The organism is Neobacillus vireti, from assembly GCF_036962465.1.
In the GTDB taxonomy this organism is placed as follows: domain Bacteria; phylum Bacillota; class Bacilli; order Bacillales; family Cytobacillaceae; genus Neobacillus; species Neobacillus vireti_B.
In genome coordinates this window covers 18,582-123,610 of sequence record NZ_JBALNF010000025.1, presented here as the reverse complement: position 1 = coordinate 123,610, position 105,029 = coordinate 18,582, and the positions used below count along the sequence as shown (strand labels likewise).

At 39.2% G+C, this 105,029-nt stretch carries 104 protein-coding genes and 2 riboswitches; of the genes, 29 read left to right on the top strand and 75 right to left on the bottom strand.

The genetic code is table 11. The features are described 5' to 3' along the window. Positions 1–123 precede the first annotated feature (123 nt). The 10 genes from V7077_RS11065 to V7077_RS11020 all read right to left on the bottom strand — a co-directional run bounded on the left by V7077_RS11065 (position 124) and on the right by V7077_RS11020 (position 9,274). On the bottom strand, positions 124–1,023 hold the full coding sequence (locus V7077_RS11065; protein ID WP_335501343.1) for a VOC family protein: 900 nt from the start codon (positions 1,021–1,023) through the stop codon (positions 124–126). Positions 1,024–1,039: 16 nt separating this feature from the next. After that, positions 1,040–2,029 carry a VOC family protein gene (locus V7077_RS11060; protein ID WP_335501339.1) on the bottom strand — a complete coding sequence of 330 codons (990 nt, stop codon included), beginning with the start codon at positions 2,027–2,029 and terminating at the stop codon, positions 1,040–1,042. Between the two features lie 71 nt (positions 2,030–2,100). After that, positions 2,101–2,637, bottom strand: coding sequence for an aromatic-ring-hydroxylating dioxygenase subunit beta (locus tag V7077_RS11055; protein WP_335501337.1), 537 nt, complete (start codon positions 2,635–2,637; stop codon positions 2,101–2,103). Positions 2,638–2,674: 37 nt separating this feature from the next. Beyond that, positions 2,675–4,012, bottom strand: coding sequence for an aromatic ring-hydroxylating oxygenase subunit alpha (locus V7077_RS11050; protein WP_335501334.1), 1,338 nt, complete (start codon positions 4,010–4,012; stop codon positions 2,675–2,677). 381 nt (positions 4,013–4,393) lie between these two features. Continuing rightward, positions 4,394–5,299, bottom strand: a complete 906-nt coding sequence (locus V7077_RS11045) for a LysR family transcriptional regulator (RefSeq protein WP_335501332.1) — start codon at positions 5,297–5,299, stop codon at positions 4,394–4,396. Between the two features lie 32 nt (positions 5,300–5,331). Further along, positions 5,332–6,093, bottom strand: coding sequence for a cyclase family protein (locus V7077_RS11040; protein WP_335501330.1), 762 nt, complete (start codon positions 6,091–6,093; stop codon positions 5,332–5,334). A 126-nt stretch (positions 6,094–6,219) separates the two neighbouring features. Next, entirely contained in the window at positions 6,220–7,095 is an 876-nt protein-coding gene (locus V7077_RS11035) for a 3-keto-5-aminohexanoate cleavage protein (protein ID WP_335501327.1), read from the bottom strand. 132 nt (positions 7,096–7,227) lie between these two features. Then, entirely contained in the window at positions 7,228–7,896 is a 669-nt protein-coding gene (locus V7077_RS11030; RefSeq protein WP_335501326.1) for a 3-oxoacid CoA-transferase subunit B, read from the bottom strand. After that, a complete protein-coding gene (locus V7077_RS11025; protein ID WP_335501324.1) occupies positions 7,893–8,606 on the bottom strand; it encodes a CoA transferase subunit A in 714 nt (237 codons plus the stop codon). Before V7077_RS11025 ends, V7077_RS11030 begins: the two co-directional genes overlap by 4 nt. 257 nt (positions 8,607–8,863) lie before the next feature. Beyond that, the gene (locus tag V7077_RS11020; RefSeq protein ID WP_335501322.1) at positions 8,864–9,274 is read right to left on the bottom strand and encodes an acyl-CoA thioesterase; all 411 of its coding nucleotides are present in this window, start codon (positions 9,272–9,274) and stop codon (positions 8,864–8,866) included. A gap of 198 nt (positions 9,275–9,472) precedes the next feature. Between V7077_RS11020 and V7077_RS11015 the strand changes: the two genes are divergently transcribed. After that, positions 9,473–10,378: a LysR family transcriptional regulator gene (locus V7077_RS11015; protein WP_335501320.1), complete on the top strand. Its 906-nt coding sequence runs from the start codon at positions 9,473–9,475 to the stop codon at positions 10,376–10,378. Here V7077_RS11015 and V7077_RS11010 read toward each other — a convergent pair whose 3' ends face one another. The 9 genes from V7077_RS11010 to V7077_RS10970 form a co-directional block, all read right to left on the bottom strand. Beyond that, positions 10,379–10,561 (bottom strand): aspartyl-phosphate phosphatase Spo0E family protein, encoded by a 183-nt coding sequence (locus tag V7077_RS11010; RefSeq protein WP_335501317.1) that lies wholly within the window; start codon positions 10,559–10,561, stop codon positions 10,379–10,381. Between the two features lie 70 nt (positions 10,562–10,631). After that, entirely contained in the window at positions 10,632–11,306 is a 675-nt protein-coding gene (locus V7077_RS11005; RefSeq protein WP_335501315.1) for an MBL fold metallo-hydrolase, read from the bottom strand. A gap of 72 nt (positions 11,307–11,378) precedes the next feature. Then, complete coding sequence (locus V7077_RS11000; RefSeq protein WP_335501312.1) at positions 11,379–12,218, bottom strand: FAD synthetase family protein; 840 nt, start codon at positions 12,216–12,218, stop codon at positions 11,379–11,381. A gap of 19 nt (positions 12,219–12,237) precedes the next feature. Beyond that, positions 12,238–12,720 (bottom strand): flavin reductase family protein, encoded by a 483-nt coding sequence (locus V7077_RS10995; protein ID WP_335501310.1) that lies wholly within the window; start codon positions 12,718–12,720, stop codon positions 12,238–12,240. A gap of 52 nt (positions 12,721–12,772) precedes the next feature. Continuing rightward, entirely contained in the window at positions 12,773–13,648 is an 876-nt protein-coding gene (locus tag V7077_RS10990; RefSeq protein WP_335501308.1) for a sulfite exporter TauE/SafE family protein, read from the bottom strand. Between the two features lie 121 nt (positions 13,649–13,769). Next, positions 13,770–14,441: an RraA family protein gene (locus V7077_RS10985; RefSeq protein WP_335501306.1), complete on the bottom strand. Its 672-nt coding sequence runs from the start codon at positions 14,439–14,441 to the stop codon at positions 13,770–13,772. Positions 14,442–14,450: 9 nt separating this feature from the next. Continuing rightward, a complete protein-coding gene (locus tag V7077_RS10980; protein WP_335501303.1) occupies positions 14,451–15,581 on the bottom strand; it encodes a cupin domain-containing protein in 1,131 nt (376 codons plus the stop codon). A 20-nt stretch (positions 15,582–15,601) separates the two neighbouring features. Then, positions 15,602–16,540: a fumarylacetoacetate hydrolase family protein gene (locus tag V7077_RS10975; protein ID WP_335501301.1), complete on the bottom strand. Its 939-nt coding sequence runs from the start codon at positions 16,538–16,540 to the stop codon at positions 15,602–15,604. Positions 16,541–16,565: 25 nt separating this feature from the next. After that, a complete protein-coding gene (locus V7077_RS10970; RefSeq protein ID WP_335501299.1) occupies positions 16,566–17,762 on the bottom strand; it encodes an acyl-CoA dehydrogenase family protein in 1,197 nt (398 codons plus the stop codon). 274 nt (positions 17,763–18,036) lie between these two features. Here V7077_RS10970 and V7077_RS10965 point away from each other — a divergent pair, with 274 nt between their 5' ends. After that, the gene (locus V7077_RS10965; RefSeq protein ID WP_335501297.1) at positions 18,037–18,966 is read left to right on the top strand and encodes a LysR family transcriptional regulator; all 930 of its coding nucleotides are present in this window, start codon (positions 18,037–18,039) and stop codon (positions 18,964–18,966) included. Positions 18,967–19,039: 73 nt separating this feature from the next. Here V7077_RS10965 and V7077_RS10960 read toward each other — a convergent pair whose 3' ends face one another. Beyond that, on the bottom strand, positions 19,040–19,477 hold the full coding sequence (locus V7077_RS10960) for an SRPBCC domain-containing protein (protein ID WP_335501295.1): 438 nt from the start codon (positions 19,475–19,477) through the stop codon (positions 19,040–19,042). A gap of 245 nt (positions 19,478–19,722) precedes the next feature. Here V7077_RS10960 and V7077_RS10955 point away from each other — a divergent pair, with 245 nt between their 5' ends. After that, complete coding sequence (locus V7077_RS10955; RefSeq protein ID WP_335501293.1) at positions 19,723–20,691, top strand: NAD(P)-dependent alcohol dehydrogenase; 969 nt, start codon at positions 19,723–19,725, stop codon at positions 20,689–20,691. Positions 20,692–20,954: 263 nt separating this feature from the next. Here V7077_RS10955 and V7077_RS10950 read toward each other — a convergent pair whose 3' ends face one another. Next, positions 20,955–21,278, bottom strand: coding sequence for a winged helix-turn-helix transcriptional regulator (locus V7077_RS10950; RefSeq protein ID WP_335501291.1), 324 nt, complete (start codon positions 21,276–21,278; stop codon positions 20,955–20,957). A gap of 245 nt (positions 21,279–21,523) precedes the next feature. On the opposite strand from V7077_RS10950, the gene V7077_RS10945 reads away from it, so the two are divergent. The 5 genes from V7077_RS10945 (at position 21,524) to V7077_RS10925 (ending at position 26,683) form a co-directional block, all read left to right on the top strand. Then, entirely contained in the window at positions 21,524–22,633 is a 1,110-nt protein-coding gene (locus tag V7077_RS10945) for an FAD-dependent monooxygenase (RefSeq protein WP_335501288.1), read from the top strand. 34 nt (positions 22,634–22,667) lie between these two features. Then, positions 22,668–23,399: a GTP cyclohydrolase II gene (locus V7077_RS10940; RefSeq protein ID WP_335501286.1), complete on the top strand. Its 732-nt coding sequence runs from the start codon at positions 22,668–22,670 to the stop codon at positions 23,397–23,399. A 68-nt stretch (positions 23,400–23,467) separates the two neighbouring features. Beyond that, on the top strand, positions 23,468–24,553 hold the full coding sequence (ribD, locus tag V7077_RS10935; protein ID WP_335501284.1) for a bifunctional diaminohydroxyphosphoribosylaminopyrimidine deaminase/5-amino-6-(5-phosphoribosylamino)uracil reductase RibD: 1,086 nt from the start codon (positions 23,468–23,470) through the stop codon (positions 24,551–24,553). 277 nt (positions 24,554–24,830) lie between these two features. Next, positions 24,831–25,403, top strand: a complete 573-nt coding sequence (locus V7077_RS10930) for a 5' nucleotidase, NT5C type (RefSeq protein ID WP_335501282.1) — start codon at positions 24,831–24,833, stop codon at positions 25,401–25,403. 77 nt (positions 25,404–25,480) lie between these two features. Then, positions 25,481–26,683 (top strand): CynX/NimT family MFS transporter, encoded by a 1,203-nt coding sequence (locus tag V7077_RS10925; RefSeq protein ID WP_335501280.1) that lies wholly within the window; start codon positions 25,481–25,483, stop codon positions 26,681–26,683. A gap of 69 nt (positions 26,684–26,752) precedes the next feature. On the opposite strand, the gene V7077_RS10920 is transcribed toward V7077_RS10925, so the two are convergent. From V7077_RS10920 to spxA, 4 genes are all read right to left on the bottom strand, one after another. Beyond that, entirely contained in the window at positions 26,753–27,064 is a 312-nt protein-coding gene (locus V7077_RS10920) for an IDEAL domain-containing protein (RefSeq protein WP_335501277.1), read from the bottom strand. Positions 27,065–27,168: 104 nt separating this feature from the next. After that, positions 27,169–27,585: an RrF2 family transcriptional regulator gene (locus V7077_RS10915; protein WP_335501275.1), complete on the bottom strand. Its 417-nt coding sequence runs from the start codon at positions 27,583–27,585 to the stop codon at positions 27,169–27,171. A 142-nt stretch (positions 27,586–27,727) separates the two neighbouring features. Further along, positions 27,728–27,862 carry a BA3454 family stress response protein gene (locus V7077_RS10910; RefSeq protein ID WP_335501272.1) on the bottom strand — a complete coding sequence of 45 codons (135 nt, stop codon included), beginning with the start codon at positions 27,860–27,862 and terminating at the stop codon, positions 27,728–27,730. A gap of 29 nt (positions 27,863–27,891) precedes the next feature. After that, the gene (gene spxA, locus V7077_RS10905) at positions 27,892–28,287 is read right to left on the bottom strand and encodes a transcriptional regulator SpxA (RefSeq protein ID WP_335501269.1); all 396 of its coding nucleotides are present in this window, start codon (positions 28,285–28,287) and stop codon (positions 27,892–27,894) included. Positions 28,288–28,846: 559 nt separating this feature from the next. Here spxA and V7077_RS10900 point away from each other — a divergent pair. The 3 genes from V7077_RS10900 to V7077_RS10890 all read left to right on the top strand — a co-directional run bounded on the left by V7077_RS10900 (position 28,847) and on the right by V7077_RS10890 (position 30,886). Beyond that, the gene (locus tag V7077_RS10900; protein WP_335501267.1) at positions 28,847–29,401 is read left to right on the top strand and encodes a hypothetical protein; all 555 of its coding nucleotides are present in this window, start codon (positions 28,847–28,849) and stop codon (positions 29,399–29,401) included. Between the two features lie 178 nt (positions 29,402–29,579). Next, a complete protein-coding gene (locus tag V7077_RS10895; protein ID WP_335501266.1) occupies positions 29,580–30,158 on the top strand; it encodes a metalloregulator ArsR/SmtB family transcription factor in 579 nt (192 codons plus the stop codon). A 329-nt stretch (positions 30,159–30,487) separates the two neighbouring features. Further along, on the top strand, positions 30,488–30,886 hold the full coding sequence (locus V7077_RS10890; protein WP_335501264.1) for a (deoxy)nucleoside triphosphate pyrophosphohydrolase: 399 nt from the start codon (positions 30,488–30,490) through the stop codon (positions 30,884–30,886). A gap of 78 nt (positions 30,887–30,964) precedes the next feature. Here the strand turns inward: V7077_RS10890 and V7077_RS10885 are convergent, their stop codons facing one another. The 4 genes from V7077_RS10885 to V7077_RS10870 are packed head-to-tail and all read right to left on the bottom strand — an operon-like array spanning position 30,965 to position 34,726. Next, complete coding sequence (locus V7077_RS10885) at positions 30,965–31,510, bottom strand: RNA polymerase sigma factor (RefSeq protein ID WP_335501262.1); 546 nt, start codon at positions 31,508–31,510, stop codon at positions 30,965–30,967. A 1-nt stretch (position 31,511) separates the two neighbouring features. After that, complete coding sequence (locus V7077_RS10880) at positions 31,512–33,467, bottom strand: DUF6449 domain-containing protein (RefSeq protein ID WP_335501259.1); 1,956 nt, start codon at positions 33,465–33,467, stop codon at positions 31,512–31,514. Then, positions 33,442–34,344: an ABC transporter ATP-binding protein gene (locus tag V7077_RS10875; RefSeq protein ID WP_335501257.1), complete on the bottom strand. Its 903-nt coding sequence runs from the start codon at positions 34,342–34,344 to the stop codon at positions 33,442–33,444. The genes V7077_RS10880 and V7077_RS10875 overlap by 26 nt, the downstream gene beginning before the upstream one ends. After that, complete coding sequence (locus V7077_RS10870; protein ID WP_335501255.1) at positions 34,337–34,726, bottom strand: GntR family transcriptional regulator; 390 nt, start codon at positions 34,724–34,726, stop codon at positions 34,337–34,339. The genes V7077_RS10875 and V7077_RS10870 overlap by 8 nt, the downstream gene beginning before the upstream one ends. A gap of 515 nt (positions 34,727–35,241) precedes the next feature. Here V7077_RS10870 and V7077_RS10865 point away from each other — a divergent pair. Then, positions 35,242–36,408, top strand: a complete 1,167-nt coding sequence (locus tag V7077_RS10865) for a hypothetical protein (RefSeq protein WP_335501253.1) — start codon at positions 35,242–35,244, stop codon at positions 36,406–36,408. Positions 36,409–36,607: 199 nt separating this feature from the next. Here V7077_RS10865 and V7077_RS10860 read toward each other — a convergent pair whose 3' ends face one another. Next, complete coding sequence (locus V7077_RS10860) at positions 36,608–39,511, bottom strand: DEAD/DEAH box helicase (RefSeq protein ID WP_335501251.1); 2,904 nt, start codon at positions 39,509–39,511, stop codon at positions 36,608–36,610. A gap of 594 nt (positions 39,512–40,105) precedes the next feature. Here V7077_RS10860 and V7077_RS10855 point away from each other — a divergent pair. Continuing rightward, entirely contained in the window at positions 40,106–40,504 is a 399-nt protein-coding gene (locus V7077_RS10855) for a fibronectin type III-like domain-contianing protein (RefSeq protein WP_335501249.1), read from the top strand. 361 nt (positions 40,505–40,865) lie between these two features. Here V7077_RS10855 and V7077_RS10850 read toward each other — a convergent pair whose 3' ends face one another. The 12 genes from V7077_RS10850 to V7077_RS10795 form a co-directional block, all read right to left on the bottom strand. After that, positions 40,866–41,852: a fumarylacetoacetate hydrolase family protein gene (locus V7077_RS10850; RefSeq protein ID WP_335501247.1), complete on the bottom strand. Its 987-nt coding sequence runs from the start codon at positions 41,850–41,852 to the stop codon at positions 40,866–40,868. 83 nt (positions 41,853–41,935) lie between these two features. Beyond that, positions 41,936–43,237, bottom strand: a complete 1,302-nt coding sequence (locus V7077_RS10845) for an MFS transporter (protein ID WP_335501245.1) — start codon at positions 43,235–43,237, stop codon at positions 41,936–41,938. Between the two features lie 82 nt (positions 43,238–43,319). Continuing rightward, positions 43,320–44,111, bottom strand: a complete 792-nt coding sequence (locus tag V7077_RS10840; RefSeq protein WP_335501243.1) for a 2-keto-4-pentenoate hydratase — start codon at positions 44,109–44,111, stop codon at positions 43,320–43,322. A gap of 101 nt (positions 44,112–44,212) precedes the next feature. Beyond that, the gene (locus V7077_RS10835) at positions 44,213–45,103 is read right to left on the bottom strand and encodes an alpha/beta fold hydrolase (RefSeq protein WP_335501241.1); all 891 of its coding nucleotides are present in this window, start codon (positions 45,101–45,103) and stop codon (positions 44,213–44,215) included. Between the two features lie 75 nt (positions 45,104–45,178). Beyond that, complete coding sequence (locus V7077_RS10830; protein WP_335501239.1) at positions 45,179–46,162, bottom strand: hypothetical protein; 984 nt, start codon at positions 46,160–46,162, stop codon at positions 45,179–45,181. A gap of 30 nt (positions 46,163–46,192) precedes the next feature. Further along, positions 46,193–47,008, bottom strand: a complete 816-nt coding sequence (locus V7077_RS10825) for an FAD synthetase family protein (protein WP_335501238.1) — start codon at positions 47,006–47,008, stop codon at positions 46,193–46,195. Positions 47,009–47,029: 21 nt separating this feature from the next. Then, entirely contained in the window at positions 47,030–47,509 is a 480-nt protein-coding gene (locus tag V7077_RS10820; protein ID WP_335501236.1) for a flavin reductase family protein, read from the bottom strand. Positions 47,510–47,558: 49 nt separating this feature from the next. Then, the gene (locus tag V7077_RS10815; RefSeq protein ID WP_335501234.1) at positions 47,559–48,743 is read right to left on the bottom strand and encodes an acyl-CoA dehydrogenase family protein; all 1,185 of its coding nucleotides are present in this window, start codon (positions 48,741–48,743) and stop codon (positions 47,559–47,561) included. A 297-nt stretch (positions 48,744–49,040) separates the two neighbouring features. Then, positions 49,041–50,912, bottom strand: a complete 1,872-nt coding sequence (locus V7077_RS10810; protein ID WP_335501232.1) for a V4R domain-containing protein — start codon at positions 50,910–50,912, stop codon at positions 49,041–49,043. A gap of 299 nt (positions 50,913–51,211) precedes the next feature. Then, positions 51,212–51,796, bottom strand: a complete 585-nt coding sequence (locus tag V7077_RS10805; RefSeq protein WP_335501230.1) for a DUF3231 family protein — start codon at positions 51,794–51,796, stop codon at positions 51,212–51,214. Between the two features lie 15 nt (positions 51,797–51,811). Then, on the bottom strand, positions 51,812–53,515 hold the full coding sequence (locus tag V7077_RS10800) for a GMC family oxidoreductase N-terminal domain-containing protein (protein ID WP_335501228.1): 1,704 nt from the start codon (positions 53,513–53,515) through the stop codon (positions 51,812–51,814). After that, positions 53,515–54,168 carry a hypothetical protein gene (locus V7077_RS10795; protein WP_335501226.1) on the bottom strand — a complete coding sequence of 218 codons (654 nt, stop codon included), beginning with the start codon at positions 54,166–54,168 and terminating at the stop codon, positions 53,515–53,517. Before V7077_RS10795 ends, V7077_RS10800 begins: the two co-directional genes overlap by 1 nt. Positions 54,169–54,540: 372 nt before the next feature. On the opposite strand from V7077_RS10795, the gene ahpC reads away from it, so the two are divergent. The 3 genes from ahpC (at position 54,541) to V7077_RS10780 (ending at position 58,255) form a co-directional block, all read left to right on the top strand. Next, positions 54,541–55,104, top strand: coding sequence for an alkyl hydroperoxide reductase subunit C (gene ahpC / locus V7077_RS10790; RefSeq protein WP_098527060.1), 564 nt, complete (start codon positions 54,541–54,543; stop codon positions 55,102–55,104). A 225-nt stretch (positions 55,105–55,329) separates the two neighbouring features. Next, the gene (gene ahpF / locus V7077_RS10785) at positions 55,330–56,859 is read left to right on the top strand and encodes an alkyl hydroperoxide reductase subunit F (protein WP_335501222.1); all 1,530 of its coding nucleotides are present in this window, start codon (positions 55,330–55,332) and stop codon (positions 56,857–56,859) included. Positions 56,860–57,031: 172 nt separating this feature from the next. Next, positions 57,032–58,255, top strand: coding sequence for a glycerophosphodiester phosphodiesterase family protein (locus V7077_RS10780; protein ID WP_335501220.1), 1,224 nt, complete (start codon positions 57,032–57,034; stop codon positions 58,253–58,255). Positions 58,256–58,357: 102 nt separating this feature from the next. Here the strand turns inward: V7077_RS10780 and V7077_RS10775 are convergent, their stop codons facing one another. The 5 genes from V7077_RS10775 to fabF all read right to left on the bottom strand — a co-directional run bounded on the left by V7077_RS10775 (position 58,358) and on the right by fabF (position 64,325). Next, positions 58,358–59,230 (bottom strand): amidase, encoded by an 873-nt coding sequence (locus V7077_RS10775; RefSeq protein ID WP_335501218.1) that lies wholly within the window; start codon positions 59,228–59,230, stop codon positions 58,358–58,360. A 42-nt stretch (positions 59,231–59,272) separates the two neighbouring features. Continuing rightward, a riboswitch (cyclic di-GMP riboswitch) is annotated at positions 59,273–59,361 on the bottom strand. A 101-nt stretch (positions 59,362–59,462) separates the two neighbouring features. Continuing rightward, positions 59,463–59,906 carry a YaiI/YqxD family protein gene (locus tag V7077_RS10770; RefSeq protein WP_335501216.1) on the bottom strand — a complete coding sequence of 148 codons (444 nt, stop codon included), beginning with the start codon at positions 59,904–59,906 and terminating at the stop codon, positions 59,463–59,465. A gap of 264 nt (positions 59,907–60,170) precedes the next feature. After that, the gene (locus V7077_RS10765) at positions 60,171–61,370 is read right to left on the bottom strand and encodes a phosphoglycerate dehydrogenase (protein ID WP_335501214.1); all 1,200 of its coding nucleotides are present in this window, start codon (positions 61,368–61,370) and stop codon (positions 60,171–60,173) included. A 146-nt stretch (positions 61,371–61,516) separates the two neighbouring features. Then, positions 61,517–61,595: riboswitch (ZMP/ZTP riboswitch) on the bottom strand. A 119-nt stretch (positions 61,596–61,714) separates the two neighbouring features. Further along, positions 61,715–62,884: a tryptophan synthase subunit beta gene (gene trpB / locus V7077_RS10760; protein ID WP_335501212.1), complete on the bottom strand. Its 1,170-nt coding sequence runs from the start codon at positions 62,882–62,884 to the stop codon at positions 61,715–61,717. A gap of 202 nt (positions 62,885–63,086) precedes the next feature. Next, on the bottom strand, positions 63,087–64,325 hold the full coding sequence (gene fabF, locus V7077_RS10755) for a beta-ketoacyl-ACP synthase II (protein WP_335501210.1): 1,239 nt from the start codon (positions 64,323–64,325) through the stop codon (positions 63,087–63,089). 260 nt (positions 64,326–64,585) lie between these two features. On the opposite strand from fabF, the gene V7077_RS10750 reads away from it, so the two are divergent. Next, positions 64,586–65,008, top strand: coding sequence for an HIT family protein (locus tag V7077_RS10750; RefSeq protein ID WP_335501208.1), 423 nt, complete (start codon positions 64,586–64,588; stop codon positions 65,006–65,008). A 125-nt stretch (positions 65,009–65,133) separates the two neighbouring features. Here V7077_RS10750 and hpaB read toward each other — a convergent pair whose 3' ends face one another. The 6 genes from hpaB to V7077_RS10720 all read right to left on the bottom strand — a co-directional run bounded on the left by hpaB (position 65,134) and on the right by V7077_RS10720 (position 74,369). Further along, entirely contained in the window at positions 65,134–66,585 is a 1,452-nt protein-coding gene (hpaB, locus tag V7077_RS10745) for a 4-hydroxyphenylacetate 3-monooxygenase, oxygenase component (RefSeq protein WP_335501206.1), read from the bottom strand. Between the two features lie 238 nt (positions 66,586–66,823). After that, positions 66,824–68,278, bottom strand: a complete 1,455-nt coding sequence (locus V7077_RS10740; protein WP_420489636.1) for a glycoside hydrolase family 1 protein — start codon at positions 68,276–68,278, stop codon at positions 66,824–66,826. A 98-nt stretch (positions 68,279–68,376) separates the two neighbouring features. Then, positions 68,377–69,138, bottom strand: a complete 762-nt coding sequence (locus V7077_RS10735) for a MurR/RpiR family transcriptional regulator (RefSeq protein ID WP_335501204.1) — start codon at positions 69,136–69,138, stop codon at positions 68,377–68,379. Between the two features lie 106 nt (positions 69,139–69,244). Then, on the bottom strand, positions 69,245–71,164 hold the full coding sequence (locus tag V7077_RS10730) for a beta-glucoside-specific PTS transporter subunit IIABC (protein WP_335501202.1): 1,920 nt from the start codon (positions 71,162–71,164) through the stop codon (positions 69,245–69,247). Between the two features lie 367 nt (positions 71,165–71,531). Further along, positions 71,532–73,529, bottom strand: coding sequence for a galactosyltransferase-related protein (locus V7077_RS10725; protein ID WP_335501200.1), 1,998 nt, complete (start codon positions 73,527–73,529; stop codon positions 71,532–71,534). 27 nt (positions 73,530–73,556) lie between these two features. Then, the gene (locus tag V7077_RS10720) at positions 73,557–74,369 is read right to left on the bottom strand and encodes a UTP--glucose-1-phosphate uridylyltransferase (protein WP_335501198.1); all 813 of its coding nucleotides are present in this window, start codon (positions 74,367–74,369) and stop codon (positions 73,557–73,559) included. A gap of 313 nt (positions 74,370–74,682) precedes the next feature. Here V7077_RS10720 and V7077_RS10715 point away from each other — a divergent pair, with 313 nt between their 5' ends. Together V7077_RS10715 and V7077_RS10710 are read left to right on the top strand one after the other, a co-directional pair. Then, on the top strand, positions 74,683–75,117 hold the full coding sequence (locus V7077_RS10715; RefSeq protein WP_335501196.1) for an ATP-binding protein: 435 nt from the start codon (positions 74,683–74,685) through the stop codon (positions 75,115–75,117). Positions 75,118–75,159: 42 nt separating this feature from the next. Further along, the gene (locus V7077_RS10710) at positions 75,160–76,053 is read left to right on the top strand and encodes an ROK family protein (RefSeq protein WP_335501194.1); all 894 of its coding nucleotides are present in this window, start codon (positions 75,160–75,162) and stop codon (positions 76,051–76,053) included. 98 nt (positions 76,054–76,151) lie between these two features. Here the strand turns inward: V7077_RS10710 and V7077_RS10705 are convergent, their stop codons facing one another. The 4 genes from V7077_RS10705 to V7077_RS10690 form a co-directional block, all read right to left on the bottom strand. Further along, the gene (locus V7077_RS10705) at positions 76,152–77,120 is read right to left on the bottom strand and encodes a carbohydrate kinase family protein (RefSeq protein ID WP_335501192.1); all 969 of its coding nucleotides are present in this window, start codon (positions 77,118–77,120) and stop codon (positions 76,152–76,154) included. Between the two features lie 21 nt (positions 77,121–77,141). Beyond that, a complete protein-coding gene (locus V7077_RS10700; protein ID WP_335501190.1) occupies positions 77,142–78,611 on the bottom strand; it encodes a glycoside hydrolase family 32 protein in 1,470 nt (489 codons plus the stop codon). A 65-nt stretch (positions 78,612–78,676) separates the two neighbouring features. After that, positions 78,677–80,125, bottom strand: a complete 1,449-nt coding sequence (locus V7077_RS10695) for a sucrose-specific PTS transporter subunit IIBC (protein ID WP_335501188.1) — start codon at positions 80,123–80,125, stop codon at positions 78,677–78,679. 188 nt (positions 80,126–80,313) lie between these two features. Then, positions 80,314–81,309, bottom strand: a complete 996-nt coding sequence (locus V7077_RS10690; RefSeq protein ID WP_335501186.1) for a LacI family DNA-binding transcriptional regulator — start codon at positions 81,307–81,309, stop codon at positions 80,314–80,316. A 277-nt stretch (positions 81,310–81,586) separates the two neighbouring features. On the opposite strand from V7077_RS10690, the gene V7077_RS10685 reads away from it, so the two are divergent. Beyond that, the gene (locus V7077_RS10685) at positions 81,587–82,051 is read left to right on the top strand and encodes a PTS sugar transporter subunit IIA (protein WP_335501184.1); all 465 of its coding nucleotides are present in this window, start codon (positions 81,587–81,589) and stop codon (positions 82,049–82,051) included. A gap of 81 nt (positions 82,052–82,132) precedes the next feature. On the opposite strand, the gene V7077_RS10680 is transcribed toward V7077_RS10685, so the two are convergent. Continuing rightward, the gene (locus tag V7077_RS10680; RefSeq protein WP_335501182.1) at positions 82,133–82,672 is read right to left on the bottom strand and encodes a hypothetical protein; all 540 of its coding nucleotides are present in this window, start codon (positions 82,670–82,672) and stop codon (positions 82,133–82,135) included. A gap of 197 nt (positions 82,673–82,869) precedes the next feature. Between V7077_RS10680 and V7077_RS10675 the strand changes: the two genes are divergently transcribed. Then, the gene (locus V7077_RS10675; protein WP_335501687.1) at positions 82,870–83,241 is read left to right on the top strand and encodes a DUF1284 domain-containing protein; all 372 of its coding nucleotides are present in this window, start codon (positions 82,870–82,872) and stop codon (positions 83,239–83,241) included. A 223-nt stretch (positions 83,242–83,464) separates the two neighbouring features. Then, positions 83,465–83,680, top strand: a complete 216-nt coding sequence (locus tag V7077_RS10670) for a heavy-metal-associated domain-containing protein (protein ID WP_420489635.1) — start codon at positions 83,465–83,467, stop codon at positions 83,678–83,680. Positions 83,681–83,759: 79 nt separating this feature from the next. On the opposite strand, the gene V7077_RS10665 is transcribed toward V7077_RS10670, so the two are convergent. After that, complete coding sequence (locus V7077_RS10665; RefSeq protein WP_335501179.1) at positions 83,760–83,933, bottom strand: hypothetical protein; 174 nt, start codon at positions 83,931–83,933, stop codon at positions 83,760–83,762. 801 nt (positions 83,934–84,734) lie between these two features. Here V7077_RS10665 and V7077_RS10660 point away from each other — a divergent pair. Continuing rightward, positions 84,735–85,439 carry a DUF421 domain-containing protein gene (locus V7077_RS10660; RefSeq protein WP_335501177.1) on the top strand — a complete coding sequence of 235 codons (705 nt, stop codon included), beginning with the start codon at positions 84,735–84,737 and terminating at the stop codon, positions 85,437–85,439. A gap of 67 nt (positions 85,440–85,506) precedes the next feature. Here V7077_RS10660 and V7077_RS10655 read toward each other — a convergent pair whose 3' ends face one another. Next, the gene (locus tag V7077_RS10655; protein ID WP_335501175.1) at positions 85,507–86,073 is read right to left on the bottom strand and encodes an MOSC domain-containing protein; all 567 of its coding nucleotides are present in this window, start codon (positions 86,071–86,073) and stop codon (positions 85,507–85,509) included. Between the two features lie 138 nt (positions 86,074–86,211). Between V7077_RS10655 and V7077_RS10650 the strand changes: the two genes are divergently transcribed. Beyond that, complete coding sequence (locus V7077_RS10650; protein ID WP_335501173.1) at positions 86,212–87,135, top strand: PD-(D/E)XK nuclease family protein; 924 nt, start codon at positions 86,212–86,214, stop codon at positions 87,133–87,135. 65 nt (positions 87,136–87,200) lie between these two features. Here V7077_RS10650 and V7077_RS10645 read toward each other — a convergent pair whose 3' ends face one another. The 4 genes from V7077_RS10645 to V7077_RS10630 form a co-directional block, all read right to left on the bottom strand. Beyond that, entirely contained in the window at positions 87,201–87,626 is a 426-nt protein-coding gene (locus V7077_RS10645; RefSeq protein ID WP_335501171.1) for an ASCH domain-containing protein, read from the bottom strand. Positions 87,627–87,828: 202 nt separating this feature from the next. After that, positions 87,829–88,269 carry a universal stress protein gene (locus V7077_RS10640; protein ID WP_335501169.1) on the bottom strand — a complete coding sequence of 147 codons (441 nt, stop codon included), beginning with the start codon at positions 88,267–88,269 and terminating at the stop codon, positions 87,829–87,831. 87 nt (positions 88,270–88,356) lie between these two features. Beyond that, on the bottom strand, positions 88,357–89,802 hold the full coding sequence (locus tag V7077_RS10635; RefSeq protein WP_335501167.1) for a DHA2 family efflux MFS transporter permease subunit: 1,446 nt from the start codon (positions 89,800–89,802) through the stop codon (positions 88,357–88,359). After that, entirely contained in the window at positions 89,803–90,366 is a 564-nt protein-coding gene (locus V7077_RS10630) for a TetR/AcrR family transcriptional regulator (protein WP_335501165.1), read from the bottom strand. Positions 90,367–90,566: 200 nt separating this feature from the next. Between V7077_RS10630 and V7077_RS10625 the strand changes: the two genes are divergently transcribed. After that, positions 90,567–91,931, top strand: coding sequence for a S8 family peptidase (locus tag V7077_RS10625; protein ID WP_335501163.1), 1,365 nt, complete (start codon positions 90,567–90,569; stop codon positions 91,929–91,931). Between the two features lie 89 nt (positions 91,932–92,020). Here the strand turns inward: V7077_RS10625 and V7077_RS10620 are convergent, their stop codons facing one another. Beyond that, complete coding sequence (locus tag V7077_RS10620; protein WP_335501161.1) at positions 92,021–92,695, bottom strand: DUF421 domain-containing protein; 675 nt, start codon at positions 92,693–92,695, stop codon at positions 92,021–92,023. A gap of 316 nt (positions 92,696–93,011) precedes the next feature. Here V7077_RS10620 and V7077_RS10615 point away from each other — a divergent pair, with 316 nt between their 5' ends. Next, entirely contained in the window at positions 93,012–93,200 is a 189-nt protein-coding gene (locus V7077_RS10615; RefSeq protein ID WP_335501159.1) for a hypothetical protein, read from the top strand. A 137-nt stretch (positions 93,201–93,337) separates the two neighbouring features. Here V7077_RS10615 and V7077_RS10610 read toward each other — a convergent pair whose 3' ends face one another. Continuing rightward, complete coding sequence (locus V7077_RS10610; protein ID WP_335501157.1) at positions 93,338–93,589, bottom strand: DUF1292 domain-containing protein; 252 nt, start codon at positions 93,587–93,589, stop codon at positions 93,338–93,340. A gap of 106 nt (positions 93,590–93,695) precedes the next feature. Then, the gene (locus tag V7077_RS10605; protein ID WP_335501155.1) at positions 93,696–95,246 is read right to left on the bottom strand and encodes a bifunctional GNAT family N-acetyltransferase/carbon-nitrogen hydrolase family protein; all 1,551 of its coding nucleotides are present in this window, start codon (positions 95,244–95,246) and stop codon (positions 93,696–93,698) included. A 185-nt stretch (positions 95,247–95,431) separates the two neighbouring features. On the opposite strand from V7077_RS10605, the gene V7077_RS10600 reads away from it, so the two are divergent. Both V7077_RS10600 and V7077_RS10595 read left to right on the top strand, forming a co-directional pair. Continuing rightward, complete coding sequence (locus tag V7077_RS10600; protein ID WP_335501154.1) at positions 95,432–95,584, top strand: hypothetical protein; 153 nt, start codon at positions 95,432–95,434, stop codon at positions 95,582–95,584. A 39-nt stretch (positions 95,585–95,623) separates the two neighbouring features. Further along, positions 95,624–96,157 (top strand): GNAT family N-acetyltransferase, encoded by a 534-nt coding sequence (locus V7077_RS10595; RefSeq protein ID WP_335501152.1) that lies wholly within the window; start codon positions 95,624–95,626, stop codon positions 96,155–96,157. 36 nt (positions 96,158–96,193) lie between these two features. Here the strand turns inward: V7077_RS10595 and V7077_RS10590 are convergent, their stop codons facing one another. Then, positions 96,194–96,328 (bottom strand): hypothetical protein, encoded by a 135-nt coding sequence (locus V7077_RS10590; protein ID WP_335501150.1) that lies wholly within the window; start codon positions 96,326–96,328, stop codon positions 96,194–96,196. 212 nt (positions 96,329–96,540) lie between these two features. After that, the gene (locus V7077_RS10585; RefSeq protein ID WP_335501148.1) at positions 96,541–96,924 is read right to left on the bottom strand and encodes a hypothetical protein; all 384 of its coding nucleotides are present in this window, start codon (positions 96,922–96,924) and stop codon (positions 96,541–96,543) included. Positions 96,925–97,088: 164 nt separating this feature from the next. On the opposite strand from V7077_RS10585, the gene V7077_RS10580 reads away from it, so the two are divergent. Further along, entirely contained in the window at positions 97,089–97,841 is a 753-nt protein-coding gene (locus V7077_RS10580) for an SAM-dependent methyltransferase (protein ID WP_335501146.1), read from the top strand. 369 nt (positions 97,842–98,210) lie between these two features. Here the strand turns inward: V7077_RS10580 and V7077_RS10575 are convergent, their stop codons facing one another. The 6 genes from V7077_RS10575 to V7077_RS10550 form a co-directional block, all read right to left on the bottom strand. Beyond that, entirely contained in the window at positions 98,211–99,032 is an 822-nt protein-coding gene (locus tag V7077_RS10575; RefSeq protein ID WP_335501144.1) for an MBL fold metallo-hydrolase, read from the bottom strand. A gap of 15 nt (positions 99,033–99,047) precedes the next feature. Next, positions 99,048–100,013 (bottom strand): quinone oxidoreductase family protein, encoded by a 966-nt coding sequence (locus tag V7077_RS10570; RefSeq protein WP_335501142.1) that lies wholly within the window; start codon positions 100,011–100,013, stop codon positions 99,048–99,050. Positions 100,014–100,208: 195 nt separating this feature from the next. Further along, positions 100,209–100,775, bottom strand: a complete 567-nt coding sequence (locus V7077_RS10565) for a YesL family protein (RefSeq protein WP_335501140.1) — start codon at positions 100,773–100,775, stop codon at positions 100,209–100,211. Positions 100,776–100,791: 16 nt separating this feature from the next. Next, positions 100,792–102,270, bottom strand: a complete 1,479-nt coding sequence (locus tag V7077_RS10560) for a glycoside hydrolase family 32 protein (RefSeq protein WP_335501139.1) — start codon at positions 102,268–102,270, stop codon at positions 100,792–100,794. A gap of 2 nt (positions 102,271–102,272) precedes the next feature. Next, positions 102,273–103,253 carry a carbohydrate kinase family protein gene (locus tag V7077_RS10555; protein WP_335501137.1) on the bottom strand — a complete coding sequence of 327 codons (981 nt, stop codon included), beginning with the start codon at positions 103,251–103,253 and terminating at the stop codon, positions 102,273–102,275. A gap of 82 nt (positions 103,254–103,335) precedes the next feature. Continuing rightward, positions 103,336–104,943, bottom strand: coding sequence for an ABC transporter substrate-binding protein (locus V7077_RS10550; protein ID WP_335501135.1), 1,608 nt, complete (start codon positions 104,941–104,943; stop codon positions 103,336–103,338). Between the last annotated feature and the right edge of the window lie 86 nt (positions 104,944–105,029).

Below are 105,029 nucleotides of genomic sequence, written 5' to 3'. Positions count from 1 at the left end.
GCCGCCTGGAGCGGAAATCAACATTCAAAATTAACACAGCCATAAAATTAAAAATTCTTAAGTAAACATGTTTAGGGTCGTTTTTTAAAAACTAATCCTCCCTAAGGAAGGAAAGAAAACGAATCAAGATCCATTTTTAAATGAAGCGGGCATCTGCACGCCCCAAGAACTCATTGATTTGGTAATATCATTCCAAAATACTGTTTCTGCATGGTCATCTACTACCCGTGGCATTTCAGCACTCAGTTCATAACGATTTCCACAAGCCCAGAAATAAGCGTACAAATTAGCCCCGAGCGCATGACGGCCTATACCAAATTCGAGTTTTAAATCATGCATAGCGAGCATATCTAATGCTCTTTTCATGTGGTCAATATTTTCAAAATAGAATGCAATATGATCTAATGATTCTGTCGGACCTCCAACCCCAGACATGAAGGCTAATTCGTGGTGGTAATCCTTTACGCGGGACCATACAGCACCATAAATGCCCGGTGCAGGCATGAATATATCCGACATTTTAAAATCTAAAGCGGTTTCTAAAAACTCTGCCACTTTATTGGAGTTAGCTACCTTTAAACCTAGATGATCGAGGTCATGTGCACCTGCTCCTAGTAATGTTCTGTTTGGACTGGAAGCTGGATTAAAATAGGCTGGCCGGTCCGCTACGGTAACCAATTCCATCCGAATCGGAACGTTTGTGGCAGGCAAATCAAAACATATTGCTTTTTTCTCACCTGGTTCAGCATCGCTGCGTTCTTCCACTTTTAATCCGTAGTTTTCTACTCTTTTTTTATACATTTTTAAATCGTCTTCATTGTTTACTTGAAAGGCAAAATGGGGTATTCCTGTTCCACCTGGTGTTAAAGCTAAATCATAGTTATTATCAAAGCCGCAGCCCAAGTAGACGGTTTCACCTATTCTATCAATCTCTCTAAGGCCAAACACATTGATATTATATTCAACTGCCTGACCAATATCGGGAACCCTGAGCTCCGCATGCGCTAATTTTTCAATTGGCATTTCTATCCCTCCATCCTTATTTGAACATTTCTAGAAGTTCAATGATCACAGAATATTCAGAAGTTGTATCCATATATGCGTATTTACCTGAGCCATCATAGAAAAGTCCTTCTTGAATAGTTGGGAATCCAAGGCTATTTAAGAAATCCCGCTTCTCATCAACACTGTCCACAAAGAATGCAATATGATGCAGCCCTTCACCGTTTTTCTCTAAATGCTCCAACCATGTACTTGGAGAATCGCTGTCTGGCTGAACTAATTCAACTTGGATTCGCGGCGTTTGAATAAAAGTAAAGTGGCTTCTTCCTGTTGTAGGCTGGCCATTGTACGTCGACACCTTATTGACACCCTCAAAACCTGAATGGAAGACGGTCGAAGGTTCCACGCCAAGCATGTTACACCAAGCCTTTTGGGCCTCTTTCACATCACGAACAACAAAAGCGATTTGCGCAATCTTGTTTGTTCCTAACAGAAGCTTGCCTGCATATTGGCTGTCACCTGTCAGCGGGGACAAAGGGCCGTCCGGCTTTGGTCCTTCATGCTCTAACAATTCAATTAGCGTTTTATACTTCTCGCGCGTTGCAAGGAACGCATAGCGGCCTTTATCAGGGTAAAATTCGCCAGTTTGAGCAACCGTATATTTTTCCGTCATTGTTTCTAATGTTTCTGAGATTTTATCTACGTCAACTGCAATGTGGTTATAGCCTTCTCCGTCTTTTTCTAAGCACTCGCGCATCAGATTCTGAACGGAATCTGGTTCAACCAATTCAATTTGAACTCCTGGTGTGTCAAAAAAAGCTAATTTGTTTCTTGCCGGCGTCGGCTCTCCATAATATTTCACCTGTGAAAATTCCTCCGGTGCAGTGACAAAAGGTTGCGGGACTACCGTACCAAGCAGTTTGGCCCAGGATACGGACGCTTTCTCAATATTTTTAACGACAAAACAGACTTGATTGATATCATTTGTTCCTAGTAAAGGCTTTCTTACTAAAGGCTGTTGACTCATTGTTAACACTCCTCATTTATTAAAACGGTTACATAAACGTTTCATTAAAATAGAATTTGAACTTGTAAGTATTATAGGAAAATCTGCAGATTTTTCATTCCAATGATAGTTGAATCGGCATATATTTCACGCTTCACCAATTTCAGGCCACTATCAGTTTTTTCTAATATGTCGCATCTTTCCATTGAAAGCAATTGAGAGTCAGTAGCGTCAAGCCGGCTACGTGTAACTAATTGATAACTTCTCACGTCCAGTCTGTTGTCTTCCAGCTCCGACACGCGCACATTCGTCACAAATCTGCGAGCCCTTGATGCAGGATCTTCTGCCCAAGCATATTCTGTTTCCATCCTTCTAATTCTCAAGCCAATAGACTTATAGTTTTCATAGAAATGAAACATGTCTTTAGAGAACTGCGTTTGGAAAACATTTTCATGAGTCGTTCTAACTGGCATGGTATAAAGTAAATCTTCACTCAACATAGACTTCCATTCTTGGAATTGATTATTATCCAAAAAAGCAGCCTCAGTTACCAAAAAACCATAGGCTTCTAAATATAGAGGATCAGTAAACCCTAGCGGCCTGCTTTTCAAATCGATTTTGTCATTCATATCGAACCCTCCCATGAATTCATCACTCGGTATCTCGTTATTCTTCTGACATTAATTTCGCCCATTGGCCAAAGAAATTGCGGGAATTTTCTTCCGTATAGGTTGTATGTGTGATTTTTCCTGGTCCAGGCCAATCTTTTGGATCATGGTCGGCATCTAATCCCATAATATATTGGAGCTTTAACTTTTGACGGGCAGTCACTCCCTGTGTGACTCTGGCAATACCTGTCCAAATTTCAGCATCATCTGCTTCAAACATTCCACTAGCCCCAAAATTACGAATATAATTATCTCTGCTTTGAACTTTAAACCATTGTGGCGCTTCTTTTTCAACAAGGAACCAGCTTATCAGTTCAAGTTCTTGTGGACCTCTTGGAATCCATACACGCATGGTCATAAATGGAATAGGTGCTTCGTTTTCTTCTAATCCAGGAAGCTGCATGACATTTAAGATTGAAAGATTTGGAAAGATATTTCCTGGTACAAAGTTCGATCTTCTTAACGTTTCTAACTGTTGGTCTGTCAGCTTCTTTTTGACTTCTGTCACAACTTCTTCCGGTAAACCTAAATACTCAGGCAGCGGGATGTTTGGCGGAGCTCCCACAATTCCAATACCATGACCATTTTCCATGGCAACTTGAACCCCATGGCTGGCAAACATAGGATTTGGAGGCAGTTGTCCTAATTCAACTCCAGAGTAATGTGTCATCAAAGTGTGGTAAGAATCCGATGCAAAATTGTCTGCTGCAGATTTCCAATTGGCGTTTATAACCCAGCGCATCGGAGGTCCAACCACTTCCATTCCCTGCGGTGTCCTATCAAAATAGCAATCTAAGTAAAACTTTGCATCCCCAAGCCATTCATCTAAAGAAGGAGCATCCTCGTTAAATGTTGCAAAAACAAGACCTGCGTAGGTTTCTACCCGGGCGTTTACCAATTTAAAATTATTTCTTTCAAATGCACCTTTATAAGCTTCTTTGGCGGCCGGTGCTCCTAATACGGTCCCGTCTGTTTTATATGTCCAGCCATGATAGATACAGCGGAAATTCTTACCGTTTCCGGAATCTGTGCGACAAAGATGCATTCCTTTGTGCATACAGACATTTAATAAAACATTAATTTTATCCACTTCTTCTCGAACAACAATTACACGGTCACTACCGATATAGCGAGTTACAAAATCGCCTTTATTTGGGATTTCAGTCTCATGGGCAACAAAATTCCATACCTTAGCGAATATCTTTTCAAGCTCTAGCTGATGAATTTCTGCGTCTGAAAATATTCTTGGTGAGATAATTCCTTTGTCAGCGTTAACTAGATCGTTAATCTTTGTACCGTCACTAAGCTTTACATCTTGAAGAGTCTTATTTTCCAATAGAAACAACTCCCTCTGTTTTTTTATTTCTACTATGAGATGAAGGCATTTTTCGTTGAATGCTGAAACTGCGGCATCTCTTTCTGATTCGCTAGTCAAAGAGGACTAATTTGTTAACGCTTTCAGTATCATCTTTAAATTAAAATTTTCAGTAAAAAGGTAGATGATCACAACTCTGAATACGCTAACACTAAGTACTCTCACTACCATACCGACCAGTTTGTTTTAATATATCAAACAAACTAAGCACTTTCAAGAATTTTCTGTAAACTATATTTAGATAATTTTTTCTACTCCTCTTTAAAAACTTATAGGCATGCTTACATAGTTACATTTTACTAGGTGTTAAGAATAATTTGAAATATCCTAAAATTATCTCGGTTATAAACAACATTTATTACCAATTATGATGGAGTCTAGTTCATCTAGAAACAAAGGGATCGATGGATTTGTATTTGCTAGTTTCCAAGCAACAATGATATCTACCGTGTGATCCCATTCTTCAATTTCTAAATATCGAAGAGTATGATTTGCGTATACTTGCAGATGCCTCGGCAGAACTGCAATTCCTAATCCTGCCTCAACAAACATTAATACCGTTTCAATTCGTTCTGCTTGGATAGCGATATTTGGTAAAAAACCATGATTCGCTAACAGGGTAAATAAATGGTCGTAACCTTGTGGAGATTCTTTTCTTTCAAGCATCACAAATGGCTCTTCGACAAGATCGTAAATGGAAATATGATCTTTGCTTGCAAGAGGATGGTCCTGATTCATAAATACACAATAAGGCTGCGAAAACAATGTTTTGTGCTGCCATTCGGCAATATCTTGGGGTCTAAATGACATGGTAAAGGCAATATCAACTTCAGCGTTTCTTAATTTTTCAGCTATTTGTCCAGTCTGATAGTGATTGAGCCCTATTTGTATATGAGTATATTTTCTTCGGAATTCCTTAACCAAGACAGGTAAGAAATTCTTAACGGGTGCGTTTAAAAAACCAATGCTTAATTGCCCAACTTCCCCCATTGCTGCTTTTCTTGCTCTTTTAACAGCCTCATCAGATCTGTTTAACATTTCAATCGCATCATTCAAAAAAACCCTTCCAGCAGGTGTCAATTGCACCGAATGCTTATCTCTTAGAAAGAGCTTGAGACCAATTGCTTTTTCTAAACTAGCTATTTGCTGGCTTACTGCCGGCTGTGCAACAAAAAGCTGCTTAGCTGCCTCAGTAAAATTCAAATGTTCTGCAACGGAGACGAAATAACGCAATTGACGTATTTCCATAAATCCTCCTCGCATTAATTTTATACGATTATTTAATCAATCATTGCTACTGCACGTACAGAACCGGCGGTACCGCCCTTGACTTTAATCGGAAATGCGCAAAATTTAAATCCATGTTTTACCGGCACCTTGTCAAGGTTACCTAATTTCTCAATATGGTAATACTCTTTTTTACGGCCAATAAAATGGGCAGGGAACAAGGCACTTTTATTTCCAGCCTTTACGTCCGCTACCATTGCTCCAAACGGTCGGTCAAAGGTATAGGCATCAATTCCCATAAGCTTAACTCCCTGATCAATCAGCCATTCTGTTGCCTCTCCAGTCATTCCAGGCTGATCGCTGAGATACTTTTCATCATAGATGTGCTTATCATAGCCGGTCATGATTAGTACAATGTCCTTTGGCTTAATTGTATACTCCATATCGGAAAGAGCTTTCTGTACATCTTCCAAAGTGATACCGCTTCTTGGTTCCTTATGCCGCATATCCAGAATGACACCGTCACCATAGAAATCCTCAAGAGGAAGTTCATCGATGGTACGAGAGGGCTGTCCTGCAGTTGTTGGTCCAAAGTGGATCGGTGCGTCGCAGTGGGTGCCAACATGGGTAAAAACTTCAGCGCTGACACTCTCGACGGCTAACGCCTGACCGTCTTGAAAATCAGTAGGTTTTATATCAAGTTTCTTTGCCAGCTTTACCGCTTCTTCTGTACTGTTTGAAAATTTAACCTTTGGCGGCCACGGTTCGGCAAAAGGGTTGCTTTCCCAGTAAACGCTCAAATCGTAAAATTTCATCCTGATTATCCTCCAAGTCTTAGGCTATGTTCAGCTTATTCATTAGAAAGTTTCAGGAGTAACTTATCAAGGATGTTTGGCAACTCTTTATTTTGGTTTGTCAAAGTTACTCCTTTATTGTTCAGCTTAAATACTCTTTGTGGCTTCTACTTTTTTAATTCCTAACATTTCTCTTGCTTCATCAGGAGTTGCAATTTCGTAGCCTAAATCAGTGGCAATGCCAACGATTCTTTCTACAAGCTGTGCATTACTCGTTGCAAGCTCCCCTTTTCTGTAGTAAATGTTATCTTCAAATCCAACACGAACATTTCCGCCAAGAAGTAAAGAGGCGATTGTTGCTTGATGCTGCTGTGCTGCAATACCCATTGCTCCAAAGAATACATTGGAAGGTAATTTACGGACCATGTGGGTTAAGTTTTCCATGCTAAACTGAATAGACCCCTGATTGATCTTTTGCATACCGAAAACAAAGTTAAAGGAAGCTGGACTATCGATGATTCCCATTGGCATAAAAATGTTTAACACGTCTTCAAGCTGTGCATGATTAAAGATTTCTAACTCAGGTTTAATATTCTTTTCTTTCATCTTTTTTGCAGCATTGATCAGCCAATCGCGGTCCCATAAAGTAGGTTTTATAAATTTCCCAGTATATGCCTGCATTAATCCGCAATCAAGTGAGGCCATTTCTGGTTCTGCATCTAATACCTGCAGGCCATCATCGATATGACTATCCGGTACCATTGCTGGAGCCGTACTAAATTGTGTAATAATATTACTTTTTGCTGTGACTTCAGCTTTAATTTCTTTGAACACATTCACATCATTTGTGGGGACACCGTGAAGATCCCTTGCATGGATATGAGCAATCGCTGCGCCTGCATTTAAACAGCGGTAAACTTCTTCTGCGATTTCCTTTGGCTGCTCTGGAAGCGCAGAATTGGCTTCCTTCCCGTGAAAGTTGCTAGTAGGTGCTACCGTTACAATAATTTTTCTCTTTGCCATTTTAAATCCTCCTAATATCGAATGATTATATTAAACATGTCATACATCCGTATTCAAAACGAAGCTATGTCCTGTTTTGACCATCACCTCCCAAATTGCTAAGGCTGTTAACGTATGAGTAAGTTTTTCATTTTAAAAGCTTTTCATCTTTAACGCTTCAAATACATGAGGATTTACTATATAGTGAGCTTCAGTTTTTTCATAGACTTCCTGAAGGGTTACCCCTTCCTGAACCCCTACCAGTTCCATGCCTTTTGAAGTAAAATCGAATATTGCCAAATCCGTAATCAATCGGTGTACGACTCCTTTTCCTGTTAAAGGTAGTGTACAGGAGCGCTTCACCTTAGACTCACCATGCTTATTGACGTGCTCCATAATGACAACAATTCGTTTTGCACCGGAGACCAAATCCATGGCGCCACCCATTCCCTTTACCATCTTTCCAGGAATCATCCAGTTTGCCAGATCACCGGTTTCAGAAACTTCCATCCCACCTAGAATGGCTAAATCAATATGACCACCACGAATCATCGAAAAGGATTCCGCGCTGTCAAAAAACGAAGCCCCTGGTACAGCGGTTACGGTTTCTTTACCTGCGTTGATTAAATCAGCATCTTCTTCTCCTGCAAATGGATATGGCCCAATTCCGAGCAGGCCATTTTCGGATTGCAGCATGACGCTATAATCTTCTGGTATGTAATTCGCAATCAACGTGGGCATCCCAATGCCAAGGTTTACATTCATTCCGTTTTCAATTTCCTTAACGGCTCTTTTCACAATAGCTAAACGGCTGTCGCTCACTGAACTTCTCCTCCTAACGTACTTTGAACCATTAGACGCTCGATCCGCTTTTCAAACACATTTCCTTTTACAATTCGTTGGACATAAATGCCGGGAGTATGAATTTCATCGGGGTCGAGTTCGCCCATCCCGACTAACTCTTCTACTTCAACAATGGTTGTCTTACCGGCAGTTGCTGCCAATGGATTGAAGTTACGTGAGGTTTTACGGAAAACTAGATTACCGTACGGATCGGCTTTCCACGCTTTAACTAAGGCGTAATCCCCAACAATCCCTCTTTCCATTAGGTATGTACGGCCATCGAACTCTTTTAATTCTTTCCCTTCTCCAATCGGCGTTCCAACTCCTGTTGCTGTATAGAAGGCCGGGATACCCGCACCGCCAGCACGAATTCTTTCAGCCAGGGTTCCTTGAGGAACGAGTTCTACTTCAATTTCCCCACTGAGAAATTGGGCTTCAAATGTTTTGTTTTCACCTACATAGGAAGCTACCATCTTACGAATCTGCTTGTTTTCAAGTAGTAAACCCAGCCCCCAGCCATCCACACCACAGTTGTTACTAACAACTGTTAAATCTTTACTTCCTTGATCTCGAAGGGCCAAAATTAAATTTTCTGGAATCCCGCAAAGACCAAATCCACCAACGACCAACGTTGAACCGTCCTGAATATCACGAATGGCATCTTGAAGAGAGTCAAATACCTTGTCCATTATCTTCTTCCTCCTATTTCTAACAAACTGGATATCTATTGAATACCATGATCTCAACCATTGTTCTGAGTATTAATCTAAACAGTTAACGCTTTCAATTATCTGATTTATACAAATTTTATAATTTATTTTTTAATAAGTAAAGTTAACATTACTTACATATATATTAAGAAAAACTTACATAATATTAGCCCAATCATAAAAAACGAGGCTGCCCTTTGGTATGGGCAACCTCTTCTATTCGTCCGTCTTAATAACTAAACTGATACTGGCTCAAGATGATTTACCAATTCTGATTTAATAGACTCCGGAATCGGAACCGATTTTCCAGTAGAACGGTCAATAAACACGTTTGTAAGACTTCCCTTTGCTACCAGTTTATTTTCTTTATAAAAACCAAATGATAGAGTGTAAGAAGAATTGCCGATTTTTGAAATCGAAACTTGAGCTTCTAACTCGTCATCATATTCAATATTTCCTAGATAACTGCATTCCACATGGACACGCGGCATATCTAAACCTAGTTGAAAAATCTTTTTATAGGAATAACCGATACGTCTAAAAAAATCATGATCCATGATCTCAAAATAACGGAAGATCGCACTGTAATGAATACGCCCAGACGCATCCGTATCAACAAATTGAATGCGGATTTTTTTTGTTATCATTGTTTCCTATTCCCCTCCCTTCTTTAACTATTTAAATAAATTGTATGATAATTTTCAATAAAGATAAAGTTAACAATATTTACAATTGCGTAATTAAAACTTACAATAAAAGAAATTGAGCATGGGGACGGTTCTCCCGCTTCCAAGGAAGCAGGAGAACCGTCCCCATGCTCCTTCAAAAAAGGTGGGTGAATGAAAATGAATATTGATCAACTTCAGTATATTATTGAGGTTTCTGAGCAAGGAACGATTGCTAAGGCAGCGGAGAGGCTTCATGTTTCTCATTCTGCTATTAGTCAGGCCATTGCCGGCTTGGAGTCTGAACTGGGGCTAACGATTTTCAATCGCTCGCGTTCAGGAAGCAAAATTACGACGGAAGGCAAAGCAGTTATTAAATTATCGCTTGAAATTATGAATAAACTAAAGGAATTGAGGAGTATTGGACAGGAAGCTACAAAGCTAAAAGGGGATTTAAAAATAGCAGCTTCGACCATTTACTTTTCCACCTTTCTCCCTGAACTTCTTTATTCTTTCAGAAGAGAATTTCCTAATGTGCGGCTCGAAATAAATGAAAACGATACACATAATATCATTGAGGCAATAAAGAATAATCTTTTTGATATTGGATTGGTATTAGGTACGGACGAAACATTGAAGATAGAAGACCCTCGAATAACCCTTGAAGTATTAATGCAGTCAAGTGTCATGGTTTGTGTTAGCAAATACTCACCACTTGCTTATAACAAAACAGTAGGTCCTGAGGAATTAATACGTCAGCCATTAGTGGTACGAAATGAAAAATTCGCGGAGAGATTTTGGAATAAATTATTTTTAGATTACGGGGAAGGAAACGTCGTTTTTTACTCGAATAATCATGATGTTATAAAAAATCTAATTGCCAATAACATAGCGGCAGGTATCTATTCTGAGTTTTGGATCAGAAATGACCCGTTAGTATTAAGCGGAGACATCGTCCCGATTCCGTATATTGACACAGACACAGACTATAGTAAAACTTACTTACTTAGTGTCCTGCCAAAAACCAGCCATTTGCCACTGATTATGAAAGAATTTATGCAAGAACTAAAAAATAAAATAAAGTAATCATCCAGTAAGTCTAATAGAAATAATCATTTTTTGTAGTGATACCTTTAATTTATCTAATTCTTGGCTAGCTTCAATCACTTCTGAATCATTTAACGCACCTTTGTTATCTTCTAATGCATTTAATTTTTCACGATAGATCTTTATCTGTTCATGCAGCTCAATGGATTTAGACAGTAACATAGTTTCAACTCCCTCCATTTTACTAAAAAACCGGTATAAGGGATGAGTTAAATCATCCCCAATTCATTTTTTATAAGACCACTTTTCTTTCTGCTAGGTCCGAAAGACGTTCTTTGACCTGATTATTACAAACCCCGCCATGGAAACAAATGGCTTGATCAATCTCATAATCAAGGAACCTAGTAATGGATTGAAGGGCTTGCTCCATATCAAGGGTGAACTTTTTAGTAGGATAGTATAATTGACCTTGGTCTGCAGTCAGTGCATCCCCAGTAATCAAAGTTTTCGTAGCACGATGGTATAAGCTTATGTGATCAGGAGTATGTCCTGGTGTAAAAATAACAGAAATTCCGCCACAAAGTGGTAATTCCTGCCCATCCGCGATGGTATGATCTATCTGGATGACTGGAACCGTTATCCCAGTTTTGATTAACTTTTTTTCCCCTTGTATATATGGCTTAGTAAGCTCATGGGCATACACTTCAATTTTATGATTAAAGCCACTAATTACCTCATATAAGCTGCCAATATGGTCATAATCTTGGTGAGTAATGATTATTTTGGTTAGTCTGCCGATTGGCATCTTTGCCAAGTTATCGCGGATTGCCTCCAATTGTCCAGGGTATCCCGTATCAATCAGAATGACATCCTTATCATCCCAAATAATGGTCGGGCGAAAAACCATTGGGATATTGTTTACCACCGAGTGTAATTCTATAAACCCAATACCTTCATCTATTTTCATACGATTTCTCCTTTCTCGCTGATAATTAGTCAAAAGCATTGCTTTTGGTTTGGAAGATTTAATACTTAAAAACTATGAAATCAGTATTTTCTTTTTACATGTTTGAACATTAGCTTCCACGATACGACTCTGCCAAACAATGGATAATGTCCCTTTCCATTCAGGAGGAATCTCTGTTGCACATTTTAATGTCAGACCATCATGTTGTTGAAGTACCTTTACTTCTGTTTTCAGGAAGGTTTCTTTCTTTTCCAGCGTAACAGCATAACATCCGGGGGCAGGCAGTGTATAGTACGGCTGCGGAGTTAATTCTATTCCATCCCAATCACATTTCACTTTGTAGAAGGAACCCATGAAATGTGGAAGTTCCTCGACATTGCCGGTTAACAATCTTTCGCGAATACAGGAGCTGCTAATTTTTTCATCCCGGTACGCAACCTTTTCCACTTTTGTTACACCAATCTTCCCACCCGAATCCTGGTTTAATCGATCCATATTTCCTGCTCCCCGGCTTCCATAACAAAAATCAAAACCAGCGACTGCATGAACAACGTCAAATTGTGCTAAATATTGGATAACAAACTGGTCCGGATAAAGGCTAGAAAATCCCTTATCAAATTCAACAATATAAAAAAGATCAACACCTAACCTTTGAAGCTTGTCTTTCTTTTCGAATAAGGGCATCAAATACTGAATTTGCTTTTTCCCGTTTGTGAGGACAGTTTTAGGATGAGGAAAAAAGCTCATCACGGCTAGCTGAACATTTTTTTCTAACGCTTTTTCCTTTGCTATTGTAATGACTTCACAATGACCAAGATGGAGGCCATCAAAACATCCAAGTGCCATCACACTCGGTTCTGCTTGCTTCTGCCAGGTTTGTAAGTTATCTCGGTTCAAATGAATCGTTTTCATACAGTCTCCTTTCAAGCTGCTACACTGTGACCGGCGTGTCTTCTTTAAGTGAGCGGTAGCGGCCACTGTAAAAAACAAGTGGTTCTGCATCTTCAATTCTGATATCCGTTACTTTTCCAATAAAAAGGGTGTGATCGCCCTCAACATGCTTAGTTGAAACCTCACAGGCTATCTGAACAACCGATCCTGGAATAACTGGTTTACCATCGAGCTGGTCAAAGACAACTTCTTTGTGTTCCTTAAGCTGCCCGGCAAAAATCATCGAAAGCTCCTGTTGATTAGCTGCTAAAATATTCACTGTAAAAAGATTACTTTGGTTAATTTTAGGAAGAATTTTTGCGTTTTCTCCAATTGAAATCACGACAAGCTTTGGATCCAATGATACTGACATGAACGCATTTGCAGTCATACCATGAACCCCTTCGCCCTCCACTTCTGTTGCGATTACCGTTACACCTGTAGCAAATTTACCCATTGCATTGCGAAATTGACGATCATCCATACTAAAATTACCTCCTGTTAGTTGATTATATTTACTAGTTTTGTTTTATCTATTACTTATTGATATCGGTGCTTTGTTGATGTTCGTTCACATCAAAGGAATTTCGCTTCCTCAAAATCTGCGCGATTATACCTGCAGCTAAAAGGACAACACCCGCGAAAAGGAAAAAATAGATCGTCCCTGAAACTATTAATTTAATGGCTCCCAGAGTTCCAAGCGCGAGAATAATCCATTTGAACAATTGCTGTGGAATGAGAGGCAGTACTTTTATACCGACAAAGGTTCCGATTGCGACAGCAGGAATGACCATGAGATCGACTAACATTGAACTTGATGTAACCATACCTAAATGAAGATAAAAAGGGAACTTAATCACATTTACAAAAAGGAAAAACCATGCTCCCGTTCCGACAAATACATTCTTGGGCAGACGCTGCGCTAATAAATAGACGGCCATGACTGATCCAGCAACATTTCCAATCATTGTGGTGAAACCTGCCAAAATTCCAATCAGTCCGATAAACCAGACTGAGTTTGGCAACGCCTGATCCATCCGTGAACCGGACAAATCTCTAACGACCTGAAAAAGATTAAGCCCTATAATCATTATCCCTAGTAAAATCTTGAGTTGTTCATTGTCGATATTCATTAAAACAAAATAGCCAATGATAATCCCTGCCAATATCCAAGGAACTAAGGAGAATAATTGCCTCCAAGCCACCGTCCGCCGGTAATAGGTCACCGCAATAAGGTCTCCCATTATAAGAATTGGCAGTAAAATCCCTACTGCTTCCTTTGCTGGTAAAAACAAACTTAGCAAAGTCATAGTAAAAATCCCGAGAACATTTAGTCCCGTTGTCTTCCCAAAGCCCGAGAGCAATCCAGCGAGCATGATGAACAGCCAGAGCGAAATATCCAAATCAAACACAAACATCACCTACTCTATTACATACCTTTCCAAATGAAGGAACAACTGTGGAAAAGTCCTCTTGATGAAATTCACAAGCAGCCCAGGAGAGAATCCTGAGCTCTTGTCATCTTCCAATATCTTAAAACGTATATCCTTTATCAAACAGTTCTTGATCCACCCATGAGCGGTCAACCGTCTTATTTCGAATTTGTTCCAACAATTTCTCTTCTTTTTCTACCATGTTGATGAACTTGGGTAATAACCCCTCGGCTTCTTCATAGGGTACAATGACGACCCCATCGCTATCTCCGACAACTAAATCACCAGGCCTGACAATGACGCCTCCGCAAGCAATCGGGACGTTTAGTTCCCCAGGACCATCTTTATAGCAGCCTCGATGGGTAACACCTTTTGCGAATACGGGAATGTTGAGAGTTGGAAGAATATCACTGTCACGGATTGCTCCATCGATGACGAGTCCGACGGCTCCTCTCCTGATACAATTGCTGACCACAATTTCACCTACAGGTGCTTGGGATGTATCCCCTCCTGTATTCAAAACTAACACGTCCCCTGGTTCTGCTAATTCAATCGCCTTTTGAAGAACCAGATTATCGCCAGGCGGACAATGGATCGTAATCGCATGTCCTGTCATCATTGGTTTAGGATGAAAGGGTCTAATTTTGCTATCCATGGCAAACATTTTTTCCATGCCATCACTAATAATGGAGGTTGGAATTTCCGAATAAGCCTTAACGATTTCTGGACTTACATATCGTTTTGCAGGATATATTCTATAGCCTAACTTCATGACATACCCTCATTTCTTTAACAACGGTTCGGTCTGGGCGGCATTATACTGCCCAATCTCCTCCTGATATCCACCGTTTTCTGTATATTCCTCGACCCTTTGTAATTCCATCCTCTCAAAGATAGGAATATCATTGGTGGAGAACAAAATAGCATCTTCTGTTTCGGATGTGTTTACGTGCTCATGTACAGACCATGTTGGGATTACCAAATAATCGCCTTTTTCCCAATCAAATCGCACGCCATCGATTAAGGTATACCCTTTTCCTTCTTTAATATGGTATACTACGCTGTTTACATGGCGATGGGCTTTGCCATGGAACCCGACAGGCAGCTTCTGCAGCCATGCTCCTATGTTTTCATTGGCCGATTGTCCATTAGAAGGATTAATGTACTCTACCACATATCCTTCAACAGGATCCGGCTCGTAGTTATCACTTAACCCCTTCAATGCGGCAAGCGTTGAATTATATCTGTACACTGGCAGCGGAGCCTTGCTCGGCTGATGGTCGCCAAGCGGCCGCACCATACCGCCCTGATATTTATCAACACTCGGTTTTCTGGTAATCGGCTGCTTTTTCACGGGACTTCCCTCAAAGAAGGTTCCGTGTAAATAATAGATTAACGGTGTATCCAGGCAGTCCATCCACATCATTGGTTCTGTCCCTTCGTGTTCATGCTCATGCCATAAACCCTTTGGAGTAATGACATAATCACCTTCACACATATACACCTTTTCCCCATTTACTCCACTATAAGCGCCTTCACCTTCAACGATATAACGGATTGCTGTCTGCGTATGGCGGTGGGGAGGAGCTTCTTCTCCAGGAAGTAAGATTTGGACACATACCGACAACGTTTGAGTAGTTGCACCCCAGCCGTACGGCTCCAAATCACGCATGCCTGGATTAATTAACATTAGTACCCTTCGGTCGCCGCCGTTTTCAAAGGAAATGATTTCTGCAGCTTTTTTCATATGACTTTCAATTACTTCTCTTTTCCATATATAAGGGATAGGTTTAGACTTTGGCTGTCGGTGCATCACCTCAGGAGCTGCCATCCATAATGGTTCAAACCCATCTTTTGATACTTGTTGATGAAACGCTTCCATTTCAGGGGTAACTTTAACTGGACCTGCCATTCTCCATCATCCTTTTCAATTTATTCATTCACAATCGGATTTTCTAAAGCGCCAATACCTTCAATTTCAACACGTACAATGTCTCCATGCTTCATCCATGACTGTGGGTTTCTGGCTTGACCTACTCCACCAGGTGTTCCTGTACAAATAATGTCGCCAACCTCTAGCGTCATAATATTGGATAAGAAATTGACGAGATAAGGGATAGTGAATACTAGATTTTTAGTATTAGAGCGTTGACGTTCTTCTCCATTTAGAGTTAGAACTAGATTACAGTTATCAGGATTTGGCAGGCTTTCTTTTGTTACCAAATGAGGTCCTAAAGGCAGTGTTGTATCAAACGTTTTACCTTGCAGCCATTCTTTCGTTCGCTTCTGGAAATCACGGATGGTTGCTTCATTGCCGATGGTATATCCTGCAACATAATCCATTGCCTCTTCTTCAGAGATATATTTGCCTTTCTTTCCGATTACGACAACCAATTCAGCTTCATGATCAAGAGCATCTGATACTTTGGGTTTTAGGATTGGGTCGCCAGGGCCAATAATGGTATTATTATATTTTGCAAACACAACCGGAATGGTAGGAAGTTCTCTTCCCATTTCCTCTATATGTTCGCGATAATTTAATCCTACGCAAATGATTTTTTCCGGCTTTTGAATCGGTGATTCCAGCTTTACTTGTTTACCTTCATAATAGAGCTTTCTTTTTACATCATCTGAAAAATCATGACTCTGAACATATTCGATACTTTCTTTTGCAAGATTCGTACTATCTACTCCACCTTGCAAAAAGCCAATCATATTAGGTGGAATATAAGCTTCGGCAATTTGCTTCGCCCGGGCCTGCCCCTTGCTTTCAAATAAAAGTTCACAGGCCTTATTTAGATCAATATATTCCTCATTAATCACTGCTGCAATTCTTTGTTCACCTTCAATACTTACTGTTGCTAAACGCATGGCTAAACCTCCAGATTAAGTTTTTTTATGATATTGCTGCATCTTTGGGACTAAGGGGCAAACCTAACTCCATCTTCCCAAACATTTCTCCTAACCAATCAAAGTTAAACGTGATATGCATAGATGATGCTTGAACATCTCTCCAATAACGGTTTAAGGGGTTGCCTTCATAGACAATGCCCGCACCGCTATAGTCTACAATTGTTTTGACTGCCTGGTTGCTCAATTTGGCTACATATCCGTAATTTCGACGGATACGCAATTTTTCATGGGTATCAATTGGTTCCCCTGTTCCAAGTCTAGCTACCGTACTCTCTAACAGCGCTTCTGCAGCAGCGAGTATGGCTGAAACTTCTGCAACCCGAATTTGTTGATGAGTAAAATCGGCCACCTTTGTATTTCTGGTGCTTACTTTATTCTTCATCGTATCTCTCCAAAGCTCATACGCACCAATACTGGCCCCTAGGATCGCTGAGGATAAGCAGACTGGCATGGCCGCATACAAAGGGTGGCTGTACAGGAGACCTGTATTTAATTTTCTTCCAGGTCCCTCACCCTTTTGACACCATGCAAGCATATCTGTGGTTCGGTGTTTGGGAACGTATACATTTTTCAGTAAAATATTATTGCTTCCAGTTCCTCTCTGAGCAACGGTTTTCCATGTTTTTTGAACTTCAAAATCTTCTTTTGGAACAAGCATCAAAATGACCTCGTTCGCTAATCCATTTTCTGGATTCACGCCAATATTCCCCTGAATCATTACATAATCACTGTGATTAATCCCAGATGAAAAACCCCACGTACCGTTGATTTGATATCCACCATCAACTGGCGTAATTTCATTCGTTGGAAATGGTGCAAATGAAGATGCAATCGTAGCATCTAGATCTTTTTCCCATACATCACGCTGCGCTTCCTCTGGAAAGTAGGCAAGCATCCATGAATGGACAACCAATAGCGTGTAACACCATCCTGCTGAAGGATCAGCTTTTGCTATTTCAACCCCAGTTTTAAATAAAGTATTAAAATCTAGTTCATGCCCTCCCCAGCGTTTAGGGACCATTGCCCGGATAAGCCCAGCATCGATAAAGTTCTGAATGGTTTCTTCTGGCTGACGGCACAGTTCTTCCGATAATTTAAAGCGTGATCTAAGCTGAGATGCAATCTCTCTAGCACGTTCAACTGCCTCTTGATGAGTTAATTGTGTAGTTAACTGGTTCAAAATACTACCTCCTTTATGATTATTCATTCATCCCAAGTATCCAAGGTAAGGTTTACGTGAGCTCTCCTCCAACTCTCCAACATTGAAAGGATAATTTAAGTAAACTGCTTGTATGTTGTCTTCCTACTAAAATGATATATAAATTTTATTATTTTTGGAAATATCAGAAAATCATATCCGTAATAAGATTTTCCTTATAACGTTTGTTCCATTTAAAGATTCCTATTATAATAAACTCATAATTTAGATAGTTTACGGATGAGGAGGGATGTCAATGGATATGCGTCCATTACGTTATTTCATTTCGGTTGCGGAGCATTTAAACTTCACGGAAGCATCGAAAGAGCTATATGTAGCTCAACCGGCTGTGAGTCAACAAATTGCCTATTTAGAAAAAAAATTAGGTGTTAAGCTTTTTCACCGAACGAAACATTCCGTTCAACTGACTCATGCCGGTTCTGTTTTCTTGAAAGATGCGCGGGAAATCATCAGAAAACTGGATGATTCCTTTAAAAATGCCCAACAAGCGGAGGAAGGATTAATTGGAACCATTAATATTGGCTTATTAAGTGTCCCTGTAAGAGATTTTTTGCCGCGGTTAATTCGAAGATTCAAGCGAAAATATCCCAAAGTAAATATTAGGCTAAACTATTATCATGTTGGGAAAATAATTGAAAAATTAAAGACCGATGAACTAGATATCGCTTTTACCCTTTCACTTGGGTTACAGAGTATTGGGGGGCTTGAATACAAGACGTTATGGACGCAGCCCCATTGTATCATCATGCATCAAGATCATCCGTTTGCTAATAGAACCATTGTTAACATCGCAGAGCTGGCAAATGAATCATTTGTCATGCTCGAAAGGGAAGAATCTCCTCCGGGTTTTGATTTATTGCTGGCTGCGTGTGCCAATCATGGTTTTTCTCCAAACATAGTTAATACAGCTTCACATATTGAGGCTGTGTTAATGATGGTGGATGCGGGGATCGGGATCGCCATTCTGCCGAAATATTTTCAGTTGTATGCCTCTCCTTCTCTTCGTTTTATTAACATTGAAGGGGAAGATTATACTGTTGATATATTGGCTTCCTGGAAGAAGGTAAATAATAACCCCTCACTATCTTTGTTTATTGAAGAACTAGAGGTGCTGCTGACACAAAAAAAAATGACCAAGACAAAGGGGGGTCTAGAATGCTCCTAGATCACCCTTTTGCTTTAGTCTTAACCATTTAGAATTGATAGTATTGTTCACCAATTCCCGTATACTATTTAAGTTACTCTTTTACTAACCCGCCTCGCAATTCAGTAACCCCATATTCCAGGTACCCTTTTAAACAGCTTAACATAAAGACCCAGCCTTCTTTATTATCTAATATTTGATCTACGAGATCGGCATCGTTTTCACAAAACCCCTCTTCCTCAATTTCAATGATCGTATTTGAGGGTTCCACCTCTTTTAAAGTAATAGTGACAACGTGCCCTTCTCCATTTGCCCCCCACTGGAACACAATCTTCTTATTGGTTTCAATCTCCAACACGGCTATTTCCAATTGGGCATTGTACTCTTTATACATCACAGTAATGATCTTACCTTGTTCCCACCTTTCCGAACTCGACGAGAACCAAAAGTTACCGATTTTGGTTGGATCGACGAAGGCTTCAAATACTTCATTTGCTGGCGTTTTTATAGTGAATTTTGTAAGATTCCTCACTTCATATCCCTCATTTTTTGTTCATATCCTTATATCCTCGTACTTTTAAGAGTGATTTATACTTGGTGTCAGCATAACTTGCCCCCCAAATATAAGGTCACTTATTTAATTCGCTGCGTTTCTCCTCCACCCTTCTTAAGAGTCCGGAAAAATCTAATAGTAGTTCTTTTATAGTTCCTTTAACGATAATTATTAGATATTAAAGAGTTTAGTTAAACATTCATAGGAATTTAGGGGGAGAAACGATGAAAGCTATTGTTTATGACAGATATGGCCCGCCAGATGTTCTTCAATTAAAAGAAGTGGAAAAACCTGATCCTAAGGAAAATCAAGTACTAGTAAAAATTCAGGCAGCATCCTTGAACTACGGAAACTTGGTTCTTTTAAAAGGTGAACCGTTCTTAGCCCGCTTTGCCTTTGGTCTATTGAAGCCAAAATACACTATACCCGGAGGTGATATTGCCGGACGGGTTGAAGCTGTTGGCAAAGATGTAAACGAGTTCCAACCAGGAGATGCGGTGTTTGGTGACCTATCCGGATGCGGGTGGTCCGGATTTGCTGAGTATGTATCTGTTCCTGAAAATGCCTTAGCATTAAAACCGGCTAATTTATCCTTTGAAGAGGCTGCCGCAGTACCAATGGCGGGAGTTACAGCGCTGCAGAGTCTACGGGATAAAGGCAAACTTCAGTCCGGACAGAAGGTACTGATTAATGGTGCCTCTGGAGGTGTCGGAACGTTTGCTGTACAGATTGCGAAAGCACTTGGTGCTGAGGTAACGGGTGTGTGCAGTCCGAGAAATTTAGCTATTCTGGAGTCAATTGGGGCAGATCGTTGTCTTGATTATACAAAAGAGAGCTTTACTGAAGAAACAGAGCGTTATGACCTAATTCTGGGTGTTAACGGAGGTCTTCCTCTCTCTGCTTATAAACGTGCTTTGAGGCCTAATGGTATTTTTGTTCATGTCGGCGGTTCCGGTTCTCAAATGTTCCAAGCCCTTGCCCTTGGGCCTTGGGTTTCTTTGACTGGGAGTAAGAAAATGGGCAGCTTTTTACAAAGGGCGAAACAAGAGGATTTGATCTATATGAAAGAGCTTGTTGAAGCGGGCAAGGTAAAGCCAGTTATTGATAAATGTTTTAAGTTGAGTGACGTAAGGGATGCCTTCAGGTATTTTGCTGAAGGGCATGCGCAGGGAAAAGTTGTACTTACGCTTTGATATGGAGGATTCGGTTTTGGGATTTTTGTTGGGACTGGTGGAATCCACCTTGGATTCAGACTAGACCTCCCTTCAACTTTCCCTCAATCCGAATCTTGCTCGACCTCGGACTAGCATTACCTTATTCTTGCCGGCCCCTATCCGAATTGTAACCTATTCCTGCTAGCCAATCCCACTCTTGCCGTTCCTGTCCTAATCGCATATGATTTATGTAACAAAAAAAACGGATGGCATTTGCGCCACCCGGAAAGCTACTTTTTGTTTTATTGTTCCGATTCCATTGGCAGCCAGGTTTGTGACCATTTCTCAATTTCTCTAATAATAGGCTCCAAGGCTAGTCCTTTATCGGTTAGGGAATATTCTATACGTACAGGTGTCTCAGGGAACACCTCGCGTTTAACGATTCCTTGATTTTCTAGATCCTTTAGACGCTCCGAAAGAACCCTTCCACTAATTCCCATAGAAGATTCTAGTGTACAAAAGCGTTTCGACCCTGTTAGCAGCTGATAAATCACTAGACCTGTCCAGCGCTGGCTCATCATCACCATGGCTTTTTCGAATCGAGGACAAATTTCAGGTTGATTCATGGTTTCCCCTCCTATTCATAATTATCATATTACAAATGACAACAAAATTACAATAGGTAATAAAATTATTTGACATAATTTAATTTCAAAAATATAATAAGTTACATAAAGTAAGTAAGTTATTAAGTCAAAAATAGTAACATCCGTATCATTATAATTCTTGTTCATTTGCTTTTTCTTAATACATTATCGATACGTTGATATATATAGAATTTATACGAGACTAAATAAGGTGGTCCTTACACATGAATTATGAAGCAGATGTTTGTATTGTCGGTGGTGGTCCAGGCGGCGCATTACTAGGATATTTGCTTGCAAAAAAAGGGATATCAACCATCGTTCTTGAACGTCACACAGGAATTGACAAAGAATTTCGCGGCGAACATCTCAATCAGGACGGAGAACGTGTTTTAAAAAAATATAATCTATATAATGAAGTACAAGAAGCTGGGCTGCTATTAATGGAACGGATCGAATACTGGCATCATGGTCAGGTCATAAAAACTGTTACACCAGCAGCTGGAGAAGAGCACGTTGGTATCCATGTACCGCAGAAGAATCTGTTAAGTGTGCTGATTCGCAAATCTGAGCCCTATCAGAACTATAAGCTGTTAATGGGGACAAAAGTAACAGATTTAAGCTTTAATAATAATGGGGATGTAACAGGCCTTATTGCAACAAAAGGCGATCAAAAAGTAACAATAAAAAGTAAAATTGTCGTTGGCGCAGATGGCCGATTCTCGACCGTAAGAAGACTTGCAGAAATCCCTTTTTCAACCATTAAACATGGGTATGATTTACTTTGGGCAAAAATCCCAAGCCCTGAAGGATGGGAGCCAACCATTAAAAATGCCCTAGTTGCCGGTAAACAGCTAGCACTGTTTACCCAGCAGGGCGGTTTTATTCAAATTGGCTGGAACATTGAGGAAGATTCCTATCCAACATTGAAAAAGCAATCATTTGCCCCATTTATTGAGCAAGTGATTGAGGCGTTTCCAGAGCTAACGGAAACAGTCCACCAGAACATTCAGTCATGGAACGACTTTATCTTATTGAAAGTACAAAGCAGTCATTCACCGGTATGGGCTAAAGACGGGGTTGTAATCATGGGGGATGCAGCTCATACAATGAGCCCCACCGGTGCTTTCGGAATCAATTGTGCCCTTTTGGATGCGGATGCTTTAGCAACAGTCATCGAGGAAGCACTCGACAAAGATGATCGAAGTGCAGCACAATTAAGAAAATTAGAAAATGCCCGGCGTGCTGATACAGAGAAACTACAAAGTCAGCAATTAATAAAGGAACAAACCTTTCAAGACAATTTTAAAATTCCGGCACTGGCCAATGGTGTTTAAAAAATAATAAAAACATGGGATTGGGGAAATAATCATGGAACAAGTTCAATTAAAGGCAGATGTCCTTTCACTATTAGAGGATAAAATAAAGTTGATTAAAAAAGGCGGAGAGGCCATTTATCTAGTTGGTCCAATTAAGCTGCCTGTTAATTTATATGGGGAAACAATTGAGTTTAAATGGTACAGCTGGTTAAAGACAGAACAGGTAACGGAAGATTTCCAACAAGTCATCCAGCATTTATCTTCTGCTAAACTAGCGGAATTTCAACAATCAAGTGTCCTTGTTTACGGCGATTTTGAATACGGTGATGATGCCTTGATTCGGATGCATTCCATCTGTCATACGGGCGATATCTTTGGCAGCAAACGCTGTGATTGCGGCTTCCAGTTAAGACAATCTATGAAAATGATTGTTGAGCATGGGTCGGGCGCTTTATTTTATCTAGCTAACCACGAAGGCAGAGGAATTGGTTTATTTAGCAAGGCGATGGCCTATATTCTTCAAGAAAATGGATATGATACAGTTGAGGCGAATGAAGGTTTAGGTTTTCAGGATGATACGAGAAACTATGATGACGCAATTGAGGTATTAAAGGCACTGCGCTCAAAGCCAGTCACATTGATTACAAACAATCCGAAAAAACTGAAAGCCTTAAAAAGTGCAGGTGCCCCGCTTTCCGGTAGAACTCCTTTATGGGGCGATGTTTCTGAGTATAATGAGAAATACTTAAAGACAAAAGTTAATAAATCAGGACATTTAGAGTAGTTTGGATAAGCTTTGAGAAACAGGATGATACGAGCATTATCCTGATATGGCAGGAGGATATGGGTTTTATGAATGATGAATTTTATATGCAATTGGCATTAAAGAATGCCCAAGCCATGAAAGGTCAGACCGATCCGAATCCACTGGTTGGCGCTGTGATTGTCAATGACAATCGAATCCTCGGGGTCGGTGCTCACATGAAGGCTGGCGAACCACATGCCGAGATTCATGCCCTTCGAATGGCAGGAGATCATGCTAAAGGTGCGACCATCTATGTAACCTTAGAACCTTGTTCTCACCATGGGCGAACGGGTCCTTGTGCAGTTGCACTGGTCGAGGCTGGAGTTAAAAAAGTCGTCATCGCGACGTTAGATCCGAATCCTGTTGTCGCAGGTAACGGGGTAAAAATTCTTAAAGATGCTGGAATTGAAGTTGTAATAGGGGTTTGTGAGGAAGAATCCCGGCAGATGAATGAAGTATTTAATAAATTCATCATTGAGAAAAAACCATTTGTTACCTTGAAAGCTGCCACTACTCTTGATGGTAAAACGGCTACCCATACGGCCAGCAGCAAGTGGATTACCGCTCCTGATGCACGCCAGGATGTTCATCAGTTAAGAAGTGAAAATATGGCCATCCTTGTCGGGGTCAATACAGTGGTGGAAGACAATCCTGAACTGACCTCAAGAATTCCAAATGGACGGAACCCGATTCGGGTGATTTTGGATTCAAAGCTCAGAATTCCTTTGGATGCAAAGGTGGTAACTGATCAGCAGGCAGAGACTTGGGTTTTTACTAGTGAAAAATACGATAATGAAAAACGGAAACAGTTAGAGGAACAGGGCATCTCCGTTTTTGTAACTAGCGGATCAAGTCAAGTGGATCCGGCCGATGTGATGAATACACTTGGGGAAAAGCTTGTATCCTCTGTGTTAATTGAAGCTGGTGGAACCATTAACGCGGCTCTTTTTGAAAAACGTTTAATTGATAAAGTGGTCCTATACGTGGCTCCTAAGCTTGTAGGCGGGCAGTCCGCTCCTACCTTTTTAGAAGGAACAGGAATTGCGGAGATGGGCAATGCTGTTGAGTTATCCAATCTAAATGTTACACCAGTTGGGCGAGATTTTAAATTTACAGGATATCCGATATACTAAAAAATGGACGGTGCTGGTCACCATCCATTTTTTTTAGATGAAAAAGCCGTTCATCTACCGTAACCGTGGTGTGGTGTACCTCGCCGGCAATGAAAGGTGTCTTCATTTACCGTCACAGGTTTAAATTCACCTCACCGGGGCAATGAACGGGCTCTTCATTTACTGTAACAGGGCAAAAATCCACCTCATCGGGCAATGAAAGAGCTCTTCAACTATTGAAATGGGACAATAGATTTTTCTAAAAGATAAAAATAAGCAATGTGAAAGAAGGGTTTACATGAGATTTGGTTTTGATATTGATGATACGCTGATTAATTTAAGAGAGCATGCCTTCCATATTTATAATAAGAATTTAGGCCAAGAAATAGGACTTGAGATTTTTAACGCGTTAAAAAAAGTAGAGATTCATGAGCCATTTGGAATGACAGCCGAAGAAGGCTCGAAGATGTGGAAAAGTTCGCTAGAGGAAATTTACTACACCGATTGTCCTGCTTTTCCAGGAGCAGTGGAACTGCTGCAAGAGCTGGAAAAGGAAGGTCATGAAATATATTATATTACGGCACGTTACCAAGAGCATGGCGAACGCACGAAAAAATGGTTATTGGAACACGGTTTTCCTGTTCATGATGAACGGTTTTTCTGGGGAATGAAGGATCACGAAAAAGTGAATATTATTAAGCAATTACACTTGGATTTTTACTTCGATGATAAGCCAGAGATTTTACAGACTCTTTCAGAAGAAGCGGTAAAAGTCTATCTAAAAGATCAATCCTATAATCGCCACGTTACAATGCCTCGGATTGTAAACTGGCCGGAGTATCAGGATTTTATCAAGAATTTATCAGACTAAAAAAAGAACATCTACCTCCATCTCAAATGTATTATGATATACTAGTTTAGGTTTGTTTTTAGAGAGGAGTTGTATTAGTGGAGTTACAACATGAATCAACTGCACGCATGAAATCGACATATATATTTTTATTGGTGACTGGGATTGTATTAGTAGCCTTTAATTTGCGCCCGGCAATTACCTCAGTAGGTCCGTTAGTGGGAATGATCCAAGAGGATGTTGGACTTGCCCATTGGAGTGCTGGTTTATTAATGAGTTTTCCCTTACTTATTTTTGCTGCCATGTCACCGATTGTTCCAAAGTTGGCCAACCGCTTTTCTAATGAAATGACGTTATTACTTGGCTTAATCTTCCTTGTGATTGGTATCGCGATTCGGTCCATCCCAGTGACAGTTTTTCTTTTCACAGGCACTCTTTTTATCGGAGTAGGAATTGCAGTGGGAAATGTCCTTTTGCCTGCCGTGGTAAAGGATAAGTTCCCCGAAAAATTCGGTCTCATGACAAGTGTATATTCTACTTCAATGGGATTGGTCGCATCATTAGCATCAGGATTAAGTGTACCTCTCGCAAAAGATATGAATCTTGGCTGGCAGGGAGCCCTCCTTGTATGGGGAATACCAGCCGTCATAGCAATTTTGTTGTGGACCTATCTTGTTAGGTTTAATCAAGGAAATCATAAAAAAATTAAAAAGGCTCCATCCAGTTCTAAGGAAATGTGGCAATCACCTCTTGCCTGGCAAATTGCGATCTTTATGGGTTTTCAATCGTTTTTATTTTATGTAACGATCTCTTGGTTACCTGAAATTCTTCAAAGTCATGGACTAAGCATGGGAACTGCTGGCTGGATGCTATCGATTACCCAACTAGTCGGACTGCCTGCTAGTTTCTTTATCCCTGTCATCGCAGGGCGTTACCGTTCCCAGATTTGGATTGCATTACTATTAGGGTTGTTGTCCATTATTGGTTATGCAGGGCTACTGTTAGGCTCATCCTATCCTATCTTGATTATTAGTATTATCTTTATTGGGGTTGCACTAGGCGGAAATTTCCCATTGGCGCTAAGTTATATTGGACTCCGCTCTCGAAATGCCAATAGAGCTGTAGAGTTATCGGGCATGACACAATCAACCGGTTATATCCTGGCAGCAGTAGGCCCGTTGCTTATCGGCTATTTGTATGATATGACCCATGTATGGACCATTCCACTTATTGCTCTTACGGTTGTTTCTGTCGTTCTTACCGTTTTTGGTATGTTGTCAGGCCGAAATCGGTATGTATAAAATTAAGAACTATAAAAAACCTTGCCAAATCGGCAAGGTTTTTTATGTTACTTAAAATAAGATTTCCATTTATAATTGATTCACAAGTTCATTCATGGAGTTTAACTTGGAAGAAAGCTCAATAAACCACTCTTCATCCCCAGTTGATAAAGCCAAATCAATTAGAAATTGGGTCTGCGCCTTGTTTGACACGTTAGAAACAGGCAATCTTTTAACTCGTTCGCTTAATAGTGAAACTTTTTTTCCAATGATCTCATTATTGTCACTTGTAACAACGGTTACCTTAACGATTCCTGGATTATCAAGGGATTCAATATAACCCATGATTAATTCCCCACCCCGTGATGTTCCCTTAACCCAATCACCTGTTTTTAACAACATCCTTTTCACCTTCTTAGTTATTTTGTTTTTACACTTTAACTGTAACTTTTTTTATTACATTTTAAGTTAAAAGAAACCTGACATTGTTTTTCAGAGACAAGCACTTATTCTTCTTCTTTATTAACAAGGTCGATTATTTCTTTTAGTGTATAGTCCTTTAAATATTCACCCAAATGCTCTTCAGCACCTAAGAATATAGAAAATAACACTCTTTGCATATTTGCACCAACAATACATCGCTCATTTGAATCAGGACACTTCGGCTGCAAAGCTCCTTCAGAGGTGATCTTATAGATATCCCAGAGATTAACTTCATTTAGCTCTAGAGCAAACAAAAATCCGCCGCCAGGTCCTTCTTTTGATTTTATAATTCCATGTTTTTTTAACAAACTTAGCACTTTACGAATCCGCACAGGGTGTACACAGGCACTCGCTGATATAGCATCACTTGTTGACATCCGGTCGGGCTGAAGCGCAAGAAAAGTTAAACTATGAATGGCTAATGTAAAATCACTATTCATGGCCTGCCCTCCTAAGAAATAAAAACTATTTTAAAATCATTAAAACTATTTAGTAACGCATGGTAATACTAAACCGTTAAAGATTAGCTTGTCAAATATCTGGATTATTAATGCTAAACAATCTCCTTCAGCAAGGATAAATTTAAACATTCCATTGTTTTTTAACTTGCTCTTCTGCAATCATTTTAATTTTATCCCATGCCATTTCCTTTTTCACAAGGACATTAGTGTTATAATTTCTGTCTTTATAATTAACTGTTACGAATACTTCAATCATTTCTAAATTTCTCCTTTATTATTTAAACTTTAATTGGCTATTCTTTGTAATTCGGTACTCAAAAATGTGCGAAGCTTTCGGGGCAGAAAACTGCGAATTTCTTCGTCGTTATATCCAACCTGTAATCTTTTTTCGTCCAAGATAATGGGACGACGCAACATTTTTGGATTTTCCATGATTAATTTGTAAAAATCATTAAGCGGAAGAGATTCAATATTTATATTTAGTTCCTGGAATGTCTTCGAATTAGTTGAAATAATTTCGCTCGTTCCCTCTTCAGTCAAGCGAAGAATCGATTTTATCTCATCAACAGTAAGAGGATTAGATAATATGTTTCTTTCGATATAGTCTATATGATGTTCCTCGAGCCACGCTTTTGCTTTTCGGCAAGAACCACAGCTTGGAGTCGAATAAAGAGTCACCATGCGTTAAACACTCCTTACATATAATTTTGGTATACGTGGGATGTCAGTTAGTTAGGTACCCCAATGTGAGCTGGATGAAACATTGCTTTGTTTTACACATCCTAACTTTACACACCCTTAAAATGTAACAAAAAATATTACAGTTCAGTTAAAAAAAATCAACCTTCTAACTCATTTACCACTTTCTGTACTGTAATTTTATTATTTACAGTTAAAAATGTCAAATGGAAGGTGTTGGCTTAAAATAAAAATTCCACAGTCATTAACTACAGGAAGTTCTACACTTTGATTAATCAAGATATTTAAATCCGATTTACTTAAATCCACCTAGTGATTTGCTAAATAAATTATCGCTAAAAAATGGAAGTTTTTCCTTTACTTTCCGGTGAATCCAAACTACATTTTAATTAAGCAGCACAAATTTTACCGAATGCGAAAATTAGGAAGGGAGTTGCGGAACTGCTAATTTAACTGGAAAAAGTAAGTATTTTTATCTTTTTAATATCTCGGTCATCCTAATCTTCTCTTGAATTTTAAAGATTTAAGGAGTGAAGTTAAAATGCATCAATCAATTGCTCGGCTAGGAAAAATCACTTCTATATTGGCGGGGATTCTTCTAATTGTTGCTCATTCGCTTAATCTAGGTGCGGGGAATTATGGCTCCGTTCCTGGAAGTCTCCTTACTTTCTTGGCTCATTTACTGCTTATCTTTGTTTTCTTTTGTCTGTACATTTATCATGGGGAAACCAATGGACTAGTTGGATTTCTAGCCATGCTACTTGGCAACATAGGGAACGTCATCGTTACAGCGATTGTATATGTTGAAATGGCGGAAGCTTCCAAAGAAAAACTCAGTCAGGTCTTTACCAATCCTATGAACGAGCCAATCCATAATTTTGGACCTCTATTATTTGTTATTGGAATGATTCTTTTAGGGACTTTGATTATAAGAGGAAAACGGCTGCCAGCCTACATAGGCTACTTACTGCTCGTTGGAACAATTGTCTTTGCAGGCGCCACTGCAACGGGTGATTACCAAAGAGCAATTGAGGTCCTAGGGGCAATATTTACTGGGGCAGGATTTATTTTTGCAGGAGTAAAGGTTAAGTCATAGATTAATATGGTCAAATCCCTAGAAGGCTTACTACTCTGATAGTGAGCCTTTTTTTCGTCAGTACCCCTACAAGTTCAAAGAAACAAAAAAAGTCGGTTACTAAGCTAATTAATCATTGATTAATAAATGCGATTCGATTATCATCTAATTAGATGATACTTAAAGTAGGTGTATTAAAATGCAATTAAATAAAATTGTGGAATTTCATAAAGCATTAGGCGACCTTACCCGGATTCGTATTATTGCTCTGCTCCAACAGGGTCCTCTACATGGCCAAGCGATTGCTGGAAAACTTGGACTTAAACCTCCAACGATTACCCACCATATGGCAAAGCTTAGAGAAGTTGGACTGATAAAAGAAAAACGTGATAAAAACACCATCTATTTTTCACTTAATACGAAAATATTAGAAAGCAGTGCTAAAGCGATTCTAACAGCTGGCACAGGAGGAGAAGCAAGTATGGAAATGTCGGTTACCGCGGAGGAACGGGCCGCTATTATTAATAACTTCTTCACCAAAGATGGGAGACTAAAAAACTATCCTGCCCAACGAAAGAAAAAGCTAGTGGTGCTTGAGCATATGGTTAAAGGATTACAATTTGGAAAAGTGTATCCTGAGAAAGAAATCAATGAATATTTAAAGCAATTTCATGAGGATTACGCCACATTACGTCGTGAGCTTATTATGTGTCAGTATATGTATCGTGAAAATAATCAATATGAATTAAACCCTGTTGAGTTATGGTGGCTGAGCTAAACGAGCGTCATCCGGCGCTCATTTTTTTACTCAACTAATTAGACGATCATAAAAACCTGAACAGGTTATCTGTAAAACAAGCGCTAATAATGCGACAGAGCTAAAGTGATCTCCCATCCCATTCACAATTCCAGCTAGGAATAACTTCTAATTAAACGTTTGATTAGTTCTATCGGAATATACGTACCAAGGGTTATAACGATTTAATTAATCGTTTGATTAATTTTGTACCAATCAGTATCTAGAGCTTCAGCATTCTCTCAACAAGAATTTTTAAATAAAAGATGATATCATTATTACTAAATAAATAACTACAAGTAGGAGGCATCATGAAAAAACTTGTAAAAGTAGTGGCAGCAATTATTGAAAATGAAAACCAAGAAATTCTTTGTGCCCTAAGGTCCCCAGAAATGTCTATTCCAAATATGTGGGAGTTCCCTGGTGGGAAAGTAGAAGCAAACGAAGATATCTTCTCAGCATTAGAGAGAGAAATTACTGAAGAGTTAGATTGTAAAATTGAAACATACAAAGAAGTATTCAATGACAATACCCACGAATACGAAACGTTTATTATCAATTTAATCTCAATAAAGTGTAGAGTAGTTGAAGGTAATCCAACTAAAAGTGAGCACTCAAAACTCATTTGGTTAAAAAGAGAAAATCTCGATTCACTTAAATGGGCCCCAGCTGATATTCCTGCAGTTGAACAACTAATCAAAGAAAAGTAGTCTTCTCAAATTGAGAAGACTACACTTTTTTGTAAACTCTGTATAAAGACTACAGAAGAGGAAATGGCCGATTGGAGATCAAAATATTTCTAAAGCTGTTTCCTTTTTTGCAAAGACCTGTTTTAGTTGTTTTCTAGCCCGATATAGCCGCGTCTTGACCGTTGCTGACTTCAAACCGAGCAGGCGTGCGATTTCATTTTCTTTTAGACCATAATTCACTTTAAGAGTCAGCACCTCTTGGAACTCCTTTGATAAGCTTTCCATTGACCTGCCCACATCCTCTTGAAGAAAACGTAGGCCTGCCATTTCCTCGGTGTCCATCCTATTTTTCTTATAACTCATGATAGGTTCCATTTGAGCATCGTCAACAGTTATCCATCTATTTCTTTTTTCTGACCGCAAAAAGTCGATCGCAGTCCTGGCTGTAATGATAGACAGCCAGGCACCTACTTTTTTCGCATCTTCAATTGTATCTATTTTTTTATATGCCTTTAAAAATGTTTCCTGAACAATGTCCTCTGCCCAACGCCTGTCATTTGTGTACCTGAGGGCAATATAGAGCAGACGGTTTGCGTACTCAGAGTAGACTTGGTTAAAATCAATCGTGCTCAGGTTCTCCACCATCCTATTTGAAATGACCCTTAATGAAATCCGGAGCATGCTTCTCATCAAAAAACATGACTTCATAATAATGGGCCGAACTGAAGTAAAAGACAGCCGTGTAATCATTATTTGGGTCCGCACTTTGGTTACTTAGTAATTGTTCAATTTGGCCCTTATTGGTTACATCCAAGGTATCTGTGCTTTTTTCTATATCCGTTTTTACTTTTTCGATATCCTCCAGATTTTCAATTCCACCTTTGGCAACAAGTACATGAGTAACATCCTCTGAGTTTGGCTTTGCGTCTTTTAGTAAATCCTTTTGCTTCAGCCATTCATTTAAATTATGATAGTCAGACTTAAATTCAAAGCTCATAAAGTGGTCACTGCCTAGATAGACTTCAATATTTGACCCTCTATAGTAACGGCTTTCTTCATATGATTCTGCCAGTACATCTTTCTTTATAGCCGCAATCACTTCTTTTATATCATTGGAATTTGACAGGGTAACTCCCTGAGAAACAGGTCCATTCCCTCCTATAGTGAGGGTTTTTATTTTATTTTGCTTTAATTTAAAAATCTCTTTTGTTGATCGCTTATATTCCTTTGATTCATAAATTGGTTTAAAAAAATCTTCATAAAGGCGTTCATTTATACTATATTCCCTTGTCACTTTGCTTCCATTTTTCAATTCATATTGAATATAAAAATTCACAGAGTGGTTGTCTTCTTTTTTCTGATTGATTTTTTTATCAGAAAGCAGCTGCTGGTGAAGCCTGCGAACGGCCTTAATATTTGCTTTTTCCTTCATCGGTAATGGTTTATAGTATTCTCTATAAATATCATCATTTGCATTAAAGCCCCATTGATCAGAGAACAGAACGGTTTTAATTTGTTCTTCCTCAGGAACTTTATTTTCATAGATTCCTAGAATTTGAACGCCTATACCCAGGACCGCGATTATGGCTAAATAAACAATTAAGCCTTTTATGCGTCCGAAAACCCGCCACGTTTTTCTTAAAATCATTTCAGCTCCTATATAGCCAATCACAGCCCCAATTACATAACCGAAAATGGTCCAGTGAAAGCTTTGATAGGAAACCTCTTGAAAATACGAACCACCAAGCAGCATCACACAGAATGTAACCCCATATTTAAAAATGGAACGTAATTTCGGAAAGGCAATCGCCTCGGAGGCTGCTTCAAGGTTTCTTTTTTTATAGAAAAATAGTGAAAGCCCATAAAGTACAATTGTTAAGATCAAGTAAACAATCCGATCATTCCATTGAAACTTCCTGCCATCGAGGACAGCCGCATAGGTAATCGGAGACAATTTTTCAAGCTGTCGATTTAGAAAATAATCCCCTGGAAAACCATAGAGTACTATTTTTAAATTAAAAAATACCAACATCGTGATTCCGATTGGGAAGAATAGAAAAACATAAGCTAGAACTGCCTGAACAATGGACATTCCTGTCATCATGGCAATAAACAAAGCAGCTGAGTATAACAGCACCGTGATTACTAATGTCGTCCCCGCCCAGTAAAAAATATCCTTTATACTATACAAGTCACTGATGTCTAGAATGTTATGCATTAAAAGGATAATGAGTGTAATGACAGCAATTGGCAATATTAAAAATATTATCCCAGTAAGCGCATATTGATGAAAAATCCTATCCCTTTTAAGAGGAATACTATGCATCAGGTCGGCTGCCTGTTTCACATGAAGAAAACGAAACAAGAATACTGCCAAGATGACAGGGACAATAACCAATAGACCAATTTGGAAGGTAAAATTAACAAGAAACAGATTGTTAGGGTGCGGATAATAACTTTTGGTTTCGTCAGAGATTATCATTAATAATTGAATCGGCAGAATAAATAGTAAGGCAAGAAAGTAAACAATCGAGACCCAGCCCGTACTCCGGCCAATTTGAACCAGTAATTCTTTATTAAACCAAGACATTCTTGATGGCATAGCCGATATCCCCCATTTCATATATAAAGATTTCCTCAAGCGTAAGAGGCAGCATGTCAAAAATGACAGGGGTTGTTTGCTGGATTTTTCTCTCTATTTCATCTTCATCTCCTCTGACAATAAAAAGATACACGCTTCCCCGCTTTTCTGTATGAAGCGGATTAAGATTTAATAGCAGCTTTTCTGGAGGAGTACCATTTTTATAAGCAACCTGTATTTTATGAATATCATCTTTCAGATCATCCAATTCTTTCTCGATTAAGAGCGTGCCTTTATGAATAATCCCGATATGATCACAAATATCTTCAATTTCACGAAGATTATGTGAGGAGATGAGAATGGTCATTTCTCTTTCAGCCACATCATGAATTAACAGGTTTTTCACCTTTTTCCTGACAACTGGGTCAAGGCCATCCAGTGGTTCATCCAGTATGAGGAATTGCGGATTGGAAGAAAGAGCGAGAATGAAGGCAATCTGTCTTTGCCACCCCTTTGAGAAGGTTTGGATTTTTTTATTTACATTCAACTCAAATAACTCGGCCAGATTCTGAAACCGTGCCTCCTCCCAAGTTGGGTAACAGCTTTTATAAAAACGGGCCATTTGCTTTGCAGTATATTGCGAGAAAAAGTAGGGCTGATCGGGTATGTAAAAGACTTTTTGCTTTAGACTGATATTTTCAAAAACACTTTCATTATTTATCGTTACTTCTCCGCTATCTTGGCGGTAGATTCCTGCCAACAGTTTAATTAAAGTGGTTTTCCCTGCACCATTTGATCCGATCAGACCGTAAATGGAACCTTTGTTGATGGATAAGTTGACATTCTCCAGTGCGGTATAATGGTCAAACTTCTTGCTAATACCTTTCATTTCAATCATTGTTTTCGCCTCCCCCTTTTGCTTTGTCCTGTTCTTGAACCAATTGGATGATCTCTTTCGCTGGGATTCCCAGATACAAAGCTTCCAAGACTAGTTTTTCAAGATCCTTTCTTACAGCCTCTATTTTCTCTAAGTCCTGTACTTGATTATTTAGATTGACGAAGCTGCCTTTCCCTTTAATGGAGTAGATAAATCCTTGAATTTCCAGTTCTCGATAAGCCTTTTGAATCGTGTTCGGATTGATTGTGAGTTCTGTGGCTAAAGTTCTTACCGATGGCAGCTGTTCATCTGGTTTTAATACTTCATTCATGATAAGCTCCTTCATTTTGTCTACCAACTGTTCATATATCGGCTTTCGGCTCCTTATGTCTAACTCAAACATAACGGGGTGCCCCCAATCTGTACTAAGTGTACTATCATACATAATACAGTTTGTATTATATTCCAATAACTTCCAAAAGGGAAGGACTTTTTCAACATTTTCTTAAAACTATTTTTTACAAACATTTTTTTGTTTTTTAACATTCTAGACCCAGTCATTTACATAAGTTCAACATCAGGAGCTGAATTCACAGCCCTATTTGTCTCTTCGCCTCTATATAAGAAGTGAAAAACTGGTGAATTCATTTGACAAATAAATCGAAAAAAATAAGAAGTATGACCTTTTTATGCGTTACAAGAGGAGTATAACCATCAATGGGAGATGTGGATGGCCTTTTACAAACGGAGGTTTCATACAGAAGTTTATACCTTCATATGTGCCGGGTGTATGTGGCACACAAGATGCTGGTAGTTTTCATCAAGGGTGTTAATTATTTTCCCTTTACAAGACTTTGTTTGCCTATTAAACTAAGTATACAAAAAGTTTTAAATCAACTAGAAAAAGAGGTGTTCGCGATGAATTCGGATCTTAAAAAGCTTTTCCTGCTTCAATCGGTTTTTTTGAGCATAACCGGCTACAGCACCATTTTTATCAGTTATTATTTCTGGAAACACAGCACCACACTCGGCCCACTGATTGCCTTTAATGGCTTAAGTTACTTTTTGTCGTGCTTTGCCTATACAATTGGTACGTATTATCTATTCAAAAATAAACTGAAAACAAGCTATTATTTAAGCGCTTTGTCAGCCATTATCCTATTTATTGTCCTGCTTTTAAGTCCTTACTTAAATCATATCGTTCTTCTTGTCATTTCAGCGACTAGTTTTGGTTGTGTTTTTGGTTTCTTTTATTCGTCTTCCAATTACGGGTTAAGTGTTCTATCCACTCGATCAGAACTTGATATCTTTAATTCACGTATTGGCTATGTAAAAAATATCTTAATGATTATACTTCCACTCATTAACTCTTTTTTTATCTATTATTTTAATTTCGCAGTTTCATTTTGTTTTATGCTTTTGATTTCGATTTTTTATTTTGTTGCAGTCACCAAAATGCCCTCAATTGAAGCTGAATTTAAATCGAACTTCGTCCACGATTATAGGACGGTTAAAGTGTCTAAACAAATGGTGCCATTTGGGATCATTACTGCAGGTGTTTTAGAGTGCATGGCATGTCTTCAAGTTGTTTTGATGGTAGTATTATCCAAAAATGCACTTTATGTATCGTTTTTGAATGTGTTAAATATTGTCGTTTTAACGATTGGTATTGTGTATATATCGAGATTGAAAAAGTTAAAAATGGAAACACAGTTTGTGATTTATACCTTAATCAGTACCGCGTTCATTCTGCTAACCGGTTTCGCACAATTTAAACCACTTTATTTTGTGGCAATGGTCGGACTTGTGATTTCTGTATACGTGTACGGTTATACAATGGACAATACATTTTTCAGATATTTAAATGGCATGAAGAAGGAAGACCAAATCGTGATTCTTTTAAAACGTGAATTTTTAATCACACTTGGCCGTTCAATAATGTATCTAGTATTGTACCTGTTTGTTCAGTCCATTCATTCTCCTTACCTACCTTATTTGTCACTTGGAGTAATGCTTGTACTTGTTTACTCACTTATTAGATTTCGAAAATTTGATCATGAAAATGAACAACAGCTGGCGACGTAATCGGAAATAATGGTCAAAATCAAGTGTTCTACTTGTCTCATATTAAGGATTAAAAAACACTGACGCCAAGTGAGCATTCAACGTTAATCTGGTTAAAACGAGAAAACTTAGAGTCGCTTAAGTGGGCACCGACGGATGTTCCAGCAGTTCAACTATTAATCCAAGAAAAATAGTCTTCTCGAAATGAGAAGACTATTTTTTAGTCATTCGTACCATTAATAATGTAGTTGTATAGTTTGTTTTCAATTGGATTTTCCATTACCAGGTTCATATGTACAACTGGCAGCTTTTTCCCCTTACCATCTTCCATAATTGCCTGCTCGATATTATTTTTATCGGGGGTTGCTTTTCCTAAATAGTAAAAATCAGTTCCTTCATCATTATCTTTCTTTACAAAAATATGAAGGTCAATCCCTCTTTCTTCAGATTCGATAATTGTTTTCACTTCTTGGGATTCTAACGTTCTGTTACTTCTTGTTGACCACTTAAGGACTTCAGGGCTTAGGAATTCTTCCGCATAATCTATACTAGATTCAACATCTTCGTTTTTGTGATAGGTCACAAAAATTGGACAAGTTCCGTGTTTTGTTTTATAACCGTAAACGGTAGAACTTTCATCATTAGTCCAATTCAAGAGCTTACATGCATCTTTTCTCGAATATTTGTGATAGAGGGTAAGAGGCTCCTCTGATTCATATAGTTTAGATTTTTCCTTGGCGCTTTTTACAACATCAGTTACTAGAAAGTTAAAATATGGATTATCCAATAAACTTTCTCGAACCACATTATTAAATAAAAAGGTACCATCATCTTTTAAAATAATAATTGGCTCATTGCCATACTTTTCTTTATAACTTTGTGTGAAAAACTCCAAGCTAAAAACGCGCAACACTGAAGAAAGGGTCTCCTTGTCAATAGGACAATTAAAATGGACTAACTCCTCAATAAAATTATCATATTTTACTGTTTCTTGTTTTAATAGAATGTCTAATAGAATAATCTCTTGTTTCCTTTTGCCATTTAAGATCTCCGTAGAAATCATAGTCAAAACACTGTTTTGATACTTCGTCAATAACGGTATTTCTTCCTTGAGTTTTAATAAAAATTGATAATAGTTCGTGTACTTATCAACTATGACTTCGGGGTCAATGGAATGGTTCGTTACAAAATCATATAAATAAGGAATTCTGCCAATCCGATTCTTTAACTCAACATATGCTTCTTTTAAAACTTTTAACGCTGTTAAATTACTATCGTTAATCGCTTTAAAAATCTGCTTTTTGGCAATTTCCTCAAAATTAATCGTAGATACCCCTTTAATATAGCTCGTATCCTTAATATAGCGACGGATATTATCCTTGTTCTGTGATTTGTCCCCGGATAGGGCAATGGGTATTAGATAGTTATTTTTATAATTCCCGATAAAATCAATGATCGTAACGAAATCCTTAGTTGTATGTTTACGAAGTCCCCGACCAAGTTGTTGAATAAAAATGATACTAGATTGAGTTTGTCTTAGCATAACCACCTGATTAACACTTGGAATGTCGATTCCTTCATTAAAAATATCAACTGTAATGATATAATCTAACAAACCCTCTTCGAGCTGCTTTACTCGACGATCCCTTTCATCCTGAGAATGATCCCCGATTAAAGCAACTGTTCGTAGTCCTTTCTCATTGAAAGCATCAGCTAACTTCATTGCCTCTTCTTTCCTACTACAGAACATTAACCCTTTTACTTTTTCTCCTGAAAAGCCATAGTAATGGACTTTTTCAAGAATATGATTAACGCGTTCTTCGGTAACAAGCTTTGCTAGTACCGCTGTCTCATCAATTATCTCACCATTATATTCTAGGTCTGTAACGCCAAAATAATGGAATGGACATAACATATCTTCTTCCAGAGCTTCTTGCAAACGAATTTCATAAGCAATATTATAATCAAAAAGCTCAAAGATATTAAAATCATCTGTCCGTTCGGGCGTAGCGGTCATTCCCATTAAAAAGCAGGGGTTAAAATAATCAATTACTTTTAGATAAGACTTAGCGCCCGCTTTATGAACCTCATCAATGAGAATATAATCAAATTCTTCAGGATCAAATTGCGCCAAATAATCATCCTTCGAAATAGTGTTGATTGTAGCAAATAAATATTTCGCATTTGTCTGTTTACTTGTACCTGACAGTATTCCAAAGTCGGCATCAATTCCACCAAGAATTTTTTTAAAATCTTCTTTAGCCTTTTGCAGAATTTGCTCCCTATGCACAATAAATAGCATCCGTTTTGGACCAAACCGTCTCACATCAAATGCAGACAAATACGTTTTTCCAGTACCAGTGGCTGAAATGATTAACCCCTTATTTGCTCCCGCATCACGAATCGCCTGGATTCCTTGTAATGCCGCTTCTTGCATTTTATTCGGCTTAATTTTTAGGGCCGCTTCGATTGAATTAATACTGTATTGAGTCGGTAATTCTATTACCTGCTCTAAAGCTTTCCTGTGAACAAGTGGTGTATACCTCTTCTCGTACGTTTCAATCCATTCTTCATTTAGAGGAAGAGCATCGTTCCAAACTTCTTCAAATTGATTATTAAAATGATTAACAATTTCCCCATTTTCATGCGAAGTTAATTTTACATTCCACTCGTAATTAACTTTTAATGCATGGGCTGTTAAATTAGAACTTCCGACAATTAAAGAATAATGGTTTCTCTGATTAAATATATATCCTTTTGAATGGAACCCTTCAATATCAGTCGTACGCACTTCAACATTTTTAATCTTCAATAATTCCCTAAAAGCTTTGGGTTGATTAAAATTCAGAAAGGTTGAAGTTAAAATACGACCCTTAACCCCTTTACGTTTAAGGTCAAGAAAATGGGATTTAAGAGTTGCCAGGCCGCTTTCAGTAATAAATGCTACTGAAAAAATAAAGGATTCACAGCTATCAAGTTCATCAAGTAAGGTATTTAAAACATTTTCGCCTTTTTTGGCATTATTCACTAATAACTTCGGTCTATAATTTCCGGTTTTACTTGTCCTTTGGTCAATAAACCCCTTATGTAAGGAAACTTTTAGATTATCGATAAAATTACTCATTTGATCACCATTCAATACCATTTTTATACATCAATTGTAATGCTCCCTAAAATGGAGTGCAACCTTATTGAAACAAGATAATTCTATTACTGTTTTAGACTGTGTTTAGCAAAATCGAAGTAGTATTTTAATTTCTCATAATATGAAAAAATGTTTAAGAGCTGCCTTTTGTCATGGGAATCTGGATTCATAGCTAAACGCTTCCTATTATCATAAGAAACATTTGCTTCTTCCCTCGCACCGTCAATGATCCCATTTCCACTAATTGTCACATCAGTCTGGTTATTGCAGTTCAAAATTCCTGGACATCAGTCCATCTCAATACCTGCCACACGGGTAGGAATGATTAGAAAAACAAGCTTCATCTGTTGTACCCAGTAAGACTGCCCTGGCTCTCCGATAATCATTCTATTTTCCCCTCTAAAAGCCATTTGTAAAATGGCCTTTATTAGATTCAGGTTTGATGAACCATCTTGATATATTAAATTATCTTTCTACCAATTAAATTCGGTAGGATACCTTTTTTCACCCCATCAGAAATCGCTTACATTAATACCCAAAACATCAAGCCTCTTTTCGCGTTTTGGTCATGGTTTGTCTTACACTAAATTCGACATCTCTAAACTAGTCGTAACACCGAAGACGACGGATGGAACTAAGAAGATTCAAGTATCCTTCTTTGTCGAAAATACCGGAAAAACAGCAGGAGCGGAAGTGCCGCAAGTCTACTTAGGTCTGCCTAAAGTGGCAAACGAACCGCCTAAACGGCTTGTTGGATTTGAAAAAGTATGGCTGAAACCAGGTGAAAAGAAACGTGTGACTATTACGATTGACTCAGCAGCAAGCAACCATCCTCTGTCCATCTGGGATTCGAATGCTGATACTTGGAAAACGTTAGATGGTGAGTACAATGTGTATGTTGGTAACTCTTCTGACCACGTTACTTTGACAGATTCCATCCAAGTGCGGACCCCGGCGGGCCATAGTAAATAAGGGCGCTTATAATGAAGGATTAATAAAACAGAATAAAAATAGGACGGAGAATCTTCTTCGTCCTATTTTTGATTATTAAATTACAACTCCAAACAAAATGGAATGTCTGCTTTGAGTGGATGAGCTAGAAAAATTAAATCAAATGCTTTCAGTTTACTGATTTTCCTCTTAAAAATTCAAAAACATAAGACGCCCTTTTCAAGATAATCTCACCTTGAATTGAGAGCCTCTAGTTAACCATTTAAAAACTACTAATTTGTTAACATGTTAAAAAGATATTCTCTCCCTCAATAAAAAAGAAGCGAGAGAACCGTCCCTCTGCTTCTCCAAAAAGAAGCAAGAGAACCGTCCCTCTGCTTCTTTATAGCCCCACCGGCTCCTTACTTCCTGTGACAACCTTATTTCTCTGCTCGCCTAAGTCAATGCTTCCATCCGGGCTTTTGATTTGGCAGCGGACGATATCGCCTTCTTTGAGGTATCGAGCGTTATTCTTTTGCTGGCTTTCTAAAATAATTTCTACTCTTTGCTGAGCGGTTAAAGAGGAGTCAGCCAGACGATTATTGACCTCTGGTGAGATATTTAGGGCCACGCCGCCGGTTGTCCCGGTAAGAATCAAATCACCTTTTGAAAGATCCATGATTTCAGAGAGCTCGGTCAAAGTTTCAGCAGGTTTATACAGCAGCTGGCAGGAATTGGCTGATTGGCGCAGTTCATCGTTCACCCATAGGTTCAACTCCAGGTTATGTATCTTTGGCACTTCTTCTGGATCGAGCAAGTAGAGGAAAGGACCGGCAGGAGCAAATGTCCGATAGCTTTTTCCCTTTAACCACTGGCCTTCCGTAAACTGAACATCACGGGCGGAAACATCATCCACAATCACAACGCCTGCAATATATTGATGGAGATTATCATCCGTCACTTCGACGGGTCCGGTAATATTTTCGCCAATAATCAATCCGAGTTCAATCTCATAATCTAATAATTTCACATGTTCAGGACGGACAATTTCACTGTTCGCTCCACACAATGCACTGTCCGCTTTACTAAAAAACAAATTAAATGGCGCACGCTTGGCATCAAGACCTGCCTCTGAACGGTGAGTGGCATAGTTGGTACCCTGACAGATAATTCTTGCCGGCTTGGTGACAGGGCTTAAGAACTCCACATCCCCCAAAGAAACGGTCTCATCAGTACCTGTTTCTTTTACTTTTCGTGCCTCTTCTATTCCCTGTTCTAGGAATTCAGCTAAACTCTGATAAACCTTTGGTAACACAAGGATTCTTTCCTCTGATACAACGCCCCACTGCTCTTTCCCATCCTGATTGAAACGAACCACCTGAATACCCATTAGCAAAACCCCTCACTTTTTAATAGATTAATCAAAAACGAGCAGAACTAGGGCTGCTCGCTTTTCACCCTGTTTACTTTATTTTACATGACATTGGATGATTCCGCATTCAATATTGCAGAATCTTCAAACTTTTTTGGACGAACGGTTAACCATACCAAACCGCCAAATATAAGCAGAATCAGTCCGCATAATTGAAATGCATGATGGAAGCCTGCTGCCTGGCTGGCTGAGTTTCCAATCAACCATCCCGTTACATATGGACCGGCAATACCGCCTAATGAGGTTAACGCCATAAACCAGCCTTGAATCTTCCCTTGATGTCGAGGGGAAACCAAATCAACTAGAATAGCTGGTCCCATCACTAGTGTGATGCATCCAAACGTTAACCCCAGTGATAATAAGGCAATCGATAAAATATTCGAGCTGACGATGGCTCCTAAGAAATAACAGACGGCACCGGTTGCCATGACGGGTCCTAGGACAAAAATCCGTCCCTTTACCACGCTCTTTGTCTTATGATAAATCCGATCGGAAATGAATGAAAAGGTAATCTGTGACAGAGTAATCATAATCCAAGGCAATGCTACGACTATGCTTAAGGTTTCTTCACTAAGCTTACGGACATTCTCCAGATAGTTCGGCAGCCAGTTTAAACCAATCGTAAACGACCAATAAGTGGCAAATCCGCATAAAGCAACGAGAATAAAATTTTTAGAAAACAAAGCAGAAGTGAATTTTGTATCTATTCCAACAGTGGTTTCCATTGATGTATTTTTGGCTGGAGCAGACTCTTCTTGTGTAACCGCCTTCTCCTTGGCCGCCCATAACCATACCATAATCCACAGAAACCCAACTGCCCCTGTTGTGATAAACGCAGAACGCCAGCCAAAGTTCATGATAAGATGCATTAATACAGGTGCTGAAACCGCGACACCGAGCGGTCCTCCAACTGAAACGAGTGTTAACCCAATCCCCAACTTTTCCTTTGGAAGATACTTTGAGGCAGCGGTCATCGCTAAAGAGTAGGAAGGTCCTTCCCCAGCTCCTAAAATAATCCTGGTTACTAACAAATAAGTAAAACTGCTGACAAATATTGTTGAAAATTGAACGATCGACCAAACTGCTACCATTATGGCAATGACCTTTTTTGCCCCAATTTTATCCGCCAAGCTTCCCCCTAAAATGGCTGAAAGCGAATAAAGCAAGAAGAAAACACTTCCGACAACACCCCATTGCTGTGGAGTTAATCCTAATTCCTTCATAATCGGCACCGAAGCAAACCCTATAATGGCCTTATCTGCATTACTAATAACGGTCAATAAAAATAATAAGAAAATGATAACCCATGCTTTTTTTGATACCGTACGTTTCTTTTGCTCCATATAAGGACCTCCTCAAATTTCTCCCATAATGAATGATTACATGAGGACCTGTCCACTCCCCAATGGATAGGTCCTTGTTACTTTACTTAAACATAACTTCAACTTTACCAATATGTGAAAATCCGGCAGTAAACCGATCCCCTTTTTCGGCGACGACTGCTGCTGATAATGCACCTGATAAAATGACTTCTCCCGCCTTCAACTCAACCTTGTATTCGGATAATTTATTAGCCAGCCAGGCAACACATTTGGCAGGATGACCCAATACATCATAACCGTAGCCTGCATTTATCCGTTCTCCATTCTTAAACAAATTCATTTCAATGGATGGCAAATCGATATCTGTTACCGAATACCGTTCATCCCCAATGACAAACATACCGCTTGACGCATTATCGGCTACTGTATCTGCTAAGGTTATTTTCCAATCGGTAATCCGGCTGTCGACGATTTCCAATGCGGGTGCAATGTACTCAGTTGCATCTAGCACATCCTCAACCGTTACATCCGGTCCGGTCAAATCCTTGTTGAGCACAAATGCAATCTCGCCTTCTACTTTTGGCTGAAAAAGCTCATCTAAATTGATCGTTCCCCTATTCCTTACTTCCATCGAGTCTAACAGGTGCCCGTAATCCGGCTGATCAACACCTAACAGCTGCTGCATTGCAACAGAGGTTAACCCAATCTTTTTCCCAACAATTTTTTGACCATTTTGCACTTTTTGATCAATCATTCGGAGCTGGACCTGATAAGCCTCATCAAGGGTCAAATCTGGATACTGTTTAGTAAGTGGCAGTATGGATTCTTTGGACACTTCTGCCTGCTGCAGCAATTCGTATACATGCTGGACGCGATGAATGACCTGGTTACTCATAGCAATAACTCCTTTTATAAAAAAATAGAGCGCTAATTGATAGATTCAAAAATAGGTAAAACTATGAATCAATTCAATTGCGCTCTCAACGGTTGTTCTTATTATTTAGATGCTAATGCAGGATTCTCTTGTTTAACTGCTTCTTTCCCATTTTTCAATAAGAAGTCAATTAAAATAGTGTTAAACTCCTCTGGTTTTTCCCACTGCGGCCAGTGTCCGGCATCTTTAATTACAACCAGCTCACTATTTGGAATCATTTCCTGAATGGGCTTTGCTTCCTCAACAGTAGAAGTTGGGTCATGGTCTGTCCAGGCCAGCAATGTCGGAACATTGATTTTCCCACACCATGACGGCTCCCAGCTGTACAGCTTTCGTACTTCAATATCCTGCAGGCAGACGATATGATGAACCGCTTCTTGATAAGAAGCTTGTGTATAAATTTTGAAGCGGGATTCAATCAATTCATCTGTTACCTGGCTTTTATCGTACATTAACCATTCTAGTCTTGTTTTAACATTTTCATAGTTTGCTTCAAGAACTGCTTTTAACGTAGAGTCCTTTAAACGCTGCATAACCTCTGGTTTATTATTAACGTTACCAGGCGTGTTAAGCACCATCGCCTTTACATATTCCGGATGTTCAGCCGCAAACCATGCTGCTACCCAGCCGCCCAACGACTCCCCTGACAAATACACGTTTGATAAACCTAATGCTTGAATTACGCCCAATAAATGCTCGCTATAATAATCAATTCCGTATTGACGATCTGGTTTTGCTGTATAGCCGTGTCCGACCATATCGATGCAAATCACGCGGAAATGCTCGCTTAAACCTCGAATATTCCGTGCATACGCCTCAATATGTCCTCCGGTACCATGCAGCAAAATCAGCGGTTCCCCCGTTCCGGATTCCAGAACTCTTGTTTTAATACCATGAGCATCTAAATAATAAAGTTTATATTCCAAATCAGCTAAGTCTGTCCAAATTGTCATTTAAATCTCCCCTTTTATAAAATGATCCTTACAAATGATGGGTTGACACCCCAATGGCTTGCTCACTCTTAACGATTAAATGCTCACTTCTTGTTCAGACGATGCTTTACGGTTTTCTGGGCCAACCGGCTGACTAAACTGAACGATGGCCATACCTGTTACCCATTCTGGAATTGGCTCATAGCAAGCAACACTTGCGTCAAAGTTCTTCAGGACACCAAGAAGGACAAGCCAGTTACGAATTTCCTGACCCCCGTTGCCTAAATGCTCCTCAATATAAGCGGCACTCCAGTTTCTTAATGTTGGATAATCTTTTTCCGTGATCAGTCGCAAAAATTCCCGGTCAATCTGCTCGTTAACAGGACCTGATTTAATTCGGGTTACATTTGTTTCCCGTAATTTTAGATATTCATCAAGCTGATCGATTTCCTGACGTCCATTTTTTAAAACATTAATTAAGAATTGGTCCTCCGGTTTTTCACTCTCAATCTTTGGAATCGGCACCCAGTGAGATAATCCCCCTGAAGCAACAATCGCTACCTTCAGATCCTGATCCCAAGATTCAACCGCTGTACGGATCACTTCACCAATTTGGAAACAGCGGTCCATTGATGGCAGAGGCGGTGCCGAGGTATTAACAGCAATTGGAACGACAGGAATTTGGAGATCCGGATTTAAAAAGTAAATTCCTTGTGTATGGCCGTGGTCGACCTTCATTTTTAGCGTAAAAGCAAAATCAATATTATTCTCGAGACTGGTGTGAAGAATATGTTTTGCTAATTCCTGGTGTACGGGAATATTGTATTTTGGCAGCTGCCAATCTCCCCAGCCTTCACATTCGCCTGTTCCAATTGTAAAGGCAGGCATATGGTCATAAAAGTAGCTGTTAAAATGGTCATCAGATATTAATACAATGACATCCGCGCCTGATTTTTCGAGATATTTCCTCATTTCAGCCGCTGTATGGAGGAACCGCTGCCCTTTTTCACCGCCACTGGCTTCATTTGTCATAATCATTGGACTATGTGACATTGCTACACCTGCAATAATTTTAGCCATTCATTCCACACCTTTCATATCTCATCATTTTTAAGATATACGTAATTTTCTAGAATCAACGATTTCCTTTTGCCAGACAATCGAAAGCTTTCCTTTTAAAAATAAAGGAATCTCATCTGTACAATTGATCGTTTTTCCATCGTTCATGATGGTGATGTCCCGATGAACGGAACCATTATCATTTTTCAGCCTGACCTCGTAGCATCCAGGACCCGGAAGTGTGTAATAAGGATATGGCGTCAATGTCTCTCCGTTCCATTCGCAGTGTGTTTCATAGTATTGGCCAAGAAACTCAGGCAGTTCGGCCACCTTCCCGTTTAACAACCGTTCACGGATGCCGGTAGAACTGATCTTCTCGCCCCTTATTTCTACTTTGGCTACTTTTGTTACATCAATCCGGCCGCCTGAGTCTTGTTTCAAGCTCTCTAGATTGCCGGCACCGCGGGAACCATAGGAAAAATCAAATCCCGCAACCGCATGAACCACACCTAGACCATTCAGGTATTCCGAAACAAACTGTTCCGGCGATAAACCGGCCATTTCTTGATTAAATTCAACGATATAGAAAGTATCGACACCCATTTCCCTAAGCCTTGCTTCTTTTTCCGCAAGCGGCATTAAATAATGCACCTGAACTTTACCTTTTGAAACCACCGTTTTCGGATGAGGAAAAAAACTCATGACAGCTAACGGCACTTGTTTTTCCTTTGCTTTTTGAAACGCAGTGCTGATGACGGCACAATGTCCATGATGGAGACCATCGAAACAACCAAGTGCCATTACATTCGGACTCTTCTTTTTCTGCCATTGCGCCAAATTACTCTGGTTTATATAAATGGTTTTCATACTGGTCTCCTCTCAAGTTTTTTAAAGCATGACTGGCTGTTCTTCCACCAATGATCGATACTTGCCGCTATAAAATAGTAATGGCTCTTTGTCTTCAAGATGAATATCGGTTACCCTGCCAATAAACAAGGTGTGGTCACCTTCCACATGCTCAGCAGATACTTCGCAGGCAACCTGTACCACTGACCCAGGCAATACTGGTTTCCCATCAAGACGTGCGAATTCTACTTCTTTATGTTCTTTCAATTGGCCTGCGAAAATCATCGAAAGTTCTTTCTGGTCAGCTGCTAAGATATTAACTGTAAAAATCCTGCTATCTTTAATTTTGTTTAAGATTTTTGCTTTTTCGCCGATAGAAACGACAACAAGCTTTGGATCAAGTGATACCGACATAAACGCATTTGCAGTCATGCCATGAATGTCTCCCTCTACCTCTGTTGCAATAACGGTCACCCCAGTTGCAAACCTGCCCATTGCCGTGCGAAATTGACGATCATCCATTATAAAAATCCTCCCTTAGTAAAATTTCTCTATCTAAAATACTTTCAAGTTAACCTCTTACGCCGCTCTCATAACCAAATAAGTCTTGCCCGTATGCAGCGACAGCATCTTCATATAATGAAGTTTTATGTGTAGCAACTGCCATGATATCCCTTAAGAACAATTCCATTGGTCCGCCTTTGTACAACGCACCACCGCCAAGAGTCAGCAGCGATCTAACGGCAATATCAACGCACAGCTTAATCGCTTTGGTACGAAGGGCAAAAAATTCAGAAGGCGGTGTTTGACAGCCATCTTTTTCATAGTCCACGAGCAAATCAATATACTTATCCATTAACGCTTCTGCGATTTGAAAATCAGTCGTCATTTCGGCTAACACACGCTGGCTTCTTGGCGACTCACTTTCCCTTACTCCATCCATTAAACGTACTCGTTTTTCCGTGAGTGCTTTAAATTCTTTCAGCATCCGCTCTGCTCCGCCAAGGGCCATGTAAGGAAATCCAATATAGAAAGAAGGAAAGAATGGGACATGATAGAAGGGATAATTCGTATCATATTCATCTAAAGGCGGTCTCCTTGTTAGTTCCGCTTGATCTAAACGTAGAATCCTCTCCATTGGCACATATACATCATTGGCAATAATTTGGTTGCTTCCTGAACCTCTTAACCCGAACGTGTCCCAATTACGGATGATTTCCACTTCAGAAGTTTTCAACATTGGCAGGCAATATACTGGCTTCTCACTATCAGGGAATTGAATCATGACCCCGACACCGACCCATTCACTATAGTTGATGCCACTGACAAAGCTCCATTTTCCGCTAATGCGGAAACCATCGCGATCCGGTTCTGCTTTGCCTAATGCAGCAAAGATATCGGCAATCAATCCGCCCTGATTGATGATTTCGTCTGCACCTTTTTCAGGGAGAAAAGCTGGGAGCATGTTGTGAAGCGGGTATAGATAAGTCAGCCACGCTGCTGAAATGTTATAATTAGCTACCTTTCGAACAACCTTAGCAAACGTTTTCAAATCTGCCTGCGGACCGCCATATTTTTTTGGAAGCATCATCCGTGAAATTTGTGTTTCTTTAATGAGATCCACCACGTTTTGCGAAATGGTTGCATTTTTTTCTGCTTCAGCCGCCTCCTGCTCCGCTAATTTACCGATTCGTTCCGCTCCGTCTAGTAAATCTTCAACAGTGACAGTTGTTTCGTTTAATACTTGATTTGTCATTTTCTACACCCCTTTTTGTTTATTGGAAAAATTGGTTATGGACCATGTCCGTTGCGTAAATAATATTTGGCATCGCTTACATTTGCTCCTCAGCGAAATTACTACTGTTTGGAACCTGTAAATAAAGTTTAATACAATTCTAAATATTCTATCTAGGACAGAAAATGCTCATGTTTTTACTATAAATAGACACTTTTTGCTCATATCCAAGTATTAATGTTGTGAGACACATTCTGGCGGCTATAGTTTTACAAATGAAGTCATAAGAAAAGCCACCCGGCTTAAGCCGGATGGCATCTAATCAAACGTAATGTCTCCTATAGCAATTAACGATTTAATGATTAAAAGCAATTGATGCATCTCATTTGGGTCGCGAAGATCTTTTTCAAGCAAGCTCTCAATCCGGCTGATCCGATGCCGGAGCCCGCTCATCGATAAGGCCAGATCAATCATTGTTTGTTCAAGCTTGCCTCCGTTCAGCAAAAAGCTATATAACGTTTTCAGCAGTTCCAGCATTTTGGGATCCTGAATGTTATTCAATGGTCCAAGCTCTTGCACGGCAATCATTTTGATTCCACTGATATTCTTTGAATTGATTAACACGCCTACAATCCCTAATGATTGAAACGAAACCATCTTCTGCTTGACTGCTAATCTTAAAGCAATGGCAGCTTCCTCATAGCATCTAGAAGCATGACTTATATCCTCTCCTAACCGGCTGATGCCCAATTTAAATAGACCTTGGGGGTAGGTATGATTCATATAATCGAAGTATTCCTGCATCACATCCTGAATCGTCTTCTTTTGAAATGTTTCAATTGTCATTAATAACACCATGCTTCCTTCACGGTGCCCTGTCAAAATATTATGTTTTTTGTCCTTAAAATAACGGAATGTCGTTTCAAATATTTGTTCTTGCAAAAGAAAGTCATCTTCTATCGATCCTTGAGTTTTCCGATATTCCATCACTGCTATATAATAATTCTGCTCCAGGTTAACACCGGTATACTTCCCCCGTTTGATCACTTCACTCGCAGACAGACTGCCCTCTAAGATTTGTTCAAGAAAACTGCCTTTCATTCTTTCAAATGTTTCAAATCTTGTTTTTTCATTTAAGAGAATGAGAGAGGCCGCATTGGCAAATCGGTCTAAAAATAAATAATCTTCTTCATGATAATGTTCTTTCATATCTTCATAGAGAAAGGAGCAATAACCGATTACCTCCTTTTGTAAAAGGATTGGAGTAATCAAACGTTCTTGTATGGAGGTTTTGATGATTTTTTTTCTAAAGGGTAAAAGCGGCGGCTTTGTGATTAATTGTAATTTTTGAAGATAACTTTCCATATCTGGTTTGATAACCTTGTATTTTTCCTGGTCCAGCCCCGAGTAGGTAATCGTGCGAAGTAGCGTATCTTCTACGATAATAGGAATCTGCACCATTTCATAAACCATATCAGCGATTGTCTGCAAGTCGCTGCCATTGATAATCTCTTCTGTTAACTTGTTTTGGAAATGGGCCAAGCGGGTAACCACATTTTTTTGGTCAAGTAATTGGTCATAGGTTAGCTCAAGTTCCTTTACAATCGGTGTTTCATGGTAAAAATCAAGTACATCCTCTTCTTGAGGTTCCTTTTCCCATTCCTTTTTGGGCTTCATCACCCAGCGGCACTCCGAATCTCCTCTGCCAACACAAGCAATTTCCTTTGCCAGGAGCGGCTCCTTAAATATGGTAGACATAAAACCGCTCGCAAAACCAATTAGCGTATGACATACTGGACCTGTTGATTGTCCTAGGCGTTTTAGATGCTCCACGGCCTCATAAGAATCATACCAGGTACCAGATGAATAAAAAGATTGAATCATTTTATCTTCACATAATTCGTATGTGCAATCATGTTTAATCCCGCTAATATGGCCATTTTGAATATGAAGGATTGGTCCAAACTTGATTAGATTTTCTAATGAGGATTCAGTTCTTAGCGATTCATTGGCCACTTTAACTCCCATTTCCCAGCCATAATGAAATAAAAATCCCTTTATCCTTTTAATGCCTATATTTTTAACCAGCTGTTCCCTCAGAATCCCGAAAACAGAAGCAGATGTGATTATTTTACGATCATCTGTTACATGATCATGGCTATAACTTTCTTCCGAGATTTTGACGGTCATACCAACACATCCTGTTTGATAGATTTAACATTAAAGGTATGTAATTGTAACAGTACTTTTACCAAGCACTAAGCTATTTTAAGATGTAAGCGTACACATATTATTCTAATAAAAATATTTGATTACTTCAAATCATTTTACTGGCAAGATAGTTGCTGAACTTTACATAATTAGGGTTAATTTCATAATTGTTTTTTTGAATCATTAAGCTGACCGATTTTCAACTTCCCTTTTAAGGAAGCAAGGGGACGGTTCTCTTTCTTCCACAAAAAGAAGCAAGAGAACCGTCCCCTTGCTTCCTACGCTTTATAATAAGGCGGTACTCTGAGCCACTTATGACGCTCTAAATAATCTTTTACGGTTAAGCCAGCCATAGTTTTCTTTAAAATAATTTTCGAAAAAATTAAACCAACATCTGCACGAATTGACTCCGAGAGTCCCCTGGCAGCATACGTCACACCTGAAGCAAGATTATAGGACATTAAATTTGCTCTTTCTTCATCATTTAATTTTGCACCCTCCGGTATATTCGAAAAATTACCGATTGGTTTTTCTGAAGTTTTTTGCGGCAATGGGATACCTTCTTTAATTAGAAACTCTTTAATTTCATCTCTAATTGGTATATGCACAGTTTCCCTTATATCCTTTAATAGTTGCCTTAGTTCAGGATCTTCTGAAAGATTGTAGTGGATTTCTTCACTACGTAATGACGTTTCCGTACCTAAAAGAAAAAACCAAAGGTTGGAAACCTCCATCACGTTCAAAGGTCTTTTCTCCCCGTCCATAAAGGGTTGAAATGTATCATGAATTACATCGAATAGATTCATATTTCTAAAATCCCACCAAACTTTGGATATATTTGTTGAATGGTATTCTTCCCACATGAAAACTAAACCATACTAATTAAAATACCTTTGAAAAAGCCTATCTGCCGTGCGTATAGCCAAGGCCTGTGTTGTAAGCGTTGGATTCGGTCCGCCTAAACTATTAAAATGGACACTGTTGTCAGCAACATATAACCGTTTTACTTGGAATGATTCACAATTTTCATCGACCACGTAACCAATTCTCATTGTACTTTCGATATGAATCATCATGCCCGGGGGCCAATTAGACCAAATAATTTTTTTCGCTCCTGCCTTTCGTAACAAATCAGCTGCCAATTTTACCATCTCTTTGCGCTTTTTTCTAGATGGTTGGGTGGGTCTATAGCTAACGACAGGGACAGGGCCATTTTCATCACTAACGTAGGGATCAACTGTAACTCCATTTCGCTGAACCACATCATCGGCAGTAGATACTAAGATATTTAAAGTTTGACGGTAGGAGTTCATCCACTCGTTTAATCCATATCCAACCAGGCGCCCTTCAATATCCCATAAATCGTCAGTTTTAGCAGAGTGTAAAAAAGAATACCCCGATTCACTTATCCCATAAAAAGAAGCAGTCAATCCTGGACTCATCCCAACCGACTGTAACGCTCCCACCCCTGGAACATCCAGTCTTGCCCCGCATGTATGTCCCACAAAGGGATTAAGTTCAGGGCTTCCCACTATAGAAAGCAAATCTTTTTCATCGAAGACTCCGGATACCCAGTCCATGTAATGGTTTACCAAACCTCTCCCCACCCAGGGATTGTCCGGTAAGCCTGAATTTAACCAAAGGCGTGGACTTTCGATGCTTCCGGAAGCCATTACGACGATTTCCGCTCTTACCTCTTCCTGTTCTCCTGTCCATGTGTCCCTTATGTTTACACCAATGGCCCGCATTCCATCAGAATCGTTCTTTTCTGTAAGGATTTTTACCACAAAAGCATTGGGACGTATTCTCACATTTCCGGTCTGCAAGGCTTTGGGAACATAGCTGACATTTGTTGAGCGTTTTGCAATTTTATCCATAGACGGACCATGCTGACAGCCGTTGATACAGTGTCCGGCAAGTGTACACCCTTCCATCCAGGCTAGTTGTTCATCAGAAATATTGGGGTTGGTGATGTTTTCATTGGGAGGTAAGATGGCATTAGGCTGCGGCCTATATCCAGGGACTGTCACATCCAGTACAGGAATCATCGGCCACCCCGCCTTCTTAGCACCATAATAAAATAATTCTTCTTTGGCCGTTACAGGCGCAAAGTTCACTGGCAATTCCGCCTCCACCTTTTCATAATAAGGGATAAGTTCCCGGTAAGATATGGGCCATACATGATCTATAGCCATTGGATATGCCCTTGGACAATTGGCTGTATAGGTTTGAGTAGTTCCGCCGACACCAGCGGATTGCCAAATCATACCTTTCTGTTTCACATTCCGAAACCATTGGGCCCGGCTTCGATCCGCTGGCCCCCAGCGAAACCTACCGGAAACCAGATCATTCATATTCATTTCATACCTGTTTATTAATTGTTTATATAGATTTATATCCAAATCAGCCGGTGATGAGCTAAATTTATCTCCGCGTTCTCTATTTGGATGGGGCCACTTTTTATTACCGTACCACGGCCCGGCTTCCAGGACCAATACCGTTAATCCTTTTTCTCCCAACTCTTTTGCAATAACAGCTCCTCCACCCCCTGCTCCAATGACAATTACATCCTGATTCCCCATTATACCTTCCCCTTTTTATGTGGCATAAATGCTAAAAACCCTCGAAAATCACGATATGCAAAAGATGGACCAGGATAATGGGACTGGACCCATCCAGGTGGAAAGTATTCAACTTTTCTAAACTCGGGAGTAAACTGACCCGTTGTTCCGTATCCTGTCCATTCTGAATAGAAGCCAAACAGTGTGAGTTGATTTAGTACATCAATCATAGTGGGGATAAGTGTCAGGTTATTTTGATAAGGAGGACTTAAGTTTTCAAAATTCAATTCAAGGCGTTCAATAAGGGTAAGGGACCTTAACCGGTCAACCATTGATAACCTTGTGAACGGACCTCCACAATGAAAACTATTTATAATAAGAGGATAGACATTCTGTCCGGTCTTAATTAGTTGGATCGCTCCCTGGTCCAACAGTTCAGCGGTTGACCTCGTCATTGATCTTATGTTTAGTTTTTTTTTCACGGAAGGAGCAATTGAATGGTCCAAAATCCAAATTACATATTCATAAACCTTCCATTCCAATGCCCCAGGTAATTGAACAGGCTCTAGTATTCTTGCAGTGTGAGAAGTTGCTGGAATAATTGCCTGAACAAGTGACTCGAAAGTGGACCTTATATAACAATCTTCTGTTCTGTCACTTCCCTTAATTCCCATTTCCCCTCTCCCCTTCTAATAATAAGATTGAATCATACCATTCCTAATATTATTTATCAGCTCGTTTTTCTATGTCAGGAAGTTTTTAAGTTTTAAATAGCTACTTATTTCTCAACTTTTTAACTAGTTCATATTGTGGGTTGTACCATTGAATTTGAAGGAAGCAAAAGAACCGTCCCCTTGCTTCCTAAATGAGAATAGTAATAGTTAAAAGAGAAATTATTATTACTATACTTATTATTGAACAAAGTATTTGTATAGTTGATTCATTCCGCTTGACAATACATTAACTTGTATATGATAATACTTATTGAATTAGAATTATTATAGTTAACAAATAACTAGTAAATCATATTTAGGAGGAATTTGATTATGTCATTAATCGGCAAAGAAGTACAAGCATTTACAGCACAAGCTTACCATAACGGTGATTTTATCACTGTGTCTGAACAAAACTTCAAAGGGAAATGGAATGTTGTTTGCTTTTATCCAGCAGATTTCACATTCGTTTGCCCTACTGAGTTAGAAGATCTTCAAAACCAATATGCAACATTAAAAGATCTTGGTGTAGAAGTTTACTCTGTATCAACAGATACTCATTTCACTCACAAAGCATGGCATGATCACTCGCCAGCGATCAGCAAAATTGAATACATTATGGTTGGTGACCCTAATCAAAAGATTTCTCGCATCTTTGATGTATTAGATGAAGAAGAAGGTCTTGCACAGCGTGGTACTTTCATCATCGATCCAGATGGTAAAGTTCAAGCTATGGAAATTAATGCTGATGGCATTGGCCGTGATGCTAGCACAATTGTAAACAAGATTAAAGCAGCACAATATGTTCGCAACAATCCAGGAGAAGTTTGCCCAGCTAAATGGCAAGAAGGCGGAGAAACACTTAAGCCAAGTCTTGACCTTGTAGGTAAAATCTAAGTAGCACATTTAACAACATCTAAGGGAATTGGAAACTTCCAATTCCCTTTTTCAGTACATATTGTTTGAATCTTCCTGCGTCACTCTTCTTTTTTAGCCGTAAGCAATAGGTATTTTCCACTTGACTGATAGTCACTTTTATATGATAATGATTATATAATTAGAATTATTATTATTAAAGAAATTATCAACTGACTCACAAAAAATTTAAGGAGTGAGAGATTAATGATACTAGATCAAGATATAAAAGCCCAGTTAGAGCAATATCTTCAATTGATGGAGGGTGACGTACTACTTAAAGTTAGTACAGGGTCCGATGACGTTTCCCGTGACATGCTAGCTTTAGTAGACGAATTAGCCAATATGTCTTCCCGCATTAAAGTAGAGAGAACTAAATTAGAAAGAACTCCTAGCTTTAGTGTGAATCGGAGTGACGAAGAAACAGGGATCACTTTTGCAGGTGTGCCACTAGGCCATGAATTTACTTCACTCGTGTTAGCTTTATTACAGGTGAGCGGCCGCGCTCCTAAAGTTGATCAAAAGCTGATAGATCAAGTTAAAAACATCAAAGGCGAATATCATTTCGAATCTTACATCAGCCTTACCTGCCACAACTGTCCTGATGTTGTACAAGCTCTAAACGTCATGAGCAATCTAAATCCTAACATCACACATACGATGATTGATGGTGCAGCGTTTAAAGAAGAGGTAGAAAGCAAAGGCATCATGGCTGTACCAACTGTATTCCTAAATGGGGAATCATTCGGCAGCGGCCGTATGACCCTTGAAGAAATTCTTGCCAAGATGGGCAGTGGTTCAGATGCATCCGAGCTTTCTGACAAAGAACCCTTTGATGTGCTTGTTATTGGCGGGGGTCCTGCTGGTGCAAGTGCAGCTATCTATGCGGCACGTAAAGGGATCCGCACGGGTATTGTAGCTGAACGCTTTGGCGGCCAGATTATGGACACTCTAGGAATTGAGAACTTTATCGGTACTAAATATACAGAAGGTCCTAAACTAGCTGCAAGTCTTGAAGAGCATGTTAAAGAGTACAATGTAGATGTCATGAACCTGCAGCGTGCTAAGCGTTTAGAAAAGAAGGATCTTATTGCTGTTGAACTAGAAAACGGGGCTATTTTAAAAAGTAAAACGGTCATCCTTTCGACTGGTGCCCGCTGGCGTAATGTTGGTGTCCCTGGCGAAGCAGAGTTCAAGAACAAAGGCGTAGCCTACTGCCCTCACTGTGATGGTCCATTATTTGCAGGAAAAGACGTTGCTGTTATTGGCGGTGGTAATTCCGGTATTGAAGCAGCCATTGACCTCGCAGGTATTGTGAGGCACGTAACTGTTCTTGAATTTGCGCCAGAATTGAAAGCCGATTCTGTCCTTCAAGACCGTCTGAACAGCCTTCCTAATGCAACAATTATTAAAAATGCTCAAACGAAAGAAATTACCGGAACTGATAAGGTAAACGGCATTACTTATATTGACCGTGAGACAGGTGCTGAACACCACATCGAATTGCAAGGAATCTTTGTTCAAATCGGTCTTGTACCAAATACAGATTGGCTAGAAGGAACACTTGAACGCACACGCATGGGTGAGATTGTTGTAGATAATCACGGTGCAACAAGCATCCCTGGAGTGTTTGCGGCAGGGGATTGTACGAATAGCCCGTATAAGCAAATCATTATTTCAATGGGGTCAGGAGCTACCGCCGCTTTAGGCGCATTCGATTATCTGATCCGAAATTAATTTTTGCATTACTTTACGTATACTTAAGGGAATTGGATGAATCCAATTCCCTTTTTTAGCTTTCTATTCTTTTCTTCATTCCTAAACGCATTCCTTCCCCTAATAATGCAACCTTTACTTGGATAGGCTAATATTCCAAGTACTTTGCTGTTTTGTTAGGAGTTGAATGAGGTTGAAAAAATGCTTGCTTGCTGGTCTTGTTTGTCTTTCTATTACAGCTTCTCCCTATTCCGTTTTTGCACAGTCACTACAAAGTACAAAGATTAACTATAGACAAATGGCCTTGCGCCCTATTTCCACGGATGTCATTGTTATTGCTCATCGAGGGGCGTCTGCCTACGGCCCGGAAAATACACTGGCAACCTATAAGCAGGCAATACTAATGAAGGCCGATTATATAGAATTGGATTTACAAATGACGAAGGACGGCCATTTAATTGCCATGCATGATGAAACACTGGCAAGGACGACCAATGCCAAAAAACTCTTTCCGAATCGTCCCCCATGGCGGGTAAACGATTTTTCACTCGAAGAGATCAGACGTTTGGATGCAGGTTCTTGGTTTAATCAAATATATCCGGCTAAGGCAAAAACAGAATACATCGGGCAGCATGTCCCCACCCTTGAGGAAGCCATCAAATTTGTGAAAAAGCATGGAAATGGGAAAGTCGGTATTTATATTGAAACAAAAACACCGAGCTTGTACCAAGGAATGGAAGAGAAAGTAATAGAAATTTTAAAAAAGACCCAAGTTCTTGATGACCGGAATCTTTTCTTGGAATCATTCAATGAGCAAAGTCTTCGTAAATTGAAGAGCCTCGCTCCTAAAGTAAAAGTGATTCAGCTTTATAAAGGAAGGACGCTTGCAGGTAGGAATTTGCACCAAGAATTCAAGCGAATCTCGGAATATGCTTCGGGAATCGGCCCCAATAAGGGGCTTGTGTCCCGAAAGTTGATAAAGGCCGCTCATCAGAATTACCTTCTCGTCCATCCGTGGACCGTCGACTCACAGAGCGATATGGTTTCATTGCTTTCGCTTGGTGTGGACGGTGAGTTCACGAATACGGCCGACCAACTCGTGGATTTACTTGAAAAGCCATTTATCTCACACGGAGCAGCCAACGGTCATATTACCAACTCATCCGCAATTTTATGGGCCCGTACCAATGGAGATACAAGAGTACAATTTGAAGTGTCTACTGACAGCCAATTTAAAACAAATTTGCTTGTCAGAACAAGTCATAGTGATGACCATCACGATTTTATTGTAAGTGTGGAATTTGTCGGATTAAAGCCTGATACAAAATACTATTACCGGGCTCATGCGGTCTCTAGCCAATATCATGTAACTGGTTCGTTTCAAACAGAACCAGAGAAAACAGCAAAAAGCCAATAAAGGAGTAAGGAAATTGCTCTTCAGGGCTCTAAGTTTAAGATGTATTTATGTAAAAACAAAAAAAAGCAGCTCCATCAAAAGTTGAGGGACGCTGCTATTTTTTTACGGCTTCATTATTTCCCAGCTGCCGAAATGGTGAACAGCTACTCCGCTGTACCCTGGCGTACCGGTATAGAAGCTTTTTACTTTGGACAATTCCTGGTTCATGTACGCTTCCCCTTCTTCAAAAAAGGAAATGGCTCCACCCTCATCAGTCTGTCCTGTTTCTACACCGATAACAAGCTGTTTATTGTATTTTCCGGCAAGGGCTATTTCATTTTTGACAAGGTCAATAATCATGGTTGCTGAATCACGATATGCCATAATGGTAACACCATTTGTATTGGCTATCACCCATTCTGCGAGTGTTCCTTTTCCAAAAGTGTTTTTATAGGAAGTCCCATCAAACCAGAAAGGGATGTCAGCTTCTAAAGGGAGTGTTAAAGAAACTGCACTGTTTTTCGCTTTTACTAATAATGATTGATAGGATTTTACTGTAGCAGCCTGATTGGTTGACCAGCCGCTGTATAAATAAGGCTCGACATCTAAGTGAACACCGGCAAATTGTTGCTGTGAAGATGAGCCATTTTGATAAGTCTTTAGCCAATTCATTAATTGGTCTACGTTTCTGTCACCCTTTGGCGCCACCCAGTTAGGTCCGCCATCCAGGGCATATATCTTCATTCCTTGGGCAGAAGCCTTCTCGATAAAACTTCGATAAACGGTTAACGGGATATCACGGTCAATTTGCAAATAGACTTTGTTCACGTGCTTTCCTTCTAGGAAAGCGAGAGTACCTGATTCATCATTCACCAATTTCCATGGATTCCAAAGCCATGTAGCCAGCGTTCCTGCTTCCGAGGCTTTGACATTCCATCCAAAACCGCCAGCAAAAAATGAGAAAAAGACAACTACTGAGATTACTAGTTTTTTCACTATTTTCCCCTCCACTCTGTTACCAAGGCTCACAGAATGGAACCTGGCAGCCAGACGACCATACGCTAAGGCTGCGGTTAGGCTCATGGCTTTGCGTCCTTCCCTTTCGGAGAAGTATGCCTTTATCAGAATTATTTTTTCTAAATACATCTTGTTCAGGTTTAAATTATATAATAATTTTCTATCTATAGAAATACAGATTTTCAAATAAATTTGACTTTTTTCTAAAGTTTTACAAACTAGAAATTACTTCTTTAAAAAGCGTCCTAAATTGCTCCCGATCCTCTGCTGTAAAGGGCTTTGGTCCTTTTGTTCGTTTCCCGCTTTTTCGAGCCATTGCACTAAAATAGCGCGTTTGTAATAATTGGTCAATGTTTTCATTCGTATAGCGAAACCCTTTATGGTGAAGGACTATATTTCCTTTTGCTAAACCCAGCGAAGCAAGACCATAATCCTGGGTAATGATAATATCCCCAGCTTCTGCCAGCTTCATGATCCGATAATCGGCCGCATCTGCACCAGAATCAACATAAATGGTTTCCACACCTGAAGGTTGTTCGGCATTAGAAAAATGAGAAAAGCTAGTAACAAGAATAACAGCAATATTTGCCTTCCTTCCCTCAGAAATAACAACATCCTTGACCGGACAAGCATCAGCATCAACATAAATTTTCATCTGTATCTCTCCCCTAAAGAAGTTCGAATACTAGTGATACTATTAATTAATTGAGCTTTTGTCAAACCATGTAAGCAAAGGGACGGTTCTCTTGCTTCTAACAGGGGAAAGCCAATATTTAAACTCAAGAGATATTTGTAGGCTATATTGTCTATCTAAAGCAATTAACGGTGTCTTAGGAGGATAAAAAAAAGCATGCCGGGAAATATATACCCCTGCATGCCTCCTTCTTTCCTATTTCAATAAACTGATTTAAAAGCAGCCTTAGATAATTCGGGCTGTGACAATTCCTTCAATTTGGTGGATTTTTTCCACCAATCCAGGAATCACTTCTCCGTTTACTTTATTTTCAATGTCAATCATGGTATAGGCAAATTCGCCTCGGCTTCTGTTCACCATGTCAGCAATATTTAAATTATAGCTGGAAATAGCTGAAGTAATCTGCCCAACCATATTTGGAATGTTTCGGTGGAAAGCTGCCACACGACGTTTTCCTGTGTATGGAAGTTCAGCGTTTGGAAAATTAACCGAGTTTTTAATGTTTCCCGTTTCTAAAAATTCTTTCACTTGACGCGCTGCCATAATCGCACAATTTTCCTCTGATTCGGCTGTAGAAGCACCAAGGTGCGGAATGGAAATCGTATTTTTCATTTTTAATACATTTTCATTCGGGAAGTCCGTAATATACTGGCCGACAACTCCTTCTTCCAATGCCACTGCCATATCGACTTCGTTCACTAACTCACCACGTGAGAAATTCAAAATATGAACACCAGGCTTCATAATGCCGAAGGAATCTTTATTGAACATTCCTTTTGTATCATTGGTTAGAGGCACGTGAACCGTAATATAATCTGACTCAGCAAACAATTGTTCAATTGTCATGGCACGCTGTACATTACGAGACAAGTTCCAAGCTGTGTCAACTGAAATGAACGGATCAAACCCGATCACATCCATATCTAAATCGAGAGCATCATTGGCTACAAGTGCACCAATTGCCCCTAAACCAATAATCCCCAGCGTTTTTCCTTTGATTTCTTTCCCGACAAATTGCTTCTTGCCTGCTTCAACAAGCTTCGGCACTTGGTCTCCTTCGCCTTCTAACGTCTTTGTCCAAGCTACACCTGCAAAAAGGTTACGAGATGAAGAAATCAATGAAGTTAATACCATCTCTTTTACCGCATTCGCATTGGCACCAGGTGTATTAAAAACAACGATTCCTTGCTCTGTACATTTGTCGACGGGAATATTATTGACACCAGCCCCAGCTCGTGCAATTGCTTTTAAGTTATCCCCGAAATCCAGTGAATGCATATTAAAACTGCGAACAACAATGGCATCAGGGTTCTCACTGTCATTATCAATAGTAAAATTCCCCTTATTAAATACCTTTAGCCCTCTTTCAGCGATGCTGTTTAATGTCTTAATTGTCTTCACGTTATCTACTACTAGTGTATCCATTTGGTATACCTCACTTTAGATAGGATGGTTTATGAAAATATTAAAATCTAAATCAACTTTACATTGTACAGAATTTCACAATTACAATATTATGGAAGACCGCCTCCTGATATATAGAAAGAGGTAAGGGAAAACAATTCTTCCCTTACCTCTGCCCAGGCGAACGGCTCCGACACCATGTGCTCCCTCACGGTTATCCGTGTTTCGCCAGTTACACATCGTCTTTTTAATTTATTTGTATTTTAACAAATATTCTAATACTTTTCAATTGTAAAATAAACATATTAAAAACAATGTTTTTACTTTTTACAAATGGGTAAGATTGACCATGGGCATCAGTAATTCTATTTATTTTTCAACATACCAAAAACCTGCTCCACATCCTTATCGCCGCGTCCTGATAAATTCACAATCAGGACATCCTCCGCTGTTAATTCTTGTGCTAGTTTAACTGCATAGGCTACTGCATGAGAGCTCTCTAGTGCTGGGATAATCCCTTCGGTCTTACTAAGTAATAAGAATGCATCTAAGGCTTCTTGTCCCGTAACTGTTACATACTCACCTCTGCCGCTTGTCTTTAAGTAGCTATGCTCTGGACCTACACCAGGATAATCAAGCCCAGCAGCAATCGAGTAGGTTGGTTTTGGATCGCCATTTTCATCTAATAACGTTAAACATTTAAACCCATGGATGACGGCTGGAACCCCTTCACTTAGGGTTGGAGCCTCCGCTGGTTCTACCCCGATCAGTCGGACATCCTTTTCGTCAATATAGTGTGCAAATGCCCCAATTGCATTACTTCCTCCGCCCGCACAAGCAATCACTGCAGTTGGCAGCTTTCCTTCTTTTTCAAGGATTTGGCGCTTGGATTCCTCACTAATAATCGCCTGAAAATGTTTGACCATCGTTGGATATGGATGCGGACCGACAGCTGAACCTAATAAATAAAACGTATTCTTATAGTTTTGAACTAAATCTCCTAAAGCTTCATCAACAGCATCCTTTAGGCGGCCTTGCCCTTTTGAAACAGGAACGACTTTTGCACCTAGTAATTCCATCCGGAAAACATTAAGTGCTTGCCGCTCGGTGTCTAACTTGCCCATATAGATGATACATTCCATTCCAAACATTGCACATGCTGTTGCTGTTGCAACACCATGCTGGCCTGCCCCTGTCTCCGCAATAATCCGCTTAACGCCCATTCGCTTGGCTAATAAAATTTGCCCGATTGCATTATTGATCTTATGTGCACCTGTATGGTTAAGGTCTTCTCGCTTTAAGTAAATTTTTGCTCCGCCTAATTTCTCCGTTAAATTTTCGGCATAGGTTAGGGGATTTTCTCTGCCAATATACTCTCTTAAATAGTATTTATATTCTTCAATAAATTCGGGATCATCCTTATAACGCAAAAACTGTTGTTCCAATTCGTTCATCACGGTTTGCAAATCCTCAGGAACAAAGCTTCCTCCAAATTCCCCAAAATAACCTTTGTTTTCTACGCTAACCTTTTCCATGCTCTTCTCGTCTCCTTCTAAACTACATTTTTATTCATCTAATACTGAATATTCTAACTACTATTTTATCATTTTACTCGATTCTAGCAAACTTTTTTATTAAGATGGTGTAAGCTCCTAAATAGAAAAAGTACCTTCGGAAACTCCCAAAGGTACTTTAGTATAATGGATTGGGCCTAACGATCATCAGGCACTAGCTTGGTCAAGCTGTGAATTTTTTAAAAATCAATGTGGCATTATGTCCGCCGAAACCTAATGAATTTGAAAGAACGACTTGTACATCCTTCGTCTTTGCCACATTAGGGACATAATCTAAGTCAAGTTGTGCATCGGGTGTTTCATAATTAATGGTTGGGGGAATGATCCCTTCCTTAATGGCTAACAGAGATAAAATCGACTCAATTGCCCCCGTTGCCCCCAATAAGTGGCCTGTCATTGACTTTGTCGAACTAACCGAAAGCTTATAAGCATGGTCCTTGAACACTTCTTTAATTGCTAATGTTTCGTACAAATCGTTATAATAAGTAGATGTCCCATGGGCATTGATATAGTCGACTTGTTCCGGTAAAATCCCAGCATCCGCTAATGCTAAATTCATTGCACGCTGGGCTCCTTCGCCGTCTGGTGCAGGGGTTGTAATATGATGCGCATCCCCTGTAGCCCCGTAGCCGATTAGTTCTCCATAGATGTGAGCACCGCGAGCTAAAGCATGGTCTAATTCTTCTAACACGACAATTCCCGCACCTTCTCCAATTACAAAACCATCACGATTTTTATCAAAGGGCCGGCTTGCTGTCGCTGGATCTGGATTTTTTGAAAGAGCAGTCATGTTGGAAAAGCCGGCAACGGTCATCTCTGTGATCGTTGCTTCTGTTCCACCGGCAATCATCATATCCACGTCGCCTTTTTGAATCACCCGGAAGGCATCCCCGATAGAATTGGCACCAGATGCACAGGCGGTAACGGAACAATTGTTGATTCCCTTTGCACCGATTTCAATGGAAACTTGACCCGCTGCCATATCCGGGATAAACATTGGAATCGTAAATGGGTTAACTCTTCTTTGGCCTTTTTCAATAAATTTCTTATGTTGTTCCTCAAACTCACCTAAACCGCCAATTCCAGAGCCAATCCAAACTCCGACCCGTTCAGGCTGAATATCCTCGCCGATTTGTATGCCTGCATCTTGGACAGCCATTTTACTTGCGGCCACAGCAAACTGACTATAACGTCCCATTCTTCTTGCTTCTTTTCGATCCATAAATGCTTCTGGGGAAAAGTCTTTTACTTCGGCAGCAATTTTCACATCAACTTTTTCTATATCAAATAATGTTGCAGGACCAATACCTGAAATTCCATTTTTTACATTATCCCATGTAGTAAAAGCATCATTTCCCAAAGGAGTGACTGCTCCAATACCTGTAATCACAACTCTATTCATTTAAACGTTCTCCCCCACCCGTTTTTATTAAAAAGTATCATAAAACTCTTTATTCCCCTCATCCATCCCTTCTATTCTAACGAAAATAGAGGTGTTGGACAAATAAGGAGGAAACAAAGGGACGGTTCTATTGCTTCGTAAGCAATAGAACCGTCCCCATGTTTCCCTGTTTTAAGTATTACTTATTCGTTGGGCTATAATTGGCGTATAATTAGATGACTTATGAAATGACATAACAAAAACAGTGAGGATGAAAGAGTATGGAATTAAATGATCAATGCATGTATTGCATGAAGGATGAACGACGCGACCACCTTATGATTGAAATAGCTCAGTTAGATGTTTCAACAGTCTTTCTTTTTAGAGAACAAACTTATACAGGAAGATGTAATGTGGTCTATAAGGATCATGTTAAAGAATTATTTGAGCTCGCCCCACAGGAATTAGCTGCTTTTATGAACGATGTAAAAAGGGTTGCTGCGGCTGTAGATAAGGCTTACCATCCTAATAAAATTAACTATGGAGCGTATGGAGATACGCTACATCACCTTCATATGCATATTGTGCCTAAATACGAAAATAAAGAAAATTGGGGTTCCACTTTCGAAATGAACCCAGGAAAAACATATTTAACAGACGAAGAATATCAGGATATGATTGAAGCGATTAAAAAAGCTTTGTAACGTAAAATTTCATTTCAGTCATGATGATTTTCGTTTGTTTAATGAACCGTCTTAGCCATCTAAAAATATCGATTAAAAGAACCAAGTCGTGTATTCCAATTGATTATGACGACTTGGTTCTTTTTTCACTCTTTACTATTTAGATTTAAGAATTCACTGATATTATTAACATGATTATCTTTTAGATAAGTGCTGTACAAGCTACTGGACAGGCGGATAGGATCACCAAAAAAGTAACGCTCATATTGAGTTTGCCTTGTACCAAATGAACTCATGGTAAGATCCCATGCCAAGCGGAATACCTTAACTCGTTCCTCAGCATTCATACTTTGCGCCTGTAAATATTGATCTAGGTCTGCCCTAATTTCCGAATTGAAGGAATTCTCGGTTGGTAGTGAGACCATTCCACTAGCCCCGATTAATTGGACAATTTCAATGAAACGAGGATAAATTTTAGGAAAAATATTACACGCAACCTGTAAGGAAATCATACTAGGACGCATAAAGCCCCACTCATCAAGCTCTGCATCGTTTTCTGCTTTCTCTACTAAAGCCTTCATGGTTTCAAGACCTATGATAATTTCAGAAAGTTTCTCGTGGATATGTTGATATTCACTAACATTTATCGTTTTGACAAGAAGTTGAGCAACACCGAGGAGAAATTCTGTTTTGACGATTTGTCTAGTCACTACTTGATGGTAGGCAAAGGTGTGAAAGGAGCTTTTGCTCATGAAATCAGTTGCGGCTTCCACATTATCGTAATAAAATACTCGATCCCATGGAACAAGTACATTATCAAAGACTACGATTGAATCCATCTCTTCATATCTTGAACTTAGGGGATAATTAAAAGCTGATTCTCCTCCCACAAATGATTCTCTGCAAATAAATTTTAATCCTTTTGTATTGGAAGGGATGGAAAAGGCAAAGGCTTCATCGGGGTCTAGAAATAACCTAGGAGCCGTAATAACCAGGACTTCATCTGTTAACCCCCCTTGTGTAGCGAGCAGGCGAGCCCCTTTTATAATGATGCCTTGTTCAGTTCTATCAATCACCTTAGCAGAGATGGGCTGATCAGAAAGTTCCAAATATCCCTGAGAACGATTTACCTGAGGTGTAATGAATGTGTGGGTGAACGAGAGGTCTTGTTTCATGGCTCGTTCATATAAAGATTGAATATTTTCTGGAAAACAGTTTTCCTTATCTTTTAGCAGACTTGCAGAGGCGGCAAAGCTCATTACAGCTGTGTTCATATAGTCTGGGCTTCTTCCCATCATTCCATGGGTGCATCGGGCCCAGTGTTCGATCATCTTCCTTCTTCTTTTTAAATCCTCGATTGTTTTTGGCTGCAAGTAGGATAATCCTATTGGTTCTTCTTTATCCGATAACTGGAAAGTCATCTCCTCTTTTAGTTCGGGATCATTTTGTAAGTCATACAAAGAAGCCTTTTCTTTCAGAATTCCTTTAAAGGCAGGATGCTCCGAAATTTCCCCCTTGATTTTTGCACCGTCATACCAAATTTCATTTTCAAGCTTATTTAAACGTTCAATAAAATCCTTTCCGTTAATAGTCCCCATGTACTCCCTGCTCCCTAATATTGATTACCTCGAAAACGTACTAGCTCTGTTAGTATCATTTTATTGTAAGAGACAGAAGCTTGTTCCGCTTGGAAAAGCCTTGTTTTAAAATAGAGAAAATGTCCAACCTGCAGCAAAAAAAGTGCCATCACCCTAATTGGGTAAGGCACATTATAGGAAGCATAGGGACGGTTCTTTTGCTCCGGAAGCATGAGAACCGTCCCCTTGCTTCGCCAATTTACAATTCTTCACCATTTGTTGCGATGACGTTTTTGTACCAGTTGAAGGATTTTTTCTTTCTTCTTTCTAATGTACCATTCCCATAATCGTCTTGATCAACATAAATGAATCCATAACGTTTAGACATTTCAGAAGTACTTGCACTAATTAAATCGATGCAGCCCCAGCTGGTGTAGCCCATTAAATCCACTCCATCTTTGATTGCCTCACCCATTTGATCGATATGGGCGCGCAGATAATCAATTCGGTAATCATCGTTGATGGATCCATCTTCCTCTACTTTATCGTAGGCGCCTAAACCATTTTCTACGATGAATAAAGGTACTTGATAGCGGTCATACATTTTCTTTAATGAAATTCGTAAACCCTTAGGGTCAATTTGCCAGCCCCAATCTGATGCTTGTAAATAAGGGTTTTTAATACCATTGAAGAAGTTTCCTTTTTCTTTTAATCGTTCAGGGTTACCACTCGCCACCATGGTCATATAGTAGCTGAATGATAAGAAATCGACTGGATGCTGTAACAAGATTTCTTCATCACCTGGAAGCATCTCAATTTGAATATTATTTTTTTCAAAATAGCTTAGCATATAGCTTGGATAATAGCCGCGCACTTGTACATCTGTGAAGAATAGATTCTTCTGATCTTCTTCCAATGCCGCTAACACATCATCTGGACTGCATGTTTCTGGGTAAACTTCCATACGAGCCAGCATACAGCCGATCATTGCCTCTGGAATGATTTCATGACAGGCTTTTACTGCACGTGCACTTGCCACAAATTGATGGTGGAGTGCCTGATAAACTGCTTGTTCCTTATTCTCCACACGGTCAACTAAAATCCCGCTGCCAATGTATGGAGAGAAAGTGGATACATTAATTTCATTAAACGTTAACCAGTATTTTACTTTCCCACTATAACGTTTAAAGACAGTTTCTGCATAATGAACAAAGAATTCCACTAAGCCTCGGTCAGTCCAGCCATTATATTTTTGTACTAAATGAAGCGGCATTTCATAGTGTGATAGTGTCACTAAAGGTTCGATGCCATATTTAAGAAGTTCATCAAACACTTTATCATAGAATACTAATCCTTCTTCGTTTGGTACTAATTCGTCCCCATTTGGAAAAATACGTGGCCAAGAAATCGACATACGGAATGTTTTAAAGCCCATTTCGGCAAACAAGGCGATATCTTCTTTATAGCGGTGATAAAAATCAATTCCGCGGCGTTTTGGGAAGTTGTCTCCGTCTTTTCCTGCTAATAAAGCTTCTAATTCTTCTTCACTTCTGACATCCATCTCGATATCGTTAGTGCGTTCTTCTTTCGGGATAAAGGTAACCATATCAAAAATCGATAAACCTTTGCCGCCTTCATTATACGCACCTTCTAATTGATTGGCTGCGGTTGCTCCGCCCCATAAAAAGCCTTCTGGAAAACGATTCTGTTTCATTAGAATACCTCCAATTATGATTAAAATTAATTTCGCTGATATGATAAGCATACTATCATTCGACAAAAAAAACTGGTCTTGTTAAGACCAGTTAAAAACTAGAGAGATTCACAATATCGCTGATACCGATCCATTAGTACATCAAATACCCGCAAAAGGGTATAACTGCTTACACTACTATTTTCAATTTTGCCGCATTGCAAGATTTCTTGAAATACATGCAATTTGCCAAGCTCACCAGAAAAAGTTATCAGCAATTTCTTCCCTTTCGCCTTTTTGATTTTTTCAATCACAGGAAAATGATTAGATAGGATATTTCCTTGAATGGAAATGGTTATTATCATGTCTTCATCTGATAAATCGGACAATGTATCAATCTGTTTATAGAGATTTGTATCACATTCGGAAAGCTTGCCAAGAAGAAATAATCTTTTTTGCAATTCCATCGCTTGAATTTGATGTTTTTCAAATCCTAAGATTACAATTCTTTTCGATTGGTGAATCTGGTTTACGATCCGATCAATATCTGCTAGAGGGATATTTTCTATCATTTCAATATTCTCATTTAATCGGTTAAAAAACGTTTGTGGATTTAACTCTGAATGAGCATGTTCGAACAAAGATGCTCCCAAAGGCATAGCCACACTATTTCTTAGATTTGAGAAGTTTTTAAAACCAATCCTTTTACAAAAACGATTAATCGTCGACGGAGCCACATTACAAGCCTCCGCAATCTCCTCTAAAGAAAAACTCTCTATTCTTTTTATATGTTCCAATAGACTTTTTGCTATGTAATAATTGATATCCTTATTAAGTGAATTGTTTATATAAGCCAAAAGCGTATATATCAGCTGTTCCAAAATCTCCACCTCATTAAAAGTCTATCATACTTTTACTAACAACAAAAAGTGCCTTAACCCTAATTGGGTAAGGCACTTTTGTGAAGTATAAGGATGGTACTTATCATTAACCACGAATCGTCAATAAGGTCTCTTTCTGCTCAATCGCTTTTTGGGCTGTTGGATTAATTTCTGCATAATCGCCGGTATTTGTGATAATAACTGGCGTTGTTACTTCTAAGCCGGCAGCCTTGATTTTAGCAATATCAAATTCAACTAATAAATCTCCGACTCTGACTGTATCCCCTTGTTGGATATGTGCAGTAAAAGGCTCTCCGTCTAACTTAACCGTATCCATTCCAACATGAATCAGAATTTCTACGCCAGTATCAGATGTAATCCCAATTGCATGTTTTGTTTTAAAGAAAGTCGTTACCACACCATTTACTGGTGAAACTACTTTGCCTTCTGATGGCTCAATGGCAACGCCTTTTCCCATTACCTCACTTGAAAATGCTGCGTCTTCTACATGGTTTAATGGAATCACTTTTCCTTTTAAAGGACTTAAAACCAATTGAGTACGGTTCTTATCAAAAACTTTTCCTGCCTTTGGTTCATTAGTTGCCTTTTCTTTATTTGCTGGATCCTTAAAACCGAATAGATAAGTTAAAATAAATGCTACGGCAAAGCCTGCCACTAATGCAATGATTGCTCCATAGAAAGACAAATCAAGTGATGAACCTGGTTTAATAAAGGCTGGGAAAACGAAGATACCCATTCCACCAAACATCCACAATTTCCCTGCAGTTGCAGCAATGATACCACCGCCGACAGCACCGCCAATACAACTCATAATAAACGGTTTCTTAAGTGGTAAGGTTATACCGTAAATAGCTGGTTCGGTTACACCGAAAATACCTGAAATGAACGCTGGAACACTGAGTGATTTCAATCCTATGTTTTTTGTCTTAAGCATGACTGCTAAAACTGCACCAATTTGTGCAAAACATACCATAACGGTTGTAGCTAGAACTGGGTCGTAATGTAAAGTGGTTAAGTTGTTAATGGCAATTGGAACAAGTCCCCAATGAAGTCCGAAGATAACGAATATTTGCCAAAACCCTCCGATGATTAAACCCGCTACAACAGGGCTTAACTTATAAATCCATAATGTTGCTGCCCCAAGAAGGCTGCCTGCCCATGTAGCAACTGGACCAATCACTAAGAAAGTTAATGGAACCATAATGAGAATCGTTAAAAATGGTACAACGAAAGTCTTTACCACATCTGGAACAATTTTTTTGAATCCTTTCTCTACTTTTGCTGCGAAGAAAGATGAAAGTAGAATTGGTATAACGGATGAAGCATAACTCATCATGATGACTGGAATACCTAAGAACGTGATGCGAATATCAGACTGAAATAACGTTCCTTTAAATAATGTATAAAGCGGATTCCCTGCTGTTAACGTTGACAATGTTGGATGTACCAAAGCAGCAGCAATTGCCATTCCGATAAAAGGTGTTCCACCAAATTTTTTCATTGCTGTGTATCCTAAAAAGATGGGTAAGAAATTGAATAAGCCGTCTCCTGCAATATTCAGTAAGTTATACGTTCCTGATGTGGCTGACACCCATCCTAACGCAAGGATTAGGGCAGCTAAACCTTTAATCATACCCGTTGCAGCTAACACACCTAGAATTGGAGTGAACACGCCTGAAATCATATCAATGAATTTGGCACCCATTCCAACCTTTTCATCTTTGCTAGAATCGTTGTTTGAAGAAGCACTCATGTTGGCGACTTCTAAGAATGTTGCATAAACATCAGGTACATGGTTCCCAATGACAACCTGATATTGCCCGCCGCTTTGCATAACGGTCACAACATCCTCTAAATTTTTAATCTCTTCCGTTTTCGCGATTTTCTCGTCCTTTAACTTAAAACGAAGTCTTGTTATACAATGAAAGACACTGTTAATATTTTCTTTCCCGCCGACTAGCTCTAAAATGTTCTTTGTTAATCCTGTGTAATCCTTTTTAGCCATTAAAAACACCTCCATAATGTTTAAAGCCATTTTTATATTCGCTTTAAGTCCAAGAAAAACAAAAAACCTAAACTACTCAGAATATAAGAAAATAGCTTTCTCATACTTTGAGTAATTTAGGTTTTGCCTGCCGGACAGTAACAATCCTAAAAGGGAATGTTTTATTAAATTTATACTTTCATTCTAGCAGAAAATACAAAGATGTCAACGCTTACATCATTGTATTTTAAAGACTTTTATGACCTGTCTCAAGAGATTAATACGCAGACTATCAAAACCAGAATAGTGATACTGTTCCTCGCGGAGGCGTTAAAGCAGCAACACCATTCTGGTTTCCTCATCCACAAAAATCTTCTAAGAGTTTAGATTATTTAGAAGGAAAGACCTTATTCCATCTCTCTCTGTCGAGTGCCCAATAAAAATATTTGTCCTCATTCTTATATACAATGATATTTTTGTCATTCGGCAGTTTACAGCCCATAATCGGGTCTATATCCTCTATATTATAAATTGTTGGCCCATACCAAGGGAAGCCCTTCGCTTTGTTATCCCTTATCCAAAATCCGATTCCACCCGTTTTAAGTTTACAGACAACCCCAAATTGGCCTATTTCATTTTCAAAAAATATCGGATCTCCGGTAACACCTTTCGCAAACTTCTCACTCTTATTCCAGCTGCCATCCGGTAACTGATAATAGTGGACTAAAGAAGAGTTCGACCGGACCACCAGTTCTAAATTTCCAAATGAACTTTTTATTGGAAGTGAAACAGAATAATTTTGGGGATTGTCATCATACCATGGATATTCCTTGCTTTTATATTGTCTTGTATTATATTCTTTGTCGAGTTCAAGGATTAATTTCCTAACTGGATCCGCTTGGTCGCGGATGATGGGATGAGCCAGACAGCTAATTTCAGCTTGATTGAGGCAGTAAATCATTTCATCTATGGTAAAATACGGCCGATACCGTATCATCCTTGTGTCCATTGTATTGGGATACTTTTTTAACTTGAATCCAAGTTCCTTTGCCATATTAACGTAAAATATTTCATCTGTCCCAAAAGAGATGGTTTGGATTAAAGCATTTTTTAGCTTTTGTTTTCTTTCTGGATCCAGCAGCGCTTTCACTATCGGTCTGGAAATAACCTGGCCTACATTAAAAACTCCATAGTACGGCTTGAGATTAAATAATTGTTTCCACCTGTTTTTATCTTTCATCATTTCATTTCCAATATACCAATCTTCTTCGGGAATTCTCAGCTTCACCCCCATATAATCGGCATCCTTCATTTGAGTTTGAATGAATTCTTCATATCCTTTTTTAACAAACAGTGCATCAGAATCGATATTAATAAAATATTCATACTCAATCCCCAACTCTTCTAACCATTCCATTACTTCCATAAAATAAATGGTCGTCCATCCCCGTACTAACTTATGGCTATAAGGACACACAGGTACACCTAACTCCTCACAGAGTGTTGGGTCATTCCCCCCGTTATATAAAACTATCGTACTGTTTGGGCAATAGTATCGGACATTGTCTATTAACTGCTTGACTAACTCTCTATTTTCATGAACTAAGATGGCAAAACAAATTTTGCTTTTTGGTGATTCTGGTAATATATTTTGATAATTAACAAGTGTATGATCTTGATGTTCTTCTTTTGTCATACTCCGTTCCTTAATAAGTTCCTTCATGTTCTCTATGTTTCCGCTAGCAAGTTCATAGCGGCCAAGAAGTTTCGCGTTTGATTTACCATGTGGATTTGTTTGATAGCTCGAACCCGGGTGCCATAAGTGAAATACTTTCCCTTCCAAATTTATAAGATTTCCACAAATCGTTCGAGCTGCATGGGAAAATGCATCGTCTTCTCCACCCCAGCCAATAAATCGCTCATCAAAGCCGCCAACTGCTTCGAAATTTTCTCTTGATATGACAAAGAGTTTTCCTGCAAATCCTTCGTAAACCCAATTGGATTTCGTACATTCTTCAGCAGCAACCGTAATTGGCCAATCTGGCTTTGACCTTAGTAACCTCGCTGTACCTTCCATTTCAACATTATAGACTTCTGTAAAAGGAACGACAAAGCCACCCTTTTTCAGTAATTCGATTGAATTTACAATCAGATTAGGATCATAAACAACATCCGCATCCGCGATGACGAAAATATCTCTGGTAGCCTTTTTAGCTGCCAGGTTAACAGCCTTAGATTTATTAATTTCCCCTCCATACATCAATCCTACACATATTTCTGCTTCCGGCATGACACGGGCATAATATCGTTTAATCCATTCGAATGCCTTTGCTCTTGGGCCATAATCCGATTGGAAAGGAATAATAATTGAAACTTTATCTAACACAACAACTCTCTCCTTCTCATACGGAAATTATTCAAGTGATTGTTCCCTGCTCATGATTTTCATTAGTTCGATATAATCCCCTAAATTCCCCAAATCGTACCGATCCCCAGATACGATTTTTCCATAAACAGGTTCAATTTCTAGCAAACTTTTAATAGCATCTGTCAGCTGAAATTCTCCGTCAACACCTTCCTTTAGTTCCTCTAAGCATTGAAAAATGGCTGGAGTAAAAATATATCTTCCAATAACAGCTAAATCTGAAGGTGGATCCTGTTTGGGCTTTTCCACTATATTTTCAATTTCAATGAGGTCCGAATTGGGTGTCCCTTGTATGACCCCATAATTTTTTAATTGCTCTTGTTTTACCTGCTTTAATCCTAAAACACTACTTTTGGCTTTCTTATATTCTTCAATTAATTGGCTAAGTGCAGGAGTTTGGTTAGAAATAACAAAATCATCTGGTAATAACACACCAAACGGTTCGTCTCCTACAAATTCCTTTCCAAGCCGGATTGCATCGCCAAGTCCGTTGGCATGGTGTTGTTTAATATAGAAAATATCTATATTTGGAAGTTCCAAAAGTTTAAGCATATGTTGTTTATTTTTACTTTTTAAAAAAGCCTCTAACTCCATTGAATGGTCAAAGTAGTCCAAAATAGAGTGCTTTGAATTAGAAATTACGATTAATAGTTGTTCAATCCCTGACTGAACTGCCTCCTCAACAATATAATGAATGGCCGGTTTTAAGCCTAACGGAAACATTTCTTTGGGTATTGCTTTTGTTATAGGAAGGCTCCTAGTACCGTACCCGGCTGCAGGGATAATCGCTTTCCTCACCATAAGTTTTCCTCTCCTTCTTTTAATGTAACCTGTAAAAATTTAATCTGATAGAAAATTAGACTAATAATTATGTTGGCTTTTTATACTTATGTAACTTGTCACGAAAAGGACGCGGCTTGTATCACAAATTCACTCAAAATTAGGCCATTCATCAAAAATAACTACTTTCCGTAAGGCGTTACAGGTTAATTTGTCCCTGTCAAAATCGCTCCAACTTGCATTTCATAAAGTAAATGCACTTAATGGGGTTTATTACATTGGGGTTGTTTGTCCAATAGGTGCTGGCAAGTATGTGATAAGGGAGAGATCTAGCATGAAATTGGCTATAATGTGCGGGATGCCGTTAAGCGGAAAATCAACTTACGCTAAGAAGCTTCAAAGCCAAGGGTGGGTACGGGTATCTCTGGATGATATTAGATTGGCTTTACATGGTGAAATTTATAAAGCGGAAGCTGAACCGCTGGTATGGCAAAGTGCTGAACTCATGGTCAGGTCATTACTTAAAAGTGGACATAAAGTGATTATTGATACCACAAACAGGACAAGAGAGCGTCGAAAAAGATGGATACGTGTCGCCAAGGAATTCGGACTTACTTTAAAGATTTACTACGTTAATACAGACTATCAAACTTGTAAGGAACGAAATAAAACAGAGAAGCGGCTTTCTCAAGAGATATTAAAACAAATTTACAAGGAATTTCAGACACCCGATTCAGATGAGGGAAAAATCATTATGGTAAACGATTAAGATTAATAGAACATATCCATGGCATAACTAGGAGGAAATAAGGTGAGAAAGTATATTGCTTTTGATATCGGCGGGACAATGGTAAAGCATGGCTTATTATTAGAGGATGGATCCATTCTTTCAAAAGGAAGCTATGGTACCCCTTCTTCCAATCTAGAAAAATTTCTTGATAAGATGGTTAACACCATAAGGGCCTATCAAAATAATCATAATGTGCTGGGGGTTGCTGTTAGTTTGCCGGGTTTTATTAACCCTGATACGGGTTATTCAGAACAAGCCGGAGCTATAACAGCCTTAAATAATCAAAATCTTAAACTGTTACTGGAAGCAAGGATTTCCCTTCCTGTTGAAATTGAAAATGATGGTAACTGTGCTGCTATTGCAGAAAAAATGAGTGGGAACGCAAGAGGATGTACAGATTTTATTTGTATGACGGTTGGTACGGGAATTGGCGGCGGAATTTTTATAAATGGGAGACTTTTACGGGGGCATAGTTTCCGGGGTGGTGAATTTGGATTTATGATTACGCAGTCATCTGGGGATGCCATGCATAACAATGCCTCTACCACTGCCCTAATTCGTAACTATAAACATTTAAAAGGAATAAATGAAGCTGAAAAAGTGGATGGAGAGACTATTTTTCAAAAAGCGGAACATGATTATTCAGTGAGAAGACTAGTGGATGACTGGATTAGAAACCTTAGTTATGGAATTTTCAACTTAGCTGCAACCTTAAATCCTCAAAAAGTATTAATCGGCGGCGGGGTATTCGCTCAACAAGGTTTAATAAATCATATTAATCATCAACTTGACCAGCTATATTGGTGGAAAGAAATTAAGATACCAATCGAAAGTTGTAAACATCAAAATGACGCTGGAATGATTGGTGCTATGTATCATTTTAAACAAAAACATCGCAGGAGGCGTACCTTTTAAGAAAAATAAAATGGACAATGATCAAGCAGAGAACTTATTTTGTCAAAAAAGGCGGTGAAGAAATTCACTGCCTTTTTCGATTCGATTATAAAAGTGCCTTATTTCAGAAGTAATTGACTGATTTTTTCTTTTGTCGGAAGAGAGGAAATGGCCCCTTTTCCTGCCGTTGTAAGTGCACCACTTGCATTCGCGAAGGCAAGAATCTCCAAGTGATGCTGATGTAAGATTTCTTCAAGGCTTTGTTGTCTAACATTTTTTTCTAACAGTTGATATAAAAATCCCCCTATGAAGGCATCTCCTGCACCAGTGGTGTCCTCTACATCCACTGTAAAACCACTTGATTGATAGTGTCTGTCATTTACATATAGTTCCGCACCTTGAGAACCTTTTGTAAATATAACAGCTCTTACGTCGCCAACAAATAAAGATTGGATGGCTTGGTATTTGTCTTGGATCCCCGTAATGAACTCCAGCTCTTCATCCGATATTTTTACGAGATGTGCGGTTGGAATAAATTCCAATATGGTTTTTCTGCAATCTTCAGGATTTCTCCATAGCGGAAGCCGTACATTTGGATCGAAGCTAATGAGACTTCCTTTAGCCTTTGCTGAATGAATGGCCTTAATATGTGCCTGCTTCATCGGACTTTCCACTAAATCGACGGAACAGAAATGGAGAATATCTCCGTTATTAAACCAATTCTCATCAATTTCATTCTGTTGAAGCAAAAGGTCTGCAGAAGGATTGCGGTAGAAAGAAAAATCGCGCTCCCCGTCAGAACGTAACGATACGAAGGCAAGCCCCGTGTTTGCCTCACTTGTTCTTAAAATTTTATCCGTATTTACACCAGCTTGATGAAGCTGTTCTAAGAGAAAGTCACCAAAAGCATCATTACCTATCTTGGTAATCATTGAAGAATTTCCTCCGAATTTTGCCACTGCTGCTGCAACATTTGCAGGAGCCCCGCCAGGAGCCCGCTCAAATGCAGTCACATCTTTTAAGGCTCTTCCCTTTTGGAGCGGAATGAAATCGATTAATACTTCACCAATTGAATACATAGTTCTCAAGTTCTTCACCCCATGCTCATATTAAATGTCCCATTTGCTCGCTTGAAATACTGCTCTTCCACCTTCTGCAAAGAAACGAATCTCCTTGCTTTCTGCATCCGGGAAAATCCGGCTTGTAAATACCTCTTCCCCGTCGTTGATAAAAATTTCAACTGAAGAGATATCCACAAAGAGGTGAAATTTTATTTTTGAGCCCTCCACCAGGCACTTCCTCTCTGTCCCATACGCTTCGCCAACTGCTTCACCTGAATTGGTGCGATCTAAAACGACCTTGTTTTGAGCAGTATCGTATTTAACAACAGTTTTTTCCTGTTCTCCCGCCCTGAATTCAACACCGAAAGCATCTGCATCAAAATTTTCAAACTCACATACCATTTCATAAGATGTACCATTAAAATGTTCGTAACTCTTCTTCTCATCAAAGATTACATCCCTTATGACGTACAGCTGTTTACGAAGTTCTTTAAGCTCCTTTACTGGCTGTTGAATGAGTTTACCGCCACGTATTGATAATTCTCTAGGTAGTGTCAAACAATGAGCCCATCCATTTTTATCCGACGGGTAATCAATTTCCGGAAGCCCCATCCATCCTACTAAAATCCTCCGTCCATCCGGGTCCGTCATCGTTTGTGGTGCATAAAAATCGAAACCCCTATCTAATTCTTGAAAAGAGCCGTGGGTTAGGGTTCTGCTTTTTAAATCCAGTGGCTCACCAAGAATATAGCCAGATTGATATATGTTTTGAAACTCATCTCCATTAGGCGTTAGCCCCTGAGGGGAAAAAACCAAGACACCTTGTTCCTGCAATTCGAAATAGTCCGGGCATTCCCACATATAACCAAACGAAGGGAGACTGGTTTGCAATTCCCCTTCAAAATTCCAACTCAGCAAATCTTCCGAACGGTATAACACGATACATCCAGTGTTATTTTCCCGCTGCGCTCCAATAACCGCGTAGAAGTGATTGTCCTTCTTCCACACTTTAGGGTCACGAAAATGATCCGTATAGCCTTTGGGCACATCATGTATAACAGGCTGGCCCCATTTTTCTATTACCCCCGTTTTTTCCAATATCGCAAGGCATTGGTAAGGATGTCGGATCCAATTTTCATCACGTGTATTCCCCGTATAGAGTAAATGCAATTTACCTTTATGTTCGATCGCACTGCCTGAATAGGCGCCATGGCTGTCATATTGATTCGACGGTTTGATTCCGATCCCGACATTTTCCCAATGAACCAAATCTTTTGATTTCGTATGGTACCAGTATTTTAAACCATGGACAGGTCCAAGCGGAAACCATTGGTAAAACAGGTGATATTCGCCGTTAAAATATGAAAATCCATTCGGATCGTTTAATAGACCTGTTTCTGGCTGGATGTGAAAGGTTTGACGCCACTCACAGCTCCTAACCTCTAATCGCAATTTCGAGAGTTCTTCCCTGCTTGCTTCTTCTATCCGGCGATAACGCTGCTCTTTTGTCCACACCATGTTTGTCAAAACTCCTTTTAAGCAATGAAGGAGAATCAATTGATTCCCCCTTCGTCATTTATTAATTATGCTGCCTGATTTTCCACGTTCACTGAATTTTTCTTTGCCTCTCTTTTGGCTAATACGATTGTTAACATAAATGCTATAACAATTGAGATGGCCATACCAATACAGTAGTAAGGGATGGAATCTGGCTTGATTGAGATAATTCCTGGAAGACCGGCTGCGCCCATTGCCACAGCTTTTACTTTAAAGAAAGTGACAAAGGCTGCTCCGACACCGGCTCCAATAATCGCACCGATGAACGGATATTTTAGCTTTAAGTTGACACCAAACATGGCAGGTTCTGTAATACCTAACAATGCGGAAATACCTGAAGCGGAAGCAATACTTTTCATCTTTTTGTCCTTCGTTATAAGAAAAACAGCAAGAGTTGCAGCTCCCTGAGCTACGTTTGACATGGCTGCTATTGGGAATAAGAACGAACCACCTGTTTTGGCAATATCAGAGAGTAATTGAGTTTCAACCGCAATAAAGCTTTGGTGCATACCTGTGATTACAATTGGAGCATAGAAGAATCCAAAGATCCCGCCGCCAACAAATCCAGTTGTGTTATATAACCAAACAATTCCATCTGTAAAAAGGCTACCAGCAGATCTTGTAATTGGACCGACAAATGTGAATGTGAGTACAGCTGTTACAAGAATAGAAAGCAGGGGTGTTAGTAAGTTATCCAATGCAGATGGAATAACTTTTCGTAAGTTAACTTCAAGCTTCGCCAGGATAAAGGAAGAAGCTAGTACTGGCAATACAGTTCCTTGATAACCTACTTTTTCAATTTCAAAACCTAGTATATTCCATACAGGGACTTTATGGTCGATTAAGGCAGCCCCATATCCATAAGCATTTAACAAATCGGGATGGACCATAATCATTCCAAGCGCTGCCCCTAAAAAGGCATTACCACCAAATCGCTTCGTAGCAGAGAAACCAATTAAAACTGGCAAAAATACAAAGGCAGCGTTTGCAAAGGTGTTAATCATGGCTGCTAAATCAGCAATACCGGGATTCGCATCAATTAACGACTTTCCATCTATAAATAAATCTTTTGCTGTTAAAAGGTTGTTTAATCCCATTAAAAGTCCGCCTGCTACAATAGCTGGGATTATCGGTACAAAAATGTCCGATAACAATTTTACGAGCTGTAAGAGTGGATTTTGTTTTTTCACTCCAACATTTTTCACCTGACTTGTCGACATTTCGGAAATTCCAACAAGATCAATGAAATACTTATACACTTCATTAACAATTCCGGCACCCAGGATAATTTGAAATTGTCCCCCTGTTGAAAATGTTCCCTTAACCATTTCAATTGCATCTAAAGCAGCTGAATCAATCTTGTCTTCATCATGTAATACTAAACGCAGCCTGGTAGCACAATGTGCAGCAGCAGATACGTTCTCTTTTCCTCCGATCGCAGCCAAAATGGCCACTGCAGCTTCTTTGTGGTTCATCGCTCATTCTCCTTTATCATAGCTTTTTAGTTGGTACCGGTTTCAATCCACTACAAAAAAATATATAAATTCCAAATCAAAGGAACCGGTTCCAAAGTACTTTAAAAAAACTCTTCAAATTTAAAAATGGAACCGGTTCTAATTACCTTCAAATTAAAAGGTTCCTTTTGGAACCGATTCCATACGTATTATAATTTATGATTATATAAGTTGTCAACGCTTTCCCTTTCAATTATTTTATATTTAGAAAAAATAATTGGGGGCAGGTCTTCACTGCTCAACAGTCGAACCATGCTCTGAGCTGCCACTTGCCCAGCGTCTCTATAATAAAACTTAACAGTTGTTAAACTAGGGTGTATAATTTCTGTTACTTCATATCCTCCAAACCCAGTAATCGACAAATCCTCTGGGAGCCTGATCCCTTTTAAATGGGCAGCCTTTATGGCACCCAGGGCAATATTATCGGTAGCACAAACTATTAAAGATGGGTTAAATTCGTCAATAATTTGGGGAACTTTGGTGATGGATTCAGACATTTTAAAACTTGTTTTATAGTATTTAACTTCACAGCCTTCAGCCTCTTGGATGGCTTTTCTAAAGCCTTCCTTTCTCATCACCCCTACCGCTATATCCTTTTCTGTGACACCTAAATAGGCAATCTTCCGATGACCTTTAGATAAGATATATCTGCCCATATCATAGCCTGCTTCATAGTCATTATGAATAACACTATAAACCTCTTTATGCTCTTGTCCTACAAGCAATATTGGAATTTGCAGCTGCTGAAATGCTTCCAAATGTGTATTGGTAATTTGTGTAGCCAATAAAATAATTCCCGCGACCTTTTGCCTAGCCATTGTGTATATATTCTCAATTTCACGGTCTAGATCCTGACTGGTATTTGAAATTAACATTTGGTAATTTAGTTCCCTAAGCTGTTGGTCAATTCCGATTAACGTCTGCGAAGTAGCAAATGAATCCAGCCGAGGCACAATGGTCCCAATAATATTCGGTTTCTTTGCCTTTAAACTTTGGGCAAATGTATTGGGGATATAACCAGTTTCTTTTATCACTCGTTCTATCTTCTTTTTCGTTAATTCACTGACAGACCCGCCATTTAAGTACCTGGAGACCGTACTCTTGGCGACACCAGATAATCGGGCAATATCTGCAATAGTTTTCATAGCTTCATCCCCATTTTCCTATAGCAATAATGCATTTTTTAATTTAATCAGTTAAATGTTTATTGTTTTTTTAAGTTATTTCATTTTCAATGATTTATTTTAGTATAAATCATTTTCTCCATGATAATAGCCATTTAGAATAAAATGGTTGAACTTTTTCCTACTGTTCCTTTACAATAAAATTGAATGTTATTTCAATCAAGCAATTTAATTTTGGAACCGGTTCCTTTTCTAGGACTATTCACACAATATAATTAATCATAAAGGTGGCTTACCTATGTTTAAAAACTTATTTAAGAAGAAGACTTCTGATAATGATCCATTTATTTTACAACCGTTAGAAGGAGAACTTCTTCCAATTGAATCTGTTCCAGATCCTGTTTTTTCACAAAAAATGATGGGTGATGGCTTTGCCATCCAGCCAACAAAAGGAGCGGTAGTTGCACCAGTTGATGGGAAAGTCATTAGTGTATTTCCAACAAAACATGCTGTGACCCTTGTCGATCATAATGGAAGGGAGATTTTAATTCATGTAGGAATGGAAACCGTCAGCTTAAAAGGCGAGGGATTTACTGCTTTTGTAAAAGACGGGCAAACAGTTAAAAAAGGACAAAAGCTGCTCGAGGTTGACTTTGAATTGATTAAAGATAAAGTACCATCCATTATTACCCCAGTCGTATTTACAAACTTAAGTGACAATGAAAAAATTATTTGTGATGAGCAGGGAATAAGAATTATTTAATCCTTTTTAGCCTTCCTTAACTTCAAGGGAGGCTTTTGGATTTACTAGCAGCAGTTAACATAACGGAGAGGTTACCGTCTTTTATGTCTCTGATTGAGTTAATTGCTTCTTCTTTTTTAATAAGATCAAATAATAGAAAATGTAATAGGCAAACATAATGAGCAATAATCCTGCTGTCCAGGAACTTCCAACTGCTGCACTGATGTTTTGATAACTGGACGGTTGTTGGTTTGATACTGGTGTTGTCAGCATCCCGGAAGTATACATACGATAAAACCGGTAGATCAATCGTGCTAAAAAGATAAAGGTAACTGTACTACCAATCCAAGTATTGGGGCGGTAGTAGAAGTGCTTTTCCCGCTTTTCAAACGTAGTTAATGAAGCCCCATAGTAAGCGAGCAGAATCCCTGCTATAATCCCCACCACATCTGAAATTAAGCTGATTGGATGTGTCAGTCCTCCGGATAAAAAAATCAGCCCGATTATAAAGAAAATACAGGTCCTTACCACTAATTTCCTTGGATTTAGTTCCTGCCAGCCAATATTTCGGCGTATCCGCCTATAGATAACGAAACTAAACAAAACGATAATGATGATGATGGCATATAAATGTTGAGTCATGTTTTACCCCCAATTCAGATATAAGTGGTTAGCGAAGTATAATTTCCATATATATGTAACATATAACATAATTATTTAGTACACAATCATTGTTTTTTATAAAAATCAGAAAAATTTATAATGGAAACGAAGGAGTGATATGTTTGAGTTTGAACTTACGAGGTCACCATTTATTATGCGTCCATGGCTTTCGCGGAATGGGATATAGTCCTGATTTTGTAAAGAAAATGAGCGAAATTGTTGCGCAAATCAGGGATGAGCAACAGGATTTCCCAATAAGGGTTGTCGCCTCACTTGATGATACTTGTTGTACTTGCCCACATAAGGGAAAAACGACCTGTGAGGCAAGTATAGGCTCCAATGAACATGTCCTAACAATGGATCTTAATGTTATTCGTCAACTGGAATTAATCGAAGGGGCTGTCTATCATAAATCCTATTTAGTTCAATTAACGGCTGAAAAAGTCAAACCAGATGATTTGGATTATCTATGTAAGGGTTGCTCCTGGCTTTCCTACGGAGTATGCAAAGAGGGGATTGCCGATTTGCGGGACAAGTATTTAAAATAGTAATTTAAATAATGCGAGATTACTATAAGGTGCCATTTCCAGATACCGTCTTTGTCGATGCTGTTCAAAAATAGTTTTCTTATAATTTCGTAAAAATATTTAGGCAGAGAGTTATCTGAATTTTTTCTGCACCATTTTCGCTCTATCTTTTTAAAAATAGTGAGAATATTTCTTTCTTATTAGGAAATCTTCTTAAGAGAGATGCTAATAAACTGGAAGGAAGATGCTTGTGGCTAATCTAACAATTTATGTGAAAGAAGCTGTCAATAATCAGCCGATTCAATCACTGGAGTCTATCCTTTCGCAGATGGAAGGTATTGAGAGAGCTTTGGTGGACACTGCGGATGGTGAAGTGAAAATTGAATATAATGAAACCCAGGTCTCTCCTGAAAAAATTAGAGAGACAGTTCTGCAGCATGGATTAAATCTTCAGGATTAGTTTATTGCTTAAGAGCTAAAAGCTTACACCAAAATCCCCCAAATTCTTAGTTTGGGGGATTTCATTTTACCTTTATAGTCTATAAACCTCCGCAGGAATGGTTCCTTCCAGCTGTTTGTTGTTCATTATGCGCTTCTCCAGTTTCTTTTGTAACTGATTCAAGTCCATAACCTGTTGAACTAATTTCAAGTTTTTCTTCTTGGTTCTTCTTAGCGGCTGGATTAAGGTTTGGATCAAAATTGTCTGTGTTCATTGGGCGCCTCCTTTAGGATTTAATATATAAATTATCTGCAATCCTTCCGTTTTTCATTATAAATTTATGTTTTTTGCAGTGAGCTGCTTGTTCTCCTAAATCAACAGTTTGATACTGTACTTATGAAGAATGTCTTCACTCCCAAAATATTTTACAGTAAATTTACATTTAAACTATCTTCCTTTTACAAACCTTGCCTATACTGTGGTTATTAAATAACTTATAAAGGAGTTACCAAACCAAATGGTTGAATTCCTAACACGCTTGGTCATTTTGGTTCCACTTTGCACACTTCTTTGTCCTTAACTGAATCAATCCACTGTAAATATTCCATACCAATTAACCTTAATACTAATCCCAACCTCCTTCATGATTAAAATTCATTTTCGCTAACCAAAAAATTATTTAACGAGACAAGGGCAAAAGCACATCCCCCACATAAACTGTAGGTACCATGACATATTTGATTATTTGTACTCATATACTTGTAAAACATTTTCACTGGAAAGGGGAATCTTGACCTATGGATATTTGCATTTCTTGTGGAAAAGAATTATCAATTATGGAGAGAAATAGGACTGAATGCTGGGAATGTAGAGATACAACAGTAGAAGCCTATACTGAAGAAGAAAAATAGCCCTTATGTTGTTATGTCCCTTGATTTTTAGAAAAAGGCCCAGTCCCTAATGCTTGGACTGGGCCTTCTAACTTTTTTTAAAAAATAAAAGTCTTAAAGGATTATGAAACCACCATCAGTGTTAAAATAAGCGGGAGATTATGGTACGAAGGGCGGTTTCCTCTATGAATTTTGCTCAAGCCCAGGATACACTGACTATGGTGGAATGGATACTCCGAGCTGTCGTGGTTTTTTTCTTTTTGCTGATCGTTGCTAAGGTTTTAGGACAGCGGGCCATCTCACAGTTAAGACTCCTTGATTTTGTGATTGCGTTAGTGATTGGAAATATTATTGCCCATCCCTTGTCAGATGACCATCTTGATTTAAAAGGCTCTATGACAACGACGACTGTTTTGGTTGTGCTATATCTTGGCGGTATTTTTCTTAGTCTAAAAATCCCATGGTTTCGACGGCTTATTAACCATGCCCCAATCACCCTCATTAAGGATGGAGAAATCCTATTCAAAGGATTAAAGAAAGCAAGAATGACCATTGATGATCTATTGGAGGAATTACGGGAAGAAAAAGTCAATGATTTGAAAAAGGTAGCTTTAGCCATTTGGGAAGCCGATGGAAAAATATCTGTCTTTTTAGACCCAAAATATGAACCCATTACGCCAGCTGCCTATAAAAAGGCTACAGAACCATTTGAATTGCCACGGATTATTATTAAGGAAGGCAGAATCAATTCAGAGGAGTTAAAACAAATACATAAGGATATTAACTGGGTTATTGCTGCGTTAGAACGAATATATCAAACAGAGGTTAAAAACGTTTTGCTCGCAACCCTTGATTCAAAGGATAATTTAAAAGTTTTTTTATATAAGTGATAAACTGACTCAAAGTTACTTTGAGTCAGTCACTAGGATCTCCTTTTTCCAAAAAGGCGGGGTCCTCTTATTGCATAGGATTAGCGTAGTCATTCAATAGAATCTGTACTTCGTCCGTTTCATGGATTACCCCTGGTCGTTCGACTGCACAAACGACTCCCCTTCGCTTATAGCCTGCTTTTACAAAACGAGTGGCAAGCTTGTCATGACCCTCATAATGCTTTTGGATTTCATCACCTGGCAAGGTACAAGGCATATTTTCCCCCATACAAATTAAACCTGCTCCACTTGGAAAGAGGATTCGTGAGCCAAGCGTGAGTTTCGTTAAATCTGGAAATCCCTTTATTAGTAGATTAGCTCCCAGCCACTCCGGTTTGATCTGATCGATTTCTAGTTCATCAGCAATTTGCTGTAATTCCTCTTCTGAGACAATCGTAATTTGCCTGCGGTTAAGGATTTCCGTTCCCCTTGGAAACATGGGCTGTCTTGAATCAGCCTTACTTGTTATCCCAAAATGGCGGTCCCCCCTTATTCCGCCGAATTCGAGCATTGTTTCGGAAATCCGTCTAGTCACGAAGGTCTCTGGAAGGTCTGCTATTAATAATGCTATGATGCTTGCCGCTGCCTTTTTCAAATAAATACCTCACTTCTATTTTTCGAAGATGTTAAAACAATAATACCATATTGAATTCGCCAAACATGCCAATTGATTTTTACAGGTTTCTGCCAATACAATGAACCTATGCTTATTTTTTATTAAGAGGAGTAGAGTATGTACGTTTACCGCGATTATCCCGAATTTTCCTGGTCCAATTCCAGACATAAGACATTCTTAGAGTGCACCCGAAAGTATTATCATCAATACTATGAATCTCATAATGGCTGGGAGTATGAAGCCCCTGAAGAAAATAAGGCCGCTTATCGCCTTAAAAATATTAAGAATATCCCAATTCTTTTAGGGGATGTCATCCATAAGGTGATTGACCAGCAGCTCAAAAATTTTTTAAATGGTAAAATACTCTTTACTGAGAGTGAAATGGTTGATTTGGTAACGCACCACCTTAATAAGGCCTATCTGGATTCAACCAAACAACGTGCACAATGGTTTCGGATGCCGAAGCGCTATCAGATGCTTCATGAGATTTACTACGGGAAAGGGCTGAGCCCTGATGAGATTAGCTCCGCCAAGACAAAGCTGCGGTTATGTGCAGCTAACTTCTTCAGAAGTAAAACCTATCAAGATATTTTGAACAAGTTAGAAATGCATGTTCTCCACTCAGAGGATTTTCAAACCTTTGAAGTGAATGGGGTTGATGTATTTGTTGTTCTCGACTTTGTTTACAAGGATGTAAGTCAGCAAAAATGGGTGGTGGTCGATTGGAAAACTGGTAAGGAGTCAGAGGAAGACCGGAAGCAGCTTGCCCTTTATGCCCTTTTCCTTGCCCAGAAACAAGGGATTTCCATTGAAGATATTGTCCTGCGGAATGAGTATTTGTTAACAGGTAAAAATCAGGAATATCAATTAACCCAGTTTGAGATTGACTCCGCTCAATCATTAATGAATGAAAGCATTTATCATATGCTAGGCTATCTCGAAAATCCTGCGAAGAACAAGCCATTACACATAGACCAATTTGAGAAGAACTCATCCAACAAATGCCAGCGCTGCAACTTTAAAGAAAAATGTGAAGTTTAATCATGGTGTCATTAAACATGGTGTCAGGCACCACAAAAAGACAGTGTCCACTGGTGGCTGACACTTTACATATTGTATTCCCATAAGCCGAGGTGTCCTTTTGCTGGGATTGGCTGGTCTAGCAGCTTCATGTCTTGTACTACCCAGGCGTAGTTTCCTTCGTTGAAGTCTCCTAGGAAGTAGTTATTTTCTGATACGATGACGCCATTTTCTAAGACGGCCCATGTATTTTGATTGTCTGTTACCTTTAAGTAATTCATCAAATTACAAACAGCGATAATTTTCCCAGTTGGAAGATTATCCACCGAATATCCATGTTTACCGAGTAAAGCTTGAATGGCTTTATGAGAACATACTGCTTTTTCTACTTGTTTACTTGTATGTATGGCCATTGGCCCCCGATAGGTGGTTCTCCACGTCCTGGTTTCATATTTGGCTTCTCTCAGTACAAAAAGGCTGGCCCAAGGCTGTTTCATTGATAAAACCTTCATGATAACGGTTCCTCCTTCCCATAAGTAAGTATCCTTTTCAGTATTCTCGCTGATTCCTCGTCCAATTCAGACCAAAAAGCTTTATTGTCTAATGAGAGCCCCCAACATTAATGAAGTATTAAATGCAATAGCAGAAAATGGACAGAGCACCTGCTACTAGCTTAGCAGATGCTCTGTCGTTACTTTCTATTTACTATAGTGTCTAATACTCAGGTGTTCGAACAACCAAAACATCACAAGTAGCCGATCGGACGATTGACCCGGATACAGAACCAATTAAGTAACGCTCGACAGCATTAAGCCCCGTCGCACCACAAATAATTAAATCCGCCTCTACAAAGTCAGCGATTTCCTTCGTAATAATCGTTTTTGGCGAACCGTATTCAACTACTGCCTTTACGTTTGTAACACCTTCAGCTTTAGCTTCTAACTTGTAGGCATTTACAAGCTCCTCTGAAGCACGCTGAGCAAGCTCAACCGTAGAGCGTTCATAAGCTTCGAAAGAACGTGTATTGAAAATGTTTACGATGTTTAAAGTTGCGTCTTTGTTCCGTTTTGCCACATCGATGGATTTGTGAAAAGCGTATTCAGCTTCTTTTGAGCCGTCTACCGCGACTACAATACTTTTATAATGATTTGCCATCTCCCATTCCTCCTCCTTCTATTTCAAGCTGTTCTATCCTATAAAGATGCTTAATCGTAAGATCAAGGGTAATATCTATAGGTTAGATTAATGAGGCTTTTTAATAAATAACGATAGGACAACATTAATTACAGCTAATACTAAACTAATAGTAAATACTACTGATGATCCCGCTGCTGCTGCCTGTGGCAGTTCATTGCCGGCAACTGCTAAATAACTATTTTCCTTGGCAGAAAAAATGGATACCAATACAGCAATACCGACTGCTCCCGCTACCTGTTGAAGTGTTTGAGTAAGGGCAATTCCATCTGCATAGTACTGCTTCGGAAGCGAATTTAATGTGTTGGTTTGGACAGAAGCAAGCACCGCTCCAATACCTAACATCATGACAATATGTGTTACAACTACCATCCAAATCGCCGTGTCTGCACCAAATTGTGAATAGAAGACATAACCAATCGATACTAAAATGGTACCAGGCGTAATAACCGCTCTTGGACCATATTTATCAAATAAACGTCCAATCGTTGGAGCTAGTACACAGTTAAGTAAGCTTCCTGGCAGCAGGATCAGTCCTGTTGTAAAAGCGGCAATTAATAGAGCCATTTGCATATACATTGGTAAGATAACCAACATGGACAACATATTAAAAAACGTAATAAAAGTCATAAAGACTCCAAGAACGAAAAGTGGGTACTTAAATGCAATTAAATTCAGCATAGGAGTTTCCATTTTCGTTTGACGAATGGCAAAAATAATCAGTGCTATACATCCAATAATGATTGATCCTAGAACTGTTGCACTCGTCCAACCTGCCTCACCAGATACACTGAATCCGTAAACAACCCCACCAAATCCAATCGTCGACAGAATAACCGATACTGTATCAATTGAAACCTTACGGACATCATTAACATTCGGCAAATAAAGTATCCCGAAAATAAGAGAGAATAGTAAGAATGGTAAGGTAACCAAGAAAATCCAATGCCAGGATAATGTATCTAATATAAGTCCTGCAATTGTTGGGCCAAGTGCCGGGCCAGCTAACATGACTAAGCCCATAACTCCCATTGCAGCGCCTCGTTTATTTGGAGGGAAGATCGTAAAAATAACATTTTGCGTTAAAGGTAAAGCAATGGCTAAGCCTGCTGCTTGAACCACACGTGCCGTCAATAAAAGACTAAATACAGGTGCTGATGCTGCTAAAATGGTTCCAAGAAGGGATAATGAGATAGAAGTCAAAAACATTTGCCTTGTTGTAAACTTTTGCATCAAGATACCTGTTACCGGCACTAAAATACCTAATGTTAGGAAATAGCCTGTTGCTAACCACCCAATCGTCGTTGCATTAGTGTTAAATATTTTTCCTAAATCCCCTAAGGCAATATTTAATGCTGTTTCACTAAACAATCCCACAAATCCAGCCACAAAAAGAGCTGCCATGATAGGACCTGTTTTAATTTGTTTGTTCACCATTGAACTTGTATTAACTTGTTGATTTGTGATCGATCCTGTTGTGATTTGTTCACTCATTTATTTAAACTCCTTTAATAATTTTAGTAATACTTCTAAGATAACATTTAATGGGCGGCTTGTTTTTTGTGTTAAACAAAGCAAAATTCCACCTTCAATAGAAGCAGTCATCATCAAAGCAATAGATTCAGCATTTTCTTTTGAAAATCCATCGACGGCTAACTTCTTCCTATAAATATCCTGCATTCTAACGTAAAGATTAGAACAAGCTGTTCGGACTGGTTCACTAAGCGAACCTATTTCGCTGACAATACTGCTAAATGTGAATTCAGTAATCGTACCTTTCGTATCAAAATTAACGATTAGTTGTTCAATCATTGCATTTGTAGCTTCTTGCGCAGTCGGATAAAGTTCAAAAATCTTCTCAATATCCTCCGTAATTGCTTCACTCAAAGAGTGAAGGCAAGTAATAAGTAATTCTTCTTTTCCATTTGGAAAATGGTGATAAAACGACCCTTTTGAAAGTTCGCATGCTTTTAAAATTTCGCTTAGGCCTACACCTATATATCCTTTTTGTTGAAAAAGTGCCGTCGAGATATTCATTATCAACGATTTTGTATCCAATTCCCGTAGTCCGCCCCACACCAAACCAACCGGTCTGTTTACAACAATACCAAAATTTTTTTCTCTACGTCAAGTCTTTTTTCACAAATTTGACACAAACGTTGGTAAATACCCTTACCTAAACTAGTTTTCCAACCCATTCATAAAAGTGTCTAAATGTAACATGCTATTAATAAAATATTTACTTTTGAGGTGAAGGAATGCGAAACAGGTTCATTCTCGGTATTTTCACATTAGGTTTAGGTCTTATACTGTTTGCTACTATGCGGCCGTTTTTCTTAGATAAAGGAGAACAGCGGAACAATACCATCACCCGCACAAATATGAGCAGCAAGCCTCTCCAGGTAAAAAATGTTCAAAATCAGAATGGCCAAATTCAAAGAATTAATATGATTAAAACCAATCATCAGCTCGTCCACAGGCTCAACAACAGCCCGGCAATCAAAGTGATTCACCATAATAAACAGGACAAAAGCCATTACTATGAAAAAGAAATCGTCGTTAATTTCAAAACAATCCCTCCACAAGAAAAAATAAATCAATATCTAAAAGACATTGATGGAAGCGTCAGAGAACAGCATGAAACCGTTTATATATTTAAATCAAACCGTTTATCTGCCAATGAATTGGAAAAATATTTTATCAAAAATAATGCGGTTGAATATGCGGAGCCTCATTACATTTTTATACCAAACGAGGTCAACGACACCTATTACCAAAGTTATCAATGGAATTTACCGGCGATTGGGACAGAGCGAGGCTGGAACCTTAGCCGCGGTTCCAAAAAAGTGAAAATCGCAGTGGTTGATACGGGTGTGGACCTGGATCATCCTGATCTAGCACGCCGTTTAACAACCGGCTATAACGCAATAGATAATAGCAGCAAGCCAGATGATGATAATGGCCATGGCTCACATGTGGCCGGTATTATTGCTGCCGATACTAACAATGGTGTGGGTATGGCAGGAATTACGTGGTATAACCCTATTATTCCGGTGAAGGTAATGGGCGCCGATGGTACGGGTGGTTCTTTTTACGTTGCAAAAGGAATCCGCTGGGCGGTCGACCATGATGCAGATGTGATTAACTTAAGCCTTGGAAATTATCAAAGTTGTGATGTCTTAGAAAGTGCGATTGATTACGCATTAGAAAAAAATGTCGTCGTCATCTCTGCAGCTGGTAATGATAATACCAGCCAGCGAAGCTATCCCGCTGCCTATCCGGGTGTCTTGGGTGTAGCTGCGGTCGATTGGGATGGGAAACGAGCGGAGTTCTCGAACTTCGGAGATTATGTGGATGTGGCTGCACCGGGAGTAGATATTCCAAGTACTTTTTCCAATGGAGAATATGCCTCCCTTTCTGGCACCTCCATGGCCGCGCCGCATGTTACCGCTTTAGCGGGTTTAATCCGTTCAGTTAATCCAAAGCTAAAGAATACCGATGTAGTCAAAATCATTACCGGCAGTGCGCAGCCGGTAGGTAAAAACACACGCAGTCCCTACTTTGGGAATGGGATTATAAACAATGCTGCCGCTCTCCAAATGGCAGAGAAAAAGGGTAAGTAGTTATTAAACCAACTCTGTCTGCAAATTTCTCATAAAAAATGGCTCCGTTCTACTGAACCGAGCCATTTTCCGTTTCTCATGATTATAAACTAGTTATATTTAGATAGGTTTAAACCATTGTTTTCCTGCCACTCTGCATATAATACATCCCTATAATCATTAATACCTTGATTGCTTAACTGTTCTTTAAGCCATTCTTCTGTCAATCCTGCTTCTTTAAGATTGCCGGCAGCCAATTTTCCATCCATTATTAGAGCAAAGGGCAAACTCACTTGTTTTTTAGGAATATTTAGATCTTGTTTTGTTGGAGCCCCGTATTCATGTTTGGGGACAATGCTTAATTGTCCGTCCCGTTCCAAAATAACATATTCTGCCTCAAAGATAGAAAAGTAGCCTTGCTTTCTCATTTGCTGTTGTAGTTGATTTAAATCAATATGATTCTTCTTCAAGCTTTGATAAAGGATTTGTCCATTTTTAATTATTAATGCTGGTTTGCCTTCAAACATGACTCTAAATGCCATAAACTTTTGGGTTGATTTTTCTACGCAATAAATCAGCAGTCCCCAAAAGACAATCGTAAAAACGATTTCCGTTATATCAATCCGATCATCAAACACGGCATCCCCTACAAAATTCCCCATGACTAATCCAGTAATAAAATCAAACGGGGTAATCTGTGAAAACTGAATTTTCCCTAAAAATTTTAATACTAGGAGGAGGGTAAAAAAGCCTACTATCAATTCCAAAGCAATATCTAAATACATACATTTCTCTCCTAAATAAGCCCTTGATGATTCGTTTAATATATAGTGTTACCATTTCCCAAATTTTATTATGTATTTTTTAAACTTAAGCAGCGCCCACTCTCTTATTTTTTTACGGGATCATCGATGTTGTTTAGTAATTTAATCTTTCAGATAAACCCATTTTAAAGAGAGTTTCATTTTTTAAAAAGGAGTTGAAAAAATATCCTATTCCTTTAATATAGAAGTGACATAATATTTTTAAAAGTTGGTTATTTTTTAATAAATTCAATATGGTTGTTGTATGGAAAATATCCCTAAATTGGAGGATATATTGTTGCCAAACTTATATGATAAATTACCAATCGATGTATTAGCTCAGTTTTATTTCCATATTAATAAAAATATCGAAAAAGGTATCCTATCAAAAGCAATGTATTATGAAATTAAGCTGATTAAAAAGTCCGTTATCAAGAAAGGACTTCAGATTACGGATCTTGATAGATATATTAATCATCCCATTTGATAAGTTTCAATTCAGTAAGCTTGAATAAATGGGGGCTGAACGATTGATCGTTCAGCCCCTTAAAGGTTAAGAATGAATCTATGGGCACCGGTATCTCAGGCCTTAACGACACTCAGGAATTTCCTTCTATTTTTTTCTTATTCAGCAGGTGCCTCTTCAACTGCTATTTGATAGGCATCTAATATCGCTTCACTTTCTAGTGGATCTTCAATGCCCACTAAATACTGGTTTCCCTCTTCTCCTTCAATTTTCATGACAATTGTTTCATCGTCCCCGGCTAAAAGTGCATAAGATTCTTCCTCCATATCAAATAATGCTTCAACCGCGAATTCTTTACGATTGCCCTTCCTATCTTCTATTGTTATAAAATCTCTTGGTTCATCACCCATCAGTGCCACCCCTTAATCGGTTCTCATTATACTTTTCCCTTCAGGGTAAAACGTTATGAGGTTTAACATAAAAAAGCAGACAGTAGTTGATACTGTCCGCCTCTTCTCACGATTCACGCATTAAATTCTTCCATTCAATTCGATACAAATCCCGCCGGCGATCCTGTAATTGCCGGACCGAGCCTGTTTTTTGTGAACGTCTTAGCTTTTCTATATCCACGTCACCTACAACTACCGTATCTATATTGGCATCACATTCCCCAACAATTCCATCCCGGGCAAATTCAAAATCTGAAGGGCTGAAAATTCCGGATTGTGCGTATTGAATATCCATGTTTTTCACATGAGTTAAGTTACCCACCGTACCAGCAATACAAGTATAAATTTGATTCTCAATCGCCCGTGCCTGAGCACAATACCTTACCCGTAAATAGCCTTGGCGGTCATCCGTACAAAATGGAACAAAGATGATGTTGGCCCCCATATCGACGGCCATTCGACCAAGTTCCGGAAATTCAATATCATAGCAAATGAGGATCGCGATTTTCCCACAATCCGTCTCAAACACATTGAATTCATTGCCTTCGGAAATTCCCCACCACTTCCGCTCATTCGGGGTGATATGTAGCTTAGACTGCCTCTCAATCGTCCCGTCTCTCCTGAATAGATAGGCTACATTATAAACTTCACCATTTTCTTCCACAAAATGGGAGCCGCCGACAATATTGACATTGTATCGAACTGCAAGTTCTGTAAACAATTCGATATATTGATCTGTATAGGTAGCTAGCAGCCTTACCGCTTGGTCAGGTCTTTTTTCTTCTGAGAACGACATTAATTGAGTCGTAAAGATCTCTGGAAATACGGCAAAATCAGAACCAAAATCTGCCGCCACATTGACATAATATTCAACCTGACGTTTAAACTCGTCAAAGCAGTCAATTTTTTTCATCATATATTGAATCGCACAAATTCGGACAGGATCCGATGCGCGGTACACGCGCCGGGACTTCGGATGGAAATCGATATTGTTCCATTCCATTAGCGTAGCAAATGCCTCTGATGCCTTATCATCAGGAAGGTATCGGGAATTAATACGTTTGATCCTAAATCCCTGCAGGAGCTGGAACGATAACACGGGGTCATAAATGCTGTGTCGTTCAACAGCATCAACATATTCACGGGCTGTCATTTGTTCTTTGTATAAGTGATAGTTGGGTATCCGTCCGCCAATAATAATGCTTTGCAAATTCAGCTGACGGGCCAGTTCCTTACGTGCTTCATAAAGCCGATGACCCAGCTTCATGCGGCGGTATTCGGGAGCGACCATTACCTCTATTCCGTAAAGATTAAATCCATCTGGATCATGATTGGTGATATACCCGTTATCTGTTATGGTATTCCAAGTGTGTTGGTTTTTGTATTCATCAAAATTGATAATCAGACTTGAACATGAGCCGACAATTTTGTCTTCATATTCCACACAGAACTGTCCTTCAGGAAAGATGCGGATATGACTGCGCAGCTGTTCCCTCTTCCAAGGTTCCATGTTCGGAAAGCATACCTTGCCTAATTCTATAATCTCATCAATATCTTCCATCCGTATGTTGCGGATAATGATTTTCTTTTCGTATTTGGATACATCGGTTTCAGTCACTATCTCTCACCCTCTCGATAAGAGTCTTACCCTTATTTGTTAAAAGATAAACTATTCTTTATTTATAGTTCCCAATAAAATACTTAATTACAGATTCTTACTAAATTTATTCCTTAGAAGGAGTTGCTTCAAACGGTGGAGAATACACTTTATAAGATATACTGGTCATGAAAGGATGAGAGAAGATGACAATTATTTTAGGACTACTGGGATTACTAATTACCTTACTGGTCATTGCCACTATATTATCGATAGAAAACCAGTTAAAAAAACTCAATAAGACAAATGAAAAAATCGCAGAATTGCTTACTGAGTTAAAGAAAGATCAGTTAAAATGATCTTTAAACTTGTACATTTGCTAAAAAGGAGAAGCCATCATGATTGAACTACAATATTTTGAACGAGCAGATTTTCAACAACTGATTAGTTGGATTGATTCTTCTTCATTTCTGCTTCAATGGAGCGGTCATGCATTCGATTATCCCTTAACGGAAGAGCAATTAGAAAAATACATCGAAAATGCCAATAAGGAAGATTCAGATACCTTGGCTTATAAAGTAATCAATCGAGAAACCAAGGAGGTTATTGGACATATTTCATTAGGAAGAATTGATAGGAAAAATAACTCCGCGAGAATTGGCAAGGTACTTGTTGGGAAGAAAGATGTTAGAAGTAAGGGGATTGGTCTGCAGATGATCCAGGCAATTCTTAAGATTGCTTTTGATCAGCTACATTTACATCGAGTGAGCCTCGGGGTATTTGACTTTAACATTGCCGCGATTGCCTGCTATGAAAAAGCGGGTTTTATAAAAGAAGGTTTACTTCGGGATTCCAGTAGGAATGGGAACGAATACTGGAGTTTATGGGAAATGAGTATGTTAGAGGATGCGTGGTTAAACGTTAGAACATAAAAAATGACTTGGGACCTCCAAGCCATTTTTTTAGGTTTAATTTTTTTGTGCTTTACCTACAGCTTCGGTTAGTTCAACGACGCCCCAATCCATAACAACGTTCTTTTTCCAGTTTTTAAATAATTTTGTCATCTTTGATTGAGTTGCTTTTTTTTCAGTCATTTTTTCCATATGTAAAAACCCCCTTAATTCGTAAATCCCAAATGCTTTATATTAACTAAAAAATTTAATTAAGTTGTTTTGTATTTCTAAGAAATGTTACGATAAAATCCACAATTCGTAAAATAGTAATTTTGAATAAACTCGATAACATTTAGTTATAATGAATAAACTTTTAGAAAAAATAAAAGGACCCAGTACGTTATTAAACTGGATCCAGGGCTTTACCATTTCTCTTTAGTTAAGGATAATTCCTTTATTTTATCAATCCAATCCTTGAAACTCCCAAATTCATCAGGATCAAATCCAAAGTGTTCTTTTATAAGCCGGACTATCTCATTCTCCTGGTCTTGAAGTGCGCCATCGGAATAAATCAATTGTAATAATTCAGTTAAAACGATATTTTTAGATCGTTCACTTTTGAAGGTTTTTAGAATTTCCTCAACAGCCATCCCTGTCGGTGCATAATCCTCAAGTTCCAATTCCTTCTGATACTTGTTAAGTATAGTGGTCTCAAATATCGATAAATTTCCATCAATTGATGCAATCAAAACAGCTAGTTCAAGAAAAGCGGTCTTTTCCTCTAGCTGAAGCTCTGCTAAAAACATCGCTACATCTCCTTTTCTTCTTTCTTATTTATACGAAAAAAGTTGGACTAAGTTTCATCTTTTTAAAAGATTGATCAAACATTGGCTGAGATTCCTGGATTATAATAATATAGATATACTATTGATTAGTTTATGCAGTTTTAATGATAAAAGGAGATGAAATAATGGATCGTAATAAATTTTCAGCAATAGCCCATCGTGATCACGCATTTGCCAATCCTATCGGTGAAGCTAAGCTCATGAAAATGATAGGAATGGCGAATCTAAAACCTAACGATAATGTGATAGATATTGGTGCCGGAAAATGTGAACTGTTAATTCGTTTAGTGGAAAGCTATCAGGTAAAAGGGACAGCCATTGAATTGTATGATGGTGCCATTGAAGAAGCAAAACGACGGGCAGCCATGCGGATTCCAGAGGATCGCATTGACTATATCGCGGCAGATGCAGGTGAAGCAGTAAAAGGATTAGGACTTAGGACTTTTGATTTGGGAGTATGTATCGGTTCGACTCACGCATTGGGTGGTCTTGAGGAGACTCTAAGGATACTTAAAAATCTGGTTAAAAAGAATGGTTATATTTTGGTTGGTGAAGGATATTGGAAGCAGTCACCAAGTTCTGAGTATTTAGAGGCGCTTGGCGGTGCGGATGAATCTGAATGTAAGAGTCATGCTAATACGGTCAGGGTTGGTGAAGAGTTAGGATTAATCCCGCTCTGGTCATATGTGGCAAGTGATGAGGAATGGGATGATTATGAGTGGCTTTATTCCTCTTCTATCGAGAATTATTGTTTAGAGCATCCAGAGGACCCAGATGTTGAGGCCATGCTGGAGCGAATTCGGTCCTGGAGACGGACCTATTTGCAATGGGGGCGCGATACTTTGGGGTTTGGGTTGTATTTGTATAGGAATTTGTAGAAGCATTGGAGTTTACAAAAATGTCCAATAGCATCACATGTATACGACAAAAATCCGAAGAGAGCCTCATAAAATGTCTTATAGAAGGGTTCTATTGAACAATCAAACGTTGGCTGCAATCAGAGTTGTCCAATAGAAGGGTTCTATTGGACAAAACCAAAAAGACTCCATAAATAATGTCCAATTGACCATTGTCTATTAGACAAAATCAACCCTAAGTCTTCAATAATGTCTTATAGACTCGTCCTATCGGACAAACTCATCCAATAATTTTTTAAAACGTCTTTTACAAATATCTATTGGACAAAATTTACTGAGCTTATTAGAAACTGTCTAATAGATCCGACTACTTTCAACCGATATCCCACATCAGCCACCAAAGTACTCCTTCCGCACAATCTCTACATTGTCCTTATGACAATCCTTTGTAAAGTTAGACGAAAATGGCATTTCCTTTTCCAAACCGTTCAGCTGGACAGCATCCTCCTGCATCACAGCAGCAATCAAGCGCCTCAAATAATCCTGTGACAGTTGAATCCGGCGCCCCATCTCTTCCTGACTGTCCGTTGCTTGCCCATGCCCAGGCACTAGCAAGGACACTCTATGATTCAACAATACTAGTTCTGCCTTCCGAAGCGTTTCCTCATATGCTTTAGCACTGTAATAAATAAACGGCAGCTCAAAATCAGAAAGGTAATCGCCCGCAATCCATAGCCCAAGCGGCTCGACTAACGTATATAAGCCATCATGCGTATGACCCTGCGCAAGGTAAAAGGTTAGTGTCGTCTCCCCCAGCACTAGCTGCTCCCCATCTTCACGAATCACGAAATCTACTTCCGGAAAGCCAATCTTATAGGGAGGCTCAATATAATACTCATTATAAAATTGCTGAATCAGCTCTAACTTTTGCTCTTTTTGCGGATGTTCCTGCAGTCCTTTGCTGCCAATCACTTTCGCCCCAGGGAACGCATGATACCCGATGATATGGTCAAAGTCTCCATGTGTAAACAGAAGATACACTTCTCTATCCCCTTGAACACATGCAACATGCTCCTTGATTTCCTCTATCTCATGTGGCAGCCAGTTCGGGTCTACCACGATGACGAGGTCCTCTGTCACTGCTACCGTACAGGTCGTCTGAAATAATGCACTTTGAAACACTGCTATGGATTCATTTTGAAATTGAATCATGACTGCTCCTTCTCCCTAAGGAATTAATAATATTTTCCCTGTACTTTTACGGCTTTCAAGATAACGGTGAGCTTCCTGGCCATCCTTCAGTGCGAAAACGGCAGGCTCTGCGACTCGGACTTTCCCCTCTTCCATCCATTGGAATAATTCCTTTGAACGAGCAACCCGTTCCGCGCGAGAGGTAAGTACGTTCCATAGGTCTCCGCCTGTCAAGGTTTTCGACGTATCCATTAACATCCTTGGGTCCACAGGGGCTGGGTCTCCTCCTGCCATTCCATAAAATACAACTGTGCCACCCACACGTGTAACCTCAAAACTGTCGGAGAGCGTCGACCCTACTGACTCAAAAACCACATCGACTCCTTTGCCTCCGGTTACTTCAATCACTTGCTTTTTCCAATCATCCTGATATAAGAAAACCATTTCTGCTCCCGCATCCTTTGCGGCAGCAGCTTTTTCCACAGATGAAGTTAAACCAATTACCCTTCCCCCGAGCAGGTTGACAATTTGAACGAGAAGTTGTCCTACACCACCAGCGGCAGCATGTACCAGAACAACGTCCTTCTCCTTCACGGCATAACTATCCCGCGATAAATAGTGTGCTGTTAATCCTTGAAGCAAGACAGATGCCGCATCATTCAATGTGATGGAATCCGGAACTGGGATCGCTTTTTCAAATGGGACAGCCACGAACTCAGCATTCGCATATGGTACGTCAGCGAAGGCAATTCGGTCGCCTACCTTTATCCCTTCTACATTTACCCCTACCCTTTCAACAATTCCAGCCCCTTCATAACCTAAAATAAAAGGAGGCTTGCCCGCTAAGTGGTAGTTTCCTTTTCTTCTGTATATATCAGCAAAGTTCAAGCCGATCGCCTTCATGTTTACGAGAATCTCCTCGTGACCGATCATTGGATTTTCAATTTCTGTATATTCGAGAACTTCTGGTCCGCCAAATGTATTAAATACTAATGCTTTCAAGTAAATACCCTCATTCGTTCAAAATTTGTTTACGCTTTTATTATTTAGAAATGTCCTCTAGAAAGCAAGCAATAAAAAGGAAGCTTCACACCAGCGGGAAGGTAAACGTGTATAATAACAAAATATAAAAGGCTTGCGTTTGCAGTAACAAACATCAAGCCTCATAGTTTCATTTATTTTTAGATTCAAACTGAATCACGTAAATAACTTATGGCAAACGTTATACGATCCGTAAACAGAAATGCTCCCAACAATAAAAATTAATGCCGGAATTAAATAAATAAGATACAGCGAAATTAGGAGAATCCCAATTAACAAGAGTGTTGTCAAAGGATAAGAAATGGCCATTACAAGTGAATTTCGAATAATATGTTTCCACTTGGTATCAAAATGAGCCATTACCGGAAATAAATAAACGGTTATCGATAAAAACAATAGAGCTAACACCCCAAGAATGCCCATCATTAGCAAGTTCGAATGCACCAGTTGATAATTGAGAAAAATAATATAGGCTAATATAAACCATAGGAACGAGAGTCCCATGCTCTGAAAAAGACATTCCCGGAATAACCCGAAAAAGGTTCGGAAGACTCCGTCTGTTTCTTTGCCTATAACCCATTTTCGAATCACGCCATACATCGCTGTTGTCGCTGGAAAAATTGTAACCACTGGTATGCAGACAATCAGCCAGATTAGATTCAATAAAAATAGGTCTACCACTCTTTCAATGCCCCGCAGCATTCGACTATTCAGGATATTCATGGATGACTTCCCCTTCTTATTTCCAGATTGAGTTTAACTGATAGACTTCTAATGAGACGAGTGTAACATCTCCGCCACTTGCAAACAATGCTAATCCCTCGCTTGTGCCGCTTGGAAAAATTAAATCCGTCATGATTGTTTCACCGCTATTTACAAAGACTTCGACGGAAGACCAATCCAGGAATAAACGAAGTCTTACACGACTTCCTTCTGGTTCTACTCTTGCAGTATGTCTACAAGCGAATAACGGGTGGAAAGAAGTTTCACCTGAATGCTGCCGGTCGATAAAAAGTTCCTGTGTTGTTGTATCATAACCAATAATTGTTTTTTCTTCGTCTGAGGTTCTTACTTCAAATCCGAATTCAGTTGCGGAATTCAGTTCAAACTCAGCCAGAATTTCGATTTCTTTTCCTTTACAATCGGATAGCAAATTATCAGAATTTGAGTCAATGATCAAATCTTGCCATTTTCTTTTTTCTTTCCGAAGACTTTCTATTTCCTTAACAGGGGTCTGTGTTAATCGGATACCTTCAGGCTTATTGTTAAGTGACAACTCCCTTGGCAGGGTCATAGCACTTCTCCATTCTTTCGTCGGTGTGATGTTGGCGTATTTCCAATTACTCATCCAACCGATAAATAACCGTCTTTCCTCCAATGTATCCGACCAGGTTACTCCTGCATAATTATCGCGGCCGTAGTCAACCCACAAAACCATTTCATCCGGATTATCATTGATAAACGTTTTTCCATCGAATTCTCCAACAAAATACTGCGTTCGGGAACCTTCTGGATGTGCATCGTCGTTTCCGATGCTGACTATCATGACCCATTTCTTCATATCCGTATCGCCAATTGGCAATTTAAACAGGTCCGGACACTCCCATACTCCATCATGGGAACCGGCAGCCCTGCCAAATTCACTGGCAAACTCCCAAGTTTTTAGGTTATCTGAAAGATAGATTCTTACATGGTTACCAACAGCTAAGACCATAATCCACTTATGTGACTCTTCGTGCCAGAATACTTTTGGGTCGCGGAAATCTGCGATGTTATCATCAATTAAAACAGGGTTTCCACCATATGTAGTCCAGGTTCTCCCTTTGTCCGTACTATAAGCGATGCTTTGTGTTTGCTTTGGTCCATCCGCTGAAGTGAATATGGCCACAAGTCCTGTTCCTCCGTTAAAAAATCCACTGGAGTCCTTCCAGTCCACTACTGCACTTCCAGAGAAAATTGTACCATTTTCATCAGGATATAAAGCAATCGGCAGATGTTCCCAGTGAATCAAATCGTTGCTTACCGCGTGTCCCCAATGCATCGGTCCCCATACGGTGCTATACGGATGATATTGATAAAATAGATGATATTCTCCTTCATAATAAACCATCCCGTTGGGGTCGTTCATCCAATTGGTTTCTGGTGTAAAATGATACTGTGGCCGGTAGTTTTCTGTGTATTTATCTGAACTTAGCAAATTAGATTTCTTTGATACCATAGTTACTTGTTCTCCTTTATGGTTGCCTTTGAAGTAATAAGTGAATTTGTCTCATCGAGAGTAGGCATACTTAGAATTGCACCTCTTTTGGTTGTAGCTAATGCGCCTACTGCGTTAGCAAACGAGGCTATTTCTGTTAATTCTTCCGTCGATAAGTTATCAATCTTGCCGTCTTTCTCAAGAACCTTGTAAAGAACCCCTCCAAGGAATCCGTCTCCTGCTCCTGTAGTATCTTGTACATTTACTTCATATCCCGGTACAAGTCCTGTTGTTTCTCCATACCTGAAAAAGCAGCCATTTCCACCTAGAGTAATAAACAATAATGGAACCTGAAAGTTTGTCCATATCAGTCTGGATCCTTTTTCTAAATCACTGACCCCAGTAAGAAACACTAATTCTTCCTCAGAAATTTTTACGATATCGGATAATTGAAGACCCTTGAACATCATCTCTTTGGCTTGGTCTAAATTCCCCCATAACGATTCACGTAGATTTGGATCAAAGGATATGAGGACACCCTTTTCTTTTGCAAAAGAAACAGCTGCCAGAGTGGTTTCAGCAGAAGGGTTATGCGTCATTGATACAGAACCAAAGTGAAAAATTCGTGAATCTTTAATAGTATCAAAGTTTACCTCTTCCACTTCTAATGTTGTATCTGCCCCAGGGTCACGATAAAAGCTAAATGTTCGATCACCCGTATTATCTAGGTGTACAAACGCTAAAGTTGTATTGGTTTGTACGGAGGTCACCAGCCCTGAAGTATCCACATTTATTTGCTGCAATGTATTTCTTAGAAAAGTTCCAAACTGATCGCTTCCAACTTTCCCTATAAAGCTAGTTCTTTTTTGAAACTTTGATAGTACGGCCAAAACGTTTGCTGGCGCACCACCTGGATTCTGTTCAAACAGAATCCCCCCATTTTCTGAAAATCCGGAAGGTGTAAAATCAATGAGTACCTCCCCAAGTGCTGTAATATCGTACATGTTGTTCACCTTTCTCCTTAGAAAAGATAAGGCAGAACAAAGGCGGCATCCTTTATGTTCTGCCCTCTAATGAATCTATGAATTATTTATTGTTCTTGTTAAATTCATCAAGACCTTTTTGGTATAGTTTCATTAGCTCAGGAAGTCCCATTTGGTCTAATTGTTTTAGATAACCATCCCATTCCTTCTCGATTCCACCATCCTGCAGCCAGTGAGCTTGTTTTTGATTGACAAACTGAGTAATATCGGTCTGCAGCTGATTGACTCGTTTGGTATCCTCTTCATTAAAGAAGACTTGTGGATAGTTTTCTTTTTCAACATATGGACGATAATACTTATCTAAGATCGCCAAACGTTCTTTTGCACGCGGTTCCATATCGACCACTTTTCCGAAGTCATCTTTTAATACCACGAATGGTCCTCCAGGTGCTACTTTTTGACGGAATTCTCCCATTGCCACGCCAGCCGGCAATTCTTTATTTACAAGCATTCCATTTGCATCTTCTTCATAAATTTCACCAAGTGGACCCCAGTCAACCTGAGCCGATTCTTTTGGATCATACAACTGGTCTACCCATCTTGCTGTAATTTCTGGATATTTATTGGCTTTCGTGATTACAAAAGCATCACGGCTGTATTCAGAGTAATTAGAACGTCCTACAATTGGTGTTCCATCAGGTCCTTTAAGAGGCGGCAGAACCGCATAGTCATTTTGACGATCTGTTCCGACTAATTCAGTGCTTTCCCACCAAATAAAGGATCCAAGTGTCTCATCTTTTGTTTTACCTTTTGAGAATAATTTCGCTTGGTCCTGGGTCGTTGCTTCAGAATCAAGAAGCCCTTCCTTCACCCACTTATGGTAATAGGTAATTGCCTTCTTATATTCCGGCTGCACTGCACTGAAGATGACTTTTCCATCACGGACAATTCGGTGGTCATTATTGTCAGGAACACCAAAAACAGCAATCATATCACCAAAGTTTCCACACCAGCCATTAAATAGGTATGTTAAACCGATCTCATCTTTTTTACCGTTTCCGTTGGCGTCTTTATCTTGGAACGCTTTTAGGACATCGTGATATTCTTCAATGGTAGTTGGCATCTTTAAACCTAACTTATCGAGCCACGTTTTGTTTATGTACATGGTATTTGGCAGTCCAACAAGGTCCATTTCTTCTGCTCTCGGCAGTGAATAAATGTGTCCATCAGGAGCAGTGATGACACTCTTTAGAGCTGGTCTTTCTTCTAGTCTCTTTTTTAAGTTAGGCATATACTTATCTATTAAATTGTCGAGAGGGATAATCGTTCCATCTTTTGCATACTTCACGATGTCTAAATCTGTAAATCCGGAATTATAAAAAGCATCTGGTAAATCCCCGCTTGAAAGCAGCAGGTTTTTCTTCTCTTGATATCCTTCACTTGGAATGTTATTCCACTTAACTTGAACATTTGTCTGTTTTTGCAGCTCTTTGAACAGTGTCATATCTTTAAAATTTGGAGCTAAAGAAGATTTAGGTGATACAAAATTCAACGTTATGTTCTTATCAACAATCGGTAAGCCAGTTTGATTCATCTTCACATTGACTTTCTTTTCACTTGCATTGCCGTTTGAACTATTCGAGCAGCCAGCGAGAATAGCAGATAAACTAATAGATAAAACCAGTGAATTCCTTACCCATGACTTTTTCATGTCGTGTCTCCCTTTATGATTATTTTTTTATTTTCAGGCTCTGTTAAAGGTTATTTTTGATTTTTAACATGTTGATTGGAGCGGAA

Bases quoted from the DNA above. Each gene is read 5' to 3' on its own strand.
- V7077_RS10695 (WP_335501188.1), bottom strand. From the start codon at position 80,125: ATGAACCACAAAGAAGCTGCAGTGGCCATTTTGGCTGCGATCGGAGGA.
- V7077_RS10795 (WP_335501226.1), bottom strand. From the start codon at position 54,168: ATGGGAATTAAGGGAAGTGACAGAACAGAAGATTGTTATATAAGGTCC.
- V7077_RS10930 (WP_335501282.1), top strand. From the start codon at position 24,831: ATGAGATTTGGTTTTGATATTGATGATACGCTGATTAATTTAAGAGAG.
- V7077_RS10885 (WP_335501262.1), bottom strand. From the start codon at position 31,510: ATGGTGGAGAACCTGAGCACGATTGATTTTAACCAAGTCTACTCTGAG.
- V7077_RS10910 (WP_335501272.1), bottom strand. From the start codon at position 27,862: ATGATTGAAGTATTCGTAACAGTTAATTATAAAGACAGAAATTATAAC.
- V7077_RS10580 (WP_335501146.1), top strand. From the start codon at position 97,089: ATGGATCGTAATAAATTTTCAGCAATAGCCCATCGTGATCACGCATTT.
- V7077_RS10950 (WP_335501291.1), bottom strand. From the start codon at position 21,278: ATGAATCAACCTGAAATTTGTCCTCGATTCGAAAAAGCCATGGTGATG.
- V7077_RS10865 (WP_335501253.1), top strand. From the start codon at position 35,242: ATGAATTCGGATCTTAAAAAGCTTTTCCTGCTTCAATCGGTTTTTTTG.
- V7077_RS10900 (WP_335501267.1), top strand. From the start codon at position 28,847: ATGCATCAATCAATTGCTCGGCTAGGAAAAATCACTTCTATATTGGCG.
- V7077_RS10975 (WP_335501301.1), bottom strand. From the start codon at position 16,540: ATGCGTTTAGCAACAGTAAGTATTGAAGGTGAACAAAGAATTGCAGCA.
- V7077_RS11065 (WP_335501343.1), bottom strand. From the start codon at position 1,023: ATGCCAATTGAAAAATTAGCGCATGCGGAGCTCAGGGTTCCCGATATT.
- V7077_RS11015 (WP_335501320.1), top strand. From the start codon at position 9,473: ATGAATATTGATCAACTTCAGTATATTATTGAGGTTTCTGAGCAAGGA.
- V7077_RS10590 (WP_335501150.1), bottom strand. From the start codon at position 96,328: ATGGAAAAAATGACTGAAAAAAAAGCAACTCAATCAAAGATGACAAAA.
- V7077_RS10835 (WP_335501241.1), bottom strand. From the start codon at position 45,103: ATGACAATTTGGACAGACTTAGCTGATTTGGAATATAAACTTTATTAT.
- V7077_RS10815 (WP_335501234.1), bottom strand. From the start codon at position 48,743: ATGACAAATCAAGTATTAAACGAAACAACTGTCACTGTTGAAGATTTA.
- V7077_RS10945 (WP_335501288.1), top strand. From the start codon at position 21,524: ATGAATTATGAAGCAGATGTTTGTATTGTCGGTGGTGGTCCAGGCGGC.
- V7077_RS11020 (WP_335501322.1), bottom strand. From the start codon at position 9,274: ATGATAACAAAAAAAATCCGCATTCAATTTGTTGATACGGATGCGTCT.
- V7077_RS10640 (WP_335501169.1), bottom strand. From the start codon at position 88,269: ATGGCAAATCATTATAAAAGTATTGTAGTCGCGGTAGACGGCTCAAAA.
- V7077_RS10660 (WP_335501177.1), top strand. From the start codon at position 84,735: ATGAATTTTGCTCAAGCCCAGGATACACTGACTATGGTGGAATGGATA.
- trpB (WP_335501212.1), bottom strand. From the start codon at position 62,884: ATGGAAAAGGTTAGCGTAGAAAACAAAGGTTATTTTGGGGAATTTGGA.
- V7077_RS11005 (WP_335501315.1), bottom strand. From the start codon at position 11,306: ATGAAAATAGATGAAGGTATTGGGTTTATAGAATTACACTCGGTGGTA.
- V7077_RS10635 (WP_335501167.1), bottom strand. From the start codon at position 89,802: ATGAGTGAACAAATCACAACAGGATCGATCACAAATCAACAAGTTAAT.
- ribD (WP_335501284.1), top strand. From the start codon at position 23,468: ATGAATGATGAATTTTATATGCAATTGGCATTAAAGAATGCCCAAGCC.
- V7077_RS10915 (WP_335501275.1), bottom strand. From the start codon at position 27,585: ATGAATAGTGATTTTACATTAGCCATTCATAGTTTAACTTTTCTTGCG.
- V7077_RS11000 (WP_335501312.1), bottom strand. From the start codon at position 12,218: ATGAAAACGATTCATTTGAACCGAGATAACTTACAAACCTGGCAGAAG.
- V7077_RS11060 (WP_335501339.1), bottom strand. From the start codon at position 2,029: ATGAGTCAACAGCCTTTAGTAAGAAAGCCTTTACTAGGAACAAATGAT.
- V7077_RS10750 (WP_335501208.1), top strand. From the start codon at position 64,586: ATGGAATTAAATGATCAATGCATGTATTGCATGAAGGATGAACGACGC.
- V7077_RS10610 (WP_335501157.1), bottom strand. From the start codon at position 93,589: ATGGGTGATGAACCAAGAGATTTTATAACAATAGAAGATAGGAAGGGC.
- V7077_RS10770 (WP_335501216.1), bottom strand. From the start codon at position 59,906: ATGAAAATTTATGTTGATGCTGATGCTTGTCCGGTCAAGGATGTTGTT.
- V7077_RS10840 (WP_335501243.1), bottom strand. From the start codon at position 44,111: ATGAGTAACCAGGTCATTCATCGCGTCCAGCATGTATACGAATTGCTG.
- V7077_RS10585 (WP_335501148.1), bottom strand. From the start codon at position 96,924: ATGTTTTTAGCAGAGCTTCAGCTAGAGGAAAAGACCGCTTTTCTTGAA.
- V7077_RS10800 (WP_335501228.1), bottom strand. From the start codon at position 53,515: ATGGGGAATCAGGATGTAATTGTCATTGGAGCAGGGGGTGGAGGAGCT.
- V7077_RS10625 (WP_335501163.1), top strand. From the start codon at position 90,567: ATGCGAAACAGGTTCATTCTCGGTATTTTCACATTAGGTTTAGGTCTT.
- V7077_RS10820 (WP_335501236.1), bottom strand. From the start codon at position 47,509: ATGGATGATCGTCAATTTCGCACGGCAATGGGCAGGTTTGCAACTGGG.
- V7077_RS10810 (WP_335501232.1), bottom strand. From the start codon at position 50,912: ATGACCGTCAAAATCTCGGAAGAAAGTTATAGCCATGATCATGTAACA.
- V7077_RS10955 (WP_335501293.1), top strand. From the start codon at position 19,723: ATGAAAGCTATTGTTTATGACAGATATGGCCCGCCAGATGTTCTTCAA.
- V7077_RS10550 (WP_335501135.1), bottom strand. From the start codon at position 104,943: ATGAAAAAGTCATGGGTAAGGAATTCACTGGTTTTATCTATTAGTTTA.
- V7077_RS10555 (WP_335501137.1), bottom strand. From the start codon at position 103,253: ATGTACGATATTACAGCACTTGGGGAGGTACTCATTGATTTTACACCT.
- V7077_RS10670 (WP_420489635.1), top strand. From the start codon at position 83,465: ATGCTTGTGGCTAATCTAACAATTTATGTGAAAGAAGCTGTCAATAAT.
- V7077_RS10870 (WP_335501255.1), bottom strand. From the start codon at position 34,726: ATGTTTGAGTTAGACATAAGGAGCCGAAAGCCGATATATGAACAGTTG.
- V7077_RS10920 (WP_335501277.1), bottom strand. From the start codon at position 27,064: ATGTTGTTAAAAACAGGTGATTGGGTTAAGGGAACATCACGGGGTGGG.
- V7077_RS10645 (WP_335501171.1), bottom strand. From the start codon at position 87,626: ATGAAGGTTTTATCAATGAAACAGCCTTGGGCCAGCCTTTTTGTACTG.
- V7077_RS10860 (WP_335501251.1), bottom strand. From the start codon at position 39,511: ATGAGTAATTTTATCGATAATCTAAAAGTTTCCTTACATAAGGGGTTT.
- V7077_RS10690 (WP_335501186.1), bottom strand. From the start codon at position 81,309: ATGAAAACTATTGCAGATATTGCCCGATTATCTGGTGTCGCCAAGAGT.
- V7077_RS10650 (WP_335501173.1), top strand. From the start codon at position 86,212: ATGTACGTTTACCGCGATTATCCCGAATTTTCCTGGTCCAATTCCAGA.
- hpaB (WP_335501206.1), bottom strand. From the start codon at position 66,585: ATGGGGACTATTAACGGAAAGGATTTTATTGAACGTTTAAATAAGCTT.
- V7077_RS10845 (WP_335501245.1), bottom strand. From the start codon at position 43,237: ATGGAGCAAAAGAAACGTACGGTATCAAAAAAAGCATGGGTTATCATT.
- V7077_RS10890 (WP_335501264.1), top strand. From the start codon at position 30,488: ATGAAAAAACTTGTAAAAGTAGTGGCAGCAATTATTGAAAATGAAAAC.
- V7077_RS10560 (WP_335501139.1), bottom strand. From the start codon at position 102,270: ATGGTATCAAAGAAATCTAATTTGCTAAGTTCAGATAAATACACAGAA.
- V7077_RS10715 (WP_335501196.1), top strand. From the start codon at position 74,683: ATGAAATTGGCTATAATGTGCGGGATGCCGTTAAGCGGAAAATCAACT.
- ahpF (WP_335501222.1), top strand. From the start codon at position 55,330: ATGATACTAGATCAAGATATAAAAGCCCAGTTAGAGCAATATCTTCAA.
- V7077_RS10980 (WP_335501303.1), bottom strand. From the start codon at position 15,581: ATGGCAGGTCCAGTTAAAGTTACCCCTGAAATGGAAGCGTTTCATCAA.
- V7077_RS11035 (WP_335501327.1), bottom strand. From the start codon at position 7,095: ATGGCAAAGAGAAAAATTATTGTAACGGTAGCACCTACTAGCAACTTT.
- V7077_RS11045 (WP_335501332.1), bottom strand. From the start codon at position 5,299: ATGGAAATACGTCAATTGCGTTATTTCGTCTCCGTTGCAGAACATTTG.
- V7077_RS11025 (WP_335501324.1), bottom strand. From the start codon at position 8,606: ATGGACAAGGTATTTGACTCTCTTCAAGATGCCATTCGTGATATTCAG.
- V7077_RS10995 (WP_335501310.1), bottom strand. From the start codon at position 12,720: ATGGATGATCGTCAATTTCGCAATGCAATGGGTAAATTTGCTACAGGT.
- V7077_RS10850 (WP_335501247.1), bottom strand. From the start codon at position 41,852: ATGGGTATTCAGGTGGTTCGTTTCAATCAGGATGGGAAAGAGCAGTGG.
- V7077_RS10825 (WP_335501238.1), bottom strand. From the start codon at position 47,008: ATGAAAACCATTTATATAAACCAGAGTAATTTGGCGCAATGGCAGAAA.
- V7077_RS10600 (WP_335501154.1), top strand. From the start codon at position 95,432: ATGACAATTATTTTAGGACTACTGGGATTACTAATTACCTTACTGGTC.
- V7077_RS10805 (WP_335501230.1), bottom strand. From the start codon at position 51,796: ATGTGGGAAGAATACCATTCAACAAATATATCCAAAGTTTGGTGGGAT.
- fabF (WP_335501210.1), bottom strand. From the start codon at position 64,325: ATGAATAGAGTTGTGATTACAGGTATTGGAGCAGTCACTCCTTTGGGA.
- V7077_RS10765 (WP_335501214.1), bottom strand. From the start codon at position 61,370: ATGGATACACTAGTAGTAGATAACGTGAAGACAATTAAGACATTAAAC.
- V7077_RS10965 (WP_335501297.1), top strand. From the start codon at position 18,037: ATGGATATGCGTCCATTACGTTATTTCATTTCGGTTGCGGAGCATTTA.
- V7077_RS11010 (WP_335501317.1), bottom strand. From the start codon at position 10,561: ATGTTACTGTCTAAATCCATTGAGCTGCATGAACAGATAAAGATCTAT.
- V7077_RS10620 (WP_335501161.1), bottom strand. From the start codon at position 92,695: ATGTATTTAGATATTGCTTTGGAATTGATAGTAGGCTTTTTTACCCTC.
- V7077_RS11040 (WP_335501330.1), bottom strand. From the start codon at position 6,093: ATGAAATTTTACGATTTGAGCGTTTACTGGGAAAGCAACCCTTTTGCC.
- V7077_RS10700 (WP_335501190.1), bottom strand. From the start codon at position 78,611: ATGGTGTGGACAAAAGAGCAGCGTTATCGCCGGATAGAAGAAGCAAGC.
- V7077_RS10665 (WP_335501179.1), bottom strand. From the start codon at position 83,933: ATGAACACAGACAATTTTGATCCAAACCTTAATCCAGCCGCTAAGAAG.
- V7077_RS10875 (WP_335501257.1), bottom strand. From the start codon at position 34,344: ATGATTGAAATGAAAGGTATTAGCAAGAAGTTTGACCATTATACCGCA.
- V7077_RS10575 (WP_335501144.1), bottom strand. From the start codon at position 99,032: ATGATTCAATTTCAAAATGAATCCATAGCAGTGTTTCAAAGTGCATTA.
- V7077_RS10680 (WP_335501182.1), bottom strand. From the start codon at position 82,672: ATGACTCAACATTTATATGCCATCATCATCATTATCGTTTTGTTTAGT.
- V7077_RS10685 (WP_335501184.1), top strand. From the start codon at position 81,587: ATGTTTAAAAACTTATTTAAGAAGAAGACTTCTGATAATGATCCATTT.
- V7077_RS10730 (WP_335501202.1), bottom strand. From the start codon at position 71,164: ATGGCTAAAAAGGATTACACAGGATTAACAAAGAACATTTTAGAGCTA.
- V7077_RS11055 (WP_335501337.1), bottom strand. From the start codon at position 2,637: ATGAATGACAAAATCGATTTGAAAAGCAGGCCGCTAGGGTTTACTGAT.
- V7077_RS10940 (WP_335501286.1), top strand. From the start codon at position 22,668: ATGGAACAAGTTCAATTAAAGGCAGATGTCCTTTCACTATTAGAGGAT.
- V7077_RS10880 (WP_335501259.1), bottom strand. From the start codon at position 33,467: ATGCCATCAAGAATGTCTTGGTTTAATAAAGAATTACTGGTTCAAATT.
- V7077_RS10740 (WP_420489636.1), bottom strand. From the start codon at position 68,278: ATGAAACAGAATCGTTTTCCAGAAGGCTTTTTATGGGGCGGAGCAACC.
- V7077_RS10595 (WP_335501152.1), top strand. From the start codon at position 95,624: ATGATTGAACTACAATATTTTGAACGAGCAGATTTTCAACAACTGATT.
- V7077_RS10985 (WP_335501306.1), bottom strand. From the start codon at position 14,441: ATGAAGTTAGGCTATAGAATATATCCTGCAAAACGATATGTAAGTCCA.
- V7077_RS10895 (WP_335501266.1), top strand. From the start codon at position 29,580: ATGCAATTAAATAAAATTGTGGAATTTCATAAAGCATTAGGCGACCTT.
- V7077_RS10830 (WP_335501239.1), bottom strand. From the start codon at position 46,162: ATGGCTAAAATTATTGCAGGTGTAGCAATGTCACATAGTCCAATGATT.
- V7077_RS10565 (WP_335501140.1), bottom strand. From the start codon at position 100,775: ATGAATATCCTGAATAGTCGAATGCTGCGGGGCATTGAAAGAGTGGTA.
- V7077_RS10720 (WP_335501198.1), bottom strand. From the start codon at position 74,369: ATGGTGAGGAAAGCGATTATCCCTGCAGCCGGGTACGGTACTAGGAGC.
- V7077_RS10675 (WP_335501687.1), top strand. From the start codon at position 82,870: ATGGGATATAGTCCTGATTTTGTAAAGAAAATGAGCGAAATTGTTGCG.
- spxA (WP_335501269.1), bottom strand. From the start codon at position 28,287: ATGGTGACTCTTTATTCGACTCCAAGCTGTGGTTCTTGCCGAAAAGCA.
- ahpC (WP_098527060.1), top strand. From the start codon at position 54,541: ATGTCATTAATCGGCAAAGAAGTACAAGCATTTACAGCACAAGCTTAC.